This window comes from Thalassospira lucentensis, assembly GCF_032921865.1.
GTDB lineage: Bacteria > Pseudomonadota > Alphaproteobacteria > Rhodospirillales > Thalassospiraceae > Thalassospira > Thalassospira lucentensis_A.
Genome location: NZ_CP136684.1, coordinates 1041357 through 1156699 on the forward strand (window position 1 = coordinate 1041357; position 115343 = coordinate 1156699).

The 115343-nt window shown below is 56.0% G+C and carries 80 protein-coding genes, 1 tRNA gene and 1 riboswitch (1 of these 82 only partly in view); of the genes, 34 read left to right on the plus strand and 47 right to left on the minus strand.

The features are described from left to right. Together R1T41_RS05455 and R1T41_RS05460 are read right to left on the minus strand one after the other, a co-directional pair. Positions 1 to 1179: the 5' portion of a hypothetical protein gene (locus tag R1T41_RS05455; RefSeq protein WP_317340468.1), read on the minus strand. The gene continues 36 nt to the left of window position 1, outside the view; the window shows 1179 of its 1215 coding nt (coding positions 1-1179); the start codon lies at positions 1177 to 1179; its stop codon lies off the left edge, out of view. Between the two features lie 91 nt (positions 1180 to 1270). Then, positions 1271 to 1549: a hypothetical protein gene (locus tag R1T41_RS05460; RefSeq protein WP_062961305.1), complete on the minus strand. Its 279-nt coding sequence runs from the start codon at positions 1547 to 1549 to the stop codon at positions 1271 to 1273. Between the two features lie 511 nt (positions 1550 to 2060). On the opposite strand from R1T41_RS05460, the gene R1T41_RS05465 reads away from it, so the two are divergent. From R1T41_RS05465 to R1T41_RS05485, 5 genes are all read left to right on the plus strand, one after another. Further along, on the plus strand, positions 2061 to 3977 hold the full coding sequence (locus R1T41_RS05465; RefSeq protein ID WP_317340471.1) for an ABC transporter substrate-binding protein: 1917 nt from the start codon (positions 2061 to 2063) through the stop codon (positions 3975 to 3977). 45 nt (positions 3978 to 4022) lie between these two features. Beyond that, complete coding sequence (locus tag R1T41_RS05470) at positions 4023 to 6380, plus strand: ATP-binding protein (RefSeq protein WP_317340472.1); 2358 nt, start codon at positions 4023 to 4025, stop codon at positions 6378 to 6380. 268 nt (positions 6381 to 6648) lie between these two features. Then, on the plus strand, positions 6649 to 6873 hold the full coding sequence (locus R1T41_RS05475) for a hypothetical protein (RefSeq protein WP_062951301.1): 225 nt from the start codon (positions 6649 to 6651) through the stop codon (positions 6871 to 6873). A gap of 79 nt (positions 6874 to 6952) precedes the next feature. Continuing rightward, on the plus strand, positions 6953 to 7501 hold the full coding sequence (locus tag R1T41_RS05480; protein WP_317340475.1) for an NUDIX hydrolase: 549 nt from the start codon (positions 6953 to 6955) through the stop codon (positions 7499 to 7501). Between the two features lie 71 nt (positions 7502 to 7572). Beyond that, positions 7573 to 7803, plus strand: a complete 231-nt coding sequence (locus tag R1T41_RS05485; protein ID WP_062961308.1) for a hypothetical protein — start codon at positions 7573 to 7575, stop codon at positions 7801 to 7803. Between the two features lie 17 nt (positions 7804 to 7820). Here the strand turns inward: R1T41_RS05485 and pncB are convergent, their stop codons facing one another. The 3 genes from pncB to R1T41_RS05500 all read right to left on the minus strand — a co-directional run bounded on the left by pncB (position 7821) and on the right by R1T41_RS05500 (position 15299). Next, positions 7821 to 9110 (minus strand): nicotinate phosphoribosyltransferase, encoded by a 1290-nt coding sequence (pncB, locus tag R1T41_RS05490; RefSeq protein WP_317340476.1) that lies wholly within the window; start codon positions 9108 to 9110, stop codon positions 7821 to 7823. A gap of 179 nt (positions 9111 to 9289) precedes the next feature. Beyond that, complete coding sequence (gltB, locus tag R1T41_RS05495) at positions 9290 to 13840, minus strand: glutamate synthase large subunit (RefSeq protein ID WP_062951296.1); 4551 nt, start codon at positions 13838 to 13840, stop codon at positions 9290 to 9292. A gap of 28 nt (positions 13841 to 13868) precedes the next feature. Further along, positions 13869 to 15299 carry an NAD(P)-dependent oxidoreductase gene (locus tag R1T41_RS05500; protein ID WP_062961310.1) on the minus strand — a complete coding sequence of 477 codons (1431 nt, stop codon included), beginning with the start codon at positions 15297 to 15299 and terminating at the stop codon, positions 13869 to 13871. Between the two features lie 265 nt (positions 15300 to 15564). Between R1T41_RS05500 and R1T41_RS05505 the strand changes: the two genes are divergently transcribed. Both R1T41_RS05505 and R1T41_RS05510 read left to right on the plus strand, forming a co-directional pair. Then, positions 15565 to 16395, plus strand: coding sequence for an undecaprenyl-diphosphate phosphatase (locus R1T41_RS05505; protein ID WP_317340478.1), 831 nt, complete (start codon positions 15565 to 15567; stop codon positions 16393 to 16395). 62 nt (positions 16396 to 16457) lie between these two features. Next, a complete protein-coding gene (locus R1T41_RS05510; RefSeq protein WP_317340480.1) occupies positions 16458 to 17006 on the plus strand; it encodes a GNAT family N-acetyltransferase in 549 nt (182 codons plus the stop codon). 29 nt (positions 17007 to 17035) lie between these two features. On the opposite strand, the gene R1T41_RS05515 is transcribed toward R1T41_RS05510, so the two are convergent. The 3 genes from R1T41_RS05515 to R1T41_RS05525 all read right to left on the minus strand — a co-directional run bounded on the left by R1T41_RS05515 (position 17036) and on the right by R1T41_RS05525 (position 18280). Then, entirely contained in the window at positions 17036 to 17311 is a 276-nt protein-coding gene (locus tag R1T41_RS05515) for a DUF3572 domain-containing protein (protein WP_317340482.1), read from the minus strand. 46 nt (positions 17312 to 17357) lie between these two features. Next, positions 17358 to 17750 (minus strand): hypothetical protein, encoded by a 393-nt coding sequence (locus R1T41_RS05520; protein WP_317340484.1) that lies wholly within the window; start codon positions 17748 to 17750, stop codon positions 17358 to 17360. A 441-nt stretch (positions 17751 to 18191) separates the two neighbouring features. Next, positions 18192 to 18280, minus strand: a tRNA-Leu gene (locus R1T41_RS05525). A 240-nt stretch (positions 18281 to 18520) separates the two neighbouring features. Here R1T41_RS05525 and R1T41_RS05530 point away from each other — a divergent pair. The 3 genes from R1T41_RS05530 to R1T41_RS05540 all read left to right on the plus strand — a co-directional run bounded on the left by R1T41_RS05530 (position 18521) and on the right by R1T41_RS05540 (position 20991). Next, positions 18521 to 19918: an autotransporter outer membrane beta-barrel domain-containing protein gene (locus R1T41_RS05530; protein WP_247794669.1), complete on the plus strand. Its 1398-nt coding sequence runs from the start codon at positions 18521 to 18523 to the stop codon at positions 19916 to 19918. 102 nt (positions 19919 to 20020) lie between these two features. Continuing rightward, a complete protein-coding gene (gene bluB, locus R1T41_RS05535; protein ID WP_317340486.1) occupies positions 20021 to 20710 on the plus strand; it encodes a 5,6-dimethylbenzimidazole synthase in 690 nt (229 codons plus the stop codon). A 29-nt stretch (positions 20711 to 20739) separates the two neighbouring features. After that, positions 20740 to 20991, plus strand: coding sequence for a hypothetical protein (locus R1T41_RS05540; protein WP_062951286.1), 252 nt, complete (start codon positions 20740 to 20742; stop codon positions 20989 to 20991). Between the two features lie 49 nt (positions 20992 to 21040). Here R1T41_RS05540 and R1T41_RS05545 read toward each other — a convergent pair whose 3' ends face one another. The 4 genes from R1T41_RS05545 to R1T41_RS05560 form a co-directional block, all read right to left on the minus strand. Further along, on the minus strand, positions 21041 to 21382 hold the full coding sequence (locus R1T41_RS05545) for a hypothetical protein (protein ID WP_062961312.1): 342 nt from the start codon (positions 21380 to 21382) through the stop codon (positions 21041 to 21043). 82 nt (positions 21383 to 21464) lie between these two features. Beyond that, positions 21465 to 22226: a competence/damage-inducible protein A gene (locus tag R1T41_RS05550; RefSeq protein ID WP_317340489.1), complete on the minus strand. Its 762-nt coding sequence runs from the start codon at positions 22224 to 22226 to the stop codon at positions 21465 to 21467. A gap of 58 nt (positions 22227 to 22284) precedes the next feature. After that, positions 22285 to 22716 (minus strand): 8-oxo-dGTP diphosphatase MutT, encoded by a 432-nt coding sequence (gene mutT / locus R1T41_RS05555; RefSeq protein ID WP_062951283.1) that lies wholly within the window; start codon positions 22714 to 22716, stop codon positions 22285 to 22287. An 89-nt stretch (positions 22717 to 22805) separates the two neighbouring features. Continuing rightward, positions 22806 to 24299 (minus strand): ankyrin repeat domain-containing protein, encoded by a 1494-nt coding sequence (locus tag R1T41_RS05560; RefSeq protein WP_317340491.1) that lies wholly within the window; start codon positions 24297 to 24299, stop codon positions 22806 to 22808. Between the two features lie 92 nt (positions 24300 to 24391). Between R1T41_RS05560 and R1T41_RS05565 the strand changes: the two genes are divergently transcribed. After that, entirely contained in the window at positions 24392 to 25267 is an 876-nt protein-coding gene (locus tag R1T41_RS05565; RefSeq protein WP_317340493.1) for an alpha/beta hydrolase, read from the plus strand. Positions 25268 to 25278: 11 nt separating this feature from the next. Here R1T41_RS05565 and R1T41_RS05570 read toward each other — a convergent pair whose 3' ends face one another. Further along, complete coding sequence (locus R1T41_RS05570) at positions 25279 to 27318, minus strand: tetratricopeptide repeat protein (protein ID WP_317340494.1); 2040 nt, start codon at positions 27316 to 27318, stop codon at positions 25279 to 25281. A 159-nt stretch (positions 27319 to 27477) separates the two neighbouring features. Next, positions 27478 to 30189: a preprotein translocase subunit SecA gene (gene secA / locus R1T41_RS05575; RefSeq protein ID WP_317340495.1), complete on the minus strand. Its 2712-nt coding sequence runs from the start codon at positions 30187 to 30189 to the stop codon at positions 27478 to 27480. A gap of 333 nt (positions 30190 to 30522) precedes the next feature. Between secA and R1T41_RS05580 the strand changes: the two genes are divergently transcribed. From R1T41_RS05580 to argJ, 4 genes are all read left to right on the plus strand, one after another. After that, the gene (locus tag R1T41_RS05580; RefSeq protein WP_317340496.1) at positions 30523 to 31623 is read left to right on the plus strand and encodes a hypothetical protein; all 1101 of its coding nucleotides are present in this window, start codon (positions 30523 to 30525) and stop codon (positions 31621 to 31623) included. A 69-nt stretch (positions 31624 to 31692) separates the two neighbouring features. After that, positions 31693 to 32820 (plus strand): hypothetical protein, encoded by a 1128-nt coding sequence (locus R1T41_RS05585; RefSeq protein WP_317340498.1) that lies wholly within the window; start codon positions 31693 to 31695, stop codon positions 32818 to 32820. A gap of 227 nt (positions 32821 to 33047) precedes the next feature. Continuing rightward, positions 33048 to 33902, plus strand: a complete 855-nt coding sequence (locus R1T41_RS05590) for a peptidylprolyl isomerase (RefSeq protein ID WP_062951262.1) — start codon at positions 33048 to 33050, stop codon at positions 33900 to 33902. Positions 33903 to 34048: 146 nt separating this feature from the next. Then, positions 34049 to 35278: a bifunctional glutamate N-acetyltransferase/amino-acid acetyltransferase ArgJ gene (argJ, locus tag R1T41_RS05595; RefSeq protein ID WP_062951261.1), complete on the plus strand. Its 1230-nt coding sequence runs from the start codon at positions 34049 to 34051 to the stop codon at positions 35276 to 35278. An 80-nt stretch (positions 35279 to 35358) separates the two neighbouring features. Here argJ and R1T41_RS05600 read toward each other — a convergent pair whose 3' ends face one another. Continuing rightward, positions 35359 to 36630, minus strand: coding sequence for a pentapeptide repeat-containing protein (locus tag R1T41_RS05600; protein WP_317340501.1), 1272 nt, complete (start codon positions 36628 to 36630; stop codon positions 35359 to 35361). 401 nt (positions 36631 to 37031) lie between these two features. Between R1T41_RS05600 and R1T41_RS05605 the strand changes: the two genes are divergently transcribed. Genes R1T41_RS05605 through R1T41_RS05615 form a run of 3 tightly spaced genes read left to right on the plus strand, consistent with a single transcriptional unit; the run spans position 37032 to position 40908 of the window. After that, positions 37032 to 38252, plus strand: coding sequence for a response regulator (locus R1T41_RS05605; RefSeq protein WP_317340503.1), 1221 nt, complete (start codon positions 37032 to 37034; stop codon positions 38250 to 38252). Positions 38253 to 38264: 12 nt separating this feature from the next. Next, positions 38265 to 39461 carry an HD domain-containing phosphohydrolase gene (locus tag R1T41_RS05610; protein WP_317340505.1) on the plus strand — a complete coding sequence of 399 codons (1197 nt, stop codon included), beginning with the start codon at positions 38265 to 38267 and terminating at the stop codon, positions 39459 to 39461. 13 nt (positions 39462 to 39474) lie between these two features. Further along, entirely contained in the window at positions 39475 to 40908 is a 1434-nt protein-coding gene (locus R1T41_RS05615) for a two-component system sensor histidine kinase NtrB (protein WP_317340507.1), read from the plus strand. 9 nt (positions 40909 to 40917) lie between these two features. Here the strand turns inward: R1T41_RS05615 and R1T41_RS05620 are convergent, their stop codons facing one another. From R1T41_RS05620 to R1T41_RS05630, 3 genes are all read right to left on the minus strand, one after another. Further along, entirely contained in the window at positions 40918 to 41238 is a 321-nt protein-coding gene (locus R1T41_RS05620) for a YnfA family protein (RefSeq protein ID WP_317340508.1), read from the minus strand. A gap of 12 nt (positions 41239 to 41250) precedes the next feature. Continuing rightward, positions 41251 to 42273 (minus strand): asparaginase, encoded by a 1023-nt coding sequence (locus R1T41_RS05625; protein WP_317340509.1) that lies wholly within the window; start codon positions 42271 to 42273, stop codon positions 41251 to 41253. Between the two features lie 110 nt (positions 42274 to 42383). Further along, positions 42384 to 42869, minus strand: coding sequence for an Lrp/AsnC family transcriptional regulator (locus R1T41_RS05630; RefSeq protein WP_317340511.1), 486 nt, complete (start codon positions 42867 to 42869; stop codon positions 42384 to 42386). Between the two features lie 142 nt (positions 42870 to 43011). Between R1T41_RS05630 and phhA the strand changes: the two genes are divergently transcribed. Continuing rightward, positions 43012 to 43902, plus strand: coding sequence for a phenylalanine 4-monooxygenase (phhA, locus tag R1T41_RS05635; protein ID WP_317340513.1), 891 nt, complete (start codon positions 43012 to 43014; stop codon positions 43900 to 43902). 125 nt (positions 43903 to 44027) lie between these two features. Here phhA and R1T41_RS05640 read toward each other — a convergent pair whose 3' ends face one another. Beyond that, positions 44028 to 44450, minus strand: coding sequence for a response regulator (locus R1T41_RS05640; RefSeq protein ID WP_037986992.1), 423 nt, complete (start codon positions 44448 to 44450; stop codon positions 44028 to 44030). 313 nt (positions 44451 to 44763) lie between these two features. Continuing rightward, positions 44764 to 44862, plus strand: a riboswitch (cobalamin riboswitch). A 112-nt stretch (positions 44863 to 44974) separates the two neighbouring features. Between R1T41_RS05640 and R1T41_RS05645 the strand changes: the two genes are divergently transcribed. From R1T41_RS05645 to meaB, 3 genes are read left to right on the plus strand one after another with little or no spacing between them, the layout of a single operon-like run. Continuing rightward, the gene (locus R1T41_RS05645) at positions 44975 to 47038 is read left to right on the plus strand and encodes a methylmalonyl-CoA mutase family protein (RefSeq protein WP_317340515.1); all 2064 of its coding nucleotides are present in this window, start codon (positions 44975 to 44977) and stop codon (positions 47036 to 47038) included. Between the two features lie 2 nt (positions 47039 to 47040). Beyond that, positions 47041 to 49197 (plus strand): methylmalonyl-CoA mutase, encoded by a 2157-nt coding sequence (gene scpA / locus R1T41_RS05650; protein WP_317340517.1) that lies wholly within the window; start codon positions 47041 to 47043, stop codon positions 49195 to 49197. Between the two features lie 16 nt (positions 49198 to 49213). Further along, positions 49214 to 50299 carry a methylmalonyl Co-A mutase-associated GTPase MeaB gene (gene meaB / locus R1T41_RS05655; RefSeq protein WP_097051573.1) on the plus strand — a complete coding sequence of 362 codons (1086 nt, stop codon included), beginning with the start codon at positions 49214 to 49216 and terminating at the stop codon, positions 50297 to 50299. 50 nt (positions 50300 to 50349) lie between these two features. Here the strand turns inward: meaB and R1T41_RS05660 are convergent, their stop codons facing one another. Together R1T41_RS05660 and R1T41_RS05665 are read right to left on the minus strand one after the other, a co-directional pair. Beyond that, a complete protein-coding gene (locus R1T41_RS05660) occupies positions 50350 to 50505 on the minus strand; it encodes a hypothetical protein (protein WP_156484587.1) in 156 nt (51 codons plus the stop codon). Between the two features lie 298 nt (positions 50506 to 50803). Then, a complete protein-coding gene (locus R1T41_RS05665) occupies positions 50804 to 50959 on the minus strand; it encodes a hypothetical protein (protein ID WP_156484586.1) in 156 nt (51 codons plus the stop codon). A 232-nt stretch (positions 50960 to 51191) separates the two neighbouring features. Here R1T41_RS05665 and R1T41_RS05670 point away from each other — a divergent pair, with 232 nt between their 5' ends. Beyond that, on the plus strand, positions 51192 to 52190 hold the full coding sequence (locus R1T41_RS05670) for a tRNA dihydrouridine synthase (protein ID WP_317340519.1): 999 nt from the start codon (positions 51192 to 51194) through the stop codon (positions 52188 to 52190). 86 nt (positions 52191 to 52276) lie between these two features. On the opposite strand, the gene R1T41_RS05675 is transcribed toward R1T41_RS05670, so the two are convergent. The 3 genes from R1T41_RS05675 to R1T41_RS05685 all read right to left on the minus strand — a co-directional run bounded on the left by R1T41_RS05675 (position 52277) and on the right by R1T41_RS05685 (position 79008). Beyond that, complete coding sequence (locus R1T41_RS05675) at positions 52277 to 75142, minus strand: hypothetical protein (protein WP_317340521.1); 22866 nt, start codon at positions 75140 to 75142, stop codon at positions 52277 to 52279. A gap of 237 nt (positions 75143 to 75379) precedes the next feature. Next, positions 75380 to 76684 (minus strand): HlyD family type I secretion periplasmic adaptor subunit, encoded by a 1305-nt coding sequence (locus R1T41_RS05680; protein WP_317340523.1) that lies wholly within the window; start codon positions 76682 to 76684, stop codon positions 75380 to 75382. Continuing rightward, on the minus strand, positions 76684 to 79008 hold the full coding sequence (locus R1T41_RS05685) for a type I secretion system permease/ATPase (protein WP_317340525.1): 2325 nt from the start codon (positions 79006 to 79008) through the stop codon (positions 76684 to 76686). Before R1T41_RS05685 ends, R1T41_RS05680 begins: the two co-directional genes overlap by 1 nt. Before the next feature lie 445 nt (positions 79009 to 79453). Between R1T41_RS05685 and R1T41_RS05690 the strand changes: the two genes are divergently transcribed. The 3 genes from R1T41_RS05690 (at position 79454) to R1T41_RS05700 (ending at position 81596) form a co-directional block, all read left to right on the plus strand. Next, a complete protein-coding gene (locus tag R1T41_RS05690) occupies positions 79454 to 80359 on the plus strand; it encodes a M48 family metalloprotease (RefSeq protein WP_062960657.1) in 906 nt (301 codons plus the stop codon). Between the two features lie 30 nt (positions 80360 to 80389). Further along, complete coding sequence (locus R1T41_RS05695) at positions 80390 to 80722, plus strand: HNH endonuclease signature motif containing protein (RefSeq protein WP_317340528.1); 333 nt, start codon at positions 80390 to 80392, stop codon at positions 80720 to 80722. A 175-nt stretch (positions 80723 to 80897) separates the two neighbouring features. Continuing rightward, a complete protein-coding gene (locus tag R1T41_RS05700) occupies positions 80898 to 81596 on the plus strand; it encodes a MarC family protein (protein ID WP_247794687.1) in 699 nt (232 codons plus the stop codon). A 19-nt stretch (positions 81597 to 81615) separates the two neighbouring features. Here the strand turns inward: R1T41_RS05700 and R1T41_RS05705 are convergent, their stop codons facing one another. The 3 genes from R1T41_RS05705 to R1T41_RS05715 form a co-directional block, all read right to left on the minus strand. Next, the gene (locus tag R1T41_RS05705; RefSeq protein WP_317340529.1) at positions 81616 to 82761 is read right to left on the minus strand and encodes an HPP family protein; all 1146 of its coding nucleotides are present in this window, start codon (positions 82759 to 82761) and stop codon (positions 81616 to 81618) included. Positions 82762 to 82995: 234 nt separating this feature from the next. Further along, entirely contained in the window at positions 82996 to 83925 is a 930-nt protein-coding gene (locus tag R1T41_RS05710; protein WP_317340530.1) for a calcium/sodium antiporter, read from the minus strand. Positions 83926 to 84090: 165 nt separating this feature from the next. After that, complete coding sequence (locus R1T41_RS05715; RefSeq protein ID WP_317340531.1) at positions 84091 to 86475, minus strand: transketolase; 2385 nt, start codon at positions 86473 to 86475, stop codon at positions 84091 to 84093. On the opposite strand from R1T41_RS05715, the gene R1T41_RS05720 reads away from it, so the two are divergent. Further along, positions 86466 to 86690: a hypothetical protein gene (locus tag R1T41_RS05720; protein WP_317340533.1), complete on the plus strand. Its 225-nt coding sequence runs from the start codon at positions 86466 to 86468 to the stop codon at positions 86688 to 86690. The genes R1T41_RS05715 and R1T41_RS05720 overlap by 10 nt on opposite strands. Positions 86691 to 86857: 167 nt before the next feature. On the opposite strand, the gene R1T41_RS05725 is transcribed toward R1T41_RS05720, so the two are convergent. Continuing rightward, complete coding sequence (locus R1T41_RS05725) at positions 86858 to 88075, minus strand: methionine gamma-lyase (protein ID WP_317340535.1); 1218 nt, start codon at positions 88073 to 88075, stop codon at positions 86858 to 86860. A 224-nt stretch (positions 88076 to 88299) separates the two neighbouring features. Between R1T41_RS05725 and R1T41_RS05730 the strand changes: the two genes are divergently transcribed. Both R1T41_RS05730 and R1T41_RS05735 read left to right on the plus strand, forming a co-directional pair. Then, positions 88300 to 89910: a sigma-54-dependent transcriptional regulator gene (locus R1T41_RS05730; RefSeq protein ID WP_317340537.1), complete on the plus strand. Its 1611-nt coding sequence runs from the start codon at positions 88300 to 88302 to the stop codon at positions 89908 to 89910. 344 nt (positions 89911 to 90254) lie between these two features. Further along, a complete protein-coding gene (locus tag R1T41_RS05735) occupies positions 90255 to 91040 on the plus strand; it encodes a 3-hydroxybutyrate dehydrogenase (protein WP_317340539.1) in 786 nt (261 codons plus the stop codon). Positions 91041 to 91119: 79 nt separating this feature from the next. Here the strand turns inward: R1T41_RS05735 and R1T41_RS05740 are convergent, their stop codons facing one another. Further along, complete coding sequence (locus R1T41_RS05740; RefSeq protein ID WP_062951191.1) at positions 91120 to 91995, minus strand: LysR substrate-binding domain-containing protein; 876 nt, start codon at positions 91993 to 91995, stop codon at positions 91120 to 91122. A 101-nt stretch (positions 91996 to 92096) separates the two neighbouring features. On the opposite strand from R1T41_RS05740, the gene R1T41_RS05745 reads away from it, so the two are divergent. After that, positions 92097 to 93221, plus strand: a complete 1125-nt coding sequence (locus R1T41_RS05745) for an S-(hydroxymethyl)glutathione dehydrogenase/class III alcohol dehydrogenase (protein ID WP_085645581.1) — start codon at positions 92097 to 92099, stop codon at positions 93219 to 93221. A gap of 73 nt (positions 93222 to 93294) precedes the next feature. Next, positions 93295 to 94152 (plus strand): S-formylglutathione hydrolase, encoded by an 858-nt coding sequence (fghA, locus tag R1T41_RS05750; protein WP_317340542.1) that lies wholly within the window; start codon positions 93295 to 93297, stop codon positions 94150 to 94152. 92 nt (positions 94153 to 94244) lie between these two features. Here the strand turns inward: fghA and R1T41_RS05755 are convergent, their stop codons facing one another. The 16 genes from R1T41_RS05755 to R1T41_RS05830 form a co-directional block, all read right to left on the minus strand. After that, the gene (locus tag R1T41_RS05755) at positions 94245 to 94847 is read right to left on the minus strand and encodes an energy-coupling factor transporter transmembrane protein EcfT (RefSeq protein WP_317340544.1); all 603 of its coding nucleotides are present in this window, start codon (positions 94845 to 94847) and stop codon (positions 94245 to 94247) included. Beyond that, a complete protein-coding gene (locus R1T41_RS05760) occupies positions 94844 to 95518 on the minus strand; it encodes an energy-coupling factor ABC transporter ATP-binding protein (RefSeq protein ID WP_317340546.1) in 675 nt (224 codons plus the stop codon). The genes R1T41_RS05755 and R1T41_RS05760 overlap by 4 nt, the downstream gene beginning before the upstream one ends. A gap of 74 nt (positions 95519 to 95592) precedes the next feature. Beyond that, positions 95593 to 96141: a biotin transporter BioY gene (locus R1T41_RS05765; protein WP_317340548.1), complete on the minus strand. Its 549-nt coding sequence runs from the start codon at positions 96139 to 96141 to the stop codon at positions 95593 to 95595. A 1293-nt stretch (positions 96142 to 97434) separates the two neighbouring features. Further along, positions 97435 to 98055 (minus strand): urease accessory protein UreG, encoded by a 621-nt coding sequence (gene ureG / locus R1T41_RS05770; protein WP_317340549.1) that lies wholly within the window; start codon positions 98053 to 98055, stop codon positions 97435 to 97437. Next, positions 98052 to 98777 carry an urease accessory protein UreF gene (locus tag R1T41_RS05775; protein ID WP_317340551.1) on the minus strand — a complete coding sequence of 242 codons (726 nt, stop codon included), beginning with the start codon at positions 98775 to 98777 and terminating at the stop codon, positions 98052 to 98054. Before R1T41_RS05775 ends, ureG begins: the two co-directional genes overlap by 4 nt. Beyond that, complete coding sequence (locus R1T41_RS05780; RefSeq protein ID WP_317340553.1) at positions 98767 to 99384, minus strand: urease accessory protein UreE; 618 nt, start codon at positions 99382 to 99384, stop codon at positions 98767 to 98769. The genes R1T41_RS05775 and R1T41_RS05780 overlap by 11 nt, the downstream gene beginning before the upstream one ends. An 11-nt stretch (positions 99385 to 99395) precedes the next feature. Next, positions 99396 to 101105 (minus strand): urease subunit alpha, encoded by a 1710-nt coding sequence (gene ureC, locus R1T41_RS05785; protein ID WP_317340554.1) that lies wholly within the window; start codon positions 101103 to 101105, stop codon positions 99396 to 99398. 2 nt (positions 101106 to 101107) lie between these two features. Continuing rightward, the gene (locus R1T41_RS05790; RefSeq protein ID WP_007088864.1) at positions 101108 to 101419 is read right to left on the minus strand and encodes an urease subunit beta; all 312 of its coding nucleotides are present in this window, start codon (positions 101417 to 101419) and stop codon (positions 101108 to 101110) included. 16 nt (positions 101420 to 101435) lie between these two features. Then, positions 101436 to 101738: an urease subunit gamma gene (locus R1T41_RS05795; protein ID WP_007088863.1), complete on the minus strand. Its 303-nt coding sequence runs from the start codon at positions 101736 to 101738 to the stop codon at positions 101436 to 101438. Positions 101739 to 101747: 9 nt separating this feature from the next. After that, positions 101748 to 102605, minus strand: a complete 858-nt coding sequence (locus R1T41_RS05800; RefSeq protein WP_317340557.1) for an urease accessory protein UreD — start codon at positions 102603 to 102605, stop codon at positions 101748 to 101750. A 222-nt stretch (positions 102606 to 102827) separates the two neighbouring features. Next, entirely contained in the window at positions 102828 to 103523 is a 696-nt protein-coding gene (gene urtE, locus R1T41_RS05805; protein ID WP_062951169.1) for an urea ABC transporter ATP-binding subunit UrtE, read from the minus strand. Positions 103524 to 103525: 2 nt separating this feature from the next. Further along, entirely contained in the window at positions 103526 to 104317 is a 792-nt protein-coding gene (gene urtD / locus R1T41_RS05810) for an urea ABC transporter ATP-binding protein UrtD (RefSeq protein ID WP_114109462.1), read from the minus strand. Beyond that, positions 104314 to 105501, minus strand: coding sequence for an urea ABC transporter permease subunit UrtC (gene urtC, locus R1T41_RS05815; RefSeq protein WP_317340560.1), 1188 nt, complete (start codon positions 105499 to 105501; stop codon positions 104314 to 104316). Before urtC ends, urtD begins: the two co-directional genes overlap by 4 nt. Before the next feature lie 3 nt (positions 105502 to 105504). Continuing rightward, the gene (urtB, locus tag R1T41_RS05820) at positions 105505 to 107199 is read right to left on the minus strand and encodes an urea ABC transporter permease subunit UrtB (RefSeq protein WP_317340562.1); all 1695 of its coding nucleotides are present in this window, start codon (positions 107197 to 107199) and stop codon (positions 105505 to 105507) included. Between the two features lie 115 nt (positions 107200 to 107314). Beyond that, positions 107315 to 108589, minus strand: a complete 1275-nt coding sequence (gene urtA / locus R1T41_RS05825; protein ID WP_062951166.1) for an urea ABC transporter substrate-binding protein — start codon at positions 108587 to 108589, stop codon at positions 107315 to 107317. A 355-nt stretch (positions 108590 to 108944) separates the two neighbouring features. Continuing rightward, a complete protein-coding gene (locus R1T41_RS05830) occupies positions 108945 to 109898 on the minus strand; it encodes a LysR family transcriptional regulator (RefSeq protein ID WP_317340565.1) in 954 nt (317 codons plus the stop codon). A 95-nt stretch (positions 109899 to 109993) separates the two neighbouring features. On the opposite strand from R1T41_RS05830, the gene R1T41_RS05835 reads away from it, so the two are divergent. Beyond that, the gene (locus R1T41_RS05835; protein WP_062960637.1) at positions 109994 to 110977 is read left to right on the plus strand and encodes an MBL fold metallo-hydrolase; all 984 of its coding nucleotides are present in this window, start codon (positions 109994 to 109996) and stop codon (positions 110975 to 110977) included. 96 nt (positions 110978 to 111073) lie between these two features. Here R1T41_RS05835 and R1T41_RS05840 read toward each other — a convergent pair whose 3' ends face one another. Then, on the minus strand, positions 111074 to 112270 hold the full coding sequence (locus R1T41_RS05840) for a urate hydroxylase PuuD (protein ID WP_317340567.1): 1197 nt from the start codon (positions 112268 to 112270) through the stop codon (positions 111074 to 111076). 261 nt (positions 112271 to 112531) lie between these two features. Between R1T41_RS05840 and R1T41_RS05845 the strand changes: the two genes are divergently transcribed. After that, positions 112532 to 113443, plus strand: coding sequence for a LysR family transcriptional regulator (locus R1T41_RS05845; protein WP_317340568.1), 912 nt, complete (start codon positions 112532 to 112534; stop codon positions 113441 to 113443). A 297-nt stretch (positions 113444 to 113740) separates the two neighbouring features. After that, positions 113741 to 114265 (plus strand): methylamine utilization protein MauJ, encoded by a 525-nt coding sequence (gene mauJ, locus R1T41_RS05850; RefSeq protein WP_317340569.1) that lies wholly within the window; start codon positions 113741 to 113743, stop codon positions 114263 to 114265. Positions 114266 to 114274: 9 nt separating this feature from the next. Here the strand turns inward: mauJ and R1T41_RS05855 are convergent, their stop codons facing one another. Continuing rightward, entirely contained in the window at positions 114275 to 115312 is a 1038-nt protein-coding gene (locus R1T41_RS05855; RefSeq protein WP_317340570.1) for a histone deacetylase family protein, read from the minus strand. Positions 115313 to 115343: the final 31 nt, after the last annotated feature.

Below are 115343 nucleotides of genomic sequence, written 5' to 3' on the forward strand. Positions count from 1 at the left end.
CATCGCTGCCTCGGCCTCATCATCATCGAGCTTTTCGGCCTTCATCTTTTTCTGGATCTTGCAGCACAGTGCCGGACCATCGGCAAAGGCATGATCGGTCCAGAACGGAATATCGGTGCCGAAATATCCAATCTGGTCCAGGAACGACACACCGTAATAATAGGCTGCCCCGACTGAATTATAGAAAGTCGGATCATCAATGAACCCGCCATCCGGCGTCATGGATTTGGTCAGGCACCAGTCAAGGATCGTGGAAATGTCGGCTGATGCGGATTTCTGGCTGCCGCTATCGACTTCATCCCAGCCAAGGTCAAAGATTTTGGCAACGTCATAATTGTTGTGATTGTTAAAATCACCATTGTGCTTCCAGCCAAACGGATAGGCATCATCACGGATTGCAAGTGTTGTCTTGAAGATGGCCGGCCATAGCCCGACCTTGCCATGCTGATAGGAAATATTGTGGAAGGTCAGACTAAGGTCCGGACTTTTCAAAATATCGCCCGCGTCTGTTTCAAACCAGCCGCCCCAATATCCCGATTGCGCATCCTGCCAGTCATCCAACCAGCTTTTATAAGCCGCAATATAGTCATCGCTAAGATCAAAGCCTTTGACGTATTTGCGGAAATAATCGCGAATTTCGCTTTTGAAACACATTTCCGATAATGCCGCACTGACCGCACCCAGCGCATCGCGACGATCAAGCCCATCGGCAAAAATTCGCGATGTTTTCTGACTGTTCAGCCAGGCGACCAGATCGGCCGGTTGGGCAATCGGCGCCAGAAATGTCAGCGGATAATCCGGTGCAATCCCTTCGTCGGCCAACGAGTTGACCGCATCAATCATCGCATCCACCTTCAGGAACCACTGGTCGTAGCATGGCCCCCAGGAACCATCGCTTGCTACCTGTTCCTCGGCCCAGTCCTGATCCTTGTTTTTCAGCGACTTTTCAAACTGGGCCATCTTCTTTTCAAGCGCATCCCAGTCGGCGGTGTAAAGCAGCAACCACTTGCACTCGATCATATACTGATCGGATGCTGCCATACTGTTGCCTGTCTGCTGGGCCGCGATCAGCTTTTCTTCCAGCGGGGCGAGCTTGTCGGCATAGGCACCTTTTCGATCGGAATAGTCCGGATCAAAAGCACTGAACTGCTGCTCTATCAAGGAATTGAAATCTGTCACGCAGGCCCCCTGTCATCGGTGTGTTCGACGACTTAAAACAGGTGCCGCCCGAAATGGAAAGTGAAACAGAAACAAAGATCAGCAACGACAGTCAGTCCTGAGCCAGCCAATTCCTGATCACGCGCAATGCCTGCCCTGGATCGGTATCGACAATCCTGTTGGCAATATTGACCTTGCGACGATCAATTTTTCCTTCAATCCCGGCCACCGAAAAACTGTCAGCATCAGAATCATGTACGCGTTCATCCGGACGATAGCGGTCCGGCGACGATCCCGGCTCATAACGCGGGATCGGTGCCAAGGGCTTCGGCCCGGCCAGATAGCCAGGATCATAAGAAGCCTGCCCGGATGATGCAGATTTGTTTGCCATGCCGAAATTGTCTCTCCGATCAGCTCTTTCTGGCAAGAGGAATCACAGTTGGTATCTTTGCCGTCATATGGCCCACAAAGCGTTCAAAACGAAATTTATTAACAAAAACTTATATGGTGATAACAAGCACATCAGATTATGTTATACTTTAGTCTCAGCCAACGTTGATCAGCACGAAAGCCGATTCCTGTCCAAATGGTCGGGAAACCCGCACGGATCGCCGTAGAAGGTGTCGGCCTCAGTTGAACAAGGCCCGGTTTATCGCGCTATTCTAAGAGGTTCGAACGAAAATTTGGCGGACCGGTATGTTGTTTATAGATACAAAAAGATGCACATAGGAAAATTATCCGCCTGTACGTTGTAAACAACGAACAGCTCGCGCATCTTTAGAAGATCAGGGGAAAACCGGCTTTCAGAACTTTACCCGGCATTGGCTTTAGGATATTCACTACTTAAGAGTAGGAATATCGATACCTTTCGATAGGCATAAGAAATTCAGGGGAAGCCCGACGTGTACAGGGTAGTGGGTTGTTTTACATCGCTGGTATTATTGCTGGCCGTGGTTTTGACTGCGGTTGGAAATGGTGCGCATGCGGCTGAATTTGGTGAAGCACCGATGCTTGCCGATATGGTTGCAAACGGAAAACTGCCACCCGCCGGGGAACGTCTTCCGCGCACCCCGATGATTGTCACCCCCAATGACAAGCTTGGCCAGTATGGCGGCACATGGCTGATGGCGCAGAATGCCGAACGCGATCACGCCCTTCTGATCAGAACCATCGGATATGAACCACTCTTGCGCTGGACGCCGCAATGGACGGATACGGTTCCCAATGTTGCCCTTTCCATGCAAGCCAATAGCGATGCGACGGAATTCGTGTTCCGGCTGCGCCCGGGAATGCACTGGTCGGATGGTGCCCCTTTTACCGCTGATGATATCGCCTTCTGGTACGAAGACATTCTGCTTAATCCCGCATTTGAAAATGCAACGCCCGAATGGCTGACCGCCGGCGGAAATCCGGTGCACGTTGAAAAGATCGACGAAACCACCATCGCCTTTCGGTTCAACACACCCTATGGCCTCTTTCCGACCTTCCTTGCCCGTCCCGAAGGCGTTGAACCGGTAAGCTACCCGGCGCATTTCCTCAAACCCCTGCTGCCAAAATATAACAAGGATGCGGATGCAAAGGCACAGGAGCTTGGCTTCAAAGGATGGAAGGATCGTTTCGTTTCGGTGTTCGGCACACCAGGTACTATCGACGATCCCGGCCGATGGTCGAACCCGAATGTTCCCACCCTGAACGCATGGGTTTTGACCGGCGTTTACGGCCAGGACGACCCGCTTGTTGCCGTTCGTAATCCGTTCTACTGGAAAATCGATCCGGGCGGACGCCAGCTGCCCTATATCGACCGCGTGTCCTTTGATCTGGTCAATAGCAAAGACGAAGCCGGTGATGCGGCGATTGCAGGCAAGGTTAACATGCAGGAACGCCATATCGGCCGTCGTGCGGACGAAATCCTTGCCGCCAATGACAACCTGCAATCCTTTACCCTGATCGAAAGCGACATGAATATTCTGACCCTGTCGCTCAATCTCAACGACAGGGACCCTGTTCTGCGCGATATATTCCAGAATAAGGAATTCCGTATCGCCCTGTCTCATGCCATTGACCGCGACAGCATCATCGGCAGGTTCGTTCCCGGTGCCCTGCCCCATCAGGCCGCCCCACGCCCCGAAAGCCCGCTTTACCATACGGTACTGGCACGCCAGTTCATCACTTACGATCCGGTGCTTGCCGCAAGCCACCTGGCAAATGCCGGGCTGACACACAAAGACGACGAAGGCTTCCTTCTGCGCCCGGATGGTAAACGGCTGTCCTTCACCATCGATACCGAAGGCGCATCCCGCTTCGAGATGCTGTCTGCCGTTGTTGATTACTGGCGCGATATCGGCCTTGATGTGACGCCCCGCGATCTGTCGCGCGATGTTTTTGTAAACATGCGTGACAATAACAATCATCACGCCAGCGCATGGGGTGGTGACGGCGGCCTTGATGCCATGGTGATTCCGATCAACTATCTGCCGGTATCAAGCGAATCATCGTGGTACGCGACCGGCTGGGCCGAATGGTATACAAACCCGACAAATCCCGATGCAATCGCCCCACCCGCCGAGGTAATCCGTCAGCTGGCACTCTATAACCAGTTGAAAGCAACGGCAGATGCGGAAAAACAAAATAAACTTATGCGCGATATTCTCGACATCAGCGCAAATCAGTTTTACGTTATGGGAATTGCCTTGCCGCCCAATCGCAAGGGGCTCGTGGCAAAGAACTTCAAGAATGTTCCCAAGGTCATCCCTGCGGCTTGGAGCTATGCCACACCGGCACCGACCAATCCATCCCAGTATTATCTTGAGAGCCAATAACAGAATTAACCGGCAATCAGGCTGGGCCAGGGTTTAGAGGTTGGCGTGAAGAAGCTTTTTGACCGCCTGTTTGGCAGTCTGGTTTTCAAGATCGGGATCGCAATTGTTATTGTCGAAACCATCCTGCTTGGCCTCTTTGGCGGTTATTATGTTCAGTATTTCGGGGCGGAAATTGATCGGCGCATTGCCGAGCAGATAAGCGCACCCGGTCGCCTGATTCAGGATGAACAGCTCAAGATTTCCGTGATCAGCGACCCCAAGCAGCTTGAACTTCTTCTGGGTCCTCATCTTCGCGAAGCCATGGCAATCGGTTTTGACGGCACGATTTATCATGCGATGGACCCGATGCTGATCGGATCCGATATTGATTCCGTTCCCGATTTTCCGAAAGAACGGCTTTCTGCCGATCTGCGCAGTCAGGTATTGTTCACCACCGATGATGCTGGTGGCCGCAACATGGTCAGCATTACCCCGCTGTTCAGCCTGAACGCCAATCAGCCTTTCATGTTTGCCTATTTCAAGGTTTCGACCGTCGGCCTCGAAGAAAGCCAGCGCCAGATGCAATCCGTGCTGCTGATCGGGTCGGTCCTGTGCATTCTGATGACGTCAGGGCTGATTTTCCTGTTCATGCAGCAGACCGTGTTGCGCCGACTGATCACAGCCTCACAGTTCGTTTCCGAAATCCAGTTTGGCAAGCTCAGCGCCCGCCTGAAACCTGCCGGACGAGACGAAATCGGCACATTGGAACGTGGCCTCAATACAATGGCCGAAAGTCTGGAACGACGCACCAACCAGCACCAGATCGCCCAGGAAGCCCTTCGCGACAGCGAGGAACGGTTCCGCGACTTCACCCTTTCTTCTGCCGATTGGTACTGGGAAATGGGGCCGGACCTTAAAATCGCGTTTGCATCCTATAAATTCTATCAGCTGATCGAAGAACTGAACGGCTCGCCACAGGGTCAATCCTTTGACAAACTGGGCCTCAAGGCCGAAACCGATCATAGCTGGAACAGTCTGGTCAAACGGCTTGAAAGCCATCTGGCGTTTCAGAATTTTGAATTTTCCTGGATCTCGCGCGACGGACAAAAACATTTCGGACGCATCAATGGCGTGCCGGTTTTTGATCTGGATGGTTCGTTCAAGGGGTATCGCGGCACCGGCAGCGACGTAACCTCACAGCATCGCGCAACCGAAGAACAGCAGGCCCTGCAACGTCAGCTTGCCACATCACAAAAACTCGAAGCCGTCGGGCAGATGGCGGGTGGCGTGGCGCATGAATTCAATAACTGTCTTGCTGGCATTTTAAGCTTTGCCGAAGTTGCGCGCGCCAAAATTGATGATCCGGAACGGGTCAAGGAATACCTTGATCACGTGATTTCCCTTGGCGAACGCGCCACCAGCGTTGCCGATCAACTTCTGATGTTCTCGCGCCGCCGTATTGATCAGCCCACCATCGTTCAGGTCGATACCGCGATTAGCGAAATGGAAAAGCTGCTCGTTACGCTACTGGAACACCGGATCGAACTGCAAATCTGGGCCAATGACGCACCGCTTTATACGCGCGTTGATCCAACACAACTTTCTGCCTGCATCCTGAACCTTGCGATCAATGCCCGTGATGCGATGCCTGATGGCGGCACGTTGCAGATTTCCTGCTATGGTGCAACAGTTCCACCTGCCGATGAGCGGTCCCCTGATGACGAAGATGACATCTTCCCAAAGGCCGCCGCAGGCGACTATGTCGTGGTAACAGTTCAGGATACCGGTACCGGCATTCCTGCGGATATTCTGGACAATATATTCGAACCCTTCTTCTCGACCAAGGAACCCGGCAAGGGCACAGGGCTTGGCCTGTCGATCGTCCATAGCTGGGTCGAAGAATCCAGTGGCTTTATCGATGTCGAAAGCGTCGAGGGCGAAGGTACGACTTTCTCGATCTATCTGCCGCGCTCCGAAGCCGGCAAGGTCAAGGCATCTGCCCTGCAGGAAATCGACTATTTTCCCGGCAATGGCGAACGGGTCCTGATTGTCGATGATGAACAGTCACTGCGCACGACCGCCAAGATCATTCTTGAAGATGCCGGCTTTGACGCCATCGTCGCACGCAGTGCCGAAGAAGCCCTGCAGATCATCACCGAATCACAAAAGACGGACCGGATTGACGTCATTCTGACCGATGTGGTGATGACGGGGCTAAGTGGGCCGCAACTTGCCATCGAGGCACAGCGTCAATACCCCGATCTGGCCGTGGTCTTCATGTCTGGCTATCCGGCACGAACGCGCAGGGAAATGGAAAAGATGCTGGGCGATTATATCTTCGTCAAAAAACCGTTCCGACCCGCCCAGTTGCAAAAAGCCATCCACGAGGCTCTTGCCCACAAAACCGAACGCCAGCGGCTTTAGGGCATCATCAGCCGATTCGTCCAAACATCGTGGCGGTTGCGCGATCCCGTGGTGCCACGCTGTCACAGCACATCCAAAAATTTATTTTCCAAGGGAAGCATAAACCCTTGATTTGACATCGTTCACAAAAAAGTAATCGCTGTTTGATGCCATGCTGTGACAGCTGTCACTTTAAAAGTGTTAACCGAAGCCTAATCTGAGAGTCAGAAGCCGTGATATCGCCAATGCGCAGTTATCACATCTTCACGGAATTTGGGACGAGGATACAATGATCGGATCAGCAGGTTCAGGACTTAGCTCTGCCGCACAGGCCGTAAATGACGCGATCACACCGGGCGGTGGTAAAGATGGCGTATCCGCACCGCTTGCCGCAGCAACGTCTTCGATCCAGAAGGCGCAAGGCCTTGCACAGGTTATAGGCTCTATCGTCACGGAACATCAGCCGCTTGAAACCAGCGGCGCACGCGGTACCCGCGTCAATCTTCTAACGTAATTTTTCCCTCTCGTTAGCTTCCTCGGGGTGGTTTCGACCACCCCTTTTTCTGCGTGGCTTCCGGATGTATCCTGTCTGTATGCAGAAACCATCCGGACCCCGTGAAAAAATCATTCCCGAAGGCGATGACCGCGAACGGTTAAGCTGCCCCGATTGCGGTTACATCCGTTACGACAATCCCAAAATCATCGTCGGTGTCGTCGCAACCTGGGAAGACCGCTATCTGATGTGCCGCCGCGCGATCAATCCGCGCAAGGGCTTCTGGACGCTGCCCGCCGGTTTCATGGAAATCGATGAAACCTCTGCCGCCGGTGCAGCACGCGAAGCCTATGAAGAAGCCCGCGCTGATCTTTCGCTTGATCGTTTGCTCTGCCTTTATGACCTGCCCCATATCAGCCAGTTACAATTGCTCTATCGCGCAACCCTGAACAGTCCCGATATTTCCTGTGGCCCGGAAAGTCTTGATGTCGGCCTGTTTCCCTGGGCCGACATCCCGTGGGATAACATCGCCTTTCCAACCGTCCATTGGGCCCTACATCATCATCGTGACGCCATCGGGCAGGATGTCTTTCCGCCATTTGGCAACCCACCCGGCGCATCGGCCCGAATGGGAGGCAATGGCAATTGATGCCCCCGCAACTTCATGACAAAACCCGTTGACCGTGCTAATCTTTTTGCGATTTCAGAACGGATGAACTCATGGCAACCAACCGGATCGGCAGCAGTGCCACACAAACGGGCCTTCACGATGCCCGCTCCATGCCGCAAGGCGTGCCTTCGGGTGTGCGCGGCCGTGTTGCCGCCAACACTGATCAGCCATCATCCGACAGCTTTATCGCCGCCCAGCTTGCCCGTCTGCGCAATCTGATCGCAGCCGATCAGATTGACCACAATGCGCGGCGCGGGACATATCTGAACATTGTCCTTTGATCAGGCCTTATCCCGGCCTACCCTTGCCTTGTGGGATGACCAAAAACCCGGATGTAACGTTCAACCTGCTTTGGATCGCCTGAAATCTTTTCCGGATTGTCTGAAAGCTTGACCGCCGGTTGCCCATTGGCACTTGTTACCTTGCACACCAGCGACATCGGCTCAAGCCCCTGTTCGCCAGCCGGATCACAACCGCGAAAATCATTGGTCAGGTTCGTACCCCAGCCAAAACTCATCCGGACCCGGCCATGAAAATGCAGATAGGTTTCGATGATCGCATCAATGTCGAGATTGTCTGAAAAGACCAGAAGCTTCTCGCGCGGGTCCCTGCCATGCTCTTCCCACCATCGGATGATCTGCTCACCACCTTCAATCGGCGGCGCACTGTCGGGGCGAAATCCGGTCCAGTCCGCCAGCCAGTCTGGCGCACCTTCAAGAAAGGCCGTCGTTCCAAATGTATCGGGCAACGCGATCAGAAGATTACCGCTATAATGCTGGCGCCATTGCTCAAGCACGCGATAAGGTGACGCAGCAAGTTCTTCATCGGTTTTGGAAATTGCCGCCTCGACCATCGGCAATTCATGGGCGTTGGTGCCAATCGCCTCAATATCCGCCGTCATCGCCAGCAACACATTCGATGTACCGATAAACCGGCTGCCAATTCCTTCTTTCAGGGCCTCGACACACCAGCGCTGCCATAAAAAGCCATGCCGCCGCCGGGTGCCGAAATCAGCCAGAATAAGATCGGGCAAATCGCGAAGCCGTTCGACCTTTTCCCAAAGTTTGGCCTTGGCGCGCGCATACAGCACATCAAGTTCAAACCGTCCGCGATTGCGCAATACAGCACGCGACCTTAATTCAGTAATGATCGCTAATGCCGGTGTTTCCCACATCGAACTGTGCGTCCATGGTCCGGAAAAATGCAGTTCAAACTGTCCGTCAATCTTGCGCAATTCATAGTCGGGCAATTGGAAATCGCCCAGCCAGCTGATGAATTCCGGTTTGAACATATGGCTGCGCCCGTAAAACGTCGCCCCGGCCAGCCAGATCAGTTCCTGCCGCGTAAAACGCAAGCTTCGCGCATGATCAAGCTGCGCACGTAATTCGCCTTCATCAATGATATCGCCAAGCCTTATGTGATGGCTGCGATTGATCAGCGAAAAGGTAACGTCCACATCCGGGTGTTCCTGCCAGATCGCCTGCAACATCAGAAGCTTGTAAAAATCCGTGTCCAGAAGACTGCGGATGATCGGATCAAGCTTGAAATTGTGATTATAGGTCCGTGTGGCGATGTCGGTAACGGTCATGAACCACCTGTCAGATTGGCTGGGATGTTCGCTTTGACATAAGTATCAATGCCACCGGGCGAAAGCGCCACCCCGCAAACATTCCGACCGGCAAAAAAGAAGCCCCGTACAGAGTACGGGGCCAGTTTGTTTGTCCGGGTGTGTGGACAAGGGAGCTTGCGCAAAAGCGTGAAAAGGGTTCACGCAGTTGCCTGGTTTTCGCTCATCGAGCGAATGGGGTTTTCCAGCTTGTCGACGATTTCTTTCGGCACGATCTGCCAGAAATTGCCGCGTTCGCGATCCCAATTGTCGAGTATGGTGCGCGCAAAACCACTATCGGTTTCTGCAACATGCTCTTCAATCAGCGAACGACAGACTTCGTCCCAATGCTGGGTTTCAATACGCTGGTAAAGGATGGAGCCATCATTGACGACATCCCCAAAGGTGCCTTCAACGTCATAGATGAACGCCATGCCACCGGTCATGCCGGCACCGAAGTTCTCACCGACCGAGCCAAGGATCACGGCCGTACCGCCGGTCATGTATTCACAACCGTTCGAGCCACATCCTTCGACCACCACGGTTGCGCCCGAGTTACGAACGCAGAAACGTTCCCCGGCCTGACCAGCAGCAAACAGCTTACCGGCCGTCGCACCATAAAGGATGGTGTTACCGATAATCGTGTTTTCGTTGGTCTTGAGCGGGCTTGACGGCCGCGGGCGCAAGACGATGGTACCGCCCGAAAGACCCTTGCCGACATAGTCGTTGGCATCGCCCTGAACTTCGATTTTCAGCCCCTGAACCGCAAACGCGCCCAGTGACTGACCGGCAGAACCACGCAAACGCACATGCAGGTGGCCCGGTTTCAGACCGGTCATGCCATATTTCTGCGTGATCAGCGACGAGATACGCGTCCCGATCGCGCGCTGCGTGTTCTGGATGTTGTATTGCAGCTGCATCTTTTCGCCGTCTTCAAGCAATGCACGCGCATCCTTGATCATCTGGGCGTCAAGCGTGTCGGGCACTTCGTTACGGCCGACAGTCGTGCAGTAACGTTTGTGATCACCGGCATCAGCCTGTGCAAGCAGCGGGTTCAAATCAAGGTCAACAAGATCCTTCGCGCCGCGATGAACCTGCTGCAGCAGATCCGAACGACCGATGATTTCCTGCAGATTGTCATAGCCAAGCTCGGCAAGGATATCCTTGACCTCTTCGGCCATGAAGGTGAACAGGTTGACCAGCTTGTCCGCTGTACCGACGAATTTGGCACGCAATGCCGGGTCCTGGGTACAAACGCCAACCGGGCAGGTGTTCGAATGGCACTGACGCACCATTATACAGCCAAGTGCGATCAGGGATGCGGTACCGATACCAAATTCTTCCGCACCCAGCATCGCACCAATCACAACGTCACGGCCGGTTTTGAAACCGCCATCGACGCGCAGTTTGACCTTGCTGCGCAGGTTGTTCAGCGTCAGGACCTGATTGACTTCCGAAAGGCCCATTTCCCACGGAATACCGGCATATTTGATCGAGGTCTGCGGGCTGGCACCGGTACCACCGTCATACCCCGAAATCAGGATGACGTCGGCCTTTGCCTTTGCCACACCGGCTGCAATCGTGCCCACACCCGAACGCGACACCAGCTTGACGCAAACGCGGCAACGCGGGTTGATCTGCTTCAGGTCATAGATCAGCTGCGCCAGATCTTCGATCGAATAAATGTCGTGGTGCGGCGGCGGCGAAATCAGGGTCACACCCGGCGTCGCATGACGCAGCTGTGCGATTTCAACCGTGACCTTGAAGCCCGGAAGCTGACCACCTTCGCCGGGTTTTGCACCCTGGGCGACCTTGATCTGGATTTCTTCGCAGTTGTTCAGATATTCGGCGGTTACACCGAAACGACCCGATGCCACCTGCTTGATGGACGAACGCGCATTGTCCCCGTTCGAACGCGGACGGAACCGTTCACGCGATTCACCGCCCTCGCCAGAGTTCGATTTCGCACCGATGCGGTTCATCGCAATCGCAAGCGCCTCGTGGGCTTCGGTCGAAAGCGCACCGTGGGACATGCCCGGTGTTACGAACCGTTTGCGGATTTCGGTAATGCTTTCAACCTGTTCCTGACGAACCGGTTTACGGTCGGAACGGAAATCAAGCAGATCACGAAGATGAAGCGGCTCACGCGAACGAAGCCCTTCCGAAAACTTGCGGAAGGTATTGTACGAACCCGTGGTAACGGACGACTGCAACGTATGGATCAGCGGGCCGGTCCAGACATGGCGTTCACCCGAACGACGATATTTGTAAAGGCCACCGACCGGAAGGGTCACGACATTGCCGTTAAACGCTTCCTTGTGCTGGGCAATGCATCGGCGCTGGATACCCTGAAGACCGATACCCGAAATGCGCGACGGCATCCCCGGGAAGAATTCCGCCACCAACGACCGCGACAGGCCGATACTTTCAAAGTTATAGCCACCGCGATAGGAACTGATGATCGAAATGCCCATCTTGGACATGATCTTGAGCAGGCCGGCATCAATCGCCGCCTTGAAACGCTGCATGACCTCGGCGGTGCTGCCGACATTCGGGAACAACCCACGCGCATAACGGTCCAGAAGACCTTCCTGCGCCAGATAGGCGTTCACCGTCGTCGCACCCACACCGATCAGAACGGCAAAGTAATGCACATCCATGCATTCCGCCGACCGGACGTTAAGCGAGATGTAGGTACGCAGCGACGTTTTCACGAGATAGCTGTGCACACCACCCGTTGCCAGAACCATCGGAATTGCAGCACGTTCAGTCGTGATGCCTTCATCGGTCAGGATGATATGAAGCGCGCCACCACGAACGGCTTCTTCGGCTTCGCGCTGGATGCGGGTAATCGCATCGCGCAGTGCTGACGGGCCGCCATTGATGTCAAACGTGGTGTCGATTTCGACCGCCGTTTCACCCATATAACCACGCATCGCGTCATATTCGGCATTGGTCAGAACCGGGCTTTCAAGCTGAAGCAGGTCACACTGGCTTTCATCCTCGTCAAGGATGTTGCCAAGGTTGCCAAGTCGCGTTTTCAGACTCATGACGCGGGCTTCGCGCAAAGAGTCAATCGGCGGGTTGGTCACCTGCGAAAAGTTCTGGCGGAAGAAATGATGCAGACCGCGATACCGATCCGACAGGATCGCAAGCGGGGTGTCATCCCCCATCGAGCCAATGGCTTCCTTTCCGTCCTCACCCATCGGGTGCAGGATCAGTTCAAGGTCTTCATGCGTAAGACCCATCGCCTTCTGCAGACGCAGAAGTGCTTCCTTGCCAAGGCGTGCCGGTTCGGTATGTTCCGGCGAAATCAGGTCATCAAGCACCTTGGTGCGGCCAACCCATTTCGACCAGTCACGACGGTTCGCCAGCTTATCCTTAAGCTCGCTGTCATGGTACAGCTTGCCTTCTTCAAGATTGATGGCAATCATCTGCCCCGGGCCAAGCCGACCTTTTTCAAGGCAGCTTTCCTCGTCGATATGCACCATGCCTGCTTCGGAACCGGCAATCAGAAGGCCGTTACCCGTGACGGCATAACGCAACGGACGAAGACCGTTACGGTCCGTACCGCCCATCAGCCACTTGCCACCATAGGCTGCCAGTGCCGCCGGGCCGTCCCACGGTTCCATCACCGCATTGCAATAGGCATAAAGGTTTTTATAGCTGTCCGGCGTTGATGCCTTTTTCGACCATGCTTCGGGCACCATCATGGTTTTCACCATCGGCAGGTCACGACCGGCACGCACCATCAGTTCGAACACGGCATCAAGGGCGGCCGAGTCCGATGATCCCGGCTGAATGACAGGTTTCAGGTCTTCGATGGTGTCGGAAAATGCCTCGTGCGCCATGCGGGCTTCGTGGCTTTTCATCCAGTTGACGTTACCGCGCAGCGTGTTGATCTCGCCGTTATGGGCCAGAACGCGGAACGGCTGCGCCAACGGCCAGCTCGGGAAGGTGTTGGTCGAATAACGCTGGTGATAGACGCAGAAGTTCGAAACGAACCGCTCATCACGCAAATCCGGATAGAAGATGTCGACCTGCTCGGCAAGGAACATGCCCTTGTAGATGATCGAACGGCACGACATCGAACAGATATAGAAATCCTTGATCGCTTCTGACAGGACCGCTTTCTCTACGCGACGACGGATGGTGTAAAGGTCAACCTCGAACTGGTCTTCATCAACGTCATCACGCGCACCGATCAGAACCTGTTCGATTTCAGGCCGCGTCTGGTTGGCTTTTTCACCGATAACCGAAACATCAACCGGAACCTGACGCCAGCCAAGAATACCGTAACCCTGTTTCAGGATTTCGGTTTCAACGATGGCACGGCACCGTTCCTGTGCCGACATGTCGATACGCGGCAGGAATACCTGACCAACCGCAATCAGGCTTTCCGGGGCTTCCTGGTTGATAACCTTCAGGTACGCCTTGAAGAAATCCTGCGGGATCTGCAGGTGAATGCCCGCTCCATCGCCGGTTTTACCGTCGGCATCAACCGCACCGCGGTGCCAGATGGCTTTCAGCGCCTCGATACCGGCTTCGACAACCTCGCGACGCGGCTTGCCATCAATCGCACCGACAAGACCCACGCCACAGTTGGCGTGTTCTTCGGCCGGGTCATACATGCCGTTCGCCGACAGATGTTCGGCATTCTTTTCAAAACGGGCGATCTCTTGCGCGCCACGGTCATGAATAATCTTGTTCATAACTCTCTCTCCTAATGCGGCAGCGGGCTTAAGCAGCAGCTTCTTTGCGCGCCAGCAAATATTCATCGATCCGGTCAGCCGCATCGCGACCGTCACGGATGGCCCAGACCACCAGCGACGCACCGCGCGCAATATCACCGGCGGCAAAAACGCCATCCAGATTGGTCATCATCGAGCGGAAATCGATTTTAACCGTGCCCCAGCGTGACACACCCAGTTCCGGTGCCTCGAACATGGTCGGCAGGTCTTCCGGCTCGAAACCAAGGGCTAGGATGACCATGTCGGCATCCATGGTGTAGTTCGAACCTTCGATCAGTTCCGGGCTCTGGCGGCCACCGGCATCCGGGGCGCCAAGGCGCATCTTGACCGCGCGCACACCGGTCACCTTGTCGTCGCCAACAAAGGCTTCCGGGTTGGTCAGCCAGACAAATTCGACACCTTCTTCCTCGGCATTGGCCACTTCGCGCTGTGAACCCGGCATGTTGGCGCGGTCACGGCGATAAAGACATTTGACCGACTTCGCACCCTGACGGATTGCGGTACGGACACAGTCCATTGCCGTATCGCCGCCGCCAATAACGACAACGTTCTTGTCTTTGGCGTTCAGCGTGCCGTCGTCATAGGCCGCAACCGTATCGCCAAGACCGATGCGGTTCGATGTGGTCAGATACTCAAGAGCTGGATAGATATTGCCAAGGCCGACACCCGGCAGCTTCAGATCGCGGGATTTGTAAACGCCCGTTGCGATCAGAACGCTGTCATGTTTGCGGCGCAGTTCATCAAGCGTCGCGTCACGGCCGACCTCGAATTCGGTGTGCATGACGACACCGCCTTCTTCAAGCAGCTTCACCCGGCGTTCAACGATATGTTTTTCAAGCTTGAAGCCCGGAATCCCGTAAACCAGCAACCCGCCCATGCGGTCATAGCGGTCATAGATATGGACTTCATATCCTTTAAGGCGCAGCTGTTCGGCCGCTGCCATGCCTGCGGGACCACCACCGATGATCCCGACCGACATACCGTTTTCCTGCGTCGGCTTGGGCGCCTTGACCCAGCCATTCGCAAAGGCGGTATCGGTAATGTATTTCTCGACCGACCCAATCGTGACAGCGCCATGCGTTGACTGTTCGATCACGCAATTGCCTTCACACAGACGGTCCTGCGGGCAGATGCGACCGGTCACTTCCGGCATATTGTTGGTTGCCGCCGAAATGGCATAGGCTTCTTCCATGCGACCTTCGGTCGTCAGGCGCAGCCAGTCCGGAATGTTATTATACAAAGGACAATGGGCCTGACAGAACGGCACACCACATTGCGAGCAGCGCGCAGACTGATCGGCCGCAGCTTCTGTCTCGAAACCTTCGTAAATTTCATTGAAGTCCGTGCGACGCTCGGATGCTTCTCTCTTGTGCGGATATTTTTGTTCAAGATGAACAAACTTCAGCATCTTTTCTGTCATAGCAGCCCTCTAAAAGGGTTTTATGTTGCGGGTTGGCTTTTGTATACGCGCCGGTTTTGCAAGAATCCAGCACAAAATGCATGATAGGTCAATATTACTGACCATTATATCCCCAAATAAAATCAGGATATCGGGAATTTCGGGTTTTAAAGCGCTGAAAGAAAGTTTCATTAGTACCATTTTGGTACTATTAATGCATTTCGCCTGTTCGCGCTAAGCTGCTATAAGCGGGGAGTTTTTGCCGATAACAGCGATCGAGGCCGGGGTGACGTTACAACATATAATTCTTCTGGCAGTCATCCAGGGGATCACGGAATTCCTCCCCATCAGTTCATCAGGTCACCTGATCCTGACCCCCGCCCTGACTGGTGCTGCAGATCAGGGTTTGTTGGTAGATGTTGCCGTTCATGTCGGCACACTGGCCGCTGTAATGATCTATTTCTGGCGCGATGTTTTCGCGATGATCGGCGGATTCTTCGTGCTTTTGTCCGGCCGGATCAACCCCGGTGCCCGACTCGCGCTGCACATCATTTTCGCCACCATCCCGGTGGTCGCGGTCGGCTTCTATTTCAAAGTCTCGGGCATCGAGGAACAACTGCGCTCGGTCGAAATCATTGCCTGGACCACGCTTGTCTTTGGCATTGTCCTTTGGATTGCCGACAAGATCGGCATGACGATCAACCGGCTTGAACATATGCGCTGGGGCGGGGCGCTTTTCATCGGCCTAGCACAGGTCATTGCCCTTGTTCCCGGCACCAGCCGTTCGGGTATCACCATGACGGCGGCACGCCTGATGGGCTATGAACGTGCTGATGCTGCACAGTTTTCGATGCTGCTGTCGATCCCGGTCATTCTGGGCGCTGGCCTTCTGGCCGGTATCGATCTGCAACAATCGGGTGACATGGCCCTGACCATGGATGTTCTGCTGGCTGCCGCCCTCTCCTTCATCACCGCCCTGATCGCCATCGCCATGCTCATGAGCTGGCTTAAACGGTCAACCTTCACGCCGTTCGCCATCTACCGCATTCTTCTGGGCGCCGGCTTGCTGGTGTGGATTTATGGCTATGGCGGCGGTCCGATCCCGTTCCTCGGGTAATCCTGCCGTCACAATAGCCTGCAATTGAGCAACTGACCAACCGAATGGCCAAGTGATCGACCATGCCTGCCCGAATGTTTCTTCGCCCGATTGATCCTGTTGCTGACGGTGCGGCTCTCCACGCCATTTTTGGTGATCCGGAATGCTGCACATGGCTTCCCGAACCGGCCTTTGCATCGGTCGTGGATACCATCGCAAAGCTCAAACACTGGAGCAACGGCTTTGAAAAGACGTCATGGGCGGTTGCCGCGTCGCCGGATGGCCCGGCCCTTGGCCGCATCGCCCTATATAACACCGGCGATGATCCCGACGTGTGGGAAGCCGCCTGTATGATTTCCCCTGCGGCACGCGGGCAAAACCTCGCTGCTCGGGCATTGTCCCATGCCATTGGGTATCTTTTTGAAACCACGACCGCGCGCCGCATCTTTGCTGATATCGATCCGGACAATATTGCGTCGATCCGGGTATTCGAAAAACTGGGCTTTACCCGCGAAGGTCAGCTTCGCGGGACCTGGAACACGCATATCGGCATTCGTGATTCGGTGATCTACGGGTTGATGAAAACAGACCCACACCCCGATATTGGCCCGGCCCCCGTCGTGATGATATGAATCCGGTCCGACAACACGACCGGAAGGCATTAATCCTGCCAGATCGGCCCACCCGAAAGGACGATTTGCGCACGCGCCGGATCTCCCGGCGCATAACCGCTATCGTCGACAAAACGCATCAGGAACGGTTCGTGCGACATTAAAAAGTCAATCGCACCCAATTGGACTTCATTACTGGTGATCCCGGCTTTCAGGTCATCAAGCCCCATACCGGTCTGGGCAAAAAGCCCTTCAAGCAACTCGTCATCGCCCGCAATATGGGCAATTGCCCGAATGGCCAGAGTTTCAGCCGCTTCCTTGTTCATCGTCCCCCCATCCTTTACCGCTACACCTCGCCGTTTGCCGACGAGGCTAGCTGAACCACTTTGCCTTGGCCAGGGCACGCCAGACAACCAGCCCGGCAATCACGACCAGAATGCCGCCGATCATGCCGAAATTCTGCCCCAGTAACACGACGAGTCCCCAGAATCCGATGGTGCCAAACCCGACCGCAAGGGCCAGAAATGCCGATTTCGTAAGACTGTCCTGATTCTTCTGGGCGGCTTCGGCACGTTTGAGCTCGTCAACAATCTCGTACCAGGCGATCTGCTGCCAACGTGAATATTTAAGCCCCTTGCGCGGACCCTTGCGCAGGAACTCGTCAAGCTGCTTGACGATATTGGCCGCACGTTCCTCGGGCACGACATATTTGCCGAACCGCTCTTTCTTGCGCGGGCCTTCGTCTTCACTATCGATATCGTTCACCCAACCACTCCGAAAGCTGCCCGTTTTCGGGCCATGCCATTGGTCATAAGCGTTTCTGATTTATATCCGGTAAATCCGGCAACGCTGTGAGAACCATCACGCAGCACTTTCTGTCCCGCAAAAGATTGCAGGAAACAGATAATCTCAGACGCCAAAAGAAAGAGTGGAAGTGTTCTGGTACGTTAAAACGCGCGCCTTCCCAGACCGCATCTGCGGTCCGAGACGCGCATCGTTATCTGCCTCAGGCAACAACCAGTGCACTGACAGCAATCACGCCGAATACAAAAAGATGGATCATCATTTGCTCCTGTCGCAAGGGGACATCGGTCCCGGTCAAACGCACTCACTTTGCGTTTGTTCCTGATAACTAGCTTGCAAAGCAGGTTATTTGATGGCGCATGTCCCCCGGACGAACGGGGCAATCTTACAATCAGATGTAAATGGTGCGGGCGGCCGGACTTGAACCGGCAAGGTCTTTAAGGACCGGCGGATTTTAAGTCCGCTGCGTATACCAATTTCGCCACGCCCGCAAAGCGCTCACAAGGTTGGAGTTCCAACCGGCAGAACAGGGTTCTAGCGCGGCTTTAAAAACGGCGCAATACCGGAATGCCCGATTTTGCCAATCCCGGAAAGCCCGACATGGGTGGTACCTGCATAATAGCGAATGCGGCATTGCGACATAATTGCCTGTCTTTCACCACATTACCCCCATTTTTCCCCGGCAAGGTTGCAACGATCCCAAAGGAATCCAACAGGCGATCCGGTTGACCGTGAAGAGGCACAGGTACATTTCACTGGCTATTTCAGCATGTCTGGCGCTTGCCATGCTTGGCCTGTTGTTGCGCCACGAAATCATTCCCCATGCCAACGCCGAAGATGACGGCCCCAGCCGTCTTGACGCTCCGATCCTGCGAAGTGAGACAATCAACCGGTCGGCCAACCAGCAACGCCACCTCAATCGCCTCTATGACAAGATGGAAAAAGATCTCGTCGGAAGCACAATCGGGCCTCTTTTTCTCGATAATTCGATTCCTGCCCCGGCCCAGCCGCCAAATGCACTTGCGCTTGGTACCGGTGATGCAACAACCATCGAAACATTTGGCGGTCGGTCCGCTTTGGCATCAATTGCCAAGAAACTTGATTTCGATACGGCGAATGGCACCTTCCCCAATCAGGCACGCCGCCGGGCCACGCCCATCAACATGTGGGTCCATGGCAGCCAGACGAATATCGAGAATCGCATTGCCGATACCGGTTACAACCCGAACCTCAGCGGCGATGTCATCTCGATTGATACCGGGGTCGATTATCAGGTCGATGACAGCCTGATTATCGGACTTGGTGTCGGTTGGGGCAGCACGCTGAGCGAAGCCGCTGCAAGGCAGGTTTTATACCGGGAAAACAACGTTACATTTTCCCCCTATTTTGTATCGCGCATGACCGAATGGCTGAATATTCGCGGCAGCATCGGAATTGGCAGCAGCACCATCACCCAATCCGCACTAAATGGCGGTTCGGATGATCTCAGCTATGCCGAAAATCTTGATAGTTCTACATTGTCGAGCTCCATCGGCTTCGGCACCGAATATGATCTCGGCTTTCTACCCCTCACGCTCAGCCTTGACGGGGACATCATCACCGCCCGCGAGGAATTTGAAAGCGCACGCGCGGTCGACGGATCACTGGTACCGGCACGCACGGCCTTGAACCAGATTTTCGATAGCACCGCCGAGGCACGCTATAACCTTGTTCTCGGCGATCATCGCCTTGTGCCCTTTGCTGGCCAGGATCAGGCCATCACCCTGATGAACCAGGGATATGGCCGCTCAACCAATCGCCGCTACTTCGCCGGCACCGAATATGCCTATGACCCATGGCAGATCGGGGCATCCGTCGAAGGCTTCCGCGAATTTTCACCAAATTCCGATGCGGTCGAGGGCATAAGGTCCGAACTCAGTCTGCGTTCGGAATTGCCCTATGGCTACGGGGTCCTGAGCCCCTACGTGACAAGTGAAAATACCAGCACCTATTCGCAAATGGGGGGCGGCATCACCCATAACTGGGGTGGCATTCCCGGTCAGATGAGCCTCGAGGTACAGCGAAAACTGACCTTCGAAACCGAACACAACAATCTTTCTGGCCTGATGACGATCCATTTCGATTTCTGATGTTTTCCGCCCCTTGCTGATATCTTGTGGCTTGGCGTTACATCCCTGTCCGGTTAGGGTGCACAAAGAATTCGAAACCGCCAAGACCAGCAGGTTCGCGCCATGACACAATCCGATCGCGATGCGCCCGATACGCCCGACGCGACAGATACACTGACCCCGCCGGTGTTTGATCGCAGCTTTCAAAAGCAGTTCATCAATCTGCTTTTGTGGCGTCGTGACGTGCGGCGTTTTCGCACCGACCCGATCCCCAGGGCCGATATTGATGACCTGATCAAGGAAGCCTGCCTTGCCCCGTCTGTCGGCAATTCTCAGCCATGGCGTTTTGTAAAGGTCAACGATCCCGACCGCCGCCAGGCCATCCGCGACAGTTTTGAACGCGCCAATCAGCAGGCGCTTAACGACTATCACGGCGAACGTGCCAGACTTTATGCGTCCCTGAAATTGCAGGGTATGGATCAGGCCCCCGTGCAGCTCGCCGTTTTCGCCGACGAGGAAACCGAGGCTGGCATGGGATTGGGCCGCAAAACCATGCCAGAAATGCTCGATTATTCTGCCGTCGCCGCCGTACAGCTTTTGTGGCTGGCTGCACGCGTCAAGGGCATCGGGGTCGGCTGGGTCTCGATCCTTGAACCCGAAACCGTTCTCAAAGCGCTTGAAGTACCGTCACATTGGCGACTGATTGCCTATCTGTGCATCGGCTATCCCGAAGAAGACCATGTCGTTCCCGAACTCGTCCGCGAGGGCTGGCAGGATCGCATCAATCCCGCTGACCTGACGCTTGAACGCTAACCCGAATCCGATCATCAAAGGAAATCCCGATGACCGCCGATAAAGGCCAACCAACCAACCCCGAACAACCCGCAAAAAAAGGCCTGCCCAATGGTCATTACTTCAAGATCATGGGCTATCTTCTGACCGCAGCGTGGGTTGGTTACATTCTGGCAATTTCCGGGGGCGATACCACGCATCCGATGTTTGACTATATCTTTGTCGTACCGCTGGCATTCTGGATCGGCGGCATGATCATCGCCAAAATACTGCGTTCGCGCAGTGGTGCGGATCGGCCCTGATCGCGGTTCGCTAGATGGCAAAAGGCGCTGAAATCATCAGCGCCTTTTTTTATGATCCGTTCCGATCATCACGATGCTTTTTTCGTTCGTCGTCATAGCTGTCATTATCGGAAAACCCGCCCAAATTCATGATCCCGATGCCAAGGCTGATACCGCCAAACGTGATGAACAACCCGAAAAACAGCAGCATGATAAAGATCGGCGCATCACGTGATGCCATGGCCAGGCTATAAATCCCGCCAATGTCAAAAAACAGCACCAAGGAGCCAAATACCAGCGCCCCGAACCCGCCATAGGCGGTATGTTCGATCATGAACTTGATAATGGAACGGGCTTCGCGCGCAGCCTTGCTGTTACGAATTTCATCCGTGTCGTTTGACTTGCCCGTCATGCTGGTTCCTCCAACGCGACATCATCGGATTGTCATAGCCGGAATTATAGCATCGCCAAAATGATCAATCGCAATCCACAGTTTACGAAACCGCGCCGCTATCCTCGATAACCTCGCGGCCCTGCTCGATGATCGCAGCCCGGATGCGCTCGGATGCCAGATCGACATCCTTGGCCTCTTCGCCCCGCACCACAAGCGTCGTGCCCAGTTTCCCCTCGCGCAGGAACGGATAGGATCCGATATCGGTATCGGGGAAATCATGCTGGATTTCGCCCAGCACCTTGGCAATCGTGCCTTCGGGGATATATCCCCCGATGGACCGCGAAACCATTGGCCGCCCGCCGGTCAGCTGATGTTTGATCCCCTGGAACATAGCCTGCATGATCATCGGCACACCGGCCATGACATAGACATTTTCCATCCGGAAACCCGGTGCCTTGGATATCGGATTATCAATCAGCTCTGCCCCGACCGGAATATGCGCCATGCGAAGCCGCGCCTCGTTCAGATCAGCCGGATTTTCATAATGGCTTTTCAGCAATTCATGCGCTTGTGCATTCAGTTCAATCTCGACCCCAAAGGCCCGCGCAACACAGGGTGATGTAATATCATCATGAGTCGGGCCGATGCCGCCGGTGGTAAAGACATAATCGAACTTTGCCCGGCATTCATTGACCGTTTCGATGATCGTGGTTTCGATATCGGGAATGACGCGGGTTTCCGACAACCGAATGCCAAGCTTGTTCAGTTCTTCCGCCAGATAGGGCAGGTTCTTGTCATGGGTTCGCCCCGAAAGGATTTCATTGCCGATAATGATCAGACAGGCCCGAACCGCTTCAGACATCACAACCCCGCAAACTTGAATTCGTCATTTGATACGACCGGCGGCACCAGCCGGATCGTCACAGAAAATCGCGCAACATCGCCACCAGCGGCACATCGGCCGGCGGCATCGGATAATCACCCAACCGGATCGGGCGCACCCATTTGACCTGCTGGCCTTCCATCGGAGTAATCTCCCCCTTCCAGACCCGGCACAGATAAAGCGGCATCATCAGATGGAAATCGTCATAGGTAAATGATGCAAAGGTAAAAGGTGCCAGACAGCTTTCGGTGATGTCGATACCAAGCTCTTCCTTAAGCTCGCGCACCAACGCCATTTCCGGCGTCTCGCCCGCCTCGACTTTGCCACCCGGAAACTCCCACAGCCCCGCCATCGATTTGCCTTCGGGGCGCTGGGCGATCAATACGCGATGATCGGCATCCACCAGCGCCACCGCACTGACAAACACCGTTCTTTCCGGGATTTTCCCCTGCCGCAGGTCCACCGACATGCAGCCTCTATCTGGATTCTGAATGCTCATGCGATTGTTTTATCCTGCAAGTCTGCTTTCGCCAAGTGCCGCATTTGACCGAAATCGGCTCAACCCTTTTGCCCGTCCAGCAATCGCAAAATCATCGCACGATCTTCGCTCGAAACCGCCCCGTTCCCCGGCAAATCTTCCCGCCCGATCAGGTAATCGCGCACCGAAAACCCTTCATCATCAACCGCATTGGTCTTGGCCCCGGCCGCAATCAGCATCTTCACGACCGCAGCGTCCCCTGCGGCCGCAGCATAATGCAATGCTGTTCGTTCCCCATGGCGGGGATATTCCCATTTATCCGTGGCATTTGTTCGCGCCTGAACATCCGCCCCCTTGTCCAACAACCATCTTACCGCCGGGCTGTTGCCCTGCTGGGCGGCGGCCATCAAGGCGGTTTTGCCAAAATCATTGCGTGCCTCGATATCGGTGAAATAACCGTTCTGCGACAAAATATCGAGGATTTCCGCACTGTCGGATCGCATCATCGCAACATGCAATAACGGATCAATGCCACCATAAGCCGCACATCGGGCAAACAGATTTCCATCCTGCCCCGCACCGCGCGTTGCCATCGCCACGATATCCGCAACCGGGCGGTTTTCGATTAACATCACACGCATCGCATCAACCGGTACCGGCGTATCGCAATCGGCCCCATACACCACGGAAAACAGGGTATCGCGGGCGATTTTAACCGCCATATCCCGGCTTTCGCCGCGTGAAACCCAATAGGTAATCAACGCATCCTGCGCCGGTATCCGTACGGTTTCAATCGCGTTGAATACATCCCGGTTGGCGGGTGAAAGATACGACCAGACCTCGAACGGCTTGCGTGATCCCGCCGGGGCAGACGGCAATTCATCAGGCTTTAGCATCGCCATCTCAAGATCGTGACTTTGCCCCGCCATATGCGCAAAACGTATCGTTCCGTTTTCCGGGGCAAACATATCCCCACTGGCCAGATAAGCCGCATCAACATAGGCATCCATCAGCGCGGTTGGATAGCCCGCAACCGCCCCGCGCCCCCATTGGCACCCCGAACGCGGCATGAAATTGTCGCGATTGCCGCCCCATGTCGGTCGGGTTGCATCCAGAAGCCCCGGCTGTCGCTGCAAAATCGCACAGGGAATGGCGTAAAACGCGGAATCCGTATTCGCATAACCGCTGCTCGACGCCAGCGTGATCGTCGGCAACATGCTTTCAATTGATCCGTCAAAGCTTTGCAAGTCCCCCAGCACACTACGTTCCAGCTCGTCAGTCAACGGAATGACGTCTTCATTGACCCGGTCTTGCAAGGCGGCAATTTCACGATCGCGTGCCGGGCTCTGGTCCTTGAACGCATATAAAAACAATATCCGGTCCAGTAATCCGACACCGTCCGACCGGCCCTTAACCGCCTTCTCTGCGGCTTGCGGATTTTCTGCCATACCGGCAACCGCAGCTTCATAAGCCTCATTGTCATTGTCTGCGAATGCCGCGGATGAAAAGGCGATCAGAACCGGCATCACAACCAGCGTTCTTGCCAAAGTCATCAAACCCGAATTGCGATGCACGTCTAACACCCTTGAAATGAAACAAATCCCGATGGCGGGCTTTTGCGTATAAGCTTTAAATCCAAATCGATAATATCTGTTTTACGGTGACAATGCGCGTACTCAAACTGACGGCAAATGCCCTGATCGCAGCCCTGTTTCTGGCGGCCTGCGACAAACTCGCCGCATTCAATCACCTTCAGGCAGGGGACTATCACCCGACTGTTGCCGACCTGCGATACGGCGATGATGATCGCCAGAAACTTGATCTCTATCTGCCGCCCGACCGCTCAAAACCGGCCCCCCTGATCGTCTGGTTTTATGGCGGATCGTGGGATTCGGGTGACAAGGCAAAATACGCCTTCGTCGCCAAACGCTTTACCGATATGGGCTACGCGGTGGCCATCCCCGATTACCGGCTGGTGCCCCAAATCCGTTTCCCCGAATTTATCGAAGACGGCGCCAGGGCACTCGCCTTCATGAAGCAGTACGGCAATCAACATCCCGACCGCATCACCGCAAACCCGATGATATTGGCTGGTCATTCCGCCGGTGCCTATAACGCGGTTCAACTGGTGGCCGATCAGTCCTATCTGGCATCTGTGGGCATGTCGTCCAACGACATTGCAGGCATCATCGGGCTTTCCGGCCCTTATGATTTCTATCCCTACGATGTTAAGGCAACCCGGATTGCCTTTGGCGAAACCCCTGCTGCCCAAAGCCAGCCGGTCGAACAGGACCTGTCACACATGCCGTCGATGCTTCTGATCACGGGTACGCGTGATCATACGGTCTACCCCCGCAATTCCCGACGATTGGCGGAACTTGCCCCGGATGCAAAACTAATTGAAATCGACGACACCGGCCACGCCGGAACCCTCATTGCACTCGGCAGTATCCTGACAGAAAACCGGGCCGTGCTGGATCCTATAACCGCATTCCTTTCCGACCACACACCCCCATATCGAAACATCCCCGCAGCACAATAAGTGCCGCAACCTCAAGAAACAAAAATATGATCGGGGGCTTTGCCTTCGAAATAACGGTCATATGCCGTTTCATATGCCTTTTCCAGATGCTTGGTGTAAGCAGCCGAATCAAATAACGGCACGGTCAATCGCGTATCAATCAACTGCTGGCGGATTTGACCAAGCCGTTCAGGATTTTCCACCAGATCAATGATCAATGCCTCATACTGTGCTTCGGTTTCTGCCACCAGTTCAGGCAACCCAACCGCATGCAGCAAGCTTGCAGCAACACGCGCCGCAAAACTTTCCCCGGCTTTTGTCACCATCGGCAGCCCGGCCCAAAGCGCATCACTTGCCGTTGTATGCGCATTGACATTAAATGTATCAAGGAACAGGTCAGCATGTTTGTGGCGCGCCAGATGCTCAGGTTCTTTTAACCGTTCGGCAAATACGATCCGTTCCCGTGCAATCCCTCTGGCTTCGACCTCGCGCAACAGGTTCTCCTGAACGCCTTCATTGGCACGCAACAGCCAAAGAACACTGCCATCATATTTGGCCAGAAGCCGCATCCAGATATCGAACTCTCTGGGCGTGATCTTGTAGTTGCTATTGAAACTGCAGAATACAAAACCCTTTTCCGGCAGGCCGAGCTCGCTTCGCGTCTTGGTTGTTTCAGGAATGATACGGTTACGATCATTGGGCTGATAACTATCAGGAAGATAGATCACTTTTTCGGTGTAAAACCGTCGCAGATGCTCTGGAATGACGACTTTGTCGGCAACGATATAATCCATGAAATCCGCGCCAAGAGTCCCCGGATAGCCAAGATAGCTGATCTGTATTGGTGCCAAACGATATGCAAAAAGCCCACTGCGCCCCTGCCTGGTAAAGCCTTTCAGATCAACAGCGATATCAATTTTCTGCTGCCTGACGGCCGCCACGATCTGTGGATCTGACGCCACTGAAATATCGACAAAGCTGTCAACAAGCTTGTGCAACCGGTCCCGTTTGACACCCTGTTTGACGGTCCCATAACTATAGGCATGAATTTCAAACTTCTCGCGATCATGATGCTCAAGCAATCCGATCATCAGAATAAGCGTCGCGTGATCGTGAAAATCGGCTGAAAAATAACCGATCTTTATTTTCTCCGGTCGGGCGACCGGTCGCTCTGGCAACGGCACCGTATTCACATGATAACGTTTACGGATCGTATTGGCCGCACGCTTCTGCTGACGTTCCGCATTGTCATCGTATGACAACATGGAAAACGGCTCCACTGCATCGCCTTCAATACCGATACGCGGCGCAAGCTTGGCAAAATCGGCGATCCCCGACCAGTCACATAACAGCGCCTGCATATAAAGCTTTTGCGACATGGCGGGCATATTCTCGCCCTGCACCTGTGCCGCAAAACTGAAGCTTTGCTGCGCCGCACTGATCTTGCCTCTCTGAAAGAAGGTATTGCCCAGATTGTAATAGGCTTCGGCATAGTTTTTGTTGGCCTGTATCGCACCAACATAATATTTCTCAGCTTGGTCAAATTTACCCAATTTATGGTAAATGCCGCCAATGCTGTTATATCCTTCGGCATATTGCGGATTGGTTTTGATTGCGTTGGCAAAGGCTTCCAACGCCCCCTGAAGCTTTTCCTGCTGATACAGCAAAACCCCCAGATTGGCGTGGGCTTGGGTAATTTCCGGCTCCAGTTCAACCGCTTTGCGGAAACTCTGCTCGGCAATATCGAATTTCTTCAAACCAAAGGCCGCCGCGCCAACCAGATTCCACACCACGCCGGAATTCGGGGCTTCTTTCACAACCGCATTCGCCGCATCAAATGACGCCTCGATCTGCCCGCTATCAAACAGCCTGCGAATTTCGGTCACTTTATCCTGCAACGAACCCTTGGCGATTGCCGCTGGCAGTTTAAGCTCGGCAAGTGCTTTTCGGGCCCGCTCATTTTTCGGATAAGCCTCCAGGAACTCTTCATAAAGCTTGATCGCCTCGTCCTTGCTTCCCTGACGTTCAAGTGATTTCGCCCGACGCCTGACCTGATCAAATGAAAGCTTCAAGTCCCGTTCCCCGCATAACGCAATTTAACAATTCAACATCCTGCCCCAAACATAGAGCCCCTCGGTCTCTTTGTCCCATTTTGGCAGTATTTGCTTCTATCATCATGAAAAAAGCCCGGATCAACAATCCGGGCTTTTTATTAATTTATGATTTCTGACTTACGCCAGCTGACCGTGGCAATGCTTGTACTTTTTGCCTGATCCGCACGGACATGCGGCGTTACGTGCAACACGGCCCCATGTCGAAGGATCGTTGGGATCAACATTGCCCGATGCCGCACGCGAATGGACCGTTGCACTGTCACCACCTTCACCCGCCATGGTTTCGGGTTCCGGGTGATTTTCGTGCATTTCCTGCGGTGCGCGACGTGGTTCAAGGTCTTCCGGGCGTGGGGTGGACTGCAATTCAACATGCGACAGCATCTGGGTCACACGTTCACGCAATGTCACCAGCATGCCTTCAAACAGGTTGAACGCCTCGCGCTTGAACTCGTTTAACGGATCGCGTTGGCCATAGGCGCGAAGACCAATGCCCTGACGCAGGTGATCAAGCGCCAGAAGATGCTCTTTCCATGTCTGATCCAGCAGCTGAAGAACAAGGCTCTTTTCGACCTGGCGCATGATATCGGCGCCATAATTGGCAACCTTGGCTGCCATCTTGCTTTCAACCGCCTGCTCGATCCGCTCGCGCATGACTTCGACATCAATGCCTTCTTCCTTGACCCAGTCGGTCACCGGAAGATCAAGGCCAAACAGACGCGTGCATTCTTCATGCAGGCTGGCCGCTTCCCACTGTTCCGGATAAACCTTTTCCGGGCAGTATTTGGTCACGAGGTCTTCGACGACTTCGCTGCGCATGTCGGCCACATCTTCGGCAACATGCTTGGCCTGCATCAGATCGCGGCGCTGTTCATAAATAACCTTGCGCTGGTCATTCATGACATCATCGAATTTCAGCACGTTCTTACGAATGTCGAAGTTGCGCGCCTCGACCTTCTGCTGTGCCTTTTCAAGCGCCTTGTTGATCCACGGATGATAGATCGCCTCGCCTTCCTGAAGGCCAAGCTTCTGAAGCATCCCGTCCATGCGCTCGGACCCGAAAATACGCATCAGGTCATCTTCAAGCGACAGGAAGAATTTCGAACCACCCGGGTCACCCTGACGACCGGAACGACCGCGAAGCTGGTTATCGACACGACGCGATTCATGGCGTTCGGTACCGATCACGAACAGACCACCCGCATCCAGAACCTTCTGCTGATCGGCCTTCACTTCGGCCTTGATCCGCTCGATCCCCTCGGCACGCTTTGCATCGTCGTCGATATTGGCAAGCTCGATCTCGGCACGCATTTCAACGTTGCCGCCAAGTTTGATATCGGTCCCGCGACCGGCCATGTTGGTTGCAATCGTGATCGCGCCCGGCGCACCGGCCTGTGCCACGATGAACGCTTCGCGTTCATGCTGCTTGGCGTTCAGGACCTCGTGCGGGATTTTGCGTTCTTTCAGCAACGCGCCAAGAATTTCCGATTTTTCAATCGAAACCGTGCCGACAAGGGCCGGCTGGCCGCGCTTATGACAATCTTCCAGCAGATCGGCAATCGCGTTCCATTTTTCCTTGGCCGTCCGATAAATTTCATCATCGGCGTCTTTACGGGCAATCGGGCGATGGGTCGGGATTTCAACAACCTGAAGATTATAGATTTCCTCGAACTCTTCGGCTTCCGTTATCGCCGTACCGGTCATCCCCGCAAGCGTCGGGTAAAGACGGAAATAGTTCTGGAAGGTGATCGAGGCCAGAGTCTGGTTTTCGTTCTGGATCTTGACCTTTTCCTTGGCTTCCAGTGCCTGATGCAGACCATCGGAATACCGGCGGCCTTCCATCATACGCCCCGTGAACTCGTCAATGATCACGACCTTGTCGTCCTTGACGATGTAATCTGTATCCTTCTGGAACAGCTTGTGCGCCTTCAGCGCCTGATTGACGTGATGCACCAGATGCACGTTGGCAACGTCATAAAGCGTCCCTTCCGTCAGGATGCCCATCTGCTGCAAAAGCTGCTCGGCATTCTCGGTACCATCTTCGGTCAGGGTGACGGCGCGTGCCTTTTCATCCTTCTCGTAATCGTCCTCGGTCAGTTTCGGGATCAACGCATCAATCGCGCGATACAGTTCCGAACTGTCTTCGGCCGGGCCGGAAATGATCAGCGGGGTACGCGCTTCGTCGATCAGGATGCTGTCAACCTCATCGACGATGGCAAAGTTGAACGGGCGCTGCACCATGTCTTCAAGGCGGAACTTCATGTTATCGCGCAGATAATCAAAGCCCAGCTCGTTATTGGTGGCATAGGTAATGTCGCACGCATAGGCCGAACGACGCTGGTCATCGGTCATGCCATGCATGATCACGCCAACACTCAGCCCCAGGAAGCCGTAGACCTGCCCCATCCATTCCGCATCACGACGCGCAAGGTAATCGTTGACCGTAACAACGTGAACGCCCTTGCCTTCGATCGCGTTCAGATAAACCGGAAGGGTCGAAACAAGCGTTTTACCTTCACCGGTTTTCATCTCGGCGATCTTGCCAAGTGTCAGAACCATGCCGCCCATAAGCTGGACATCGTAATGACGTTCGCCGCGCACACGCCTGGCCGCCTCGCGGACGGTGGCAAATGCGTCAGGAAGAATATCCTTCAGAGTCTCGCCCTTCGACAGACGTTCGCGCAGCCAATCGGTACGGGCGCGCAGTTCGTCGTCACTAAGCTTTTCGACTTCGGGTTCCAGGGCATTGACTTGCTCGACCGTGGCCCGCAGGGCTTTGACTTCACGATCGTTAGCTGAACCGAAAATTTTCCGGGCAATTACGCCGAGCATTAAAACGTTCCTGAACAAATGAAAAAACAGTTATGGGGCAACGGCTATATACCGAGGCCCGATCACAGATAGAACCCTGTCTGCCATCTGTCAACGGAACGAACCATTATCGCTAATGTTCGGGCTGTTATGGCCCCCAAAAGTCCGGGCCAAAGGGGCCGACTTGCACAACCCTTGCCTGTACTCGCGAATGTCACTTCCTTCATGCTTGAGGAAATCGCAAAAAACACGTATGATCGGTGTTCAACTTTGAATTAGAGAGCAAGTAGCTCATCTTTTTCGCGACATATCAGGGCTCAACCCCTTGCGCGAAAGAAGCCTCAGGAGGAGGAAATGGTGGATTTCTCCACGCTTAATCCCTTTCGACAGGGACAGTCTTCACTGACCGATACGCGTCAGCCGATTGCCACATCCGGGAATCCTTCGGGCAACGGTGCGACACAGACCGGCTCGAAACAGCATCCGGTTGTTGACCCTGTGGATCTGTCCGAAGATGCCGTTGCTGCACGCAATGCGGATAAAAATCTGCAACCGGCCGGTTCAAAGTCTCTGACATCCGAACCGATGACCACCGATGAACTTTTCGCCAAGGCGCTCGACGCTGCCCTTGAACTGATCAAGGATGACATGGTCGAAATGTTCAAACTGGCCGGAATGGATGACAAGGAAGCCCTTGCCGCGACCAACGCGATGTTCAGGGGAATCCGCGAAATGGCTGCTGATGACGGCCAGATCGATTTCTCCTTCCAGCAGGCCATCGCAAGTCACTCGCGCACCGAAATCTCTTATGCCGGGGCGAATGGTGCCGGTGTCGGGGTTTCCGAATCCGCGATGATGGCAATGCAGTCCCTTGATATCAACATCAACAGCGAAACCGGCGAATTCTCGTTCAATTACGAAGCGTCCAAGGTTCAGATCGTCAGAACCGAAGCCGTTGCCATCGGCAACAGCATGGGGGCTGCGATGGGTGCGCTTGGCGCCGTCATGAACGGCCTTGGCGGCGGTAATCTGGTCGATATGCTCGGCAATCCGGCCAGTGCGGGCAATGGCGGTCTTCTGTTTGACATGGAAGGCAGCGGAGTCGCCGAATTCATCCGTGATCTGATGCTTGATACCACAGGGGCCGCACCGGCAGCCGAGGGCAAAGAAAATGCAGATGGCACCACCGAAGATGCCAGCATGCAGGAAATTCTCGCCAGCCGCATGGCGAAACTCAATGCCCAGATCATGGAACAGGCAACCCTGGTCGTACGTGGTGTGACCGAAACCATGGCCGAAGACGGTTCTGGTGATCCGATGCTGAAACTGTCGGTCGACATGCTGATGCCGATGGGCCGTTTCGGGCAGGATGAAAACGGTGCCACCTTCCAGTTGCCGAACGGTGAAACCGTTTCCGTAATTGACCCAAGCCAGGAACAGGACGTTCTGGCCTGACCATAGCAGCACGGGATGGGGCCGCAATTGCCGCTCCCGTCCCGCAGCCCTTCAGGAAGGAGGCGCTGAATGTTTGGACACCCGTCGTTTAATAACAGCACCCAGGGACGATCCGCCGATTTGCTGGCAACGTCCCGTCGTGTTTCGGCCGCCGACATTCAGCCCGACACGCGGCAAAACCGCCCGGTCCCGGAACCGCAAAATGTTCGCGAAGGACGCCGCATCATCGATCAGATCGATGAAAGCCTGCGGATCAATCTGCGCCTTGATGAAACACTCGGCGATGGTGCCCTTTCCAATCCTGTGCCCCCAACGGCAATCGAAAAACTGACCGGTGCCGTCGGCGCAACGCTTGGCGATGCGGCGACAAGAATGAACCGTGATGCTTTCATCGTACTCGCCATGCTGGGCATTCCCCCGGCCGAGGCCCGTGAAATGGCCAATGCCCTGACCAAGGGGCTTGAGGGTGATATGGCGGCTGCTGCCGGTATTGATGGCAGCCCCGCCGCCATGGCGCGTGATTTTGGCCTGGCACTGGCCAATGGTTTTGCCGAACGCGGCAGCAGTGCGGCCTTTTCGATGGTGTCGCAAAGCATCCATATCGATATGAAACAGATCGAAGCCCGCTTTTCCGACGCCCTTGGCAGTGGCAGCATCTCGATCAGCGAATTTCACGCCCGCGTCGAACAGATCCGCGTTGAAATCATCGGCATTACCCAGCAGGACCCGCTGATCCTTGATCTTGACGGCAACGGGATCGACATCACCAGCTTAGAAGACGGCAGGATATTTGACATCAATGGTGATGGCACGCAGGACCGCACCGCATGGATCACAGGGAATGACGCCCTGCTTGCGCTTGATCGCAACCATGACGGCATCATCAATGATGGTACCGAATTGTTCGGCGATCAGAATGGTGCAAAAGACGGCTTTGCCGAACTTGCCAAATATGACGGCAACAAAGATGGCCGGATAGACAGCAACGATGATGTTTTTTCGTCCCTGATTCTGCTGCGCGCTGATGGTTCGACCACCAATCTAGCCGATGCCGGAATTTCCGCGATTGATCTGACTTTCATCACCCCGCTTGATCAGAAACTGGTCGGTGGTGTTCTCGCGGCCAGTGCCGGTTTTGAACGTGATGACGGCAGCACCGGCACTGTTGGCGAAGTCTTTTTTGACGTTCGTGCCTAGCTGTCATTTGCCGATCTGCGCCACAACCCATCAGGGAAGAACATTAAAGCCCCCAATTCGCGGCTATTATGTTTTCCGCGCTACATCAGCATTTCACATTTTAGCCAGATTGCTTTGAAAAAACCGTGACACCCGAGGGGAACCCTTGTGTGTCGCGAACGGATGTGATTTATCCGTGGGGTGAGGCATGGGGCAAAATCCCCCTAAAATGAAAGTCTGGAGAAAATATGCTGCGCAAAACCCTACTCGCTGCGTCACTTGCGACCGTTATGTTTGCAAGCCCGGTTATGGCTCAGGACGCTGCACCGGCCGAAGACCAGGTTCTGGCAACCGTCAATGGCGAGGAAATCCTGGAATCCGAAGTGCGCGCGACGCAACAGGGCCTGCCCCAACAGTATCGCCAGCTCCCGTTTGAAATGCTCAAGCCGATGCTTGTCGACCGCGAAATCAATCAGCGCCTGCTGATGCTTGCCGGTCAGGACGCGGGTCTTGCCGACGACGAAGAGGTCAAGAAACAGCTCGCAGCCCTTGAACGCCGTATCGTTGCCGAAACCTATCTTGAGCGCGCAATCGAAGAGAAAGTCACCGACGACGCGATCAAGGCCCATTACGACGAATTCATCAAAACCAACGAGCCGGAGCCGCAGGTTCACGCGCGTCATATCCTTCTGGAAAACGAAGAAGACGCCAAAGCCGTGATTGCCGAGCTTGATGGCGGTGCCGATTTCGTCGAACTCGCCAAGGAAAAATCAACCGGCCCGTCCGCTCCGAATGGCGGCGATCTTGGTTTCTTTAACAAGGGCGACATGGTCGCACCGTTCGCCGAGGCAGCCTTCTCGATGGAGCCGGGCACCTATAGCAAAGAACCGGTTCAGACCCAGTTCGGCTGGCACGTGATCCTGGTCGAAGAGAAAAAGGACGGCGTCCAGCCAAGCCTTGAAGAAATCCGTCAGCAGATGGAAGCCGAAGTGACCCAGCAGGCCGTTCAGGACCTGATTGAGGAACTCCGATCCGATGCCGAGGTGGTGAACAACACCGAAGCCCCGGCCGCAGACGACAGCGCAGAAACCCCGAAAAACTAAGCCGTACGGCTTAAACGGTTTCAAAGCTGGGATCCAGAACGGGGTGAGCCATCGGGCTTCACCCCGTTTTTTTATCATCCAACCGTTCCAAATGCGCTACCTTTGAATTAATGGCTTGATCACGTTCAACGAAGGAAATTGAACAGATGGTTGCGACTTCGCTTTCTCCGCTGGCTCCGGCCGGTTTTCCCGATCTTCCGGCAATTTCCGGTGTCAAACTGCATACCGTAACCCTTGGCATCCGATACAAGGGCCGCCCCGATGTCCTTCTGGCCGAACTGGAACCGGGCACGCAGGTTGCGGGTGTCTTCACCACCTCGACCACGGCATCGGCCGCGGTTCGCTGGGGACGCGAGGCGCTTAAAGGCGGCACCGGTCGGGCATTCTTTGTCAATGCCGGCAACTCGGTTGCTTTTACGGGCAAGGCAGGCGAAAAATTCGTCGCAGACAAAGTCGAAGCCGCCGCAAAGGCACTGGGTTGCGACAAGACCGAAATCTTCACCGCCTCCACCGGTGTGATTGGCGAACCAACCACTGCAAACCGCATTACCGATGCCCTGCCCGACCTTCTGGCGAACCAATCCGGCTGGCTTGATGCCGCCAAGGCGATCATGACCACCGATACCTTCCCCAAGGGCGCATCGGCCACCGCCACCATCCATGGCGCCAAGGTCACGATTGCCGGTTTTGCCAAGGGCTCAGGCATGATCGAGCCGAACATGGCCACCATGCTGGGCTTCATCTTTACCGATGCCGCCGTGCCCCATGACCTGCTTCAGGCGCTGCTGGCCGATTGCACCAACCGGTCGTTCAATGCGATTACGGTCGATAGCGATACCTCGACATCCGATACCGTCCTTCTGGCCGCAACCGGCAAGGCGGGAAATGCCACCGTTTCGGGTATTGATGATCCGGCACTGGCCGGTTTCAGAACCGCCCTTGAAGACGTGATGCGTGATCTGGCCCATCAGGTGGTCCGCGACGGTGAAGGGGCTTCGAAATTCATCACCGTCAATGTCACTGGCGCCATCAGCGAAAAAGAGGCCAAAATCACCGCCAAGGCGATTGCAAACTCCCCGCTGGTCAAAACCGCGATTGCCGGTGAAGACGCCAACTGGGGCCGTATCGTCATGGCGGTCGGCAAATGCGGCGTTCAGGCTGACCCGAACAAACTGACCGTTTCAATCGGCGGCATCGTTCTTGCGAAAAACGGTGAACGCGTTGCCGATTATGACGAAGCCCCGGTCGCAGCCCACATCAAGGGCCAGTATATCGACATCGACGTCGATCTCGGCTTTGGCGATGGCAAGGCCACCGTCTGGACCTGCGATCTGACGCATGGCTATATCTCGATCAATGCCGATTATCGCAGCTGATTGATCCAAACGGCCTGAATAAATCAAAGCCGCCTTTCATGCGAAGGCGGCTTTTTGCTTTCTGGGGGCACAGGCTTTACTCAGGAATGATCGGGCAAATGCCCGCTCAAGATCGCGCCGACATTCGCCCCCTCGAAATCAACACCGCTCAGATCCGTATCGCCAAACGCAACGCCCGAAATATTGGTGCGGATCATTTTGACATCGGCCATTTTCGGATTGGTGAAGATCGCATTGCGAATATCGGCCTTGGAAAAATCCGCACCACTAAGGTCTGCATGCCACGTCACCCCGGTTTTGTGGCCATGGCCGTCACGCTGCTCGACCGCGCCAAACCGTGCCCCCTGGAAAATTGCCTTCTGGCAGTTCGCCCCGTTCAATCGCGCCCCGTTCAGGGTCGCACTGTTAAGTCTCGCAAGCTTGAGGTCCGCCCCGCGCAAAGATGCCATGGCAAGAATGGTATCGATAAACAAGGCCCCGCGCAGGACGCAATCGTCAAAACAGGCCGCCGAAAGGTCCAGCCCCGAAAAATCCATCCCCGAAAGATCACGCCCCGTCGCGTTAAGCGGCTTGCCCTGCTGGCCACCGCTCGAAAGCCATTCACTATGCGCATTCACCAGATCGCGAATGTCATCCGGCAGGGGGGCGACCGCCTTACTGCCCAGACTGTTGGCGATATTGGCCTGCGAAAGATCCACACCGTTAAGGTCGACATTTCGAAGATTGGCCCCGCTTAAATCCGTTCCCGAAAGCACCGCATTCTGAAGCTTCGCCCCCTTGAGGTTGGCGTTCTTCATCTTGGCCCCCGAAAGATTGCAGCCCGTCAAATCCGCCCCTGCAAGATTGACGGCAAACATGTTGGCATCGCTCAGATCGGAGTCCATCAGATTCGAACCCGACATATTGGCTTCCGCCAGATTGGCCCCCACCAGCATCGATCCTTCCATATCCGCATTGGCAAGATCGGTGGCCCGTTTGACCCGGCGTTCGCGCCCGGCATCCATCACGATCATCACACCGGATCGAAGATCGGCCCCCTTGAGGTTGGCATTGCGCAACTTGGCCCGTGCCATATTCGCCCCGCGCAAATCAGCCCGCACAAAGCTTGACCCTTCAAGGTCGGCTTCAACAAAATTGGTCCCGAAAAGATCGCAAAAATTGAAACTGACATCCTTGATCACGGCCTGGATAAAGTTCGATCCCGGCATGATCGCGTCATCAAGGCTGATCTTGCTCATTTTGATACGCGAAAGGTTCCCGTTGCGAAGCTGCATGCGCTTGCCACCAGGTTGCTTCAATACATATCGCTGATGCTTTTTGATCGCTTCAATCAGCTCTGTACGTGAAACCATTTTCTAGGATCGATCCCCCGATGATCTTCTGGCCCGGAACAGTTTTGGAACGGTTACAGCTTTATGATAGCCCGGCTTCACCGCTAATTTTCTGACACAATATGACATCTTGGCATTTTCGCGCCGCTTTCCAACAAGTTGATGCGATAAATCGCAAACAAACCTGCCTATCCGCACAGATACGTGGAAATCTGACACCGCTCTTTCCACCAGTTTCCCGGCAAAACTGGTTGCCTTGGGGGCCGGTTGCCCCTGGCACATTCGGTGACATAATCTGTAACGTGCAAAAATTTTCGGGCACAACTTTAATTAATTGCTGTCCGATACCTTTGATCCGGCGTGCAAAATCACCAAATCCATAGTTGGCACCAAACGCCGAAATCGATGCATGGGCCCGATTAATGAATCAGATTCTGTTCGTTGACGATGACGAGAACATCCTGCACGGCCTGCGCAGGCGCCTGCGCAGCATGCGGCCGGACTGGCAAATGGTCTTTGCAACCAGTGCTGCCGAAGCATTGGAACTTTCCAAAAGCATGCAGATTGATGTGATCGTATCGGACATGCGCATGCCCGGCATGGACGGGGCAACACTGCTTGGCACCCTGCAAAAAACACATCCGCATGCCACACGCATCATCCTGTCGGGCTTCGCCGAAGAAGAAGCCGTCCTCAGGACAGTCGGCCCCGCCCATCAGTATCTGGCCAAACCGTGCGAGGATTCGCTTCTGATCGAAACCATCGAAAATGCACTGGATCTCCGCGGTCTGCTTTCCCGTCCGGAATTGCGTTCGCTGGTTGCCAGCATCGATACGCTGAGCTCCCCGCCCGATACCTATCTTCGGCTGGTCAAGGCCCTCGAAGACCCGAAAATCTCGCAGGAACAGATTACCCAGATCGTTTCATCCGACATCGCGCTGACCGCCGAAGTCCTGAAACTGACCAACTCGGCCTATTTCGCCATCGCCCAGAAAATAAGTTCCGTTTCCCATGCCGTGCGGATGATCGGCACCGAAACGCTTAAGGCCCTGGCACTTTTCGTTGGCATTTTCCGCGGCTTTGACGGCCCCAAAAGCGAAGCCGACAATCTGCTGCGCCTTTGCCATCGCAGCCAGCAGATCGGCGTTACTGCCGCCCTGATCGCCGAATATGAAAAACTGCCGCGCCCTATATGTCAGGCCGTCCCCTCGACCGGAATGCTAAGCCACGTCGGCAGTCTGATCCTTTATGCCAATCGCAACAAAGAAATGACCAAGGTGATCGCAAGGGTTGAAAAATATCATATTCCAATCGAGCAGGCCGAAATTGAACAGTTCGGCGCAGGTCATCCGGAAATCGGTGCCTATCTTCTGGGATTGTGGGGCTTCCCGGCCCCGGTGGTTCAGGCGGTTGCCTATCATCACCGACCGATGGATACGCCCCATCGCGAAATGAATGTCCTGACCGCGATCTATGTCGCCCAGGACCTCACACGACAGGTTGCCGCCAACGAAACCGGCAAGAAAGTCGAAAGCCATATCGACATGGATTACCTGGCGGGTATCGGCAAGGCCGACCAGCTTGATGAATGGCACAAGATCGCACGCGTTGTAGCCGACAAATATAAAACCCTGACCCAGTAAAGACCCGCGGCCATGGAAAAAAGCAAAGTCCTATTCGTCGACGATGACAGAAACCTGCTTCACGCCCTGCAGCGCAAAATGCGCCGCAAATTCGATTTCGAAATTGCAGTCGGCGGCGAGGAAGCCCTGCGTATCCTGATGGAAGACGGCCCCTTTGCCGTCTGTATCGCCGATATGCGCATGCCCGGCATGGATGGTGTCAAACTTCTGACCGAAATCGGCCGGGTCAGCCCCGATACCGTCCGCATGATGCTGACCGGCAATGCCGATCAGCACACCGCGGTCGAGGCCATCAATCGCGGCCAGATTTTCCGGTTCTTCAGCAAACCCTGCGATGACGAGGTGCTCGAACAGGGGATCAATGATGCCATTCGCCAGCATCACCTGATCACGGCGGAACGCGATCTGCTTGAACAGACACTGGCCGGCAGCGTCAAGGTTCTGACCGATGTTCTGGCACAGCTTAACCCTCTGATATTCGGGCGTTCCATGCGGGTGAAATCATGGTGTGACATGATTGCGCGCGATATCGGCTATCCCCAGCCGTGGGAACTTGGCCTTGCGGCCCTGCTTGCGCCGATCGGCATGGTATCGCTGCCACCCGATACCCTCGCCCGTCTGGCGATGGGCAAGGTTCTGCAACCGCTGGAACGCGATCTTTTGAAACGCACGCCCGAAGTCGGCAAGCAGCTGATCGCCAATATTCCGCGCCTGCACCATATCGGCGAAATTGTTTATCTGCAGTTCAAGAATTTCGACGGATCGGGCTTTCCGGTCGGCGACAGCCCCAAGGGCAAGGATATCCCGCTTGGCGCGCGTGTGCTGCGCATCCTCAATGATCTTGCCGAACTCAGTACCAGCGACATGCCGCTCGCCCAGAATTTCGATGAATTGCAGGAACATCCGCACCGCTATGACCCCGAACTTCTGGGTCAGATATCCGACCTTCTTGCCATTGTTGACGACTCCTACGATATCGAAGCCCACCCCAAAGGACGTGAACAGGATGTCTTTCTCAAATCGCTGCGGGTACACGACTTTCTGATGACGGATATCGAAACCGTCGAAGGCCACATCCTGCTGACCCACGGCAATCACGTTTCCGAAGTCCAGTTGCAACGCCTGCGCGTATTCCAGCAGATCCACAAATTTCGTGAACCGATCCGTATTCGCCGCGGCGGCTCCGCCCTTCGACCAATAACTGAATAACGGAACCGCGGGCATGACAGACAAGCGGCATAACGACGATCATCTCAAGGTCATTCACCCTGCCAGTGACTCGGCGGGGACGGACGATATTCTTGATGCGATCAATCAGCTTGATGTCAGCCCCGAGGTTCTCAAGCAGATCCATGCCCTTCTGAACGAACAGAAAAAACGTGAAACCGAAGCCAATCAGCGGCTGAAAACCATCCTGAACAGCGTGGTCGAAGGCATTCTGGTCATTGATGGTGCGGGGATGATCTGTGACTGCAACGAGTCCGCCCTTAACCTTCTGCGCGGCACGATGACCGATATGCTCGGCCTGTCGGTCGACGCCCTTTTTGTCGACCGCAAATCCACGGTGCGCCACAAACTGCTGAACCGCTGCATCAATATCAGCAGCGGCACGCTACGATACGACTATACCGAAACCATGGGGCAGCGCCTTGATGGCGATACCTTCCCGATGGAAATCACCGTAAGCCCCGCCAATTTCACCGGCGAAATGAGCTATCTTTATATTTTTCGCGATATCACGCGCCGCAAACAGGCCGAAGAATCACAGCAAAAACTCGAAGGCGAACTGCGCGAAGCCTTGAAACTCGAAGCCATCGGCCATCTGGCGGGCGGGATCGCGCATGAAATCAACACGCCCAGCCAGTATATCCGCGACAACCTGAAATTCCTCAATGACGGCTACGGGGCGCTGTCGCGCATTCTGGGGCTGGCGCTGCAAACGCTCTGGCAAAATCGTGATCGTTTGCCGGAAAACACCTTCAACAATTTTGCCCGCAAAATGCGCGATGCCGATCTGGAATTCCTGCTTGATGAAATCCCGCATGCGACCCAGCAATCCCTTGACGGCATCAATCAGGTGGCCCGCATTGTCCTGTCGATGAAGGAATTTTCCCATCCGGGCGGGGCGGAAAAAACCGCGACCGATATCAACCGGGTCCTGTCAAACGTCACCGTCATATCACGCAATGAATGGAAACATTACGCGCAACTGGTCGAAAATTACGAACCGGAACTGCCGCATATCCCGTGCCATATCAACGAAATCAATCAGGTGTTTCTCAACCTGATCGTCAATGCTGCGCAGGCAATCGACGCCGCCGGCCGATCCCCCGAAGAAGGCGAGATCAAAATCAAAACCACCTTCCTTGATGACAGTGTCCTGATCAGCATTTCCGATAACGGAACCGGCATCGCCAAGGAAAACCGATCCAAAATCTTCAACCCGTTTTTCACCACCAAGGAAGTCGGCAAAGGCACCGGTCAGGGCCTTGCCATCACCCATGACATCGTCCAGATCAAGCATGGCGGGCGCATCTGGTTTGAAACCGAAATGGGCAAAGGCACAACCTTCCACGTCCTCCTCCCGGCCGAGGATCGGACAGGCAAACCCGACACGGTCAAAAAGGCTCCCGATAAAAAGAAGAAAACCGCCTAGACCCCGCGCCTATCGCGGCGCGAACAGGATAATCCCCGCCCCGACCAAGCAGACCGCAACCCCGGTCATGTCCCATCGATCGGGCATTTTGCCCTCAATCAGCCATAACCAGCCCAGTGAGGCCGCGATATAAATCCCGCCATAGGCCGCATAGGCCCGACCGGCAAAATCGCTTTCAACCTTGGTCAACAGCCACGCGAACACAATCAGCGACAAAATACCCGGCACGATCCAAAATGCGGATTTGCCAAGCCGAAGCCACGCCCAGAATGCAAAGCATCCGGCAATTTCGGCAATTGCTGCACCGGCATAGGCCGCAATGCTGTGCATCTTTCCCCCAAATCAGAATGCCGGGCGCAAATCCCCGGCATATTTGCCCGCCCAGTTGGTCAGAACCGGCGTCAGATACTTTTTAAGCGTCTCGGCACGGGCATCGTCAATCACGCCATGCTGGCGCAATATCGCCCCCATCGCAACCTCGGCCCCGCGCTGGGTGCCGTCATCGATCTTAAGCGCAACGCCAAGTCCCTGTTTGGGGAATGCTGCGCAATAAACGCCTTCGGCGCCGACCTTGACCAGCGCATCCTCGCCGCACACTTCCATGATCCCGGTGCAAAAACGCCCGGTGCCCGCCACCATGAACGGGGCTTGCGCACATCCCTTGCGGATGCGTTTGATCGCTTCAATACGTTTCGGTGCCAATCCGCTTGGATCAGCCATGCGCGCCATGGCAAGGCCAAGGTCACGCAACCGCATCCCGATCACCGGAATGCCGCATCCATCAATACCGCGTGGCGTGGACGACAGATCGCAATCACCCATTTCCTCCAGAACCCGTATCAGGCGCTGCTGAACCGGATGGGCTTCCTCGATATAACCTTCGGGATCATCGCCCAGATGCTGCGCGGTCGTCAGGAACCCGCAATGCTTGCCCGAACAGTTATTGTGCGCCTTTGAAAGCTTCACATGATCAGACGCCTGCTTGATCGCCGCATTCAGGCTCAATGAATAATGCGGCGCACAGGCCAGCGTATCGACGGACAACCCGATTTTCTCAAGCCATGCGGCAACGGTCTTGGCATGTTCTTCCTCGCCATTATGCGACGAACAGGCCAGCGCAATATGCTTGTCCTCAAGCCCGAACGCATCCGCCGCCCCGCTTTCAACCAGCGGAATCGCCAGCAACGGCTTGATCGCGGACCGCGGATACATCAGCGCGTCAATATCGCCCCCTTCGGCAACCACAGTGCCATCGGCCTTCATCACGACATACCGCCCGCGATGGAAACTTTCGACCATCCCGCCACGCGTGGCTTCGACAAGGATCGGATTGGCAGCAATCTGGTTGGCAGAATTGGCAGACATCTTGGGGCTCTCCATGACCGGGCGCATTCAGAACAGGATCAAACCTATGCCCGAAATCACCAACCAAAAGCAAGCATCACCCGTGATGCAGTGCAGCGTGATCAAAACGATCACCCACCCGCCAGATGACCAACCGGAATGGCCGTCTGGTTCTTGTATTCCTTCAGCACAAGGCTTGACTGCACATCACGCACATTGGGCATCGATAGCAGCTTGTGCGTCACGAAATCCCCGAAGCTTTCAATGTCGCGCGCCAGGGCCACCAGAAGGAAATCCTGCCGTCCGGTCATCGCCCAGCAGGACATGATCTGCGGCAGGTCGTTCATCGCCTTGGCGAAATCCTCTGCCCCTTCTTCGGTGTGGCGTTGCAGGCGGACCTGAATGGTTGCCAGCACGCCAAGCCCTGCCTTCTTGCGATCCAGCAACGCCACCGTCTGACGGATGATGCCCGATGCCTCAAGCTGCTTGACCCGGCGCAGGCAGGGCGAAGGCGACATGCCAACCTTTTCGGCCAGTTGCACATTGCTGATCGATGCGTCGCGCTGAAGGATTTGCAGGATTTTGATATCGGTTGGGCTCAACAGCATATCGGTCATTTTTCGCCCCGAAACTGGTTTATACGGTCACATCTGATCAACCATAACGCATTTTGACCACGACATCGCGCGAAAATGACATTTGAATTGATGTAAAATGGTCCGTGCAGAAAATCTCATCAGGGAGCAAACGAGGACCGTCATGGACCAGAACAAAAATCTGCGCGGCGATTACAGCCACATCAATGATGACTACACCGTGGCCCAGGACTGGGCATCCTATTCCGGGGCCGAACACGACCTCTGGCGCAAACTTTATGCCCGCCAGAAGGCGATCCTGCCGGGCTATGCCGCCCCCGATTACATCCGCAATCTTGAAAAACTTGATGCCGCCGATGGCATTCCGCATTTCGGCCGGGTCAGTGAAAAGCTTCATGCTGCCACCGGCTGGCACCTTATCGCCGTGCCGGGGCTGGTGCCCGATGATGTGTTTTTCGATCATCTTGCCAACCGGCGCTTTCCGGTGACCGTCTGGCTGCGCAAGCCAGAGGAAATCGACTATCTGGTCGAGCCCGACATCTTCCATGACTTCTTTGGTCATGTGCCGATGCTTTATGATCCGGTCTTTGCCGATTATCTGGCGGCTTATGGTGCCAAGGGGGACGAGGCCATTACCAAAGGCGGGCTCAAGAAACTCGCACGGATGTATTGGTACATGGTTGAGTTCGGCCTGATCATGACCGACCATGGATTGCGCGCCTATGGGGCGGGCATGCTGTCATCGCAAACGGAAACCATCTATTCCGTGTCTGATCCAACCCCCAACCGGGTGGCGTTTGATCTCGAACGGGTGATGGCAACCGACTATGCGATTGACGATTTCCAGAAAACCTATTTCGTGCTGACCGACTATCAGCAGCTTTTCGACGCGATGGATGCGGATTTTGCGGCCATCTATGACCGCCTCGCCCAGCGTCCGACCATCGATCCGTCGACCACGCTTGCCAGTGATCGGCTTTATCATGTCCACGGGGACGAGGATCACACGATTGCCATGCCATCGGGTGACCCGGCACAGCTTCGCCACGCCTGAGAAGGCGTTTGCTATTATGATATGAGAAATACGAAAAATCGGGTCGAACGGCATTTTTTGCCAAAAGACCCGATTTTTTGATTATTCACTAAAAATGAAAAATGCAGGCGATTGCCAAAAATAACTCAGCAATGGCTCATGGATTTATCGAGCGCCCGGTTAAGCTGCTCGATCACCACCATCGGGCTTGCATCCTTGCTGATAAAATCTGCCGCGCCAAGGGCATCGGCCTGGGCCCGCGTATCGGCATCATAATGGGCCGAGAAGAACAGAACCGGCACCTCGACCGCGTTCGGGAAGCGGCGGCGAATCTCGCAAAAGGCTTCAAACCCGCTCATACCGGGCATTTCAAGATCCAGAATAATCGCGCGCGGATAAAGACCGTCCAGTTGGTCGATCAGATCGTCGGCACAGTCAAACCCTGCCACGTCATACCCGGCACGGCGCAAAACGGTTTCAAGGGCCGCTTTGGCGCTGGGGCTGTCGTCGGCAAACGCAACCAGACCGTCATGTATCGGTCGGGGCGGCACGGCGCTGAGCGCATTCATGGATGGCAATACTCCGAGATTTGGGACAGCCCCAATCTGGCAGATGAAAATGTCAAATTGGTTAAACCCCGCATTTTTTCCCAGAAACCATCACAATCCGGCCAAAGTATAATGGCAGCGACACGCCATAATTATCCGTCCAGCAATCCCACCCTTGGCAGAAAACAACTATTTTTCAGGATGATAACGTTACGGAATACTGATGGATGGTCGGTATATTGACCTAAATAGGTATTTCCATGCCTATTTACGTAATTATGGGCGGGTGCTATAAACACCGCCATGTCGCAGATGCGATATGGAAACATTCTTTCGGGAATTCGGTACGATCCGGCGCAAGCCCGCGATCAAGGCCGAAGCTGCCCTCGCAACTGTAAATGCGCCGTTTTGGCGGTGCACAAGCCAGATACCGAAAGATGGCTCTGTTTCTGCCGGACCGGGCGGGGTGTACCGGGCGGAGGGAATCCGTTGTAAAATAGAATCGGCCCAGATCCGAAAAGATCCGACCGCGACCGGGAGAGAGCATGACAGACCCGTTAAAGCTGGCCTCAGAGTTTCCAGCCGCAGATTATGCGAGCTGGCGTCAACTGGCGGAAGCCGGCCTGAAAGGCGCATCCTTTGACAAGAAACTGGTCACAAGGATGCTTGACGGTTTCGCGATGCAGCCGCTTTACACCAACGACGATCAGGACGACGCAACCCGCCTGATCCATCAGGTCCTGTGTGCCACGGTCGATGCCAAGGATGCCGCCAGCGGCTGGGATATTCGACAGCTTCATGCCCATCCCGATCCCAAGTCGGTCAATGCCGCGATTCTCGACGATCTTGAAAATGGCGCAACGTCGGTTCTGTTGCGTCTGGATGCCGCCGCGCGCGCAGGCGCGGATGTTACATCAGGCGATGCTGGCATTGATGGCATTGCCATTCACTGCCTTGCCGATCTCGATGCCACACTTGACGATATCTATACCAACCTTGCGACCGTCGCGATCGATGCCAGTGCTGCCGCCATCCCGGCCGCCGCCATTCTGGCCGCGCGCCTTGAAAAGGATGCGGAAAACAGCACCGACGCGGATGACGATTTTGCAAGCGACGCCGCCCCAGCCTTTAACATCGATCCAATCGGCACATTGGCCGCAACAGGATGCCTTCCGGTTTCCGCCGATGATGCGATCAAACAGGCCGCCGATATTGCCGCCGATCTGATCGACCGTTTCCCGCATGCCACCGCCATCACCGTCAATGGCGCGCCGTTCTATAATGCCGGTGCGACCGATGGGCAGGAGCTTGCCTGCCTGCTGGCAGGTGGTGTCACCTATATGCGTGCCCTGACCGATACCGGCATGGTGATTGATCAGGCCGCGGGTGCGATTGCGTTTAATGTTGCGGTCGGCACCGATTTCTTTGCCGGGATTGCCAAGCTGCGCGCGCTTCGCCTGATGTGGAGCCGCGTTCTTTCGGCATCGGGTGTGGATGACGCCACCATCACGATCAATGCGGTATCGGCCGAAATGGCGCTGTCGAAGGTTGATCCGTGGGTCAATATGCTGCGCACTACCGTCACCAGCTTGAGCGCCGGTCTGGGCGGTGCTGATAGCGTTATCTGCCTGCCCTATGATCATCTGATCGGCCAGCCCGATGGCTTTGCGCGCCGCATTGCGCGCAATACCCAACTGATCCTGCAGGAAGAAAGTAACGTTCACCGTGTGATCGACCCCGCGGGCGGGTCATGGTTTATCGAAAATCTGACCCGCGAACTGGCATCCAATGCCTGGGGCCGGTTCCAGTCACTTGAAGCCAGGGGCGGCATTATCAAGGCCCTTGCCGATGGATCCCTGCAAAAAGAGATTGCGGAAATCTGGCAGGCCCGCGAAAGCCGCGTTGCCACCCGTCGAGATCCGCTGACCGGGGTGTCGGAATTCCCCAACATCACAGAGGCCAAAGTCACCTGCGATACGCCGGATCTGGCGACGATCCGCAAGGAGGCCAAAGCCCGCCAGACCGGATTTAAGGATGTAATCGGAAACAGCCTTGAGGGTCTGATCACGGCCGCCAAATCGGGGGCAACCATCGCACAGATGTATGAAGCCCTTTATGGCAAGGCAGCCGGCACCACCATCAGTCCGCTGCCAACCCATCGTCTTTCCGAAAGTTTCGAAACCCTGCGGGATCGTGCCGATGACCACAAAGCATCAACCGGCAAATTTCCGCAAATCTTTCTGGCCAATCTGGGCCCGGTTGCCAAGCACACCGCGCGCGCCATGTTTGCCCGAAACTTCTTCGAAGCTGGCGGGATCGAGGCGATCACCAATAACGGTTTTGCCGATGCCAGTGATACCGCCAAGGCATTTGGCGAAAGTGGTGCCAGGATCGCGGTGATTTGCGGATCGGACCCGCAATATGCCGACATGGCCGCCGATATTGCCCAAAACCTTAAACAGGCCGGGGCAACCCGCATTTACCTTGCCGGGCATCCCGGCGATGCCAGGGCCGATTACGAGGCGGCCGGTATCGATGATTTCATATTTATCGGGGCGGATGTTCTCGCGATCTGCGAGACGGCCCTGTCACATCTGGGGGTAAAATAACCATGACCCGGATTCCGGACTTTTCCGATCTGCCGCTGTTTGATGGCGCGACTTCCGGCCCGACCAGCCCGGCAATCACCACCCCCTGGACCACCCCCGAAGGCATCGATGTCAAAGCCGTCTTTGGCGCGGAAGATCTGGCGGGACTGGATCATTTAAACACCATGCCGGGCATGCCGCCTTTCCTGCGCGGTCCCTATCCAACCATGTATGTCCAGCAACCCTGGACGATCCGGCAATATGCCGGTTTTTCGACCGCCGAAGAATCCAACGCGTTTTATCGCCGCAACTTGGCGGCGGGCCAAAAGGGCCTGTCGATTGCCTTCGACCTTGCCACCCATCGCGGCTATGACAGCGACCACCCGCGTGTGACCGGCGATGTCGGCATGGCCGGTGTTGCGATTGACAGCATCTATGACATGCGGACCCTTTTTGATGGCATTCCGCTCGATCAGATGTCGGTCTCCATGACCATGAATGGCGCGGTTCTGCCGGTGATGGCGCTTTATATCGCGGCTGCCGAAGAACAGGGTGTGAAGCATGAACAGCTTTCGGGCACCATTCAGAATGACATTCTGAAGGAATTCATGGTCCGCAATACCTATATCTATCCGCCGAAACCCTCGATGCGGATCATTTCGGACATCTTTGCCTTTACCTCGCAAAACATGCCGAAATTCAATTCGATCTCGATTTCCGGCTACCACATGCAGGAAGCCGGGGCGACGGCGGACCTTGAACTGGCCTATACCCTTGCCGATGGCATCGAATATGCCCGTGCCGGGCAGGCTGCCGGGCTTCCGATTGATAAATTCGCGCCGCGTCTGTCGTTCTTCTGGGCGATTGGCATGAATTTCTTTATGGAAATCGCCAAAATGCGTGCGGCCCGCATGATCTGGGCCAAACTGATCAAACAGTTCGATCCACAGAGCCCCAAATCGCTGTCATTGCGGACACACAGCCAGACATCGGGCTGGTCACTGACAGCCCAGGATGTGTTTAACAACGTTATCCGCACCTGTGTCGAGGCGATGGCATCAACACAGGGCCACACGCAGTCGCTTCACACCAACGCCCTTGACGAGGCATTGGCCCTGCCGACCGATTTTTCGGCGCGCATTGCACGTAACACGCAGCTTTTCCTGCAACAGGAAAGCGGTACGACCAAGGTCATCGATCCGTGGGGCGGGTCCTATTATGTCGAACGCCTGACCCGTGATCTGGCGGAAAAGGCATGGGCCCATATCCTTGAGGTCGAAGAACAGGGCGGCATGGCCAAGGCGATTGAGGCCGGCATTCCCAAAATGCGCATCGAAGAAGCGGCTGCGCGCACACAGGCCCGCATCGATAGCGGCCGTCAGACACTGGTGGGCGTGAACAAATACCGTGCCACCGATGATCGTCCGGTCGATGTTTTGCAGGTCGACAATGCCGAGGTCCGCCGTCAGCAGATCGCCAAGCTGGAACGTCTGCGCGCCGAGCGCAACAATACGGATGTTGAAAGCGCCCTGACCGCCCTGACCAATGCCGCCGATCAGGGCAGCGGCAATCTTCTTGAACTTGCCGTGCAGGCCGCCCGGTCGAAATGCACGGTGGGCGAGATTTCCGACGCGCTTGAAAAGGTCTATGGCCGTCATCAGGCGGTGATCCGGTCGATTTCGGGGGTCTATAAAACCGAAGTCGGTGCTGGTAACGAGGCACTGGACAAGGTCGACCGGCTGGTAAACGAGTTCGAACAATCTGAGGGCCGCCGCCCGCGCATCCTGATTGCCAAGATGGGGCAGGACGGGCATGACCGCGGCCAGAAAGTCATCGCGACGGCCTTTGCCGATCTTGGCTTTGACGTCGATATCGGCCCGCTGTTCCAGACACCCGAAGAAGCCGCCCGACAGGCGGTTGAAAACGATGTCCATATCGTCGGCGCCAGTTCGCTTGCGGCTGGTCACCTGACACTCGTGCCGCAGCTTCGTGCAGAACTGGACAAGCTTGGCCGCGAAGACATCATGATCGTTGCCGGTGGCGTTATCCCGCCGCAGGATTTTGACAAACTTTACGAAGCCGGGGCCGAAGCGATCTTTCCGCCCGGAACCGTGATTGCCGAAGCGGCCTGTGACCTGTTAGAAAAGCTGAAGGAATCAACGTCCGAGGAAGCAGCCTGATTGTGAAGGCGAGATCGTGACAGAAACTGCGCCAAAGAGTGCGCCCCAAAATGCGCCGGAAACGCTGCGCACCATATCGGGTGGTCCCAAGGGCCAGCCCCGCAAAACGGTGCGCAGACGGGTTCTTTCAACCGACGAGATTGTCGATGGCATTCTGGCCGGTGACCGCACCATTCTGTCACGCGCGATCACGCTGGTCGAAAGCCGCAATGCCAGACATTTTGATCAGGCGCAGGATGTTCTTTCGCGCCTGATGCCCCATACCGGCGGATCACAGCGGATCGGCATTACCGGCGTGCCCGGTGTCGGCAAATCCACCTTTATCGAGGCATTTGGCAAAAACCTGACCAAGGCCGGGAAAAAGGTCGCCGTGCTGGCGGTTGATCCGACCAGTGCGCGGTCAGGTGGTTCGATCCTGGGTGATAAGACCCGGATGAACGAACTTTCGATCGATCCGAATGCCTATATCCGCCCATCACCCAGCAGCGGCTATCTGGGCGGGGTCAATCGCATGACCCGCGAAACCATTTTGCTGTGCGAGGCCGCCGGTTTTGACGTGGTCCTGGTCGAAACTGTCGGGGCCGGTCAAAGCGAAACCATGGTCGCCCAGATGACCGATTTCTTTCTGGTTCTGATGCTGCCCGGTGCCGGGGATGAATTGCAGGGGATCAAGAAAGGCGTTCTTGAAATCGCCGATCTGATCGCGGTCAACAAGGCCGATGCCGACCCGGCCAAGGCCCGCGAAGCCAAACGCGAATATTCATCCGCCCTTCGTATCCTGCAACCCAGCAGCCATCATTGGCGCCCGCAATCGATCATGGTTTCCGCCCTGATCAATGACGGGCTTGATCAGGTCTGGGATCTGATCAACCAGCACCGCACGATCATGGAAAACGAAGGCGAGTTCGCCGCCAAACGGGCGCGTCAGCAACGTGACTGGATGTGGACCATGTTGCGCGACCGGTTGCTTGAAACCTTTACCGCCCGCCAAGATGTTGCCGGTCGGCTCAAAGCCCTTGAAGCCGACGTGCTGGCCGGATCAACCAATCCGACCGCCGCGGTCGAGGAAATGCTTGGATTGATCAAGTCCCCACAAAAATAAAGGCCGCACAGAAGTGCGACCTTTGATTGGATAGCCCATCGCAGCAGGTCTTATTTCTTTTCGCCAGCCGCTTCGAGTTTTGCCTTGAGAACCTTAAGCTTTTCGACGGCTTCATTGATTTCAGTATCAAGATGCGCAAGGTCTTCACGTTTGTCACGCGGCATGGCTTCAATCTCGTTCAAAGCTTTTTCGATGATATAAAGCAAATTCTGTCCTCCATTATTGGCTGCCGGTTATATGACAGCTCGAAATCTCTTTGTCTCAAGCAGGCCGTAATTCGGCCTGTCATAATCGCTGCCGTCATAGCCCGGTTTGCCGTTGGCCCCCATGATCCTGATCAACAGTCTGGTCAAGCCGGATCAACGGCTTATGGGTAGCGCACCCTTTTTAGTGCGCACCAATGAGCCGCCCGGATCGTATGCCAGACCCGCAGGTTATTCTACCCAAAACAGGGGTAAAGAAACAGGGATCAAGAGGCTATTTGTTGAAAAAGCAGACCGGAAACTAGCCGTTGGTGGCAGGCTGTTCGAGTTTGTCTTTGAGGATTTTAAGATTTTGCGCGGTTGATTTCATCACCGTTTCAAGGCGCGACAGTTTTTCACGGGCATCGCGCGATACGGCTTCAACTTCGTCCAGCGCACTTTCGATAATATACAGCATTTCCACACTCTCCTGCCCGGACCATCAAAGGCCGGGTCGTTTTATTGTGATTGACCAATTGAAGGTGGGCGGGAAATTCGCTGAAACATTGTCGGAAATAAGCCAAATTGGCCTTAATTCGCCGATCCTGTTGTTCACAGGGCAAGCCTGATCTGTGATTTTTGACCGGCATGATGTTGCGGTTTGTGTTAAAAGCCGCGCACTCAATTTCATTTAACGGGATAATTCGCAAATGACGCATCTGGTGCTTGCACCAATGGAAGGACTGGTCGACTGGCGCGTTCGGCAATTGCTGAGTGCGACGGGCGGGTTTGACCTGTGCGTGACCGAATTTATCCGTGTGTCGCAAAACCTGTTTCCGGCCCACGTGTTTTACCGTTATTGCCCCGAACTGCTTCAGGGTGGCAAAACCGCATCGGGCACGCCGGTTCTGGTGCAGTTGATGGGACATGATCCCGAATTGATGGGCGAAAATGCCGCCTTTGCCGCGTCCCTTGGCGCACCGGGGATCGATATCAATTTCGGCTGTCCGTCCAAGACGGTGAATAAACGCGAAGCCGGTGCATCGCTTTTGAAATGCCCCGACAACCTGTTCAACATTGTTTCCGCCGTTCGCCGTGCGGTTCCCGATCATATCCCGGTCAGTGCAAAAATCCGTCTTGGTTATGCCGACAAGGAACTGTTTCTGGACAATTCGCGTGCGGTCGAGGCCGCCGGTGCGCAGCACCTGACAGTGCATGCACGCACCAAGCTTGAAGGATATAAACCGCCCGCACATTGGGAATATCTGGCGCGCATCCGCGACGCCATTTCAATCCCGATGACGGCCAACGGCGAAATCTGGACGGTCGCGGATTACGCGAAATGCCGGGATATTTCCGGTTGCACGTCCTTCATGCTGGGCCGCGGCGCCATTGCCGCCCCCGACATCGCCAATCGCATCAAGGCGTCTGAAGCGGGCCAGAACCTTGAAAAACAAAGCTGGTCCGATGTCCTGACGATGCTTTTGACCTATATCGATCTTATGAGTGCCGATGACACCACCGAAAACCATCAGGCAGGGCGCATCAAGCAATGGGTGGCGATGATCCGCAAGGGGCATGAACAGGCCGCCGATTGCTTTGACGAGATCAAGCGCATTCGCGACATTCACGAGCTTCGCGCCAAACTGACCATGGATCGCGACAATCCGGATAATCAGCGGAAAAATGTTCCAATTGCCGCCGAATAGCCGGAAAATATGGAACAATAAAAGAAAAGGCAGCCTGTTTGGCTGCCTTTGTCATTTTCCGGCCAGATAATCGGAACGACCCGCGATCAGGTGCCGAACCCGAAATCATCGGCATCAAGATCATCAGGATCATGAATACCCATCAGGGTGACAGATGCATCATTGCCAAGATCGATGACGACATTGCCATCGGTATCAAGATGCATGTCGTTCTTGATCTGGTTGAAGTTGCTGTAATTCCATTCGGACAGATTGATGATGTCCTCGCCCGGGGTGAAGTCGGTGATGATGTCGTGACCGTTGGTTTTGCCGATCTCGAATTCATCCCAGCCCGAACCACCGGTCAGGGTATCATTACCATCACTGCCATAGAGACGGTCGTTACCCGCACCACCGAGCAACACATCATCACCCGCATTTCCCCACAGGATGTCATTGCCGTTACCGCCATCAAGTGTGACATCGCCATAGGTTTCATAAGTACTGGTCATATCGATGATATCGTCGCCATCACCGGCTTCAATCACCTCGATATTGCGGATGCGTGGGGATATTCCCGGATCGGAAATCTGATCGGCAAGGAATAGCGCGTCATTGCCGCTGGTCAGTTTCAGGGTATCGGTACCAGCACCGCCTTCGAAGATGTCATTTGACTGGTTATAGCCGCCGACATTGACATACTCGCCACTGCCATTGTCACCATCATTGTGATGTCCCCACCAGCCATGATGATTATCACCGTCCGGTGTTCCATCATTCAGCGCATGCCAGTTGGAGCTCCAGACGCCATCGGCGTTATATTGCAGGACGTCATCACCAGCACCACCGTTCAGAATGTCGATACCATTGCCACCGGACAGGGTATCGTTGCCCGAACCACCCCAAAGCGTGTCATTGCCTTCGCCGCCGTCAAGGACATCGTCACCGGCGTTGCTCCAGATGATGTCATTGCCGGTTCCGCCAAGAACCGTCACATCACCATAAGACTGGGTTTCGCTGGTCAGGTCGACAATATCGTCACCGTTACCGGCATCGATGACTTCGATATTCGAAATTCGCGGCGAAACGCCCGGATCGGTGATCTTGTCGTCAAGGAACAGGACATCATTGCCGCTGGTCAGGGACAGGGTATCGGTCCCGTCGCCACCATCGAAGATATCCTGCGAACGGTTGTAACCCTGCAGATTGATCTGCTCGTTGGTGCCGTTCATATCCGGATCGCCGACATTCTTCGCGGCATAGCTACCCGACCAGGTCGCATCTTTCTGATATTCGATGATGTCGTCACCGGCACCGGCATCGATCAAATCAGTGCCCGAACCGCCATTGATGACGTCATTGCCATCGCCACCCCAGATGGTGTCATTGCCGCCATCACCGCCCAGAACATCATCGCCAGACAGGCCCGACAGCAGGTTGGCACCATCATCGCCAAACAGGTAATCGTTGAAGTTCGACCCGATCAGATCCTCGATCGAGGACAGGACGTCATTGCCATCGCCACCGGTAGCCGTACCAAGTTCAAGGCTGACGCCAACGGCGGATGTTGCATTGGCATAGCTTGCGGTATCCCGGCCCGATCCACCCGAAAGGGTATCGTGACCCTGACCACCCATCAGGGTGTCATTACCGCCGTCGCCATAAAGCTTGTCGTCGCCCGATCCGCCAAACAGGGTATCGTTGCCATCGCCGCCCCACAGACGGTCGTTGTTTTCGCTGCCATCCAGAACGTCGTTGCCGTCACCGCCAAGGATCGAGTCATCGCCGGTGCCACCATTGATCACGTCATTGCCGGCTTCGCCATACAGCCTGTCCTGACCCTGACCGCCCAGCAGCGTATCAGCCCCGTTTCCACCCCAGACGCGGTCATCACCCGACCCGCCATCCAGCGTATCGTCGCCTTCGCCACCGGTGATGCTGTCCTGCCCGCTGCCACCGTCAATCAGGTCATTCCCGTTGTCACCATACAGCTTGTCGTCACCATCACCGCCATAAAGGCTGTCATTGCCATCCATGCCCGACAGCGTGTCCTGCCCATTCAGGCCAAAGACGGTATCGTCACCCGCAAGGGCCGCAATCGTGTCATTGTTACTGGTGCCATACAGGACATCGTCATAAGGCGTCGGCCCGGTCGAGGCTTCGACACCGACAAACATGTTCGCATTCAGATCACTGATCGCGACACCCAGCAGGGTAAGCGTACCCTGACCGTTCAGGTTGATGACGGCGTTACCATTGACCTCGGACATCAGACTGCGCAGTTCGGCCCAGTTATCCACATCAAGCGCAGACAGATTGATCTGGTCACTTGCCGGATTGAAATCGGTGACGACCTTGTCGCCGGAATTATCCGACACGATGATCTGATCCGAACCGGCGCCACCGGTATAGGTATCGTTGCCAGCCCCGCCATCAAGCGTATCGTTGCCGTCACCGCCCAGCAGCGTGTCGTTACCGGCATCACCCGACAGGGTGTCGCTTCCGATACCGCCTTCAAGCAGGTCATTGTCATTGCCGCCCGACAGGACGTCATTGCCGGTGCCACCCGAAAGCGTATCGGCACCGTCGCCACCCATCAGGGTATCGTTGCCATCCGCACCCGAAAGGGTGTCATTGCCCGCATCGCCCGAAAGCACGTCATTTCCAAGACCGCCATTGATGGTATCGGCACCATCGCCGCCCGAAATGACATCATCACCCGCTTCGCCCGAAAGCTGGTCATCCCCGGCCGCGCCATAGATCGTATCGGTATCATCGCCGCCGGTGACAACATCGTCGCCATCCATCGCATCGATGAAGTCCGAGCCACCGCCGCCGGAAATCACATCGTTGCCCGATCCGCCGATCAGGGTGTCATTGCCCGCACCACCCGCGATCACGTCATGGCCGTCATTGCCATCCAGATTGTCATCGCCGTCGCCACCGTCGATCACATCATTGCCGTTGCCGCCCGAAACCGTATCGTTTCCGGCACCACCCGACAGGTTATCGTCGCCATCATTGCCAAGGATGGTGTCATTGCCATCCCCGCCATCGACCACGTCATTCCCGGCCAGCGCATCGATATAATCATCTTCGCTGGTGCCCAGCAGGACATCATCAAACGGCGTCGCGCCAACCGGGCCTTCGATCCCGACAAACATATCGGACGTGACCTCGTTCAGGCGCACACCCAGCAGCGTCACCGAGCCATCCGGACCCAGATCGATGACAGTATTGCCATTGACCTCGCTCAGACGCGGGGCCAGTTCGGACCATTCGGAAATGCCAAGGGCATCAAGGGAAATCTGATCAACGCTTGTGTTGAAATCGGTAACGACCTTATCACCGACAAGGCTTGTGACCTTGACCAGATCGGCACCCGACCCGGTCGTGATACGGTCATTGCCCGATCCGCCATCCAGCGTATCGTTGCCATCACCGCCGAAAAGGCTGTCATTACCAGCCCCACCGTCAAGCGTGTCGTCGCCTTTTTCACCGTTCAGGTAATCATTGCCATTGCCACCGATCAGGGTATCGGCGCCATCGCCGGTCCAGATCGTGTCATTGCCTTCGCCGCCATCGACTGTATCGGCACTGACATCGGCTTCGACATTGTCAAATGTATCGTTGCCATCACCCAGATCGACAACGTTGTTCTGGCTGTTGCCATAGACATAGTCATCATGGGCCGACGCTATGACGCGTTCGAAATTGGCAAGAATATCGCCCGCGGCATCACCGCCAAACGCACGGCCACCTTCACCCGGTGTTCTGGCATTGGCATCGGTATCGCCAAGATAAATCTCGACCCCGGCATCCGATCCCTCATAGCTGATGGTATCAATGCCATCGCCACCATCAAGCGTATCGGCACCCGCACCGCCTTCGATGGTGTCATCCCCGGCACCGCCCGAAAGGACGTTATCGCCATCCGATCCGGTAATGTCGTCATTGCCCGCCGACCCGATGACATTTTCAAATCCGGAAATAGTGTCATTGCCGGTTTCGGTACTGCTTGCGGTACCGGCCGACAGATCAACCGTGGCACCACTTGCCGCCTGGCTCAGATCAAGGATATCGGTGCCCGCACCACCCGAAAGCGTGTCATTACCGGCACCGGCGACAATGGTGTCGTTACCGGCCCCGCCATAAACGGAGTCATCACCCGCACCACCGTCCAGAACGTCATCACCATCCGCACCAGACAGGACGTTTGCCCCGCTCGATCCGATAAGCGTATCCGCCCCCGCCGTGCCCAGAACATTCTCGAAGCCGGAAATGCTGTCTGTACCGGTGGCATCGCTGCTTGCAGTGCCGGTCGAAAGGTTAACCGCAACACCATTGGCAGCAGCGAAATCAAGGGTGTCAGTGCCATCACCACCGGCAAGAATATCGTTGCCTGCACCGGCAACAACCGTGTCATCGCCCGTACCCGCATCAACCGTATCGGCGCCTGCACCCGCGGTGATGACATCATTGCCATCGCCCGCCAGAATAACGTCGTCGCCCGCCCCGGCATCAAGGGTATCGTTACCAGCACCAGCATCAAGCGTATCATTGCCTGCCCCGCCATAAAGGCGATCAGCACCGTCGCCGCCAGTCAGAATGTCGTTACCATCGCCACCATCGAGCATGTCGTTGCCGATACCACCATCAAGGGTATCGTTGCCGCCATTGCCGATCAGGCTGTCATTGCCCGCACCGCCCGAAAGCAGGTTATCGCCATTCGACCCGGTCAGGGTGTCGCTGCCGCCCGAACCAATCAGGTTTTCAATGCTGGTCAGGGTGTCTACTTCGCCATTGGCAAGCTGTGCGGTACCGGTTGCAAGGTTCGCACGAACCGCCGCGGCCGAATTGCTGTAATCCGCCGTATCGTTGCCATCACCACCGCGCAGCGCATCATTCCCGGCGCCACCCGAAAGGGTGTCATCACCAGAACCGCCATCCAGCGTGTTGTTCTGCGCATCACCCCTGATGATGTCATCATGGGCAGAGCCGACAACGTTTTCGACCCAGTAGATGCCGTCATTCCCGGCACCACCCGTCGCGGTGTAATTGGCCAGATGAACATTCACGCCCGATGCCGCGTCGTCATAGGTCACGGTATCGATGTCACCACCGCCATGAATGATGTCGTCGCCTTCACCACCACGAAGCGTATCGTTACCCTGCCCGCCGATCAGCGTATCACTGCCTTCGGCACCATCAAGGACATCACGGCCATAACCACCATCAAGATAGTCGTCACCCGCGCCGCCATAAAGATTGTCGTCGCCAAGTTCGCCATTGATGCGGTCATCGCCTTCGTTGGCCCAAAGCGTATCGTTGCCGCCGCCACCATTGATGGTGACATCGCCATAGGCAATCGTATCGCTGGTCAGATCGACAACGTCGTTGCCTTCGCCCGCATTGATAACCTCGATCCCGTCAAGGCGCGCGCCGTCGGTGACGGTTTCTTCAACCACCGCATCAAAGGTGATGGAACGCACGAAATAGTCGCTGCTGTCACCGCCCGATGAACCATCGGCGTAAGGTTCGCTTTCAAAGGCGAGGTAACGGAATTCAACCGGATTACCGAGACTGTCGGTGACACTGATCGTTGCCGTGCCAACACCGCCACTGGTGTAGCTGATCGTGCTTTCGTCAAGAACACCCGACGCAACCAGATTGCCATCGGCATCAAAGGCCTGCCACGAACCGACTTCACCGCCATGTTCGGCCGCAATCAGGTTGGAAACCTGAACCGTGGCATTGCGCGCATTGGCACCAAGATCGACGACAACGGCTTCGCTTTCGCCGGTATTGCCATTGTGGTTGATCTGGCTTCCGGCCGGTGAACCGCCGTTATTGCCGATACCGTTGCCATCAAAGGTCACGGTGTCATCGGCCGCGGCAAGGTTCAGTTTGCCGTCTTCACCGACATAGGATGTGCCAAAATCAAAGGCGTAAAGATTTGCATCCGACCATGCGGCCTGCACCGCACCCGATGATGCCGAATCCGTCAGGCCAAATGTCCGGGTTTCGATCGTGCTACCCGTCGTCTGGCCATCGCCCAGTTTGCTGCCATCGAGGATCAGCGCATCACTGCCACCGGTCAGGTTCAGGGTATCGGTACCGTCACCACCGATAAAGGTATCGTCCGAGATGTTCTTGCCACCGATATTGGCAAGCTCACCGGTGCCATCGACGCCCGGGCTGCCGGTATTTTCGGTGGTGTCACCGCTTGCGGCCGTGCCATCGGCTTCAAAGTTCAGGACATCGTCGCCGGATCCACCGTCAAGGGTATCGTCACCCGAACCACCCGAAAGCGTGTCGGCACCATCGCCACCATTAAGTTCATCATTGCCGGTGCCACCGCCAAGCGTATCCGAACCGGCGCCACCATCGACAGTGTCATCGCCCGAACCACCCGTCAGGGTATCGTTGCCCGCACCACCATCAATCGTATCGTTACCGGCACCGCCATCGACAATATCGTCACCGGCAAGCGCATCAATGACGTCATCGCCATCGCCACCGGTCAGGCTGTCGTCATAAGGTGTCCCGCCATCGGTCACACCGGTGAAATCATCGGCTGAAAGATCAAGCGGATTGACACCCTGCAGCGTTATCGTGCCACCGGACGGCAGATTGATCACCGCATCACCAAGCGAATTGCCGGTGATCAGATCACGAAGCTGGGTCCAGGTTTCAATGCCCGTGCCATCAAGGGTCAGTTTGTCGGTCCCGACTGCGAAGTCGGTGACAACATCATCATCGGTGCCGTCGGCAAAGACAAAGCTGTCATTGCCAGCCCCGCCCGAAAGCGTATCGTCGCCAGCCCCGCCATCAAGGGTGTCGTTACCCGCCCCTGCGGCCATGACGTTATTGGCGTCCGATCCGGTCAGTTCATCATCGCCCGAACCGGTTGTGACATTTTCAAAGTTCGAAATGCTGTCCGAACCGGTTTCTGCCGATTGCGCCGAACCTGCTGCCAGATTGACCGTGGCACCACTGGTTGCGTTGCGCATGTCGATGGTGTCATTACCCTGGCCACCATCAAGACTGTCATCACCGGAACCCGCGATAACCGTGTCATCGCCGGTACCGGCATCAACATAGTCACTGCCCGCACCATCGGATACGACATCGTTGCCATCACCGGCCACGATCCGGTCATTGCCATCGGCACCGTCAATCGTATCGTTTCCGGCACCGGACGATATTGTGTCATCGGTAGAGCTTCCGGAAATCGTATCGTCACCAGCCCCCGTAACGACCTGTTCGAAGCCCGAAATACTGTCAGACCCGGTTTCCGTGCTGCTTGCCGTGCCATTTTCAAGATCAATGACGGCACCGCCATCGGCATTGGTCAGATCAAGCGTATCGGTGCCATCGCCACCGGCAAGGGTATCGTTACCGGCATCACCGATAATTGTATCGTCACCCGCACCGGCATCGACCGTATCATTACCGTCACCCGACGAAATCACATCGTTGCCGTCACCCGCGGCAATCACATCATCGCCGGAACCAGCGGCGATATCGTCATCACCCGCCCCGGCATCAATCACGTCACTGCCGGCACCCGTATTGATATGGTCATTGCCATCACCCGCAAGGACGCTGTCATCCCCGGCACTGGTCCAGATGGTATCGTGGCCCGCACCGCCATCAACCGTGACATCGCCATAGGAATGAACCTGGCTGGTCAGATCGACAACGTCATCACCGTCGCCGGTTTCAATGATTTCAACGCCACTGATTGACGGATTGGCGGAACCATTTTCATGATCGCGATCCAGAATGATCGCATCACCACCCGACGTGCCCACCAGCGTATCGATGCCGTCACCGCCATCATACTGATCATCACTGATACCAAGACCGTCAAGATCGGCAATTTCGCCGGTGCCATCGACACCCGGGCTACCCGCATGATCGGTGGTATCACCCGACTGGCCCGCGCGATCCGCGCCAAATTCCAGAACGTCATCACCCGCACCACCGGAAAGCGTATCCGTGCCAGGCCCGCCGATCAGGGTGTCGTTGCCATCACCACCGTCGAGCGTGTCATCACCTTCGCCGCCATCAACCGTATCGTCGCCGGCACCACCACCAACAGTGTCGTTACCCGCGCCGCCACCGACGGAATCATTACCATCACCACCATCGACCGTGTCATTGCCATCGCCACCGTCGACCGTATCGTTACCGGCACCACCGCCAACACTATCGTCGCCCGATCCGCCACCAACGGAATCATCACCGTCGCCGCCATCGACCGAGTCATTACCTTCGCCACCGTCGACCGTGTCGTTACCGGCACCGCCGCCAACGCTATCGTCGCCCGTGCCGGCACCAACGGAATCATCGCCGTCACCGCCATCGACCGTGTCATTACCGTCGCCACCGTCGACCGTGTCGTTGCCATCACCGGCACCAACCGTATCGTCACCGCTGCCACCGCCAAGTGTGTCATCACCCGGCGTTCCGACATTTTCGATTCCGGCAAAGTGATCCGGTGTCAGGTCGCCAACAGCAACACCCGAAAGCGTTACCGTGCCGCCGGACGGCAACGTGATCACCGCACCATCCGGTCCATCGGACAGAAGCGGCTGCAATTCGGTCCAGCTTGAAACACCGATATCGGGCAGGGAAATCACGTCGCTGGCGATGTCAAAGTCGCTGACCAGATCGGCGTCGCTGCCATCTTCAAAGACAAAGACATCCGCGCCATCGCCACCGCTCAGGGTGTCGTTGCCGTCACCTGCGGCCAGGGTGTCATTCCCCGCACCGCCCGAAAGGACGTCGTCGCCAGCGCCACCATCGATCACGTCATCACCGGCACCACCGTCAATCGTGTTGGCCGCGTCACTGCCGGTAATGGTATCGGCGTCTGCCGAACCCGTGACATTTTCGAAATTGGCAATCGTATCGGAACCTGTCTGTGCGCCGTTCGCGGTTCCGGTGGCAAGATCAACCGTTACCCCGCCACTGGTGCCCGACAGGTCAAGCGTATCAATGCCGTCGCCACCATCAAGATGGTCGTTACCGGCATCAATCGAAACCGTATCGTTGCCCGCACCGGCATCAATCGTATTGTCTGCGGCATTACCGATGATGGTATCATCACCATCCGTCGCGATCACATTTTCAAAGCCGGTAATGCTGTCCGAACCGGTGGCATCGCTGCCTGCCGTGCCATTGGCCAGATCAATTGTCGCGCCATTGGCCGCAGACATATCAAGCGTATCGGAACCGTCCCCACCCGAAAGCGTATCATCGCCGATACCGGCCATGATGGTGTCGTCGCCAGCACCGCCCGCGATGATGTCATTCCCGGTTCCGCCATCGATGATGTCGTTATCAGCACCCCCATCGATATTATCGGCACCCGCACCACCCAGAATATTGTCAGAACCGGCACCCCCAAGGATGACGTCATCACCGTCATTGGCCCACAGGGTATCGTCACCGGCACCGCCATCAATCGTGACGTCACCATAGGAATGCGCTTCACTGGTCAGGTCGACAACATCGTTACCCGCACCGGCATTGATGCTTTCAATATCCACAATCGACGGGTTGGTGGCACCGCCACCGGCGTGATCGCGATCCAGGATGATGGCATCATCACCGTCGCCTGCCTGCAGGGTATCGTTGCCTTCGCCGCCGACAAAACTGTCATCAGACAGATTTTTACCACTGATATCGGCAACGTCACCGGTGCCATCCGTCGTCGGACTGCCGACATGGTCGGTGGTTTCGCCCGACGCCGCGACATGATCCCCATCGAAGGCCAGGACATCGTCACCGGCACCACCGTCAACCAGATCCGCCCCGGCGCCACCGGCAAAGGTATCGTTCCCCGCACCGCCCGAAAGGGTATCATCACCGGCACCACCCGAAAGGATGTTATCGCCATCCGACCCCAGAAGGGTATCGTTGCCCGAACCACCGGTCGCCCCTTCGATATCGATCAGCGTATCGTTGCCGTCGGCGGTCGTGCCGGTACCCGCGGCCAGATCGACCACAACCGGATCGGTCCGATCCGAATAATCGGCGATATCGGTGCCATCGCCACCGACAAGGGTATCATTGCCGGTACCCGCCTGCAGGGTATCGTTACCCGCCCCGCCCAGAATGGTGTCATCGCCACCACCACCGGCCAGCACATCGTCACCGGCACCGCCTTCGATCACGTTGCTGGCATCATCGCCCGAAATGGTATCGGCATGATCAGACCCGATCACGGTTTCAAAACCGTCAATCACATCATTTCCGGCACCACCGGTTGCGGTACCATTGGCAAGGTCAACGGAAACGCCTTCTTCGGCCCCTTCGTAGGACAGCGTATCATCACCTTCGCCGCCAATCAGGGTATCGTCGCCGTCATTGCCATAAACGGTATCGTTGCCTTCGCCGCCATCCAGGATATTGGCGTTTTCATCGCCAATCAGGATATCGTCGCCATCCCCGCCGGTGACATTTTCGATGCTATCAAGGGTATCGTTTCCGGCTGCGCCAGTTGCGCTACCTGTGCTCAGGTCAACGGTGACACCTTCGGATGTATCGGAATAATCGGCGGTATCGTTGCCGTCCCCACCATTCAGTTCGTCATCACCAGCACCACCGATCAAGGTATCGTTGCCCGCATCGCCATTGATGACATCGTCACCGGCACCGCCATCAACAATATCGTCACCGTCCAGCGCATTGATTTCATCACCAAGCTGGCTGCCCTGCAGGACGTCGTCGAATTCAGTACCTTCGATGGTGACATAGCCAAAGAAGTTATCCGGCCCAAGATCATCGACCGAAACACCTTCAAGCGTGATGCTTTCACCCGGGCCGAGCGAGATAACCGCATTGCCGTTGGCGTCATCGAACATGCGATCGGCAAGATCGCTATAATCCTCAATCCCGTAGGATGACAGATCAATCACATCTTCGTTGACGTCAAAATCGGTAACCGTATCGCTGCCGCCACCCGGGGTAACAACAATCATGTCTTCGCCGTCGCCGGTGATAATGACGTCGTCACCATCCCCGCCAAACAGCGTATCATTGCCCGATCCACCATCCAGGGTATTGACCCCGTCCGCCCCGATCAGGGTATCCGCGAAATCGGTACCAATGACCCGTTCAACGTTGCGAACGATATCATTTCCGCCCGAACCCGATGCATACTGGTTGACCAGATCAACGACAACCGGGCCTTCGACATTGGAATAATCGGCCGTGTCGATACCGTCGCCACCATCAATGATGTCGTCACCGGTATCACCATAAATCCAGTCGTCGCCGGTCCCGGCCTGAATGATGTCGTCACCCGTGCCACCCGACAGGGTGTCGTTATCCGCCCCACCATCCAGCACGTCGTTGCCGGTACCACCGGAAAGGGTATCCGATCCCGCACCGCCGGTAATTTCGTCATCACCGCTTCCGGCATCAACAACGTCATCCCCCGAACCGACATTGATCACGTCGTTCCCGGCACCGGCCGTTACGGTGTTATCAGCAGCATTGCCATTGATTGTGTCGTTGAAGTCCGAACCGACAACATTTTCGATATTGGCAAGCGTGTCGTTGCCCTGACCGATGGCTGTGCCTGTGGTCAGGTTGACATTCATCGCCCCGGTTGCGGCACTGTAATCCACAGTGTCAGAATCCGCACCACCGTCGAGCACATCATTGCCCTCGCCACCGACAAGCATGTCATCGCCAGCCAGCCCCGAAAGGGTATTGTTGCCGTCGGTTCCGATCAGGGTGTCTGCAAACAGCGTTCCGGTAAGATTTTCGATGCCATCAACAACATCATTACCATCCCCACCGGTTACGGTACCGGCCGTCAGATCGCCAACAATTCCGGCGCTTTCGGTCGAATAATCGACCGTATCCGTGCCAGCACCACCAATCAGTGTATCCGATCCGGAATTACCAACCAGGGTATCATCACCAGCATCACCAGACAGGATATCGTCACCCGATCCACCGATCAGGCGATCATTGCCATCACCACCCAAAACGGTGTCATCCCCGCCCAGGGCGTTGATAATATCGCCACCGTTTCCGCCAACCATTTCGTCGGCATTTTCCGTGCCAAGACGAACGTCGACACCGATGAAGTTTGCCGCAGTCAGGCTGCCTGCCTGAATATTATTCAGCGTGATCGTATCGCCGCTATCAAGCGTGATGACCAGATTACCATCGTCATCTTCACTGAACTGGGATTTCAGGGCATCGAAACCGGCGATATTGAAATCGGTAAGATCAATAACATCAACGGTCGGGTTGAAATCGGTGATCGTGTCGTTGCCATCCCCAGGACGGAAGACAACCTGATCAGCACCCGTACCAAGCGTCAAAATATCGTTGCCAACCCCGGCGTCAAAGGTATCGTCGCCAGCACCACCAAGGAAGATGTCCGTGCCTTCGCCACCAACGAAGGTATCGCTGAATCCTGAACCTTCGATGATTTCGATGCCGTCAAGCGTATCCGTTCCGGTGCCCGTCCCGCTGACGGTATTGTTCATGGTATCAATAACCAGCCCGCCGGTCGCATCCGAATAGGTTGCCGTATCAAGACCTTCGCCACCGATCAGGACATCATCCCCGGCACCTGCACGCAGGATATCGTCGCCAGCACCACCATCAAGAATATCGGCACCACCACCACCAGAAATGACGTCATTTCCTTCGCCACCGGTCACATGGTCATCGCCTGCGCCTGCGGTGATCGTATCTGCACCAACCCCGCCATCGACCGTATCGTTACCCGTGCCGCTATCGATGACATCATTGCCTTCGCCGCCAAGGACAACGTCATCGCCCTCGCCAGTGGCAATCGTATCGATACCGGTACCACCGTCGACCGTATCGTTGCCGTCACCGGTATTTATGAAATCATTGCCAGCACCACCGGTCACAAAGTCGTTGCCGGAACCCGCGGAAATTATATCGTTGCCTTCGCCGCCGTCGACGGTGTCATTTCCGGCACCGGTATCAATGACATCGCTTCCGGCACCACCGGAAACATAATCTTCGCCGCTGCCGGTCGACAGGGTGTCCGAACCGTCCGCGCCGATAACCGTGTTATCGCCATTTCCGGCATTGATAACGTTTGCCTCATCTGTGGCGGTGATAACGTCATTACCGTCACCGGTAACAAGGTTTTCAATATTGCTGAAGATGTCGGTTACTGTGCCGTCTGTTGCCGTACCTGCGGTAAAATCAACGGTCAGATCACCTGAAACGTCTGACAGATCAAGGGTATCGGAACCTTCGCCACCATCAATGGTGTCTGCGCCGCCGCCCCCGCGAATAACATCATTCCCGGCGCCGCCCAACAGAACGTCATCACCATCACGGCCATCAAGGGTATCGTTACCCGCACCACCATCAAGGGTGTTACGACCTGCATCGCCTTTCAGGATATCGTCGAAACGCGAACCGGCAATATTTTCAAAATTGGCAACCTTATCGCCTTCAGAACCACCGACGACACCGGTTTGCAGATCAACCGAAACACCACCAGAAGCGCTATTATAGGAAACGGTATCCTCGCCGTCCCCACCATCAAGCGTATCGTTGCCTGCACCGCCATCAATCAGGTCATTGCCCGCACCACCGCTGATGATATCGCTTCCGACACCACCCGATATGATGTCATTACCAGCCCCTGCCGAGATGGTATCAGCATTGGCGCTGCCGGCGATGGTATCGTCAAAATTCGTTGCAACAATTTGCTCGATATCGCTCAGGGTATCGGTGCCGGTATCCGCCCCGGTCGCGATATTGTTTTCGAGGCTGATATTCATCCCCGACTGGGCATTGCTGAAATCGATGATGTCCGAACCGGCACCACCGATATAGGTATCATCACCTGCTTCGCCGACGAATGTATCGTTGCCTGCACCGCCATCCAGCACATCATTGCCCGAACCACCGGATAGCGTATCGTTCCCCGCACCGCCCGATAGCACGTTATTGGCGTTATCACCGATAAGGGTATCGTCAAAATCGGTGCCTGTGACATTTTCAAAGCCGGAAATGTCGTCTGTGCCATCAGCACCGGTTGCAACACCGGTTACCAGATTGACCACCTGCCCGCCGGACGCCTTGGAATAATCCAGAGTATCGATACCGGCACCACCGCGCAGCGTATCATCCCCGGTTCCACCCGAAACCGTATCGTCGCCCCCGCCCGCATTAATGATGTCGTTACCCGCACCACCAGCCAGACTGTTTGCACCCGACGTGCCGGTCAGGGTGTCATCAAATGCGCTACCGGTTGCATCTTCGATCCCCGAAAGCGTATCGGTGCCGTCAACCTTGGTAACTGTGCCACCTTGGAGATCGACATTAACCGCGCCTTCGCTTGCACTGTAATCAACGCCGTCGGTACCGCTTCCACCTGAAATCACATCATTGCCGGCACTGGCATTGAAAACATCATTGCCAGCACCACCGATCAGCGTGTTATCGCCACTGCTGCCGGTAATGGTGTCGTTAAGGTTTGAACCGACAACGTTTTCGACATTCAGCACCTGATCGCCGTTCTCGGCATTGGTTTCACCGGTTTCAAGATCAATGGTGATCCCGTTCAGATTGTTGCTGTAGTCAACAGTATCGTTGCCCTCACCCCCATCGATGAAATCTGCACCGGCTCCGCCGGAAATGGTGTCGTTGCCACGGCCCCCCAGCAATGTGTCATCGCCGCCGCCGCCAGCAATAATATCGTTGCCATCTTCACCCGACAGGGTATTCGCGGCCTCGTTACCGACAAGGGTATCGGCAAACTGCGTGGCGATAATATTTTCGATGCCCGTGACTTTGTCCTGCCCAAGGCCGGAAACATCACCTGTCGACAGGTTTGCCGAAATGCCGCCGGTTGCGGCACCATAATCAACCGTATCAACCCCGTCCCCGCCAATCAGGGTGTCATTGCCCTGTGTTGCGGTGAATAGGTCATCGCCGGCCCCGCCATTCAGGACGTTCGCACCGGCATCACCCTTAAGGGTGTCATCGAATTCGGACCCGGTGACATTTTCAATATCGATCAGTTTGTCCTGACCCTCAGCACCGGTCGCACTAAGAGCAGACAAATCAACATTCACGCCACCATCGGCATTTTGATAACTGACCGTATCGTTACCCGCGCCACCAAACAGTGTGTCATCGCCGCCAAGCCCGACGAGCAGGTCATCACCGGCACCTCCGGCAAGAATGTTTCCTTCGTCATTCCCGGTCAGGACGTCATTTCCGGCACCGCCGATGACATTTTCAATGTTGAGCAGCGTGTCATTCTCACCCCCGCCCGAGGCCGTACCGCCTTCAAGGCTGACCTGCATATCAGCGGTTTTATCACTGTAATCGGCGGTATCATTGCCCGCACCACCATCCAGCGTATCGTCCCCGACACCCCCATCAAGCAGGTCATTCCCGGCACCGCCAAGCAGAACATCGTTCCCGGCCAAGCCATCCAGCGTATCGTTGCCATCCAGCCCCGATAACGTATCCGCGCCATCGGTACCTGTCAGAATGTCATCGCCAGACGTTCCAGCGATGTCACGGATACCGATGAAATTGTTCGCGGAAATCTGGTCCAGGCTGACGCCTTTAAGAACCATGCTGGTGTCGTCGCCGAAATCAACAACCAGATCACCATCCGCATTGACCGACATGCGGTTGTAAAGTTCGTCATAGGTATCGATCGCAAGTTCGGAAATATCGATCTGATCGGCATTCACATCGAAATCGGTAACGGTGTCGCGACCGTCACCCGCAGACAATTTGTAGATATCCGAGCCGCCACCACCGCTAAGCGTATCGTCACCCGCGCCACCACGAATGACATCATTGCCGGTTCCAGCCGAAATAACGTTTACGCCGTCATTGCCGATGATCGTATCAGAACCGGCTGAACCGATAACATTCTCGACGTTCGAAATGGTATCGGTTCCAGCTTCACTGACAGCCGTTCCCGCACCGAGATCGACCGTCACGGCATCCGAACCAACGAAGCTGATCGTATCCGTACCGGTACCACCATCGATGACATCGTCGCCATCGCCACCAGACAAAAGATCGTCGCCTGCACCACCGGAAACGGTATCGTTTCCTGAACCGCCCGCGATTGTATTGTTGGCAGAATCACCTGCAAGGATGTCGTCGAAATCCGAACCCGATACGTTCTCGATTTCCGAAAGCGTATCATTGCCAGCCGCACCAGATGCGGTTCCGGATGTCAGATCAACACTAACAGCCCCTTCCGCGTCCGAATAATCAGCCAGGTCCTGACCGGCACCACCAACCAGCTGGTCATCCCCAAGACCACCGTTGAGGATGTCGTTGCCAGTACCACCAAGGATCTGATCATTCCCGGCACCGCCGCTCAGATCATCATTGCCAGCATCACCTTCAATACGGTCATCACCAGCACCACCATCAATGCTGTCATTGCCGCCCAACCCTCTAAGGGTGTTGTTTTGGGCGTCACCGATGATCGTGTCGCTAAAGTTGGAACCGGTAACATCTTCGATGTCGACCAGTGTGTCACTGTTAACGTTAGAGGTAAAACCGCTGCCAGTATTCAGATCAACAGTGACAGCAGATTCTGCTGAATAGTCGACCGTGTCCTGACCATCGCCACCATCGAGTGTATCGTTGCCAAGCCCGCCCGAAAGCGTATCGTTTCCAGAACCGCCATAAACGGTATCCACCCCGGCCCCGCCCTGGATGGTATCATTGCCACCGAGGCCATCTATGACTTCATCAAAGCCTGTACCAACCAGAACATCGTCACCTTCGGTCGCGCCAAGGCTCTCGATGCCAACAAAGTTATCAGCAGCAAGCTGATCCGGTGAAACACCCGTCAGGGTCAATGTCTGGTCATTGATGGAAATGACCGCATCGCCATTGGCATTGGTTTCGATCAGACTTTTCAGTGCTTCCCAGTTCGGAAGGCCAAAACTGCGCAGATCAATACGATCTTCAGCAATATCAAAATCGGCAATTTTATCTTCGCCGGAGGAGCCGTTGAAAATAAAGGTGTCCGCCCCGGCGCCACCAGCAAGATGGTCGTTACCGGCACCGCCATTGATCAGATCATTGCCGGCACCGCCAGAAATAGTGTTCGTCCCATCCGACCCGGTCAGGACGTCGTCAAAATCCGATCCAGCAGCATTCTCGATTTCCTCGAGAATATCGGTACCCGCGCTACCAGTTGCGGAACCCGAACCCAAATTAACCTGAACACTGCCTTCTGCACTGGCATAATCGACGGTATCGGAACCATCGCCACCGACGAGCGAATCATTCCCTGCGCCACCGATCAGCGTATCGTTGCCCGCTCCGCCAAGAAGCAGGTCATCACCATCACGACCATCAAGGATGTCGCTTCCGGCACCGCCAGAAAGCACGTTGTTCTGGTTATCCCCGGAAAGCGTATCGTTGTGGGACGATCCGGAAACATTTTCGAAATTGGCAAGCGTATCGGTGCCCTGACCTGTTGCCGAACTTGCAGCAAGATCAACATTCACGCCCGTGGCAGAATCCTGGAACGAAACAGTGTCAGTACCTTCGCCACCGTCTAGCGCATCAGAACCGGTCCCGCCAACGATCACATCGTTACCAAGCCCACCATCAATGCTGTCATCACCGGCCTCGCCGGTTATAAAGTCGTTCCCTTCGCCACCATCGATGACGTCATTACCGACGCCGCCCGAAATGGTATCATTCCCCGTACCGCCATCGATGACGTCATTGCCAACGTCGCCCGAAATGACATCATTCCCCGCACCACCCGCGATCGTGTCATTACCGGCATTGCCCGAAATACTATCGTTACCAGCCTTGCCATCAATCACATCACTACGGCTGGTACCAACAAGGGTGTCGGCATTTTCCGTACCGTCCAGCGAACGAATACCTTCAAAATTCCTGAAGGTCAGGCTGTCCGGATCGACGCCCTGCAGGGTGACAACGGAATCACCAATCGTGATGGTCGCGTTTCCATCACCATCCACACCGATGAAGTCTGCAATGTCCGAAAACAGCTCTAGACCATCGATGCCCTGAATGTCGATGATGTCATTTTCAGGATCGAAATCCGTGATCAGGTCGTTGTCGCTATCGGCCGAAATGACAAAGGTATCCGAACCGGCACCACCTGAAAGGGTATCTGCACCAGCCCGACCATCAATCGTATCGTTACCGGCACCGCCCTTAAGGATATCGGAACCCGAACTGCCGAGCATGCGATCATTGCCGGTCGATCCTTCGACCTGTTCGAATCCGTTAATCTGATCGACAAAATCGCTGCCGGTAGCAGTTCCGGCTTCAAGGTCGACAGTTACACCGCCAATCGGGTTACCCGCAGCGTCGCTGTAGCTCAGGGTATCAAAACCTTCACCGCCCGACAGCGTATCCGAACCCGCACCACCAAATACGGTATCGTTACCGGCACCAGTATCAATCACGTTCTGCCCGGCAGTTCCGCGGACAATATCGTTACCGTCACCGGTTGAGACATTTTCGATATCGATCAGCGTATCATTGCCATCGCCCGATGCAGTTCCGGCATCAAGATTGACGTCCATGGCCGCGTCAACGTCACTGTAATCGGCGGTATCGATGCCAACACCACCGTCAAGTGTATCGTCGCCGCCGCCACCAGCAATAATATCGTCACCGGCAAGGCCGGTCAGGATATTATTGCCGTCATCGCCGGAAATGATGTCGGAAGTTGCCGAACCACGAACATTTTCGAAGTTGGTAATGGTCGACGTACCGGAATTGGTCTGGATGGTACCTGCCGCAAGATCGACAACCGCACCGGTTTCACCGCCAAGCGCAATCGTATCGGTACCTTCACCGCCATCAAGGGTATCATCCCCGCCGCCACCGGCGACAACGTCGTCACCCGCCCCGGCCGAAATGATGTTATTCGCACCATCGCCGACCAGAATATCATTGCCCGCACCGCTGACAATATTTTCGACGCTGCTCACCGTGTCGACTTCGCCACTGGTGTTATCGGTGACGGTTCCCGAAACCAGATTAACCGTCTGCGCACCATCGCGCGCACTCAGATCCAGCGTATCGTTGCCCGCACCGCCGATATAGGTGTCATTGCCTGCCTCGGCGACAAAGGTATCGTCACCGGCACCGCCATCAAGTGTATCGTTGCCATCGCGACCGGTGATGGTGTCGTTGCCTGCCCCGCCCTGGAGCACGTTAACACCGCTGTCACCCGAAATCGTATCGTCGTAATTCGATCCGATAACGTTTTCGATACGGTCAAGAACATCATTGCCATCGGCACCGGTTGCACTACCGGCGGCAAGGTCGACATTCACCGAACCATTGGCACCGGAATAATCAACCGTATCAATACCTTCCTGACCGCGCAGGGTATCGTTGCCCAAACCGCCCGAAAGCGTGTCATTGCCATAACCGCCCGAAATGACATCGTCACCGGCACCACCGCCGAGGATATCGTTCCCGTCAAAGCCATACAGCGCATCATCGCCGTCAGTACCTTCGGCAACGTCGTCGCCATCGCTTTCAAAGATACGGCCAAACCCGCGGAAATTATCCGCAACAAGACTGTCCGAACTGACCCCTTCAAGGGTCAGAACACCCTGCTCGCCAAAATCGATAACGGTATTGCCGTTGCCATCGTCGCTCATCATCGCTTGCAGGGTCGCGAAATCGGTCACGCCCAGCTTCGAAAGATCGACAGTATCTTCGGCAATATTGAAATCGGTGACCGTATCGCTGCCGAAATTCTCGGTCAGTTCGATGTCATCCTTGCCCGAACCGGTCGTCAGCGTATCGTCACCCGCACCACCGGTCAGGGTATCGATGCCATCCCCGCCAATCAGCACGTTATTACCGTCATCACCGGTAATATGATCATCGAAGTCCGAACCGATGACGTCTTCAACCATCTGCAGGACATCATTGCCTGCCCCACCGGTTGCCGTGCTCTGCGAAAGATCGACGGTTACCGCATCGGTCGCATCGGTATAGCTGACGGTATCAGTACCATCGCCGCCCTGGATATGATCATTGCCAAGACCGCCGCGCAGGAAATCATCACCCGAACCGCCCTGCAAAACGTCATTGCCGGTACCACCAACCAGAAGGTCGCTGCCTTCGCCACCCTGAAGAATGTCGTCTTCGGAGCCGCCATAAAGGCTGTCATTGCCTTCACCACCCTGCAAGACATCGGCACCGGCACCTCCATCAAGGGTGTCGTCGCCAAGGCCGCCCTGCAGCACATCGTTACCAAGACCACCATCCATGACGTCATTGCCGCCACTGCCCTGCAGGGTGTCATTCCCGGCAGCCCCGCCAAGGAAATCATCACCATCGGAGCCATGGACAATGTCGTTCCCCGATGTCGGGGTGTTGTCATAGATATTGGTATCGTCGCCGGTCTCATTTCCGCTGTCGGTAGCACCACCTCCGGTATCGCCACCAGTCTCATCACCGGCCTCATCCCCGGCTTCGGAATCCGTCTCGCCGGTGGTCTCACCATCCGTCTGCTCGCCCGATGTGCTGTCGCCACCTTCAGCACCCGCGTCAATCGGGTCTGCTTCGCCATCGGTGGTTTCGCCGCCGGTCGTATCCTCGCCGTCGCCTTCATCCGTGCCAGCATCTTCACCAACAGTCTCATCGCCAGTCTCATCACCGGTCGCGTCACCGGAAAGACCGGTTTCATCCGCACCGGATTCCGGCGATGTTTCTGCCCCGGCCTGAAGGCCGCTATTGGTGTTTTCCTGTTCGGTCTGGTTCTCTGCCCCGGATGGCTGTTCTTCGCCGTCCGTGCTGTCATCACCATCATCCGACACAGGCGTATCTTCGTTCAGAACGTCTTCGCCCGCACCATCCGAACCGCCGAGGCTGTCATATTCGGCACCGTCACCCGCGTTCGTTTCATCGCCTTCTGCGTCCGAACCGGTTTCAACAGAGGGTGTTTCCTGATCGGGCGTGGTTTCTCCGTCGGTGACCTCATTCGATGCCTCACCGGAAGTCTCACCGTCGGTTTCGGTCGAAGAGCCTTCTTCGGTTCCGGATGTTTCCGAACCGTTTTCTGCCAGAGCATCTTCGCCTTCCGTCACCGGATCGGTCGAACCTTCATCGGTGGTGTCCGCGGGATCGGCGCCATCCGTACCATTTGACGTGTCTTCGCCAGATGCACCGGCTTCACCCGAACCATCACCCGATGCCGTATCACCCGGCTCGTTCGGGGATGCGTCATCGGATGCGTCATCCTGCGCGCCGGTTTGCGTATCGCCGGTCTGCGTCTGATCACCGTCGGTGGTCGATCCGGTTTCAGTTTCCTGCGACGCACCACCGGCATTGCCAGAACCATCCATCTCGTCACTGCCGGTTTCCGATACCGTATTGGTATCGGCGCCAGCATCAGAGCCCGCTTCGGCCCCATTCTGATCGGTCGGGGTTGTTTCATCACCACCGGTGTTCGGATCGGTTTCTTCATCCGTTCCGGCATCACCGGTGGTTTCATCACCTTCGCCCGAACCGGTGTCGGTTTCGGTATCGGTTCCCGTGTCGGTTTCTGCGTCGCCGGTTTCCTCGGTGATGGTGTCATCACCCGAGCCACCGGATGCAGCATCATCGCCAGCCCCGCCATCGGTTTCTGGCTGGGAGGTATCCCCACCGCCACCGGAAGAAGCCTGATCACCCGTTTCGCTACCGCCCGTATCACCGCCGGACGTATCAGTTTCGCCCGACACCGGATCATCCGACGGGTCTGATGCCCCACCGGTGGTATCCCCAACATTTGACCCAGCAGTATCGCCGGTCGTTTCACCAGAATTTTCAGAACCGCTGTCCGCACCGGTATCGGTCTCGGCTGCCGTATCACCGCCTGATGCATCGTCATTTGCCGTGCCGGAATCCGTATTGCTGCCGGTTTCAGATGCGGTATCACCATCTGTCTCCGTGCGGCTTTCGGCTGCACCGTTTTTCAGATCAACAACCACACCCTGTTCGGATGTGCTGTAATCAAGGGTGTTGCGACCCGCGCCACCGTCAATCGTGTCATTGCCGCCACTGGCACCAAAGGTATCGTCGCCTGCACCACCCGAAAGCGTATTGTTTCCGGCATCCCCGCGCAGGACATCATCGCCCGATGTCCCGGTCAGATTTTCGATATTGCTAAATGAAACGGTATTGCTGCCGCTGGCACTGCCTGCCATACCGGTCGAAAGATCGGCGGTCACGGCATCATCGGACCCGTCAAATGACAGCGTATCTTTACCAGACCCGCCATCAACAGCATCGCTGCCGCCATTGCCCGAAATCACATCGTCGCCAGACGTGCCCTGGATCACGTCATCACCCGACGTCCCGTCAATGACGGTTGCATCACCCGACGACGGATCGCCGGAGCTGTCCAGCGCGACATCCGTCAGTTTCGGGGCATCAACAAGGGTGATTTCGGAAAGCTGGGCAATCGTAATGCCCTTAAGCGTAAGCTGATCGCCAGTCGTAAAAGTAATGACGACATTACCCTGACCGTCATCCGACGCACGCGATACCAGGTCGGCCGCACTTTCGATGCCGAGATCATCAAGTGCCAGATAATCTTCGCCAAGGGTGAAATCGGTAATGGTCGCCTGACCAAATCCGGCCTGCAAAACGAATGTGTCGCGGCCTTCGCCACCAGTCACTTCATCCTGACCCTCGCCCGGTACCAGGATATCGTTGCCCGCGCCACCAACCAGCGTGTTGTCGCCCGCATCCCCGATCAGGATGTCGTTATACGACGTGCCGATGACGTTCTGGATATTGGTGAAGACCTGCGTTGCAGGGGATTGTGAACCCGTCTCGCCCGACGAACCGGAATCGGAATTACCCGCAGCAGAGCTATCCTCTGCGCGGTCATCCAGTACCTGTTCGATATCGGCATCGGTTAAACCGGTGCCATCGTCTTGATTGGCGGGCGAGGCCAAGGCTTTGCTCCCTACTTGGGACTAATTTTTCAATCCATTTTCATGGAAGGCAATCAACCATCCATATACACTAGTATAGACCCCAATCAAGAGCCCATCAACGGAAGATGAGCACCAGAATCGGTAAATCACATTTTTTTCATGTTTTACGGGGATTTGGAAGGCGAAATTCGCCTCTGACAGAATCTGTCAGGTTGTATAGGGTGGATATAGACACCCCAAATCGGGCGCCAGTGCCTATTGTTCGCGGAATGCGCGATCAAAACTGTCGGTGATCGGGGCAAACAGATAGGCGAGAATCGTTCTGGCACCGGTCACGATTTCAAGCTGTGCGGCCATTCCCGGCGATAAAATCATGCCTTCATGTTCGGCAAGACTTTCCGAATCGATTTCGATCATCGCCTGAAAATACGGGCGGCCTTCCGGATCGGTCAGACGGTCCGGCGAAACATCGGACACAATGCCCTTTACTGGCGCAAACCAGCGCTGGCTGAACGCCGTCACCCGGATATTAACCTCAAGCCCCTCATGCACGACATCAATATCGTTCGGCGATACCCGTGCCTCGATCACAAGCTTGTCATCTTGTGGCACGATTTCAAGGACTTGCGCACCGGGCGGGATCACCCCGCCAACGGTCGAAAACTGCAAATTGGTGACCGTCCCGGAACGCGGGGCCTTGATGTCGGACCGCACCAGAATATCCTCGGCCGACCGCAGCCGTTCATTCAGGTCGGAAATCTCGCCCTGGATATCGCGAAGCTCGGTATTGATGGTTTGCAGATTGTCGCGCGTGAGCTGCGCCTGACTGGATTTGACCTGCTGGATCTGCTGTTCGATGCGCGCAATATCGGCCGAAAACCGCCCGATATTACCCAGAATTTCAACCAGACGGCTTTCAAGCTGAAGCAACCGGGTCCGTCTGGCATAGCCAAGATCGACCATCGGTTTGACCATCGCCAGCTCTTCCTTGACGATGCCAACCTGCTGTTCGGCGGCGGTTTTCTGTTCGCGCGTGCCAATAATCTCGCGGCGCAGTTCCTTGATCCGTTCGTCATAAAGGTCAAGTTCACCGCGAAACGCGCTCATCCGGCTTTGAAACAGGGTTTCCTGCGATTCCACAATCCCGGCATATTTCGGATCATAAAGCGGCGCGGGAAACTGAATTCTGTCCTTGTCGCCACGCTCGGCGATCAGGCGCGCCTGTGTCGCCAGCGCATTGAGATACCGGTTGTTAAGCAGGTCATAACTGGCCCGCGCACGCGTATCGTCCAGCCGGATCAGAACATCCCCGCCCTGCACGCGCGCACCATTGCGCACCAGAATTTCGCGAATGATCCCGCCTTCCAGATGCTGGACACTCTGGCGGCCCGAAAACGGTGCCACCACGCCGCTTGCCGTCGCGGCCGAGTTGATGCGCGCGGTTGCCGCCCACAAAATCACCGACCCGACACCCAGGATCAGGATCAGAAGGCCGATCCGCACAAGCGGTCTGACATCGGTTTCAAGTTCGCGCGCGGTCGGAAGCTGCACCCCTGCCATCAGGCACCACCCTGTCTGCGACCAGCCGATCCTTCAACCACGCGAAGCTGCGGCGGATCGCTGCGTTTCGGGCGCGGGGCCGATGCTGGCTGTTCTGCGGCGGCGCGTTCGGCGGCACGTCGTGCCTTGCGGGCTTCTTCCCGCGCGGCGGCCTTTTTGGCCAGAACCTGCGCACGTGCTTCCTTGCGACCGGCTTCAAGGGCGGCTTCGCGGGCGGTCTTGCGCGCGCTCAGCCTTTGTTTTTCCTGTTTTTCACGGGCGATACGCATCCGTTCCGCACGTTCATCCGCCGTTGCCGCGGCCTTTTTACGGGTCGCCGGGCGCATGGTCATCATGGTGCCGCCCGGGGTCGGTTGCGGCACCATTTCGGTGCGCTCGATCCCGGCCGTTGCCTTGGCCTGCGCGGCACGGCTGGCCTGTGCCCGGGTCGGCGTCGGCGTCGGCGTCGGCATGATGCCTGCCGGCAGGGGCGGCTGTTCAGGTGTCTGATTTTGCGACGAATTCTTTTCAATGATCGGGCGTGGTGCATCCGGATTGGGCACGGCAATCCGTTTGGGCGTGATCCGCATTTGTCCGTCACGCGCCGGTTCGGTCGCGGGCGAGGCCATTGGGGCGGGAGGAGGCGCAATCATCTGATCGGCCTTGGCCCGCACCGGCACGACCTGAATCTGCCCGTTGGCAAGGGCAAGGATCGCATCGGCCCGCAAAAGAATTTCGCGTTCGTGACTGACGATAAAGGTCGTGATCCCGGCCCGGCGCACGATGTCAATCAACGCACTGATATGACCAACACCATTGTCATCAAGGGCGGTTGTCGGTTCATCCAGCAGCAACAGGCGCGGCCGCCCGAACAGCGCCGCGGCAAGGGCAATAAGCTGTCGCTGCCCGCCCGAAAGGTTGCGCCCGCCCCGTTCAACCCGGGTTTCATAGCCATCGGGAAGATCAAGGATGAATTTGTGCGCCCCGGCCAGCTCGGCCGCCTGAATGATGTCGCGCATTTCCGCATTGCCAAGACGCGCGATATTTTCGGCAATCGTCCCCGGAAACAGGAACGGGTTCTGCGACAGATAACCAACCTGCGGGCCAAGTTCACCGCGATCAATGCGCGATGCTTCGATCTCGTCAAGTTTGACCGATCCCGATCCGGGCACCCAGATGCCCATGATCAGCTTCAAAAGGGCCGTTTTACCAACCCCGTTGAACCCGGCGATGGAAATCACCTGCCCCGGCCCGGTCTTGAAGGAAAATCCCTTGAACAGGACGTTTCGGCTGCCCGGTGGTGCAAAGACCAGCCGGTCAACAGTCACCGACATACCGCGCCCGCGCGGCAGCGGGGCCGTATTCGTCTGACGTTTATCCAGAAGGATCTTGTTCAGCCGTTCGAAAGAATTGCGTGCCGAATTCCAGCTCCGCCATGCCGAAACCGCCCCATCAAATGGGGCAAGCCCCCGCATCCCCATGATCATGGATGCCACCATGATCCCGATCGTGATGCTCTCAGTCAGCACCAGATAGGCACCAACACCGATAAAGCAGACCTGCATCGCCAGACGAATGAAATGCGAAAGCGTGGTCGATGTTCCCACCCGGCGGCTGGCCTGACCTTCCCAATACAGGGCATCGGACTGGTCTGCCTGCCAGCGCTGGCGCGCGGACGGGGTCATGCCCATGGCTTCCATCGCCTCGGCATTGCGGATATAGGTTTCTTCCTGCGCGATGCCCCGGTTCTGGCTTTCTTCGGACCGGTCGACCGAAATCTTTGCCGCCGCCTCGTTGGCAATCGCAATCAGGATCAGGATCGTCGCCCCGGCACAGGCCACAAGCCCAAGGCGGGTATCAAAGACGAAAACCACACCGATATAAACCGGCGCCCACATGAAATCGATCAGGGTAAAGGGACCCGATCCGGTCAGAAACCCGCGCAGACCATAAAGATCGCGCAACGGTCGCTGGCGCATATTGTTACCGCGTGCCGCCTGCTGCACGACATGGGCAAACAGATCGCCGCCAAGCCGAAGATCAAGCGCGGTGCCAACCCGGATCAAAAGGCGGGAACGCAACTGTTCCATCGCCGCAATAAAGACCAGGACAAGCACGATACCAAGCGTCAGCAACAGCAGCGTATCAACACTGCGGCTGGAAAGGACACGGTCAAATACCTGCATCGAATAGATCGGGATGACCATGTTCAGCATGTTGATGACCATGCTGAATCCGCCGACAAGGGCAATCGACCGCCAGAACACCCGTTCCAGCGGGGTGCGATCCCCTTCCCGTGTCGCGCCCGCCTTGCGGACCGACTGGATTTTGTCCAGCAGGGTCATTGTGTTCCTTCCCGAAACCCCGTTCGCAGCAAGTCTTGTATCATATCAAATATGGTGCACGCGCCAAACGACCCGCGACAAACCTGTTACGAGCCACCTATCCGATTGCATAAGCACTATTCTAGGGCAACATATAAGGATGTGTTAACAAATTAAGGAAGTTCAACGATTTGCGGGCAATAATGCCGTCTTTCGCACATCCCCAGATGCGATCATTGGCGGCGAATCCGGACCGGCCCGCAACGCCCTGCCATCAAACAGATGGCCGAAACTTACGGGCAACATACTGGAAATCATCCATTTTCCGGTTTGAATTGCGCGATCTCAAATCCATACCACGGCTTTTGGCATAACCTTGACACCACCTGCCGGAAAATTCTCTGCCCTTGCTGTTCCGGCGCAAAGGAACAACTTTTCATACAGGGAAAGAGAATCGGTAAACCGCATGGAAAACGACGAAAACAACCAGTCAGATCTCCCCGGCTTCCTGCAACGCTTTCTTGCCATCAGCCCGGGGGGCGCTTCGCACACCTTTCCTTTGATGGCCTGCATGGCGGGTGTTCTTGCGGCCTGCGCATGGATGCTGGGCGGATTGTCGATGGCGATTTCGGCTGCGATTGCGGTTGCGCTGATGCTGATGCTTGCCCCCATGGTTTCACCCGAAATCCTGATGAAGCTTCTGCGTGCCCGGCCACTCGATAGCGGATCATTCCCCGCCATTCATGAAATGGCGGCCATGCTGGCACGCCGTGCCGGGCTTGATTACCTGCCCAAACTTTTCCTTCTGCCGGGCAAGGGGGTCAATGCGATCACCACCGGCACGGCCGAGGATACCACCATCGCAATCTCCAGCGACGCCCTGCATGACCTTTCCCCGCGCCAGATGCGCGCCCTTCTGGCGCACGAGATCGCCCACGCATGGCATGGCGATACCCGCATCCTTCTGATGACCGATGTTCTGTATCGCGCGACCTGGACGGTGGCCCTGTTCGGATTGATGGTTTTCATCTTTGGCGATCTGAACCCGCCGGCATGGATGATCATCATTTTCGGGGCGGTGCCCACGATCAGCTTCCTGTTGCAGCGCGCAGTAATCCGGGATCGTGAATTCATTGCCGATCACGGCGCAAGCGACCTTCTGAACGGACCCGAAGACATGATTGATGCGCTTTTGCATATCGACCAGATCAATCGCCGCCGCCTGCGTCTGATCGCCTATCGCAGCACGCAACCGCCATCCCTGCTCGATACCCATCCCTCGGTCGGCGCCCGCATCCGGGCACTGCGCGACCTTAAACCGGGCACATGGCAGAAATTCTTTGAAAACCGGCGTCCGCCCGGCGCAAACTAGTTCGACCTCACAACAACGACGTCCTCTTCCATGCCCATATCGCCCACGCCAGATCAGGAACTTGGTCCCTGCCCGATTTGCGGGCGAATGATGGTCGCGGGCGACAGTGTCGACCGGCATCACTGGACGCCAAAATCAAAGGGCGGCACGGATACCGAATGGCTGCACCGGGTCTGTCATCGCATGATCCATCGGCTGTTTGATGAAACGACGCTGGCGCGCGATCTCAATACACCCGAAAAAATCATCCCCCATCCCGATATGCAGACATTCATCCGATGGATACGCAAAAAACCCGTTGATTATGTCGACTGGCCGGAAAATGCCGGACGATACGGGCGCAATCGTCGCCGCAGCCGTTAAAATCACGAAAATCGACAACAGCCGATTGCATTTTACCGCCGACATAAAGGTTTACCTTGCGTGGCCGGGCCGATATACGGCCCCAGTTTTGCGGCGACAAATCCGGTCGCAATTGGCACTATGACAAACGATCAGCTTTAGGGTCCTGACCCTACGAACGGACAAAGGAAACCAGATGCCAAGCCTAGACATGCTGAGCGAACTGATCCCGGCCTTTGTCACGTTATTCGTGATCATCGACCCGATCGGACTGGTGCCGGTCTTTATCGTTCTGACGCAGGGAACCGATACCAGACATCGCCGCCGCATGGCGATCCGGGCCTGTATCGCAAGCTTCCTGATCCTTGCGGCCTTTGCCGTGGTAGGCGAAAGCGTGCTTGGCATCTTTGGCATTCATATGCCGGCCTTCCGGATTGCTGGCGGCACGCTTCTGTTCCTGATCGCGCTTGAAATGCTGTTTGAACGCCGCAGCCAGAAACGCAACCAGCGCGCCGAACAGGTTCATCAGGAACTTGAAGACGAACACGAACTTGATCAGCAGATCACCGATGCCAAACCGGCACAGGCCGAAGACGAGCCCGACGATATCTCGATCTTCCCGATGTCGATCCCGTTCCTTGCCGGTCCCGGTTCCATCGCGACCGTGATGCTGCTGATGGGCAAATATGAAAACAGCGTGGTGATGCAGGTCAGCGTCGTCGCGGTTGTCGGCCTTGTCATGCTGTGCGCATTGACCATGTTCCTTCTGGCCAATCTGGTCGCCAAACGCCTGAGCCCGACAGTCGCGACCGTGATCTCCCGCCTGCTCGGCATGATCCTGGCCGCCCTTGCCATCCAGTTCATCATCGATGGCATCAAACAGGCGTTTTTCTGATCGGCACCTTCGACGTTGCCTAACCCTTCAACCCCGCATGGGCCAATGCGGCGATAAGGTCGGGTCGGGTGACGATGCCGATGATCCGGTTATCCTCAAGGACCGGGACGGCATCGCACGCCCCATCCGCCATCAATGGCAGCAGGGCCGCAATCGGGGTGTTGGCCGTTGCCCGCGGCTCTGTCACCGACATGATTTCGATGGCCCGGATCGGGACATTGCGACGGCGATCAATCAGGCGCGCCATCGATGCCAGCAACCCGCGATCCAGACGAAGGGCATCTTCGGTTGCGCGCCGGATCAGATGGATCTGGAAAATCACCCCGATAAAACGGCCGTCATCCTGAATGACCGGCAATGATGTAAATCCGTGACGGCGGAACAGGTCGGCGACCTCGTTAAGCGGGGTTTGGGCATTCACCGTCACCAGATCGCGCGACATGATCTGACCTGCCGTAATCGGCCCGGCGCGATGGGCGGCGACCTGAAATTCAGCCGCCCCGATCAGGCGCGCTAGGTCTTCGACGCCAAGGTTAAGCGACTGGCGATATTGCTGCAAAATGGTATTCAGCTCCCCCTCGTCCAGACCAAGCCGTTCAATCGGGGAACGGTCCGTTGTCTGAAAGGGGCTCTTGTCATCGAAATGGCGCAGCGGATATTTCCGCCCGGTTGCCCGGGCATAAAGTACTGCCGTCAGAACAAGAATGGCCGTGATTACCGCAACCGGTGTCAGGGCAAACCGAAAGCCAAGCTCGGTTGCGATATCCGGGTTCATCGCAACAACCATCGCAACCGCCCCGCCCGGCGGATGGACGGCACGCGCCACGATCATCACGGTAATGGCAAGCCCGACAGCCACCGCCACCCGCAAAACCGGATCGGGGATCACATAGCAAACCGCAACCCCGGCAAGGGCGGCGACACTGTTGCCAATAATCGCCGACCAGGGCTGTGCCAGCGGACTGTTTGGCACGGCAAACAGCAGCACGGACGACGCCCCGAAGGGGGCGATCAGATAAAGCCCGGCAGCATGCAGATCAAGGAACGACAGAACAAAACCGGCAATCCCCAGCCCGATCAGCGCCCCGAACCCGGCACGGATGGCTTCCTTATGCGTGCTGGCCGGTATCGCCGGATAAAGCGCGCGAAAATTGCGAAGTTTCATAGGATTGGTTCATTTCCGGCCCGTTATTGAACATTTCATTATTGTTCAATTTTTTATAAATGCGATTTTTTCTAGTATTTGTAATTCGCATTCCCGTCAATATCGGCAGCCGATAAATCCCCCAACAAAAAGGAGGGCACCGGGCCCTCCTTTCGAACTTCTCCCGGCAAGACCCCTGATCGCAATGCCCTGCAAAAGACCAGATCGCGCCTGTGCTGGCTGGCTGGCAATATTTTACTGCGCTGCCAACACATATCCGGCGTAGGCGACAAGCATCACAATCCCGATCCCCCGCCCGATCGTTTGACGGCGCAACAGCAAAGTCAGAACCAGCGACACCGCGATCATGATCGGCAGATCGAAGGTCAGGAAACGGCTGGCAACCGGGATCGGGGCAATGATGGCGGTCAGGCCAAGAATACCCAGAATGTTGAAAATGTTCGATCCGACGATATTGCCGATGGCAATTTCCGACTGCTTGCGCAAGGCCGCGATTAACGAGGTCGCCAGTTCCGGCAGGGAAGTCCCCACCGCAACAACCGTAAGCCCGATAAAGGCTTCTGACACGCCAAAGGTTCGGGCAATCGTCACCGCGCCATCGACCATGAAACGCGCGCCAAACATCAGCGCCACCAGCCCGCCAATCACCCAGATCAGCGACAGCCACAAGCCACGCGCCGGAACCGGCAGATCACCCTCATCGGCAAGCGGCGCATTGGGCGCATTGCGCGACTGGCGATAGGCAAACACGAGGTAAGCGACAAGCGATGCAAACAGGATCCCCCCGGCAACGCGCCCCATCATCCCGAAGGCAAAGATCGGCACAAGGATAATGGCGGCCGCCATCATCACCGCCGTGTCGCGTTTCAGCGTATCGCCAGAAACCCGGATCGGCCAGACAAGCGCCGATACCCCCACGATCAGAAGAATATTGGCGATGTTCGATCCAACAACATTGCCCAGCGCAATATCGGAAACCCCGCGCAGGGCCGCATCAACCGAAACCAGCAATTCCGGGGTCGATGTGCCAAAGCCAACCACGGTAAGGCCGATCAGAAGCGGCGGCATCGCCAGACGCTGCGCAATCCCGACACTGCCACGCACCAGCGCCTCGCCCCCGAAAAACAGACCGGCAAGGCCCGCCAGCAACATCAGATATTCCATAACCAAAGCCCCCAAAATGCGCCAATGATCAATATTGTCACAGCATACAGCGCGCAGATGTGTGTGCACCCCGGGGCCAGCGCAAGTGACCCTGATTACATTTCCGTCCGCAAAGCAAAACGGCCGGGAATTTCCCGGCCGTTAACGCAGATTTCCAGATGGATATCAATCCCAGCGTTTGGTCGCGCGGATGATCGCATCGGTATCGATCTGGTAATATTTATAAAGATCAATGCTGTCGCCGCACTGGCCAAACGCATTGACGCCAAGCGGGGCGACGGCGTGACCGCGGACCGAACCAAGCCATGCCAATGCCGCCGGATGACCGTCAATCACGGTAACAAGCCGCGCATCCGATGCCAGCGGCTTCAGAAGGTTTTCGATATGGGCCATGCGGCCATCGGCCTTGCCTTCAAGGCGCGCCCGTTCCAGATCCTGCCATTCGTTATAAAGCCGGTCGGTCGATGTCACCGCAAGCAAGCCAATTCCCGGATGATCGGCTTCAAGCTTTTCCCATGCGGCAATCGCTTCGGGGGCCATTGCGCCGCAATAGGCAATCGCCATTTTGCAACTTTCGCCCGGTTCACGCAGCCAGTAACCACCCGATACGATTTCGGATTTGGTGGCATCGGAAAGATCACGTTCCGGCTGTGCCAGCGGCTTGGTCGACAGGCGCAGATAAACCGATCCACCTTCGGGATTTTGCAGATGATCAAATGACCAGCCCATAATGGTGGCAAGTTCATCGCCAAAGCTTGGCTCGAAACTGGTCAGGCCCGGCTGCCCCATGCCGATCATCGGGGTTGAGATCGACTGATGCGCGCCCCCTTCGGGCGCCAGCGTAATGCCGCTTGGTGTGGCGACAACCATAAACCGCGCATCCTGATAACAGGCATAATTCAGCGCATCGAGGCCGCGTGCAATGAACGGATCATAAAGCGTCCCGATCGGGAACAGGCGTTGGCCAAACAGGCTGTGCGACAGGCCAAGGGCGGCAAGGTTGAGGAAAAGGTTGTTTTCGGCAATGCCAAGCTCGACATGCTGGCCTTCGGGCGATCTGATCCATTTCTGGGCCGAGGGCACCTTGCGCTCGCGGAATTCATCGGCAAGGTTTTCACGCGCAAACAACCCGCGCTGGTTCACAAACCCGCCAAGGTTGGTCGATACCGTCACATCGGGCGATGTGGTGACGATCCGGTCCGCCAGATCGCTATCCTTCATTTTCGCAAGCTCGTTCAGGATCTTGCCAAAGACTTCCTGCGTGCTCGATGTATCAACCCGCGCATAAGGCATTTCGGGAATGTCGATGACGGTCGCGAGCTTCTTGCGCGATTTGCCGTCATTAAACGGCGCGGCATCGATATAGGCACGCACCTTGTCCTCGGCCACGTCAAGACCGGCGGCATAATCCCATTCCTGCCCGTCCTGAACATTGTTCTGTTTTTTGAACGCATCCATCTGGGCCACATTCATAAGGCCCGCATGGTTGTCCTTGTGCCCCTGAAGCGGGGTGGCATAACCCTTGACCGTATAGGCGATAAAGATTGTCGGCTTGTCATTGGGAACGGAATCAAACGCATTCAAAACCGCTTCCATGCAATGCCCGCCCAGATTGGTCATCAGGTCATGCAGGGCATCGTCATCATAATCGCCAAGCAGGCTTGCCAGCGCATTGTCGCCCGGCATATCGCCAAGGATCTGTTTGCGCCACGCCGCACCCCCCTGGAAGGTCAGGGCGGAATAGACATCATTCGGCGCCTCGTTCAGCCATTTTTTAAGCGACTTTCCACCCGGCTTGGCAAAGGCATCATGCAGTTTGCGGCCATATTTGATGGTGATCACGTTCCAGCCAACCGCCCGGAAGAACCGGCCGATCACGCGGAACAGATGCGCATCGATCATGCCATCAAGGCTTTGACGGTTGTAATCGATCACCCACCAGACATTGCGAATATCATGCTTCCAGGTATCAAGAAGCGCCTCATAGATATTGCCTTCATCCAGTTCCGCATCACCGACAAGGGCGACCATGCGGCCGGGTTTTTCCCCACGCGGCAGCATATCCTTGTAACGCAGGTAATCCTGCGTAAGCGCCGCAAAGTTGGTAACCGCCGCCCCAAGCCCGACCGACCCGGTCGAAAAATCGACAACATCACCATCCTTGGTCCGCGACGGATAGGATTGCGCGCCGCCAAATGCGCGGAAGTTTTCAAGCTTTTCCCTGGTCTGGCGACCAAACAGGTAATTGATCGCATGGAAAACCGGCGATGCATGCGGCTTGACCGCAACCCGGTCCTGCGGGCGCAGGACATTGAAATAAAGCGCTGTCATCAATGTGGTCATCGATGCACAGCTTGCCTGATGCCCGCCGACCTTGATGCCATCGCGTTTCGGGCGGATATGGTTGGCGTTATGGATGGTCCAGCTTGATAGCCAGCGCACCTTTTTTTCAATCTGGCCCAGCATCTCAAGATCCTTGGCCGCCACGCGCCCGGTCGAGGTTGCTTCGATCATTTCGCCAATTTCAGGTGTGCTGTTTTGTGCTGACATCTTTATCTCGCCTCTCGCTGGCGTTTCGGCCCGATCTCATCGGTTTTGCCGCACGCCTTATTTCGGTATGGATTTGCGTATTTTTGCTGCTGCGCGACGCCAATCAAGCGAAAGCAACAAAAATCGCAGGATTGACGAAACTTTCAAAAAACCCTCGTTCAGCCCACGCAAGTTTTCTGAAATTCGTCGAATGTGGCACACAGGCCCGGAATTGATTTTTGACTGTCTTCAATCCCGATTCGGATGCCCCAACGCTGCCAAGGCGGTTGCCGCATGGCGTGGAACGGCACCCACGCCATGCGCAACCTTATACGGACCGCAAATCGTTCGGGGGGTGCGGTCCGCCTCCCTTGTTCGGGAAATGCCTGAAAATGCCGGGCTATTATTCGGCGGCAATCGCCATCTGATCGCCGTCCAGTGCCTGTTCAAGATCGGCAAGAATATCGTCGATGCTTTCAAGACCGGCTGACAGACGGATCAGGCCATCGGTGATCTGATATTCGGCGCGTTCTTCGGGCGTATAGGTCGAATGGGTCATCGATGCCGGGTGCTGGATCAGGGTTTCGGCATCGCCAAGGCTGACCGCGCGCGTGATCATGTTAAGACCGTTCATCAGCTTGCGGCCCTCTTCGATCCCGCCTTTAAGTTCAAACGCGATCATGCCGCCAAAGCGGGCCATCTGCTTTTTCGCCAGTTCATATTGCGCAAAGCTTTCAAGACCCGGATAGAAAACCTTTTCGACCTTCGGATGGCTTTCAAGGAAGGCCGCGATTTTTTCGGCATTGTCGCAATGGCGCTCCATACGAAGTTCAAGCGTCTTGAGCCCCCGCATCACCAGATTGGCATCCTGCGGCGACAGGACCGCACCGGTCATGTCTTTCAGGCCGACAAGGCGAACCTGTTCAAGGTCTTCCGCACGGCCAATCACCGCACCGGCCATCAGGTCCCCATGACCGCCCAGATATTTGGTCGCCGAATGCACGACAATATCAGCCCCCAGCTCAATCGGGCGCTGCAGATACGGCGTGCAATAGGTGTTATCGACCACGACCTTGGCACCATGTTTATGGGCGATCTCGGAAATGGCTTCGATATCGACCAGACGCATATTGGGGTTGGCCGGGGTTTCGAAATAAACGATTTTGGTTTTGTCCGAAATCGCCTTTTCAAGCTCCTTGGGATCGGTCAGATCGACATGGGTATGCTTGATCCCGAATTTCTCAAGCCCGTGACGGAAATAGGCGAATGTGCAGCCATAAAGGGTGCGATCGACAATGATCTCATCCCCCGGCGCAATGAATGTCCAGAAGACCGACGTAATCGCCCCCATGCCCGATGCGGTCGCAAGGGCTGCTTCACCGCCCTCAAGCACCGCCAGACGGCTTTCAAGAAGGGCCAGCGTCGGGTTGGCAATACGCGAATAGATAAAGCCCTGCTCTTCACCGGCAAACATGCGCCCGCCCTGTTCGGCGGTTTCAAACGCAAAGGTGGAGCTCATGTAAACCGGCGGGTTCAGCGCGCCATTATGGCTTTGCGGATCATAACCATGATGGATGGCGCGGGTGGCAAAACCGGATTTGGTGTGACGCGGATCAGACATGGAAGGCTCCCGTTATCTAAAGTGTTCTGCCCTCATCTCCGCAAGGCCCGTGCCAGAATTGAAAACCCCTGTATTTCAGTTACTTAGTGCCACCGCCCTTAGATCAACTGTAAACTTAAGTTTACAAACACCTTCACCAACGGCGACATTTTGGCAAAACCACTGGAAAACAGTCGCTTACGGCTGTATAGTTTTCGTTACAGTGTAAACATTTCGGTACAGCCATGCGTTTTGAAATCACCGGGGAAAACAGGGTCGGCATCACGCGGGACGTCGTCAATGTGCTGGCGGATTTCAAACTCGATATCCGCGCTTTCGAGGTCACAACCCATCATATCTTTGCCGATATCCCGGCAATCCGGCCGGAACGTTTTCCGCTGCTGGCCCATCGTTTGATGCAGCTCCCCGGCATCGAGGACGTCAAACCGATTGACCGCCTGCCAACCGAGCGCAGGCGCGCCCAATTGCACGCAACCCTTGCCGCCCTTGGTGATCCGGTGATCGCGGTGGATGCCAACGGCCTGATCGCACAGGCCAACCCGGCAGCGCAAAATATCGCAGGCTCCCCCGATGCGCCGCTGCGCGACCGGCCCTTGGCCGATTTCCTGACCGACCCGGATATTGATGACCTGCGCCAAAGCCATTTCCGCCTGCCGGAACGCGAGGTCACGCTGGGCGGGCAGACCTATCTGCTACAGGTCGAACCGATCGGCCATGTCGATGATGGCACCGATGCCGCCGATGACGAACCATGGGGCGGGGTCATGGTGTTTCACCGCGCCGCGCGCCTTGGCCGCGTCATGACCGCGCTTCAGGATCGCAGCCACACCGGATTTGACGACATCATCGGCCAAAGCAAGGTTTTGGCAAGGGTCAAGGCACAGGCAAAACGACTGGCATCGGTCGATGCCCCGCTTCTGATCCTCGGCGAAACCGGCACGGGGAAGGAGCTTTTCGCCCGCGCCTGCCACCGGGCCAGCAACCGGGCCGATCAGCCGTTTTTGGCCCTTAACTGTGCCGCCATGCCCGAAGGTCTGGCCGAAAGCGAACTGTTTGGCTATGCCGCCGGGGCCTTTACCAGTGCGCGTCGCGGTGGCAAGCCGGGGCTTCTGGAACTGGCCGATGGCGGCACATTGTTTCTCGATGAAATCGGCGAACTGACACCGTATTTACAGGCCAAGCTTTTGCGCGTGTTGCAGGATGGCCGGTTCCGGCGCGTCGGCGGCACGGATGAAATTGCGGTTGATGTCCGCATCATCAGTGCGACCAACCGCGACCTTGAAACCATGTCGCATGACGGCACTTTCCGCGAAGACCTTTATTTCCGCCTTAACGTCCTTGGCATCACCCTGCCACCCTTGCGCGACCGTCGCGAAGACATTGCCGAACTGGCCCTTTATTTCGTCACCCGCACCGCCCAGCAAACCGAACGCCCCACCCCCCATATCGCAAGGGATGCCCTGTCCTGGCTTGCCAGCCACGACTGGCCCGGCAATGTGCGCGAACTGGAAAACACCCTTTTCCGGGCGGTCGCCCTGCTGGATGGTGACATCCTGACCGCACGCGACCTGACCACCACCGCAAGCAACCCGCCCGCCACGGCCACGAATGACCCCGACAGACTCCGCGATCCGGCAACCACCGCCCCCGCAACCGACCCGATCAATGCGGCCATCGCGCAGGGCACACTTGCCGATGGGATCGACATGCTCGAACGTGAAATGCTGATGCGCCTTTACCCGGATTATCCAAGCTCGCGGAAGCTTGCCGAACGGCTTGGAATCTCGCACACTGCGATTGCCCGCAAGCTTCGCAAATATGGCATTTCCGGTTGATCTTGCCTCCCATGTTGCATTGCGGCATGATCCATAGGGTCAGGACTCATTAATTTGATTGAAATGGTCAATCAGATTTGTGCGGATACGCGAAGCAAAATCGCAGGAAGATATTTATCTTTCAAGGTTTTGCGACAAAGTAGCCCGTGCAAATCCGATTGATCCGAAGGACAGGTGCTATATTTGCGAACTCCGGCGTCAAATCCCTTGTTCGGGATGCCGACCCGCACGGCGGGCTTTTCCTTGGATTTCGCAAATATAACACCTGCCATTACAATCAAATTAATGAGTCCTGACCCTCACTTAACAAGAGGAACAACTCCTCACCCACAGGGAGAAACATCATGCTGACAGGCAAATGCGCACTTGTTACCGGATCGACCAGCGGCATCGGCCTTGCGATGGCCAAGGCCCTTGCAGGGGCCGGGGCGGATGTCATGCTGAACGGCTTTGGCGACAAGGACGAAATCGAGGCCACCCGCAAATCGCTTGAAACCGAATTTGGCGTGACCGCGCATTACAATGGCGCGGACCTCTCCAAACCCGACCAGATCAAAGCGATGATGAAAGATGCCGCCGCAAAATTCGGCGGTGGTGCCGATATCCTGATCAACAATGCCGGCATTCAATACACCGCCCTGATCGAGGATTTCCCGCCGGAAAAATGGGACGCGATCATTGCGATCAACCTGACCTCGGCCTTTCACACAACGCGCTTTGCCCTGCCGAACATGAAAAAGAAAAACTGGGGCCGGATCATCAATACCGCCTCCGCGCACGGGCTTGTCGCATCGGTGCAAAAGGCCGCCTATGTCGCGGCCAAGCACGGCATCATGGGTCTGACCAAGGTCACAGCCCTTGAAACCGCCGAAAGCGGCATCACAGCCAATTCAATCTGCCCGGGCTGGGTCCGCACCGAACTGGTCGAACGCCAGATCGAAGCCAAGGCCAAGGAAGGCGGCATTTCCGTCGAACAGGCCGCAACCAATCTGGTCTCGGACAAACACCCGTCCAAACAGTTCGTCACCCCCGAACAGATCGGCCAGACCGCGCTATTCCTGTGCTCGGACGCCGCATCCCAAATGACCGGCACACATATGTCGGTCGATGGTGGCTGGACCGCACAGTAAAGCTTTCATGCAGCTATTTTGACACCGAACGGTATCATTTCCTCGATTTCAGGGTAAATGGAACCGTTCGGTGACAAAATCACCCCAAATACCGCCCCAAATGCTCCACCAGCATCCTGATCTTGGGGCTGAGGTGCCGGTTGGTCGGGTAAAGCGCCCAGATGCCTTCATCGGTCGGCTGGAACTTGGACAGGACCGGGATCAGATCGCCACTGGCGATCCACGGATCGACGTAATAATCCGGCAACTGGACGATGCCGATGCCCTTTAGCGCGGCATCCAAAAGCGCCTGCCCGCTATTGGCATGGATCGAGCCATGAATGCGGATGGTGCGTTCGCGCCCGTCTTCCTCAAACCGCCAATAATCCAGCGTCCCGACAAGGCAGTTATGGCGCGCCAGCTCCGAAAGCGAATGCGGCTCGCCACGTTTGGACAGATAGGCTGGCGACGCACAGGCATATAGGCGGCGGGTTGAAAGCTGCTGGCTCATCAAACTGCCGGTCGTGCCATCCAGCCGCCCAAGCCGGATCGCCATGTCATAGCCTTCCAGCACCAGATCAAGTTTCTGGTTGGTAAAGCGGCACTGGACTTCAAGTTCCGGATAGCGGGCGACGAAGTCATTGACCAGCGGCGCAATCACGGTTTCGCCGTAGGTGGTGGGCGCGGTCAGTTTAAGCTTGCCGCGCGGCACCTGTGTCAGGGTACCAATTGCGCGTTCCGCATCCTGCAAGCCATCCAGCAATTGTCGGCAATGCTGGTAATAAACCTGCCCGGCTTCGGTCGCACTGACCTTGCGCGTGGTGCGGTAAAACAACTGCACGCCAAGCTTTTCTTCCAACGCGGTGATCTGGCGGCTGACCTGGGCCACGGAAATGCCAAGCTGCTTGGCGGCTGCCGTAAAGCTTTTGCGTTCCGTCACGGCGACAAATTCGCTGATCCCGTCCCACGCATTCATTATTACACCACCGTAAAAGTCATTTACCGAAATACCGGATTATCAGATCAGGGGAAATAAATACACTGTTGGCAGTAAATCATTCAAGCCGGAGGAGCGACATGAGCGCCCAAACCATCACCTGCAAAGCCGCCATTGCCTGGGAAGCGGGCAAGCCGCTATCGATTGAAGAAGTTCAGGTCGCCCCGCCCAAGGCCGGCGAAGTCCGTGTGCGCATCGTTGCCACCGGCGTTTGCCACACCGATGCCTTTACCCTGTCGGGCGACGACCCCGAAGGCATTTTCCCCGCCATCCTTGGCCATGAAGGCGGCGGGATTGTTGAATCAATCGGCGAAGGTGTCACCAGTGTTGCGGTCGGCGATCATGTGATCCCGCTTTACACCCCGGAATGCGGCGAATGCAAATTCTGCAAATCGGGCAAAACCAACCTGTGCCAGAAAATCCGCGCCACCCAGGGCAAGGGCCTTATGCCCGATGGCACCACGCGCTTCTCGCAGAATGGCAAGCCGATCTATCACTATATGGGTTGCTCGACCTTCTCGGAATATACGGTTCTGCCGGAAATCTCGATTGCCAAGGTCAACAAAACCGCCCCGCTTGAAGAAGTCTGCCTGCTGGGTTGCGGTGTCACCACCGGCATGGGGGCCGCCACCAACGCGGCCAAGGTCAAACCGGGCGATAGCGTTGCGATTTTCGGTCTGGGCGGCATTGGCCTTTCGGCCATCATCGGCTGCAAAATGGCCGGTGCCAGCCGCATCATCGCCATTGATATCAACGAAAAGAAATTCGAACTCGCCAAACAGCTTGGCGCGACCGACACCATCAACCCGCAAAAATTCGACAAACCGATCCAGGACGTCATCGTTGAGATGACCGATGGCGGCGTTGAATACAGCTTTGAATGCATCGGCAATGTCAATGTGATGCGTTCCGCCCTTGAATGCTGTCACAAGGGTTGGGGAGAGTCGGTGATTATCGGTGTCGCCGGTGCCGGTCAGGAAATCTCGACCCGTCCGTTCCAGCTTGTCACCGGTCGCGTCTGGCGCGGCACCGCCTTTGGCGGGGTCAAGGGCCGTTCGCAACTGCCCGATTATGTCGAACGCTACCTCAAGGGCGAATTCAAACTGTCCGATTTCATCACCCACACCATGAAGCTTGAAGACATCAACGAAGCTTTCGACCTGATGCATGAAGGCGAAAGCATCCGTTCGGTCATTCATTACTAAGACCGTCCAGCTTCATACAATAAAACCGCCTTGCCGGTAAAATTCCGGCAAGGCGGGCGAACGGGAGAATAAAATGGGCATTGAAAATTCGTCCAGCAACAAGGTATTCGGCGGCTGGCACAAACAATATACCCATCGGTCCGATGTGCTGGGCTGCGATATGCGGTTTGCCATCTTCCTGCCGCGTCAGGCGGGCAAGGGCAACCGTGTGCCGGTGATGTACTGGCTCTCGGGACTGACCTGCACGGATGAAAACTTCATGCAGAAGGCCGGCGCGTTTCGCATCGCAAGCGAACTTGGCATTGCCATCGTCGCCCCCGACACCAGCCCGCGTGGCGACCATGTGCCTGACGACGAAGAAGAAGCCTATGACTTCGGCAAGGGCGCCGGTTTTTACGTCAACGCGACGCAGGAACCCTGGGCGCGCAATTACCGCATGTATGATTATGTGACCCGGGAGCTTCCGGCCCTTGTCCGTGATCATTTCCCGATTTCCGATGATGCGGTGATTTCCGGCCATTCGATGGGCGGGCACGGTGCGCTGATGATCGCGCTTAAAAATCCGGGCATGTTCAAATCGGTGACGGCCTTTTCGCCGATTTCAAACCCGATCAATTGCCCGTGGGGCCAGAAGGCGCTTGGCAATTATCTCGGCGATGACAAATCCGTCTGGAAACAGTGGGACAGCTCCGAACTGATGAAGGCCGCCACCGCCAAGGATGCGCAAACCCCTGCCCTTGTCGATCAGGGCGATGCCGATGGTTTCCTTGCCGAGCAGCTTAAACCCGATACGCTTTTTGCCGCCGCAAGCCACGCCGGTTATCCGCTGAACCTGCGCATGCAGGAAGGCTACGACCATAGCTATTACTTCATCGCGAGCTTTATCGAAGACCATCTGCGTTTCCACGCGTGGCATCTTGGTATCGCCTGAGATCAGGTAACCGCACAGAACCCGCACCCAAGCGGTTTTCACCCGGCACGCGCCTCGTCCCTGTAGGCGTGCCGGGTCTTTTTTTTGGAAGATTAATCCGGGTCGAAGCTGCGCGCATCAATGGCATCGGCCACATCATCCGCCGTTTTAAGCGTGCGGATGATCAGTGGCACCACAAGCGCCAGCACCGATTTATCAAGCCCGCGCGCCCGTTGCGCATCGCGGATTTCATGACCGATTTGCGCAATCACCGGGATAAATCGCAACACCATCGAAAAGGCCAGACTGACCTTTTCCGGGTTCACCCCAAACCGCGCCAGCGGCCTCATCGCCCGCTCCAGCGCGGCCAGCATGTCGGACGTTCTGGTCGTCAGGGTGACAAGCCCGGCGAAGGTAACAATCGCGGCTAGCCGGAAAATCACCACAAGCCCCGCCTGCCAGTCATTGAGCCAAAGCTGCACGGCAAAGAACAGAACCAGCAACCACAATATCGGCCTGATCTGCCCCCAAAGGATGCGGGGACCAAAACCCGAAGCCGGATACAGGACAAAAACCGTCACCAGCACCATGGCCAGAACCGGCCAGTCAGGGATCAGAAAAACACCGGTCCCCAGCAGCACAAGGGCAAGCACCTTTAACCCCGCCGCCGCGCGGTGCAGGGCGGAATTGCCATCGATGTAAAGTCCGGCAATCACGCCATCATCTCCCGATAGCGGGGAATGGCGATGGCCGGGACATCATCACAGGCGATCCGGCCATTTTCAAACACCAGCACCCGGTCATAACCGGCAATCAGATCAAGGTCATGGGAAACCGTAATCACGGTCTGATCCAGTTCGGCAATCGCGCGTTCGACCCGGTTGCGATTACGCAGGTCAAGCAACGTGGTCGGTTCGTCAAAGATGACGTAACGCGGTGCCATCACCAGCACACCGGAAATCGCCAGAAGCTGCTTCTGGCCCCCGCTTAACAGATGGCTGGGATGATTGCGAAATTCCGACAGGCCATAGCGTGCAAGGATCTCGTCGATACGACGGTCAATCTCGTCCTTTGGCAGTTTCAACGCCTTCAGGCCAAAGGCGATGTCTTCTTCGACCACCGGATAGACGATCTGGTTATCCGGGTTCTGAAAAACAAAACCGACATGGCGGCGCAATTTGCGCCCGTCCTTGGCGGCGTCGAAATCATCGACCCGCACAATCCCCGACGATGCCACCTGAAGCCCGTTCAGCAGCCGGACAAACGTGCTTTTGCCCGATCCATTGGCCCCGACAATCCCGATCCGCTTTTCGCAAAGTGACAGTGAAATATCGTCAAGCACGCGACGCTGATCGAATTCCACGGTGACATTTTCAAGCGTGATCATCGGCACCCGGCACAAAATTTCAGACAGGGAATAACAGCAAAAGGCGCGATCTGATGACCGCGCCCCATCAAAACCTAGCGTGCCTTGGAAATCAAGGGATAGGCACGGCGCACGGCAAGGCAGGCAGCCGTCGCAATCGCAACCTTGATCACATCACCAATCAGGAACGGTGCGGCACCAACGGTCGCCTTCCAGTAACTGATTTCAACAACGATGCTGACCCAAAGATTGCCAATCGCATACAGGACAACAATCCCGCCAATCGCGATCGACAATGCCGCGTTAACGACATTCAGCCTGTCCCAGAATTTTTCAATCAGCAGGCCGATCACAAAGGCTGCAATCACCCAGCCAACGATAAAGCCGCCCGTCGCCCCCAGAAGAACGCCAAAACCACCGCGACCACCCGACAGAAGCGGCAGGCCAAGCGCAACCAGCACAACAAACAGCAGGATCGAAAGCCCGCCACGACGCGCCCCCAAAATCGCCCCGGCCAGCATCGGTCCCAACGATTGCGCGGTCACCGGCACCCCGGTAATCGGCAGGGTGATGGGTGGAAACAGCCCAAGCACGGCAGTCACAGCCGCAAACAGCGCGATATAGACGATATCTTTGGTGTTCATGATTTCACGATCCTTCCTTCCCGTTCTCCCCGACGGTGATGGCACAAGCCCCGACACATCACCGTTCGTTTTCCGGTCCTCCCGACCGGTTCAACGGCCGAAGGGATAGCCGCAAAACCGCAGATCGCAAAGCAAAATGACGCTTCATTCCCATCAGGACATGATCAGAATCGCCTAATAATATTTTGGTTTCAAAAGCTTGCCGCGGATCAAACAGCATCACATGCCGGACCGCAGACAGCCGATGACCGATGCGACGGCAAGGCCCCCCACCCAAAACCGAGCTTCCCGCAATCAGGTAAGTCCGACAAACCTTGGGCTTTCGCATCCTCGCCCAACCGGGCGCAGACAGCGCCGCTGACAAGGCCGCCTTCGGACGAACAACTCGCTCCAGTCGCTTTCGGCAATGGTGACACTTCCCGCAACCGATGGAGCCCGGAGACACATCTCGGGCGTCTGCCATCCTCGCCAGCAGACGACCTTCGGGCTCTCGATCCGCTCCGATCACTCCCGGCCATGTCGGCATTTCCGGCAACCGATGAAGCCCGGACACATCTCGGGCATCTGCCATCCTCGCCAGCAGACGACCTTCGGGCTCTCGATCCGCTCCGATCACTCCCGGCCATGTCAACATTTCCGGCAACAGACGAAGCCCGGACAAACCTCGGGCGTTCGCCATCCTCGCCAACTGACGGCCTTCTGGCCCACCACCCGCTCCGGTCATCTTCGGCAATGGCGGCCTTCACGCAACCGATGGAGCCCGGACACACTTCGGGCGCACGGCCCCCACTGGTCCTCCATCGACGGGCCACAGCCAACCGCTGCCCCCTGCTGCCATTACTGCCGCTCCCGGCAAATCTAACGCTCCTTTTCCAACAAGACGCACCTCTCCCGTCATGACAAATGACCGGGTTAGTCCCCTTAGTCCTTGTGCAGAAAGCCGCCATAATGGCTCCGCCATCCGCCGGTCAATATTCTACGGATCACCCCGTCGCCCTGCCTCAATCCTTGCCGCTGCATCCTGATCACCTCTTTCATCCGGCCCCAAACGCAAAAACCCGCGAGGCTCAAGGCCTCGCGGGTTTCGGTCCGGGCGGTTTTCTCCCGTTGACTTTTCTCTTATGCCATAATTAAAAGAACAAATCAAGAACTTTTTGAAAAAAGTTTTATATGCAGTCCGCGCACGCGGCTATCGTCCGTACTCAACCTTCCGACCAAATAGCTCAGGCCCGGCCATTTTCAGACCGGGCCCGTGTGCTCCCGTCATCCGGTAATATTGCGTCCAGATCCCCATCAGGACGCTGCGGATTGACGGAGCCCCCCTGTCTCGATGATGAAATTCTTGACGTCTTCAAGGCCATCCATCGCCTTGAGATTGGTAAACAGGAACGGACGGGTGCCGCGCATTTTTCTGGCATCGCGGTCCATCACCCCCAGATCCGCCCCGACAAGCGGTGCCAGATCGGTTTTGTTGATCACCAGCAGATCGGACCGCGTGATGCCAGGCCCCCCTTTGCGCGGGATTTTGTCGCCCGCTGAAACGTCGATGACATAGATGGTGATATCGGCCAGTTCCGGCGAAAAGGTCGCCGACAGGTTATCACCACCCAATTCAATAAAGATCGCTTCAAGCCCCGGATGTTTGGCGCTCATATCCTCGACCGCGGCAAGGTTGATCGATGCATCTTCGCGAATGGCGGTGTGCGGGCAGCCACCCGTTTCAACACCGGCAATACGGTCCGCGGCCAATGCCCCCGACCGGGTCATGAATTCGGCATCCTCGCGGGTGTAAATATCATTGGTGATCGCGGCGATATTGAACTCGTCGCGCATGGCCTTGCACAGCCGTTCCAGAAGGGCGGTTTTGCCCGAACCAACCGGGCCACCGATACCAATGCGAAGGGGTGAGCTCATGATCTGAAAAGCCTCGTATATTGGGTTTCGTGTTTCATCGACGTCCAGTCAACCATCGGGGCCGCCGCCCCAAGATTGACCGGATCGGTATTCATCGCGGTTTCGGTCGCCATCGCCACCGCCTTGTCAAGGGACGCCAGGGTCCGCACACCATCGGTCTGCCCCAACGGCACCAGACGCACCGCACTTGACACCAGATTGGCCGCCATCGCGTGCAAAAACGCGCTCAGCGCATCACGCAGCGGCACATCCGCCTCGGCCGCGGCAATACCAACCGCAACCGGATAGGACGGCAGGCGGTCATCATCGCGCATTCGTTTTGCCCAGAGGGTCAAAATGCCATCGCCCCAGACCTTTTGGGCGGTCGAGACAAAGGCACGCCCCTGTGCGGTTGCCTCCAGCGCCATTTCAGCCGTCCCGCGCCAGCAATCGGCATCAACCCCGATATCAAAAAGCGCGTCCAGGTCCTCCGCACGCGCCGCGCGCCATGCGGCACAGAACAGCACCGCATCAATCCGCCCCGCACCGAATTCCAGAACCCCCTCGATCCAGGTTGTCAGGCTCTCGGCACTGATGACCCGGCGATCCTCGACCGCGTATTCAACACCGTGGGAATAGGTATAGGCACCGACCGGGAATGACGGGCTAAGCCATGTCATCAACCGCATCAGGCCACCCGGCGTCAGGTTGGCGGGGGAACGGGGATCAAGATCAGTGGTCATGCGGCTCCCCGATTGCATGGGCGTGCGCATGAGAATGGGAATGCCCGTGAGAATGCGCATGGCTATGGTCATGGCCGTGATCATGCCGGTGGTCATGATTGTGATCGTCATGATCATGCGGGTCTTCGAAATGATCATTGCCGTGGCTGTGCCCGTGGCCGCCACCGCCCAGCCCGTGATAGGCCCCATTTAGCGGATCGAACGGGGCGACTTCGGCAAAAACAACACCGCCCAATCCCTGGACCATATCGCGCATGACATGATCATCAATGATGCGAAGCCGCCCGTCTTTCAGGACCTGAAGCGGGGTATGACGGTTGCCGATATGCCATGCCAGTTTGGCCGCCGCAATCGGGCCGGAACAGGTGATGGTCAGGACGTCCTCGGCAGCCGCCCGCACCACGATCACCCCGCCATCCACCAGACGCAACTTATCCCCATCCCCCAACCGCACCGCATGCGGAAGATCAAGCAGGAACGCATCCCCGGCATCATCCATCAGCCGGATGCGCCGCCGGTGACGGTCGGCAAAGGCAAGTGTTACCGTACCGCGCACTTCGGATGTGTCGGACTGGCTGACCGGGATATGTTCAATGGCGCGACGCATGATCCGGGCTCCTAGAACAGGAAGTAACGCTGTGCCATCGGCACGCGATCAACCGGCTGACAGGTCAGAAGTTCGCCATCGGCACGAACCTGATAGGTTTCCGGATCGACTTCCATTTTCGGCAGGGCATCGTTCAGTTTCATGTCCTTTTTGCCGATATTGCGCGTGTTCGAAACCGCCAGAAGCTGCTTTGCCAGACCAAACTCGGCGGCAATCCCGGCATCGATCCCGGCCTGGGATACGAACGAGAAGCTCGATTTCGACAATGCCGAACCATAGGCCCCAAACATTGGACGATAATGAACCGGCTGCGGTGTCGGGATCGAGGCATTCGGATCCCCCATCGCCGCCCCGATGATCATGCCCGCCTTGATGATCATGTCGGGTTTGACACCAAAGAACATCGGCTTCCAGACCACGATATCGGCAACCTTGCCGACCTCGATCGATCCGACATGGGATGCAATGCCCTGTGCGATTGCCGGGTTGATCGTGTATTTCGCGACATAACGCTTTGCACGGAAATTATCATTCCCCGGCCCGTCTTCCGACAGGTTGCCGCGCTGCTTTTTCATCTTGTCCGCCGTCTGCCAGGTGCGCGAAATCACTTCGCCCACGCGGCCCATGGCCTGACTGTCCGACGAAATGATCGAAAACGCGCCAAGGTCATGCAGGATATCCTCGGCCGCAATGGTCTCGCGGCGGATGCGGCTTTCGGCAAAGGCGACGTCTTCGGGGATTTTCGGATCAAGGTGATGGCACACCATCAGCATATCAAGATGCTCGTCGATAGTATTCACCGTAAAGGGACGTGTCGGGTTGGTCGAACTTGGCAGAACGTTGGCCTCGCCGCACAGCTTGATGATATCGGGTGCATGGCCGCCACCGGCCCCTTCGGTGTGGAAGGTATGAATGGTGCGGCCCTTGAACGATGCACGGGTATGTTCGACAAAGCCGCTTTCATTCAGCGTATCGGTATGGATCATCACCTGCACGTCAAGGTCATCGGCCACCGACAGACAGGTATCAATCGACGCCGGGGTCGTGCCCCAGTCTTCATGAAGTTTAAGCCCGCAAACACCGGCTTTGACCTGTTCGATCAATGACCCCGGCAGGGTCGCGTTGCCTTTGCCAAAGAAACCGATATTCATCGGCAATCCGTCGGCTGCCTGCAACATGCGGGCAATGTGCCACGGGCCGGGCGTACAGGTGGTGGCGTTCGTGCCCGCTGCCGGGCCGGTCCCGCCGCCCAGCATCGTCGTCACGCCGGAATACAGCGCATCTTCGACCTGTTGCGGACAAATCCAGTGAATGTGGGCGTCAATCCCGCCTGCGGTGATGATATTGCCTTCACCGGCGATCACCTCGGTCCCCGGACCGATGATGATATCGACACCAGGCTGCACATCGGGGTTCCCGGCCTTGCCGATCCCGGCAATACGACCGTCGCGAATGCCGATATCGGCCTTGATGATGCCGGTATAATCAAGGATCAGCGCGTTGGTGATCACGGTATCGACCGATCCCTCGGCACGCGATGCCTGCGACTGGCCCATGCCGTCGCGGATGACCTTGCCGCCACCGAATTTGACTTCTTCGCCAAGGATCGTGAAATCCTGTTCGACCTCTATCAAAAGCTCGGTATCAGCCAGTCGGACCTTGTCGCCCACGGTCGGGCCAAACATGGCGGCATAGGATGCGCGATCAATTTCATAAGCCATTTTTACGCTCCCAGCTTGCCGTTGATTTTGGCATTAAAGCCATAGACCACACCCGACCCGGCATATTTCACCAGATTGACCTCGCGCGTCTGGCCCGGTTCGAACCGAACGGCGGTGCCCGCCGGGATATCAAGACGGAAACCGCGCGCGGCCTCGCGATCAAAATCAAGGCCCGGATTGGTTTCATAAAAATGATAGTGGGATCCGACCTGCACCGGGCGATCCCCGGTATTGGCGACGGTCAGTGTTTTGGTTTCGCGATCCTGATTAAGGATCAGGCTGCCTTCTTTGGTAATGATTTCACCTGGAATCATGGCCTGTTTCCTTTGCCTAGCGGATCGGTTCGTGAACGGTCACAAGCTTCGTCCCGTCGGGAAATGTCGCTTCGACCTGAATTTCATGGATCATTTCGGCAATGCCATCCATCACCTGATCGCGCGTGATGACGGTCGCCCCGTCACGCATCAGATCGGCAACCGATTTGCCATCGCGCGCGCCTTCGACCACAAAATCCGTGATCAGGGCAATGGCTTCGGGATGGTTCAGTTTCACACCGCGTTCAAGGCGGCGTCGCGCCACCATGGCGGCCATTGAAACCAGCAATTTGTCCTTTTCGCGTGGCGTCAGATTCATGCCGTTCTCCTAAATTTCCCAAAGACGCGGCAGGCGCGCCGGAAGTCCGCGTGTTTCATGGCGGAACTGTTTCCACCACGCGCCGTAAACCCGGCGCAATTTCATCGGATCGCGCGCCATGAAACGCGTGATCACAATCCCCTTCATCGCGGTTGCCGCGCACAACACATCCGTTTCCATCAAACCCTCGGATGCGCGCGCCAGACAATCGCGGGCAATATCAAGCTTATCTTCGGCACCCTGCCCGACCAGAATCGCGGTCGCCGCCGCCCGCGCCCCATCAAAGGATGCGGGATGATCCAGCATGCGCAAAACATCACCTTCCAGATGCAGCGCATCGCGCCAGACAGGCCGCCCGTCAATCGAGACATCCCACGCATCACGCGCCAGCCCGGTTGTGAAAACCTCGCCGCGGGCAAGGCGGCCAAACACCATGATTTCACCGGCCATCACCTGCCCGGAACCGGCAACGGAAACACTCGTCTTGCGGCGCAGACGCGCCTGATCAAACAGGATGGTTTCATGCGGCAGCCATTCCAGCCAGCCGTTATCTTCGGCCACGAGATCAACCGACATCACGCAATCGGGCCCGGCGGAACGGTAAATCTTTTCTGCGGCCTGGGCGGTAAATAGCGCGGATGCCCCTGCCCTGACCCGGCCTTCGAATGCCAGATGATCGCCGCCCACCATGCCGCCCGATGTCGTCACCAGAACGGCAGTCACCAGATCCCCGGCCATCGGACGCGGGAACAGGATTTTCATCGGATCGCGGTAATAAAGATGATCAAGGGCCGCAAAACCCGCACACGGCTTAAACGCAACCTCAGCCCGGCCGTCGGTGACGATCGGGTTGGAAGCGTCTGACATTTGCGGTTCCGCCTTCAAATCGCTGCGGACCGGGTTTTCGAGTTTGCGAAGCTGCACAAAGCCACCTGAATATTTCAGTCGCACAACCGGTTAACCCGTGGTCAGACCGGCTGGCCCATCGGCAAATACAGCAAGATGCGGGCCAAACCGCACAGCCCGCAATCACGCCATTTACCGCACCGGCCCCAATTCACCCATGCGCAAAATTTTGGCAAATGCTGATCAAACAGTCAGATACGACCGCACCTTTTCGCGATCCAGTGCATCCTTGGACCCCGCCAGCACCACCTCGCCACGTTCGAGCACGACGATCTCGTCGGCCAGTTCATGGGCGAAATCAAAATACTGTTCGACCAGAAGGATCGCCATATCGCCGCGATCCGCCAGCTGTTTGATGACGCGCTGGATATCCTTGATGATCGATGGCTGAATGCCTTCCGTCGGCTCGTCAAGCACAAGAAGTCTAGGACGCGTGACCAGCGCCCGCCCGATGGCAAGCTGCTGCTGCTGCCCGCCCGAAAGATCGCCACCACGACGGCCCAGCATGTCACGCAGGACCGGGAACAGTTCAAAAATCTCGTCAGGGATATGACGAAGGGCGCGCGGAAGGGCGGCAAACCCGGTTTCAAGGTTTTCCTTCACGGTCAGAAGCGGGAAAATCTCGCGCCCCTGGGGGACAATCGCGATCCCGGACGCCGAACGACGCCACGCCGGATCGCGCGAAATGTTTTTGCCTTCCCATGTGATGTTGCCATCGGCAATCGGATGTTGACCGACAACGGCGCGCATCAGCGATGTTTTCCCCACACCGTTGCGCCCCAGAACCGCCGTGACCTTGCCGGTCTCCGCACTAAGCGACACCTTGCGAAGCGCATGCGACGCCCCATAAAACAGATCGATATTGGCTACATCCAGCATGATCAGCGCCCCAAATATACTTCGATGACCCGCGGGTCTTTCTGAACATGGTCAAGGCGGCCTTCGGCAAGCACCGATCCTTCGTGCAGAACCGTCACCTTGCAATCAAGGTCGCGAACAAATTCCATGTCATGTTCGACCACCACAACCGACCGATCCGTTGCAATGGATCGCAGCAATTTGGCGGTCTGTTCGGTTTCGGAATCCGTCATCCCGGCAACCGGTTCATCCACCAGAAGCAATTCCGGCTCCTGCATCAGCAACATGCCGATTTCCAGCCACTGTTTCTGCCCGTGCGACAGGTTGGCGGCCGTCTCGTCACGCTTGTCGGTCAGCATGATCGTTTCAAGCGTCTGTTCAATGCGAAGCTTCTCGTCATTGCCCAAACGATGGAAAAGCGCCTGAAACACGCCACGCCCGCCCGAACAGGCCAGCAGCAGATTGTCAAACACCGTATGGCTTTCAAACACGGTCGGCTTCTGGAACTTGCGCCCGATGCCAAGGTTCGCGATCTCGGCCTCATCAAGCTTCGTCAGATCGACTTCGCTTCGAAACATCACATCGCCGGTATCGGGCCGGGTTTTACCGGTGATGATATCCATCATCGTCGTCTTGCCCGCGCCGTTCGGCCCGATAATCGCGCGAAGCTCGCCCGGCTCGACATAAAACGAAAGGCTGTTAAGCGCACGGAACCCGTCAAAGGTGACGGAAACCCCATCGACATAAAGGATGGTATTGGCTTTGGCGGCCTTGCGTTCGGCCTTTTCAATCTCGATTGCGGCTGCCTCGCTCATGCCTTGCCTCCTTCGTTTGCACGCCCGTTCAGGAAACGCTTGCGCAGGGTGCTAAACGCCGATTGCCGGTCGGGTGCCCCAAATGCGGGCACCGCACCGATCACGCCCTTTGGCAGGAACAGGGTCACGGCGATGAACAGCCCGCCCAGGAAGAACAGCCAGAAATCAGGCATCACACCGGTAAAGAAGGTTTTGGCATAGTTCACGATGAACGCTCCCAGCACCGCACCATACAACGTACCGCGCCCGCCAACCGCCACCCAGATGACGATTTCAATCGACAATGCCGGGGCAAATTCACCCGGATTGATGATGCCGACCTGCGGCACATAAAGCGATCCGGCAATCCCGGCCATCACGGCCGATACGGTAAAGACGAACAGCTTGTAATATTCGACCCGGTAACCGGTAAAACGCACGCGCGCCTCGGCATCCCGGATCGCAATCAGAACCTTGCCCAGACGCGAATTGGTAATACAGCGCGCCACGACATAACAGATGCCCAGCATCACACAGGATGCAATGAACATGGCCGCCCGCGTTCCATCGGCCTGCAACGAGAAACCAAGCAGATCCTTGAAATCGGTCAGGCCGTTATTACCGCCAAAGCCCATATCGTTGCGGAAGAATGCCAGCAACAGCGCATAGGTCATCGCCTGGGTGATGATCGAAAGATACACCCCCGTCACCCGGGACCGGAAGGCAAGGAAACCAAACACAAAAGCCAGAAGCCCCGGCACGAACATCGCCATCACGATGGCGAACCAGAACATGTCAAAGCCGTACCAGTACCACGGCAATTCGGTCCAGTTCAGGAACACCATGAAATCCGGGAGTTCCGGGTTGCCGTAAACCCCGCGATCCCCGATCTGGCGCATCAGATACATACCCATGGCATAGCCGCCAAGCGCAAAGAACGCCCCGTGACCAAGGCTTAGAATCCCGCAGAACCCCCAGATCAGATCAACCGAAAGCGCCAGCAACGCATAGCAAAGATATTTGCCAAGCAGGCTCATCATCCATGTCGGAACATGAAAGGCCGATCCTTCCGGTACGATCAGGTTGCCGACCGGGATCAGGATGGACGCCGCAATCAGGATCGCAAGCAGGATCATCCCGCCGCGATCACGCAACAGCCACCCGATCACCGGCGTCATTTGGTATTTCGTGCGATAGTCGGTCATGTATCAGGCCTCCACCGCGCGACCCTTAAGGGCAAACAGGCCCTTTGGTCGTTTCTGGATGAACAGGATCAGCGCAATCAGAACAAAGATTTTCGCCAGCACCGCACCGGCCACCGGTTCAAGAAACTTGTTCACGATGCCAAGACTGAACGCGCCAAGAACCGTGCCCCAAAGATTGCCAACCCCACCAAACACCACGACCATGAAACTGTCGATGATGTAAGCTTGGCCAAGGTTCGGGCTGACGTTTGAAATCTGGCTAAGCGCGACACCGGCAATCCCGGCAATCCCGGAACCAAGCCCGAAAGTCAGGGCATCGACATATCCGGTGCGAATGCCGACCGACCCGGCCATGCGGCGGTTCTGGGTCACGGCACGCATCTGAAGGCCAAAGGCGGTATAGCGCAGCACAATCGCGATTCCACCCACCACAATCAGACTGAACAGGATGATCCACAACCGGTTGTAGGTCAGCACCAGACCGCTTGAAAGCTCAAGTGCGCCGCTCATGAAATCAGGGGCGGTAACCTGCTGGTTGGTTGCGCCAAACAGGCTTCGGATCGCCTGCTGCAAGACAAGGCTGACACCCCAAGTCGCCAGAAGCGTTTCAAGCGGACGACCATACAGGAACCGGATCACGCAGCGTTCGATCACGATGCCTACCAGACCGGCAACAACGAATGCCGCAGGCACCGCAATCACCAACGACCACGGCGAACCCGACGGAATGACAGATGAAAAAATCTGCTGCACGACAAAGGTGGTATAGGCACCGATCATGATCATTTCGCCGTGCGCCATATTGATCACGCCCATCACGCCAAAGGTGATGGCAAGGCCAACTGCGGCAAGCAACAGCACGGATCCAAGACTGATGCCGCGATACACATCCCCCAGCGTCTGCCACATCGAAAGCCGACCCTCAACCTCGGCAAGCGCGTCTTTGGCCGCTGCAACGACTTCGGGCTGATAGCCTTCGGCTTCGGCACTGGCAACGAATTGCGACAATACCGCACGGATTTGCGGTGTGGTTTCGCTGGCCAGCACTTCGATGGCGGTCAGACGTTCCTCGGTGGTTTCACCGGCCGCCAGCGCCATGGTCGCCCGTGCAAGCTCCATCCGTGCCAGAAGCGTCGCATCCTCTTCACGCTCGATCGCGCGGATCAGCAATGGCAACATCGACGGATCGCGGGCGTCCATGACCTGCTCGACGGCGGCAGTACGGATGCCGATATCCTGACTAAACAGGTTAAGGGCGGCCAACGCATCGCGCAGCGCGCCACGCAGACGGTTGTTGATCTTGATCTTGTCGAGTTCCTTGGAACCGCTTTCTCCCACAACCTCGCCGCTGACGACGTCGATATGGTTCCAGACCTTGCCCTTTTTCTCGCCAATCACGACATGCTCGTCGCTGGCGCGGACGAACAGGTTGCCTTCAAGCATCGCATTCAGGATCGGCGCGACGCGGGGGTCGCCATCGGCGGCCATGGCCTCGATTGCTTCAACCTTTTTGGTCGAACTTTTATGGTTGAGCTGTTCCGTTATATTGCGCAGTTCTTCATCGCTAAATGCGTGTGCCGGTCGCGGCGATGCCAGCACCATCACCGCAAAAATTGCGGCCAGGGCAAACAGGACAGGCAGGGAATTGTTCGCGCGGATACGGAAACGGCACAGGACAGCGGTCATGACAGTACGCATGGTCACCAAGCCTTTGAAAATCGGATATCAGAAATCGCAAAAAGAATGGTTGCCCAATCATCAGGACAACGAAAAACAGGCTGGCTGTATCAACAGCCAGCCTGTCCAATCCCGATCAATACATCGGTTTTTCACAGTTGCCGCAGACCCACGGATAGGTCCAGTCGGCGGTCAGTTTTGCGCTTTCTGGCAGGAAGTCCGACCATGCATCGCCAACGACGGTGCCTTCGGTTTCCCAAACGATGTCAAACTGGCCATCATCCTGCACTTCGCCGATCAGAACCGGCTTGGACAGGTGATGGTTCGTGTTCATGACAGCAGTACCGCCGGTCAGGTTTGCAACTTCCTGGCCATACATGGCCTGACGGACGGCATCGACATCGGTGGTGCCAGCCTGTTCAACAGCCTGTTTCCACATGTTAAAGCCGATATAGGTTGCTTCCATCGGATCGTTGGTTACGCGTTTTTCATCACCGATAAAGGCATGCCATTTTTCGATGAAGGCCGAGTTCGCATCGGACTCAACCGACTGGAAATAGTTCCAGGCAGCCAGATGACCGACCAGCGGCGCGGTATCGATACCAGCCAGTTCTTCTTCACCGACCGAGAAGGCAACAACCGGAATGTCTTCGGCTTTGATGCCCTGGTTGGCGAGTTCCTTGTAGAACGGCACGTTGGCATCACCATTAATGGTCGAAACCACTGCGGTTTTCTTGCCGGTGGATGCGAATGCCTTCACATCGGCAACAATCGACTGCCAATCGGAATGACCGAACGGGGTATAATTCTCCATGATGTCTTCATCGGAGATACCCTTGCCATTCAGGTAGGAACGCAGGATTTTGTTGGTCGTGCGCGGATAGACATAGTCCGTTCCCAGAAGAACGATACGCTCGGCACCGCCGCCATCTTCGCTCATCAGGTAGTCAACAGCCGGGATTGCCTGCTGGTTCGGCGCGGCACCGGTATAGAACACGTTGCGCGAGCTTTCCTCGCCTTCATACTGAACCGGATAGAACAGCATGCTGTTCAGTTCTTCGAAGACCGGCAGTACCGACTTGCGCGAGACCGAGGTCCAGCAGCCGAACACGACATCGACCTTGTCTTTTTCAATCAGTTCACGTGCTTTTTCGGCGAAAAGCGGCCAATCCGAAGCCGGATCGACAACAACTGCCTCAACCTGTTTCCCCAACAGGCCGCCATTTTTATTCAGATCGTCCACCAGCATCAGGACCGTATCCTTCAGCGTGGTTTCCGAAATAGCCATCGTCCCAGAGAGAGAGTGCAGAACGCCGACTTTAATCGTATCAGCGGCCTGGGCATTTGACATGGTCATTGCCGACCAAGCCAAGGCCCCAGCGCCCATAAGCGCCTGAAGCTTCTTATTCATTCTATTGCCTCCACTGCGAGTTTATTGCACCGCAGTGGTGCTTGCTAAAATCGTGCCAGATTCCGAATAATATGCTGCAGCGCCAGAAATCGCGGCGACTCAACGCAATATCCAACTATTTAACAGGCAAAAAACGGAAAATATTTGCGCCGGACGCGATTTCAATGATCACTTTTCGATCATTAATTAAAATTTGATTATTTTTTAATCACGTTGACCTGCGGCCGCTCAGCCCTTATCTGAGGGGCGGAAGTTTCGCCTTTCTGCGGTTATTGCACCACAATGCCCATAGGCCGAAGCATCCCGCCCCGCCGGTTCGCCGGCGGGGTTGCTTATATGCAGTAATGCGGGTCAATCATTGTGCCGCAATGGCAGGCAGATCCGTTGAAATGTCGCCGATCACTGATCTGATCCGATTACGCAACCAGACCAGCCCCACATCCTTATCCGCCCAGATCGGCCAGTTCATGGTCACCGGCGGAAAGTTCAGCGGAATAGGCATTTCACAGAACACCAGCCCAAATAACGGCGCATATTGTGCCGCAATCCTGCGCGGCACAGTCGCGACAATCGGAGCGTTCCGGGCAGCGGCAAGCAACGGCATGAAATCCGGCGCGGCCAGAACGACATCAAGATCAATGCCAATTGCGCGCAAGGCATCACCAACGCAGCCTTCGACATTTCCCGTCTGGGACAGGACCGCGTGGCGTGCGCCAAGGTATGTTTCGCGAGATAGCGGCAGTGTCAGCTTGCACATATCGGGGTTAAAGCAACAGGCCACACTGGATTCAAACAGCACTTCGCCAATCTGGCGGGATTCCTTGCATCCGATTGCCAGATCGATTTCCCCGGCATTTAGCATCAGATCGACCGTCTCGACAGTGATCGAACGACTCACCAGACGCACACCGGGTGCGGTTGATTGCAAATGGTGCACCAATGCCGGCAACAGAACCATTTCCATTTCGCCGGTGATACCGATCCGGAAAATGCGATCTGCCGTGTCCGGATCGAAACTGTCGGTCGACTGCAGCGCACTTTGTGCCTGTGTCAATGCGGCCCGAACCGGTCCGGCCAATGCGCGCGCTTTTGCGGTTGGCTGCATTTTCTGTCCGACACGGACAAAAAGATCATCCTGCAACAGCATCCGGAGCGTTGATAAATTGTGGCTCATGGCGGACTGCCCAATCCGCAACTTTTCCGCAGATTTTGTGACACTTAGCTCTTGCATCATTGCGTCAAACGCAATCATGAGATTGAGGTCAAATGACCTTAAATTGAAATGATCAATAGTATCCATGATCCGCATCGATTTGATTACTGACTGATTGGAATATAGCCTTTCTCTATCGCGTTACAAGCTGCCGGTTAAATCCCGGCATTTGATTGAGGGAGAATATTCTGATGCTGTCACGCAGAGACATGCTTAAAGGTTCGCTTGCTGCCGCTGCCATCGGGGCGACGGCCAGCACCGTTTTTATTCCATTGCGCGCCGCGGCCAAGGCGCCACTGGTGGGCACACAGGCCCCCGGATATTACCGGCTGATGGTGGGCGACGTCGAAGTTACCGCACTTTCGGATGGGACCGGGCAGTTCCCGCTTGCCGATCTGTATCTGAATACCAGCCCCGAACATGCGCGCACGGCCCTTGCCAATGCATTTCAGGGAACCCCGACATCGACATCCGTGAATGCCTATCTTCTGAATTTCGGCGACCGTCTTGTTTTGCTTGATGCCGGGACCAGCGACCTGTTGGGACCGGAACTTGGTAAATTGCCGGCCAATATCATCGCGTCGGGCTATCACCCCGATCAGATCGATGATGTGGTGATTACCCACATTCACACCGATCATAGCGGTGGATTGATCATGAACGGCAAGAAAGCCTTCCCCAACGCCACGGTGCATGTACCGAAACTTGATGCCGAATACTGGCTGAGCACTGAAAACCGCGACAAGGCGCCGGAAAGTGCCAAGCAGTATTTTGATCAGGCCGTCCTATCGACAAAGCTCTATAGCGAAAGCGGTACACTTTCGACTTACGAGGCCAATGCATCACCCGTTCCGGGCCTGATCAATTCAACGCATCGTCCGGGTCATACACCGGGCCACAGTGCACTTTGGTTTGAAAGCAAAGGCGAAAAGTTCGTTTATTGGGGCGACATCACCCACGGCGATGTCATCCAGTTTGACGAACCGGGTGTCTCGATTGCGTTTGATGTCGATCCAGATCAGGCGATAACCACCCGCGAGGCTGCCTTTGCCGAAGCCGTATCAGAAAAATATCTGGTTGCCGGGTGCCATATCGCCTTCCCGGGTATTGGGCATGTCATCGAAGACAGCACGATGTTTGACTGGGTGCCGATGAACTATCGCGCTGACGTCTGATCCGACTTCCCCGACCCGCGCTTAAGACGCCAGACGAAAAAAGGGCGACCTGCATCACGCAGGCCGCCCTTTGATTTCCTTTTTCGACAAAACCGGCTATTCCGGCATCCCGGCACGGATCCACTGCCCCAGTTGTACCCGTTCTTCGTCCGTCATTTCGGTCATGTTGCCAAGCGGCATGGCACGCCCGATAACGGACTGGGCCAGAACACGCTGCGCATTGGCTTTGACCTGCGCGATGTCATCAAACATTACGCCCATCGGCGCCTCGTCAAAGCCTTCATCGGTCGGGTTGGCAGAATGGCAGGCCGTGCAGCGGGTCTGAACAATCGCCAGCGCATGATCGCCGGTGATGATTTCCTGATCGGCCAGCTTGGCGGCATCGGGATCATAGGACGCAAACAGCGCCAGGATTGCCATGCCCACCGCAGCCGATGGCAGTTGCCATGCAATCGCCTTGCCGCGGCCCCCGGCATTACGCGTGTTAAAGAAATGGCGCACCAACCCACCAATGATCAGGATCAGGCCGACAATCAGCCACGACTGATCATGGGAAAACAGCATCGAATAATGGTTGCTGATCATCATCAGCAAAACTGGAAGAGTCAGATAGTTGTTATGCGTGGATCGCTGCTTGGCCTGCAATCCCAATGCCGGATCGGGTTTTTCGCCCGCCATCAGGCTAGCGACGACCTTTTTCTGGTTGGGAATGATGATGCGAAACACGTTGGCGGCCATGATCGTGCCAATCATCGCACCGACATGAATAAACGCCCCGCGACCGCTGAAGACATGGGTAAACAGATAACTCGCTGCCATGATCAGGATGAATAATGCAACCGCAAGCTTGCCGGTACTTTTACCAATCGCACTTTTGCAGATGATGTCATAGATCACCCAACCGGCAAACAGGCTGGCAAGCCCGATCAGGATCGCATCCCATTTGCCAAGCGGCATGATATTCGGATCGATCAGATAGCTTTCGGCACTCCAGTAATACATCGTCACCAGAAGCGCAAAACCGGTCAGCCAGGTAAAATAGGCTTCATATTTGAACCAGTGCAGTTCGGGCGGCATGGATTTCGGCGCGACCATCCATTTATTGACATGGTAAAACCCGCCGCCATGGACCATCCATGCCTCGCCATACACGCCCTCGTCCATGCCGGGACGCTTGCGCAGGCTCAGATCAAGCCAGACGAAGTAAAAGGATGAACCGATCCACGCGATACCGGTGATCAAATGCGCCCAGCGCAGGATCAGATTGATCCAGTCCTGAAACAGAATATCCACCCGTTGAAACCTCCGTCTTGCAGGACGTCTCTCATACTGCCCTGCTGTCCCCTTGCCGGTTATGCGATACATCTGACCACATTGATCCGGAATTATTCCAATCAGAGTCCTAACATAGCGTATCCGGGCGCTCTATTATTAAGGGCAGGTGCATAATCGAAATGACTTTCAAGTTATTTTTTAAAATGGCACAGTGACCGTCAGGATTTGGAAGAATACAAATTCAGAAAATAAAAAAGCTGTATCAGGAGCCCGCAACCCATGTCCGACTTTGAGGACATTCAGATTTTTGTCCGCGTAGCCGAGCTTGGAAACCTGTCTGCTGCCGGGCGCGAATTGCGCCATTCGGCGGCGGTTGTTTCAAACCGGATTGCACGCCTTGAAGAACGGCTGGGTGTCAGGCTTTTGAACCGCACCACACGCCGGGTGAACCTTACCACCGAAGGCGATGTATATTACCGGCACTGCCTGCGCATTCTGGCCGAAATGCAGGAAGCCGAAAACGCCATCGCCAACCAGAAAAACACCACGCGCGGCCCGGTAACGCTGACCTGCCCGATTGCGTTTGGCAATAAATATGTCGCACCGATCATCCCGAAATTTGTCGAGAAGAACCCCGATGTACAGGTCAGACTGCACCTTTCCGACCGTTTGCTTGACCTGCTTCAGGACAAGGTCGACCTTGCCATTCGCATTGCCGAGTTAAAGGAAAGCTCGCTGATCGTGCGCAAGCTTGCGGCCAACAAACGCATGCTGGTGGCAAGCCCGGCCTATCTGAAAAGGCATGGTATCCCCATCGCACCCGGTGATTTACTGCACCATAACTGCCTGTTGCTGCGATTTCCGGGATCACGTCAATATCAATGGACCCTGCTCGGCTCACAGGAAGAAGGCCCGGTGACCCTGTCGGTTTCGGGATCCATGGATTCAGACAATGGCGAAGTCCTGACCCGCTGGTGCCTTGACGGGCATGGCATCGCCCTTAAATCCTACTGGGAAGTCGGCGAATATATCCGCAACGGCCAGCTTCAGGTGGTTCTGCCCGATTACACGCCCCCAGCCCATGCGGTTTACGCGCTTTATCCCGAAAACCGTTACCTGCCGACACGCGTACGTGCCTTTGTCGATTTTCTGGTAGGCGAGTTTGGCGGAACACCGCCATGGGAGCATTAAAGGATGGCAAGTGGTTATTGGCTTAATCTTCCAGTTATGGGGTACGGCGAATGGACGGACCGGGAGCAGGTTATTTGGATTAACTTTAAGGAGTTCACAATACTTCCCCTTAAGAAAGACAATCAGGCGTCCATTCACATAGACCTCAACAATCAGAAAATTCAGATGAGCGATGCCATTACATTAACGAACACTTTCCTCAGCCATTTGAGCTGGTGCTCAGGGCAAGCCTATTGAACAACAAGCGGTTCTTCGGGAAGTGCTGTTAAGATTTCTCAATTTGACCGGGAGCAACGCATGCTTTTCTCAGGATGTCTTGGTGGATTTCCTGACTGCTTTGAACTAACAACTGATCCAGTTGTAGCAAATGCACTTGCTTTTTACCGGCACGGAAAATCGGCAGAACGGTACTCCTTAGCGGATTCCTGCTTATCCTATTACAAAATATTAGAAATCATTAAAAGGCGGGAAGGAACAGACAATTTAGACCAAATAATTAATCAAAAAATACCCTATATGACCAATCTAAACAAACGGTGCATGGCCTTCATTGAAGACAAGTCATCTCAAAAAGGTATCAGCATATCCAAATTCTTATTCAAAGAAGTTCGAAACCAAGCAGCACATTACTTCGAAGACTCTTCAATCAATTTAGATAACGAAGATGAAAATGAGCTTTTCAAATATGCCGTCAATCCAATGCACGATCTAGCTCGTTGTGTAATCAAAGAAACGTTGAACACCGACGATTATATTTATGCGTTTTCATATCACAAGAACTCACTGAAATTCTTTGAAGAACAAGAAAAAGGCAATTATTAGAGATTTTTCTTATCCCTTAATTTCCTGCAAGTAGCCTCCCAAAACAGCCGCGACATTGAACCCGATGACGTCATGGGCATAACCACCTTCCATGACAAAGACGGTTTTCAATCCCAATCGCCCGATCATTTGTCCGATCCGTTTGAAATCATCGGTTTGCAGTCTGAAATCGCACAGCGTTTCGGCCTCATGGGCATCAACGCCAAGGGCGATCACCAGGGCTTCGGGCTGCCATGTGATGATTTTCTGAATGGCCTTTGAAAAACCTTGTGACCACGGCCCAAAATCCGATCCGCCGGGAAGCACGATATTCAGGTTCGCCCCCTGCCCGCCCAGACGACCGGTTTCGTTTTCATAGCCCATGAAGAACGGAAACTGGTGTTTCGGGTCGGCATGAATCGAGACAGTCAGAACATCACCACGGTCATAGAAAATATCCTGCGTTCCGTTGCCATGATGGTAATCGATATCAAGTATCGCAACCTTTCTAGCACCCTTGGCAATCATCTGCTGGGCAGCAATGGCCGAGTTATTGAGGAAACAATATCCGCCATAACGATTGGCATGCGCATGATGTCCCGGCGGGCGGGTCAGGGCAAAGGATGCCTCGCCATCGTTCCAGACAGCATCGGCCGCCGATACCACTGTTTGCGCGCCCCAATAGGCCGCCTTCCACGTTCCCTTGGTAATCGGGGTATCGGATGAAATGGCATATTGCCCAAGACGCGCGCTGATATGGACGGGTTTGCCGCCTGAAAATCCGGCCGTTGGCCAGACATAGGGAAAAGCGTCGTGGTCGTTGCCCGCCGCATTCCAGTCCGCCCATGCGTTTTCAAGAAAGGCCAGATAATCCGCATCATGAATTGAGGCAATCGGTGCCATGCCGTGATCGGCCGGATCAACAAGTTGCGCCTGCACCGAGTGGGCCACCGCATCACGGATAATTGCCATACGGCGGGAATTTTCAAAGCATGGAATCAAACGCCCATGGTGCATTTCACCATTCCCGTCATGGGCATCGTGGCGGGAATTAAAAAACACACGCATGACTGACTTCCTTTCCGGCAAAGGCGATAAG

Coding starts and splice junctions, on each gene's coding strand:
- R1T41_RS05460 (WP_062961305.1), bottom strand. CDS start 1,549: ATGGCAAACAAATCTGCATCATCCGGGCAGGCTTCTTATGATCCTGGC.
- R1T41_RS05475 (WP_062951301.1), top strand. CDS start 6,649: ATGATCGGATCAGCAGGTTCAGGACTTAGCTCTGCCGCACAGGCCGTA.
- R1T41_RS05480 (WP_317340475.1), top strand. CDS start 6,953: ATGCAGAAACCATCCGGACCCCGTGAAAAAATCATTCCCGAAGGCGAT.
- R1T41_RS05485 (WP_062961308.1), top strand. CDS start 7,573: ATGGCAACCAACCGGATCGGCAGCAGTGCCACACAAACGGGCCTTCAC.
- pncB (WP_317340476.1), bottom strand. CDS start 9,110: ATGACCGTTACCGACATCGCCACACGGACCTATAATCACAATTTCAAG.
- gltB (WP_062951296.1), bottom strand. CDS start 13,840: ATGAACAAGATTATTCATGACCGTGGCGCGCAAGAGATCGCCCGTTTT.
- R1T41_RS05500 (WP_062961310.1), bottom strand. CDS start 15,299: ATGACAGAAAAGATGCTGAAGTTTGTTCATCTTGAACAAAAATATCCG.
- R1T41_RS05510 (WP_317340480.1), top strand. CDS start 16,458: ATGCCTGCCCGAATGTTTCTTCGCCCGATTGATCCTGTTGCTGACGGT.
- R1T41_RS05515 (WP_317340482.1), bottom strand. CDS start 17,311: ATGAACAAGGAAGCGGCTGAAACTCTGGCCATTCGGGCAATTGCCCAT.
- bluB (WP_317340486.1), top strand. CDS start 20,021: ATGACACAATCCGATCGCGATGCGCCCGATACGCCCGACGCGACAGAT.
- R1T41_RS05540 (WP_062951286.1), top strand. CDS start 20,740: ATGACCGCCGATAAAGGCCAACCAACCAACCCCGAACAACCCGCAAAA.
- R1T41_RS05545 (WP_062961312.1), bottom strand. CDS start 21,382: ATGACGGGCAAGTCAAACGACACGGATGAAATTCGTAACAGCAAGGCT.
- R1T41_RS05550 (WP_317340489.1), bottom strand. CDS start 22,226: ATGTCTGAAGCGGTTCGGGCCTGTCTGATCATTATCGGCAATGAAATC.
- mutT (WP_062951283.1), bottom strand. CDS start 22,716: ATGTCGGTGGACCTGCGGCAGGGGAAAATCCCGGAAAGAACGGTGTTT.
- R1T41_RS05565 (WP_317340493.1), top strand. CDS start 24,392: ATGCGCGTACTCAAACTGACGGCAAATGCCCTGATCGCAGCCCTGTTT.
- secA (WP_317340495.1), bottom strand. CDS start 30,189: ATGCTCGGCGTAATTGCCCGGAAAATTTTCGGTTCAGCTAACGATCGT.
- R1T41_RS05580 (WP_317340496.1), top strand. CDS start 30,523: ATGGTGGATTTCTCCACGCTTAATCCCTTTCGACAGGGACAGTCTTCA.
- R1T41_RS05585 (WP_317340498.1), top strand. CDS start 31,693: ATGTTTGGACACCCGTCGTTTAATAACAGCACCCAGGGACGATCCGCC.
- R1T41_RS05590 (WP_062951262.1), top strand. CDS start 33,048: ATGCTGCGCAAAACCCTACTCGCTGCGTCACTTGCGACCGTTATGTTT.
- argJ (WP_062951261.1), top strand. CDS start 34,049: ATGGTTGCGACTTCGCTTTCTCCGCTGGCTCCGGCCGGTTTTCCCGAT.
- R1T41_RS05600 (WP_317340501.1), bottom strand. CDS start 36,630: ATGGTTTCACGTACAGAGCTGATTGAAGCGATCAAAAAGCATCAGCGA.
- R1T41_RS05605 (WP_317340503.1), top strand. CDS start 37,032: ATGAATCAGATTCTGTTCGTTGACGATGACGAGAACATCCTGCACGGC.
- R1T41_RS05610 (WP_317340505.1), top strand. CDS start 38,265: ATGGAAAAAAGCAAAGTCCTATTCGTCGACGATGACAGAAACCTGCTT.
- R1T41_RS05615 (WP_317340507.1), top strand. CDS start 39,475: ATGACAGACAAGCGGCATAACGACGATCATCTCAAGGTCATTCACCCT.
- R1T41_RS05620 (WP_317340508.1), bottom strand. CDS start 41,238: ATGCACAGCATTGCGGCCTATGCCGGTGCAGCAATTGCCGAAATTGCC.
- R1T41_RS05625 (WP_317340509.1), bottom strand. CDS start 42,273: ATGTCTGCCAATTCTGCCAACCAGATTGCTGCCAATCCGATCCTTGTC.
- R1T41_RS05630 (WP_317340511.1), bottom strand. CDS start 42,869: ATGACCGATATGCTGTTGAGCCCAACCGATATCAAAATCCTGCAAATC.
- phhA (WP_317340513.1), top strand. CDS start 43,012: ATGGACCAGAACAAAAATCTGCGCGGCGATTACAGCCACATCAATGAT.
- R1T41_RS05640 (WP_037986992.1), bottom strand. CDS start 44,450: ATGAATGCGCTCAGCGCCGTGCCGCCCCGACCGATACATGACGGTCTG.
- R1T41_RS05645 (WP_317340515.1), top strand. CDS start 44,975: ATGACAGACCCGTTAAAGCTGGCCTCAGAGTTTCCAGCCGCAGATTAT.
- scpA (WP_317340517.1), top strand. CDS start 47,041: ATGACCCGGATTCCGGACTTTTCCGATCTGCCGCTGTTTGATGGCGCG.
- R1T41_RS05665 (WP_156484586.1), bottom strand. CDS start 50,959: ATGCTGTATATTATCGAAAGTGCGCTGGACGAAGTTGAAGCCGTATCG.
- R1T41_RS05670 (WP_317340519.1), top strand. CDS start 51,192: ATGACGCATCTGGTGCTTGCACCAATGGAAGGACTGGTCGACTGGCGC.
- R1T41_RS05680 (WP_317340523.1), bottom strand. CDS start 76,684: ATGGCAGGGGTGCAGCTTCCGACCGCGCGCGAACTTGAAACCGATGTC.
- R1T41_RS05685 (WP_317340525.1), bottom strand. CDS start 79,008: ATGACCCTGCTGGACAAAATCCAGTCGGTCCGCAAGGCGGGCGCGACA.
- R1T41_RS05690 (WP_062960657.1), top strand. CDS start 79,454: ATGGAAAACGACGAAAACAACCAGTCAGATCTCCCCGGCTTCCTGCAA.
- R1T41_RS05695 (WP_317340528.1), top strand. CDS start 80,390: ATGCCCATATCGCCCACGCCAGATCAGGAACTTGGTCCCTGCCCGATT.
- R1T41_RS05700 (WP_247794687.1), top strand. CDS start 80,898: ATGCCAAGCCTAGACATGCTGAGCGAACTGATCCCGGCCTTTGTCACG.
- R1T41_RS05705 (WP_317340529.1), bottom strand. CDS start 82,761: ATGAAACTTCGCAATTTTCGCGCGCTTTATCCGGCGATACCGGCCAGC.
- R1T41_RS05710 (WP_317340530.1), bottom strand. CDS start 83,925: ATGGAATATCTGATGTTGCTGGCGGGCCTTGCCGGTCTGTTTTTCGGG.
- R1T41_RS05715 (WP_317340531.1), bottom strand. CDS start 86,475: ATGTCAGCACAAAACAGCACACCTGAAATTGGCGAAATGATCGAAGCA.
- R1T41_RS05725 (WP_317340535.1), bottom strand. CDS start 88,075: ATGTCTGATCCGCGTCACACCAAATCCGGTTTTGCCACCCGCGCCATC.
- R1T41_RS05730 (WP_317340537.1), top strand. CDS start 88,300: ATGCGTTTTGAAATCACCGGGGAAAACAGGGTCGGCATCACGCGGGAC.
- R1T41_RS05735 (WP_317340539.1), top strand. CDS start 90,255: ATGCTGACAGGCAAATGCGCACTTGTTACCGGATCGACCAGCGGCATC.
- R1T41_RS05740 (WP_062951191.1), bottom strand. CDS start 91,995: ATGAATGCGTGGGACGGGATCAGCGAATTTGTCGCCGTGACGGAACGC.
- R1T41_RS05745 (WP_085645581.1), top strand. CDS start 92,097: ATGAGCGCCCAAACCATCACCTGCAAAGCCGCCATTGCCTGGGAAGCG.
- fghA (WP_317340542.1), top strand. CDS start 93,295: ATGGGCATTGAAAATTCGTCCAGCAACAAGGTATTCGGCGGCTGGCAC.
- R1T41_RS05760 (WP_317340546.1), bottom strand. CDS start 95,518: ATGATCACGCTTGAAAATGTCACCGTGGAATTCGATCAGCGTCGCGTG.
- R1T41_RS05765 (WP_317340548.1), bottom strand. CDS start 96,141: ATGAACACCAAAGATATCGTCTATATCGCGCTGTTTGCGGCTGTGACT.
- ureG (WP_317340549.1), bottom strand. CDS start 98,055: ATGAGCTCACCCCTTCGCATTGGTATCGGTGGCCCGGTTGGTTCGGGC.
- R1T41_RS05775 (WP_317340551.1), bottom strand. CDS start 98,777: ATGACCACTGATCTTGATCCCCGTTCCCCCGCCAACCTGACGCCGGGT.
- R1T41_RS05780 (WP_317340553.1), bottom strand. CDS start 99,384: ATGCGTCGCGCCATTGAACATATCCCGGTCAGCCAGTCCGACACATCC.
- ureC (WP_317340554.1), bottom strand. CDS start 101,105: ATGGCTTATGAAATTGATCGCGCATCCTATGCCGCCATGTTTGGCCCG.
- R1T41_RS05790 (WP_007088864.1), bottom strand. CDS start 101,419: ATGATTCCAGGTGAAATCATTACCAAAGAAGGCAGCCTGATCCTTAAT.
- R1T41_RS05795 (WP_007088863.1), bottom strand. CDS start 101,738: ATGAATCTGACGCCACGCGAAAAGGACAAATTGCTGGTTTCAATGGCC.
- R1T41_RS05800 (WP_317340557.1), bottom strand. CDS start 102,605: ATGTCAGACGCTTCCAACCCGATCGTCACCGACGGCCGGGCTGAGGTT.
- urtE (WP_062951169.1), bottom strand. CDS start 103,523: ATGCTGGATGTAGCCAATATCGATCTGTTTTATGGGGCGTCGCATGCG.
- urtD (WP_114109462.1), bottom strand. CDS start 104,317: ATGAGCGAGGCAGCCGCAATCGAGATTGAAAAGGCCGAACGCAAGGCC.
- urtC (WP_317340560.1), bottom strand. CDS start 105,501: ATGACCGACTATCGCACGAAATACCAAATGACGCCGGTGATCGGGTGG.
- urtB (WP_317340562.1), bottom strand. CDS start 107,199: ATGCGTACTGTCATGACCGCTGTCCTGTGCCGTTTCCGTATCCGCGCG.
- urtA (WP_062951166.1), bottom strand. CDS start 108,589: ATGAATAAGAAGCTTCAGGCGCTTATGGGCGCTGGGGCCTTGGCTTGG.
- R1T41_RS05830 (WP_317340565.1), bottom strand. CDS start 109,898: ATGCGGATCATGGATACTATTGATCATTTCAATTTAAGGTCATTTGAC.
- R1T41_RS05835 (WP_062960637.1), top strand. CDS start 109,994: ATGCTGTCACGCAGAGACATGCTTAAAGGTTCGCTTGCTGCCGCTGCC.
- R1T41_RS05845 (WP_317340568.1), top strand. CDS start 112,532: ATGTCCGACTTTGAGGACATTCAGATTTTTGTCCGCGTAGCCGAGCTT.
- mauJ (WP_317340569.1), top strand. CDS start 113,741: ATGCTTTTCTCAGGATGTCTTGGTGGATTTCCTGACTGCTTTGAACTA.
- R1T41_RS05855 (WP_317340570.1), bottom strand. CDS start 115,312: ATGCGTGTGTTTTTTAATTCCCGCCACGATGCCCATGACGGGAATGGT.